The following is a 115,343-nucleotide window of genomic DNA, read 5'->3' as shown; positions in this document are numbered from 1 at the left end:
CGCCCTCAAGACAGCGGGCACGCTGCACCTCGGTTTCACAGAGCAGATGAGCGCCGTAGAACCGGGCGGTGGCGATTTTCGCCTCCATAAAGGCCGGATCCTCGCCTCGGCTCAGCGCGGCTTCGGCAGCCAAGAGGGCGCGCGCCATCTGCCAGCCTGAGACCAAATTGCCTGCCAGCATCAAATAGGGAACACCAGCGCCAAAGGCTGCAGCCATCTGATCTTTGCCAAGGCCTGTCAGATGGGTCACCACAGCGTCAAAGGCACCGCGCGCGGCACTTAGCCGGGATCCCATCGCCTGCGCCTGCGGGCTACCCTGCTGCAGTGTCGCTTCGGTTTCACCAATCAAAGCCGAGATATGCCGCGCAGTGGCACCGCCATCACGCAGGGTCTTGCGGCCGACCAAATCGTTGGCCTGAATGGCGGTGGTACCTTCATAGATGGGCAGAATCCGGGCATCGCGGTAATGCTGAGCCGCGCCGGTTTCCTCGATAAAGCCCATGCCGCCATGCACCTGCACTCCAAGGGATGCAACCTCAACGCCATTTTCGGTACTGAAGCCTTTGACCAGCGGCGTCAGAAATTCGGACAGGGCCTTGGCTTCGGCGCGGGCCTCTGGGGTGGTGGCGTGGCGGGCCAGATCCTGACACCCGGCCGCATAGGTCGCCATGGCGCGCGCACCTTCTGTCAGGGCACGCATCCGCATCAGCAGACGCCGTACATCGGGGTGGTGAATGATGGTCACGGCCTCACGGGTAGACCCATCCACCGGGGCGCTTTGCACCCGCTCGCGCGCATAGGCTAGCGCCTGCTGATAGGCGCGCTCGCCGACGGCGATGCCCTGCAGACCAACCGCGTATCTCGCCGAATTCATCATTTCAAACATATAGGTAAGGCCAGCGTTTTCTTCGCCGATCAAAAAGCCAGTGGCACCGTCAAATTCCAGCACTGCGGTGGGGCTCGCCTTGATCCCCAGCTTATGTTCGACGCTTTGGCAGGTGACGCTGTTGCGCGAGCCCAGGCTGCCATCAGCATTGACCAAAAACTTGGGCACCAGAAACAGGCTGATGCCCTTGACACCGACAGGGGCATCCGGGGTACGGGCAAGCACCAGATGGACGATATTTTCGGCCATCTCATGTTCGCCGTAGGTGATAAAGATCTTGGTGCCGCTGATGCGGTAGGTCCCATCGTCCTGGACCTCGGCGCGGCTGCGCACCAGTGCCAGATCACTGCCGGCCTGAGGTTCGGTCAGGTTCATGGTGCCAGTCCATTTGCCACTGACCAGATTTTCCAGATAGGTCGCCTTGGTGGCACTATCACCCGCCGTCAGCAGGGCTTCGATGGCACCATCCGTCAGCAGCGGACACAGCGCAAAGCTGAGATTGGCGGCATTCAGCACCTCGGTAGCCGCCGCACCAACCGCGCGCGGCAGATCCTGGCCGCCAAAATCACCGGGATGCGGCAGACTTTGCCAGCCCATTTCAACAAATTTCTGATAGGCCTCGGCAAAGCCATCAGGCAACTGCACCCGACCGTCACGCAGATGCGATCCCGCCTGATCCCCCGGCGCATTCAGCGGTGCGATTTCTTCGGCGCAAAAGCGGCCAAATTCTTCCAGAACTGCAGCTGCATCTTCCAACTCGACGCTGGCGTAGGGGGCGAGCCCCGAGACCTCTGCCCAGCGGGAGAGATGCGCGATATTGAACAACATATCTTTGACTGGTGCATCAAAACTCATGGGTGGGCACTCCTCTAAAAGTCTGGTTCGCCTTGCTCTTACTGCCAAATAAGGATCGAAAATAGTCAAGACAATCTCTGCAACCGACGTAAACCTTGCATAAAGTGACAAAGCGGGGCAAACCCGAACGCATGCCTGTTGATCCAAACCCGGCAATCCTGCCCACCGTATCACGCGCCTTTCTAGAAGATTGGTTGCAGGTGCTGCGCCAGCAATGCCCGCCACAACAACTGCAGCGGTTCCTGCAACAAAGCGGGCTAGCCGGCGTGGATTTGGCCAGACCCGCTGACCGCGTCACCCACGACCAGATCGTGCGCCTGTATCAGCTGGTAGCAGTGGAAACCGGCGATGAAATGATGGGATTGTGGAGCCGCGCCATTCGCAGTGGCACCCTGAAACATCTGTGTTCCTCTATGCGCGGGGCCTCCTCTCTCTCGGCGGCGCTGTTTCGCTTTTGCTCTTTCTGGAACCTGTTGCTGGATGACTATCAATTGCAGCTGCAGACCAAAGACACCGGGCTGTGCATCAACCTGTTGCCACGCGATCAGGCGGCGCCACTGCCGCCGCAGCGCTTTGGCCACATGCTGTTACTCAAGCTTGCGCATGGGGTGGCCTCTTGGCTGGCAGGCCGCGAGTTACCGCTGGCGCAGGTAGGTTTTGCCTTTGCCCGCCCGACCTTTGCCCAAGACTACCCCGTCCTGTTTCCCGCGCCGATCGTCTTTGCCCAAGATCAATCACAGATTGTGTTTGGCGAACAACTGGGGGATCTGCCCGTCACCCGCAGCGAGGCCGATATGCAGGCGTTCTTGCTCCGGGCCCCACGTGACTGGATCTTTACCAGCTACCGCACCCATGCCTTTGCGCTGCGACTGCGCGAGTTGCTGCTGCAATCGCCGCAGTTGGAACTGCAGCTCAAGCAGGCCGCCCTGGCGCTGCATCTGACACCGCGCACCCTGATCCGGCGGCTACAGGATGAGGGCAGCTCTTTTCAAGCCATCAAGGACGGGCTGCGCCGTGACATTGCGCTGCGCGATCTGACTCGCGGATTGAAGAGCATAGAAGAAATCGCCCAAGATATCGGCTTTGCCTCGGCCGCCAATTTCCACCGGGCATTTCGGCGCTGGACCAATACCACCCCAGGCGAATATCGCCGCCTTGGGCTGGCAACCGTATCGACACCGAATACACCCCAATAATTTAACATAAGACAGATTATCACAGAACCTGGGGCGAACGAAAACATTCCAGCGAACAAGCCCCGACCGACCTCAGGGCGGTTTGGGCCTACCTAAAGCACGCAGAGTCTAATGGCCGGAACAGTTCACCTTTTTATCTTCTATCAACTGGTGTCGATGCTTCTCTTTCGCCATTGTGGCGGTGGGTTCGCTTTGCATCTGTTCCAACCGCCAAATGCCGTCGACATAGCGTTTCACGAGTTCGACATAGAAACTAAGCTCTCGCGATTTCTTGGCCAGCTCCTTGCCAAACTCAGCCATTCTTTCGCTATCACCAGACAGGCCCACCTCTGCCGCGGCGGACAGATCCAAAAGCGGCATGGCAATATCAGACAACACCCGGGTAGAGGTTTTGACATTCTGATTGCAGATATAGTCATCAAACCCAATATTGGCCTTGAAGGCATGATTGATACCGCCAAGGAAGATTTGGAATCTGACAATAATATTCAGAGAGCCGTCCTTGCCAAAGTTGGACATCACATGAGCACCGGCCAAAATCAGCCCCGGTGATTCAATCACAAGTGTCGGAAAAGAAACCACTTCGGCCTCTTTCAGGGTCAATTTTGTCAGGCAGGCCTCTAGTCCGGCGGCAACATCCCGAACGAAAACGTCGTGAAACCCCGATTCTGATGTAAAGGAGGTAAGATTGCGAAAATGCTGCTGCACGACCTCGCATGACCGAACCTCGGGGGGTCGATCATCTGCCACCAGAACGTTTACAATAAACTTCCTGGTGTCAATTTCTTGAGCTGCGGTGAACGCACCAAGCGAGTTAAGCATATCCGCCCCCGAGCTACATCAACAAAAACCTCCGAGCAATAGGCCATAACTCGGCGTTATTTACAAGTTTCTAGCGAGTTCTCACCCGGCCTCTCTGCGCGAAATTCCGCCCGAATATTACCGCCAAAACAGGCCAGGCCGAGGGCCAGCTTGCTGCAACAGGCCGTCTGGATTCTACCCAATAGGCCTAATTGATCGACCAAATCATTAAACATACCAATATCTTGCGCCAACAACCCAGAACAGACTAGATCACCGACGTTCCCTTTGCCCATCCCACAGCTCGTCTCTTCATGCCGGGTGCGAATGTCCGGCTGCAATAATGGAGACAATTTTCTGAGCTTTCGCATGATATTGATACCTTCCGAACCAGCGCCCCGGCACCTAACGACGAACTCAGACAGGCCCCCTGTCACCGGCTCAGCACTTGACACGGGGCGAGCCGGGGCGGCCGCCTCAAGGCCCTGCCAGCGTGACGAGCGCGGTTGTTTGCGCGCGCCCCACATCATTTCAACGTTGCGCATGGGGGCGTGACGTGCTTGACTTCACACATAAACATCAGGACTGCGGCACCATGACAGGTCTGCCAAACAGGCCAAGACAGGCCTAGGTCGAAACGCGCCTGCTAATACTGGCGCGAATATTTTTGAACGTTTTTCAACGCCAAAGGCGGCGGCGCCTTTGTTCGAAATATAACAAGGTATTGCACATGACATATGTAGGTCACTCAATACGCCTGGCGACCCTTTTAGCAGCCTTCACTATGGCCACCAGCCTGCCCGGCAGCGGCCCTGTCCTGGCACAGGAGACAGCCGCCACTCCCAAAGTTTCAATTGCTGCCGCGTACAGCGACGAATTGATCGACCAGGTCGCCTTTATTGGCCGCGGTGAAGCCATCAACAAGGTGGATATCGTCGCCCGCGTCAGCGGATTTGTAGAAGAGATCCTGGTTGAGGATGGCGAAGAGGTTACAGCCGGTGATGTGCTGTTCAAGATCGAAGCCGATACCTATGAGGCAACGCTCGCCGCCAGACAGGCCGACAAGGCGCAGGCGCAGGCAAATCTGTCCCTCGCCGAAATCGAATTAAGCCGCAAGGCAGAGCTGTTTCGCCGTGGATCCGGCACCGAGGAAGACCGCGATATCGCCCGCGCCAACCGTGATGTCGCCCAGGCCCAGGTCAACCTGGCCGAAGCCGCCATCCAGCTGGCCAAGTTGGATCTGAGCTACACAACCGTGCGCGCCCCCTTTGACGGGCGGGTCGGGCGCACCTCGGTCAGCCCCGGTGAACTGGTTGGCCCCAGCAGCTCACCGTTGATCAACCTGCTGCGCACCGCCCCCATCTATGTCGAGTTCTCGCTGACCGAAAAGCAGTTGATGACCGTGATAGAATCCTTTGACACAACAGTCGGCGAGGTTGCAAACAATCCCAAGGCACCGGATGTCTTTGTCACCCTGCCAAACGGCACCGAACTGGAAGAGATCGGTCGGGTAGTCTTTGCCGACAACCAGATCGACCCCAGCACTGGCACCATCACCCTGCGGGCGGAATTTGCCAATAACCGTGGCCTGATCGTCGATGGCTCTTTCCTGAATCTGCGCATTGAGGCCACCGAAGCCCATGAGGTGCTGATGATCCCTCTGGCCGCAGTGCAGCGCGATCAGCGCGGCGATTTTGTTCTGGTGGTCGGCACTCAACAGACCGTGGAACAGCGCTATGTCACGCTGGGGCGCCAGGTCGAAACCACCGTGGTCATCGAAGAGGGGTTGCGCGAAGGCGAAACCGTGATTGTTGAAGGTCTGCAACGGGTGCGCCCCGGCGTAACGGTTGATGCCGTTCTGTCCGGCACCGCAGGGGAGTAGCAAGCGTGTTTTCTTCAATTTTCATTGCGCGCCCCAAGACATCTTTTGTGATTTCTTTGGTTTTGACGATCATGGGGATCATTGGGTATTTCACCCTTCCAGTTGAACAGTTCCCAGAAATCACCCCGCCTGTTGTCAGCGTCAGCGCCAATTACACCGGTGCCAGTTCCGAAACGGTGGAAAACACCGTGGCGGCCCCAATCGAGGCCCAGGTAAATGGCGTCGACGACATGATTTACATGTCGTCGGACAGCAACGACAACGGCGGCTATTCCCTTTCAGTCACATTCGAGGTGGGCACAGACCCTGATATCGCCTCGGTCAATGTGCAAAACCGCGTGGCCCAGGCAACCTCTTCGCTGCCTAGCGAGGTGACCACGTCGGGCGTGGTCACCCAGAAATCATCCACCAACATGTTGATGATCGCGGCGCTCTCCTCGCCCAATGGTACCTACGACGAAGTCTTCCTATCCAACTACGCTGCCATCAACCTGAAAGACGCCTTGGCGCGGGTTCCCGGAGTTGGCAAGGCAGACATCCTGACGAATTTTGAATACTCTATGCGGATGTGGATGGATCCCAACCGTATGGCAGGCCTGGGACTGACGCCAAATGATCTGATCCAGGCGATCCGGGAACAAAACCTCGAAGTTTCTGCCGGGCAGATCGGCACCCCACCGATCCCAAGTGGCCAGCAATTTCAATATACCATCAAATCCAAAGGTCGGCTCAACAGTGTAAAAGAGTTTGAAAACATCGTGCTGCGCGCCGGCACTGCCGGCAGTATCGTTCGCATGAAAGATGTGGCGCGGGTCGAACTGGGCGCAAATTATTACAATGCCTCGGGGCGCTACTCCGGCAAACCTGCCACGGTACTGGCCGTTTATCAGGCGCCAGGGGCCAATGCTCTGGCGGTCGCCGACGGGGTTCGCAGCGAAATAGAACGCCTGGCGGTCAGCTTTCCAGATGACGTGCGTTATGACATACCATTTGATTCAACCCGATTTGTAGATCAGTCATTGAAGGATGTTGTCTCCACCTTGATGCAGACCTTTGCACTGGTGATCGCGGTGGTGTTTATCTTTCTTGGAAGCTGGCGCGCTACACTTATTCCCGCCATCGCTATTCCGGTCTCCTTGATCGGGACATTTGCCTTCCTGCTGGCTTTTGACATGTCTCTGAACACCATATCGCTTTTTGCCCTGGTGCTGGCGATTGGTATCGTGGTGGATGATGCCATTGTGGTGGTAGAAAACGTCGAACGTATCATTGCCGAAGAAGGGCTGAGCCCGGCAGATGCCACCCGCAAGGCCATGGGCCAGATCACTGGACCAGTGATTGCCACCACCTTGGTACTCTTGGCGGTTTTTGTCCCCGTTACCTTTATGCCGGGTATCACCGGGCGGCTGTATTCGCAATTTGCGGTGACCATTTCGACTGCCGTGGTAATTTCATCAATCAATGCGCTGACGCTGTCTCCGGCTTTATGCTCACTGATCCTCAAGGCGCGCTCTGGACCGCCCACTGGCCTGCTGGCCAAATTTGAACAGGGCATCAGCGGGGTGCGCGGCCAATATGTCGGCATCGTGCGCCGTATGGTACGGTTGCCGCTGATTGCCGTGGCCATTCTGGCCGCCGTGATCTTTGGTTCAAGCGGGTTGATGAAGGCCCTGCCCGCAGGTTTTATCCCGCCCGAGGATAACGGATATCTCTTTGTCGATGTGCAATTGCCGGATGCTGCCTCGCTTGAACGGACAGAGGTGGTAACTGATCGGATCAACGCAAAAATCCTTGAAATCCCTGGGGTATCCTCCAGCGTTTTGGTCAATGGCTTTAGCCTGATGAACGGCTCCGGATCCAACGGCGCGATGATTATTCCCAATCTTGACCCCTGGGATGAACGCACCAGCCCCGAGCTTAGCGCCGAAGGCATTTTGAAAAACATTCTTGCAGTGGCCAATCAGGAAATCGGCGCCAGCGTCATTGCCTTCAACCCACCGCCCATTTCAGGCCTCGGCATGAGCGCAGGGGTGGAAATGAAGGTGCAGCAAACCGGCGGCGGATCAGCGCAGGACTTATCTGCGGCCGTTGGTTCCCTGGTCTACGCTGCCAACCAAAGCCCCGAAATCGCCCAGTCCTATTCAACCTTCCGTGCCAATGTGCCCAAGGTCTTTGTTGATCTGGACCGCGAAAAAGCCAAGACGCTCAACGTGGCTGTTTCCGATGTATTCCAGACGCTGCAAGCCTATATGGGATCGTTTTATGTGAACGATTTCAATCTCTTTGGCCGGGTGTACCGGGTTATGCTGCAAGCCGATGGTGAATATCGCGACACGGTCGAGGACCTCAACACGCTATATGTGCGCTCGCAGAGCGGCGATATGGTGCCCCTTGGGGCGCTGATCACCGTGCGCAAGGAACTGGGGCCGGTGGCACTAAACCGCTACAATATGTTCCGCTCGGCAACGGTGACGGCGGTGCCTGCACCGGGGCTGTCCACCGGAGATGCCATTCGGGTGCTCGAAGCCGAGGCGGCAACCGCCCTGCCCCCAGGCTATGCCTTTGAATGGACAGGAACAGCGCAGCAACAGCAGGCCTCTGGCGGGCTCGTGGTGGTCATTCTGATTATGGCGGTGATGTTTGGCTATCTTTTCCTGGTGGCACAATATGAAAGCTGGACCATGCCGATTGGCATCCTGCTCTCGGTGACGGTGGCGCTGTTTGGTGCCTTGGCCGCAGTGTCGGTGACTGGCGGCGACGTCAATCTATACACCCAGATCGGAATGATCATGCTGATCGGCCTCGCCTCAAAGAACGCTATTCTGATTGTCGAGTTCGCGATGGAGCGGCGCGCCAGTGGCCTTACAATCCGCGAAGCCGCGCTAGAGGCCGCCAGCCAGCGCTTCCGGGCGGTGATGATGACGGCGCTGTCCTTTCTGCTGGGCGTGGTGCCCCTGCTGGCCGCCAGCGGCGCGGGCGCGGCCAGCCAGAAGGCCATCGGTATCGCCGTCTTTGGCGGTATGCTGGCGGCAACGGTTCTGGGCGTGATCATCGTGCCCGTTCTTTATGTGCTACTGCAAAGCCTGCGGGAATGGATCAAGGGAACCGGGCCAACTGCGGGCAATGCCCCAGCACAGCCAGAGGCCTGATGTGACGGCAAAGCGCAGGGCGTCACGGTGCCCTGCACTTTGCCATGCCGATTGCCTCCGCCCTATGCAGAAACCGAAGCTTCATCACGGAGCTGCGCCACCGCCAGCGTGCTGCAAACAACCATGGCCGCAGCCGCCCCGAGACAGGCCACCAACCCACCCATCTGATACATCGCCCCCGACAGGACCGTGCCAATCAGCCGTCCAGCCGCATTTGCGGTGTAGTAGAACCCCACATCCATGCTGACCCGCTCGGCTTTGCTGAAGGCAAGGATCAGATAGGAATGCAACGCCGAGTTCACCGCAAACACCGCCCCAAACGCCAACAGGCCCAGGATAAGCACCCCTGTCAGCCAGGGTGCCGTTCCGCCTGACAGGGCAACAGCCCCGGTCAGAACCGCCGGGATCAACGCCAAAGCGGCGGCCCAGTTGCGCGCCGATGCCGCCAGTTCTGCCTGGCTGCGTTGTGCCGCCCGCAACAGCCGTGGAGAACTTGCCTGAACACCGCCATAGAGGATGGTCCAAAGTGCCATGAAACTGCCAATCAAGAAAAACGCTGAGCGATTTCCGGCTTCGCTGCCATCGGAAAACACCGCGTAAAAATAGACTGGGATGCCCACCACAAACCATATGTCTCTGGCGCCAAACAGGAACACCCGCGCAGCCGACAGCCAATTGATGCTACGGGATTTTGAAAACACCTCAGAGAATTTTGCCCCCCTGCGCCCAACAGGCAATCCCTTTGGCATCGCCACCAGAACCGCGCCCAGAATAACCGCCAGGATCAGCGCCATCGCCAGTACCGAGGCGGTGAAACCCGCCGTCGCCAGCAGGCCCGCGCCCAGCAAAAAGCCCAGGCCCTTGATCGCGTTCTTGGATCCGGTCAACGCCGCAACCCAGCGAAACAAGCCGTCGCCCTGTGTCGGCGCCAGCAATTTGACCGCCGATTTTGATGACATCTTCGCCAGATCCTTGGCCACCCCCGACAGCCCCTGCACCAACATCACAAAGCTGACCGAGGCACCAATCTGCCAGCTGGGATCCAGCTGCGTCAGCAACAACAGTGCCACCACCTGCAGGGCAAGCCCGCCATAGAGCGTCGCCGCCAGGCCAAAGCGTGCCGCAATCCAGCCCGCCGATAGATTGGTCACCACGCCTGCAATTTCATACAGAACAAACAGATAGGCCAGCTGCACCGGCGAAAAGCCCAGCGTGTGGAAATGCAGAAGCACCAGCATGCGCAACGCGCCATCGGTCAGCATGAAGGCCCAATAAGAAGCAGTTACCGCAACATAGGCCGCCATCCCGCCACGCTCTGTCACAGCTGATCCCCAACCATGCGGGCCACATCCACCAGCCGGTAGGCATAGCCCATTTCATTGTCATACCAGGCGTAGATCTTCACCTGGGTGCCATTCACCACCATGGTCGAAGGCGCATCGACAATGCTTGAACGCTGGTCATTGGTGTAATCAGCCGACACCAGCGGCCGCTCTTCATAGCCCAGGATACCCTGCAATGGCCCGTCAGCGGCAGCTTGGAACAGGGCATTGACCTCTTCTGCCGTGGTTTCACGCTCCACCTCAAACACGCAATCGGTGATCGAAGCATTCAACAGCGGCACCCGCACTGCGTGGCCGTTCAATTTGCCCTTCAGCTCGGGATAGATCAGCGTGATCGCCGTGGCGCTGCCGGTGGTGGTCGGGATCAGATTGGTCAGGGCAGAACGCGCCCGACGCAGGTCTTTGGCAGGACGGTCGACAATGGTCTGTGTATTGGTCACATCATGGATCGTGGTGATAGAACCATGCTTGATGCCAAGCGCGTCATGGATCACCTTGACCACCGGAGCCAGGCAGTTGGTGGTGCAGCTAGCGGCGGTGACGATCCGGTGGCGCAGGGGGTCATAGATGTCTTCATTGACACCCATGACGATATTCGCCGCATCACCGTCCTTGACCGGCGCCGAGACCACAACCTTTTTTACGCCCGCCTCGAAATAGGGGGCCAGCTTGGCCTCCGATTTGAACACCCCGGTGCAATCGATCACCACATCAACGCCATCAAGCGGCAGGTCCTGCAGCCGTGCAGTGCAAAGCGTCGGCAACCGGGTCCCGTTGACGGTAATCGATTCTGCATCATGACAGAATTCTGCGTCCCAGCGGCCATGGACGGAATCGAACTCCAGCAGATGAGCGTGCATTTCCGGGTTGCCAACCGCATCGTTGATCCAGGCAATGTCAGCCCCGCTTTCCAGCAGGGGTTTCAGTGCCAGTTTGCCCATGCGGCCTAGGCCATTCAGTGCGTAGGTGGTCATGGTTTATCCTCATCATGGTCTTGGGCGATGCCATCAACGGCGTGTTGCAGAGAAATCAGATCAAGCTGTTGCAAAGGCAGGGCCGCAAAGGCCCGCAATCTGCGATGCAGCACCCCATAGGCCTGTTGAAAAGCAAGGCTCTTCTGGGCTTCAGTCCCAGTGGCCTTGACCGGGTCCGGCATCCCCCAATGGGCACTGATCGGCTGCCCCTCCCAGGCGGGGCATTCTTCATTGGCCGCCTGATCACAGACGGTGAAAACAAAATCGAACTTTGGCGCGCCACTGTCGATGATCTCTTGTATCAGTTTGGGGTGCAGATCTTCGCGCCACAGACCTTTGCTTTTCAGCATTTCCGCGGCGACCGGGTTCACCGCTGTATGCGGTGTGGTCCCGGCAGAAAAGGTTCGGAACCGGCCGGGGGCGAGGTTGGTCAAAATGGCTTCGGCGAAAATTGAGCGCGCCGAATTACCAGTGCAAAGGAACAATACGTTATATGGTCGGGGCTGGGATGTATCTACAGCCACGAAAGACGTCGGGGCGGAATTCAGGTCAGTTTCCATATCAGTTTCCATATCAGTTTTCATGTCAGGATCTGCGGTCGGGCCGCAAAGATCCGGGCGACCGCGACAGCAATCAAGATAGAGCGCATCAAGCGTCTGTCGCGTGGCGGTCATATTGATCTGATAGCGCTGCCATGTGCCTTCACGCGTTTTGGTGACCAAGTCGGCCAGGGTCAGCGCCGAAAGATATGAAGACAGGGTGCTGGGCTTGATCCCAAGCGCGGCAGCAATTTCGCCCGCGGCGACGCGATCTGGATAGCGACGCATCAACAGGCGAAATACCGCAAGGCGCTGCGGGTGTCCCAGGATCGACAGGCGGAGGGGTATTGATTCTTCCATATTTCACGTTTTATCGAAATAGAAATCCTGATGCAACCTCGAAACTGCTAAAACCGCCCCGGCCTCCCCCGCAGTTTCCTGCGAAAAACAATCGGCCAGAAACTACCACCGGGGGGAAAGTTGCAGTACACAGGCCCCGGCAGGCCGCAGCAGGAGGAAGGCGATGAATGTGCAGAAAATGGCGGGGCATTTGATCCGTCGCCTGAATCAATCTTCGACCCATATTTTTGTTAACCACATGCAGGAGGCTGGGTTTGATCTCACCCCGGTGCAGTTTGCCGCCCTAGATACCATCGCCTCAAATCCTGGTATCGATCAGGCTGGGGTCGCAGCAAAAATCGCCTATGACCGCGCCACCATTGGCGGTGTGATTGATCGGCTTGAACACAAAGGCTATGTCGCGCGCAGCGTCAGCACCCGGGATCGCCGGGCGCGCGATGTGCGGCTGACGGATCGGGGGCAGGCGCTCTATGATCAGGTTCTGCCCCTGGTCAACGCCCAAAAAGACGACATGCTCGGCGCGCTCAGCATCGACGAACGCGCCACCTTCTTGCAGCTTGCCAGCAAAGCCTTGGGGCAGGACCGGAACCAAGACCCAAGCTAGGTCAGCCCCAAAGCGCCCTAGTGATTGTTGCGCGGCAGATGTTTGCGGGCGATGGCGCGGAAATCAGCGGCGCCGCGCAGGATCATCCCTTCATCAAACTGGGTCACGTAGTCCCGAAAGATCTGCTGCCAGGGTGTCTGCGACGGCGGCACAGGATAGCCACCAGAATCGGCAAGCGCTTGGTATCTTTCCGTTATCTCATCTTCGGAAAGATCCACCATGACCCGGCGCTTCCCCAGATCAACGCGGATCTTATCCCCTGACCGCAAGATGGCTAGCCCGCCACCCGCGGCCGCCTCTGGGGCGGCATTCAGGATAGAGGGCGAGCCAGACGTCCCCGATTGACGGCCATCGCCAATGCAGGGCAGCTCTTTGATCCCCTGTTTCAGCAAATAGGCGGGGGGCCGCATATTGACCACCTCGGCGCCACCGGGATAGCCAAGCGGCCCGGTGCCGCGCATCACCAGAATAGAATTCTGATCGGCCTGCAACGCCGGGTCATCGATACGGGCGTGAAAATCCTCTGGTCCGTCAAAGACCAGCGCGCTGCCTTCAAAGGCATCGGGGTCATCGGGATTGGATAGATAGGCGCGGCGAAACCCTTCGGATACCACCGAAGTTTTCATGATGGCGCTGTCGAACAGATTGCCCGACAGGTTCAAAAAGCCAGAGGCAGGTTTCAGCTGCGTTTCGATTGAGCGGATCACGTCTGGTTCACCGCTGCGGTAATCTTCATAGTTTTCCGCAAAACTGCGCCCCAGACAGCCCTTGATATCCGGTGCCGGGATCAAACCAGCCTGTAGCATTTCCCCCGCCACCGCAGGCACCCCGCCGGCACGGTGGAAATCTTCTGCCAAATAGTCGCCAGCGGGCTGCAGATTGGTCAGCAGGGGCACATCATGGCCGAAGGCCTCCCAATCGGCGTTGTTCAATTCCAGCCCCAGATGGCGGGCAATGGCGTTCAGATGGATTGGTGCATTGGTTGACCCACCCAAGGCAGAACACATTGCAATGGCATTTTCAAAGGCGCCGCGCGTCATGATATCGGATGGCTTCAGGTCTTCATGCACCATTTCGACTATCCGCTGGCCAGTGCGGTAGGACATCTGCCCCCGTTCCCGCAGCGGTGCCGGAATTGCCGCCGATCCGGGCAGCTGCATCCCCAGAACCTCGGCCAGGGAATTCATCGTGCTTGCGGTGCCCATAGTGTTGCAATAACCCACCGATGGCACCGAGGACGCCGCCATTTCAAGAAACTGTGCCTCGTCGATTTCACCTGCGGCCAGCATCTGACGCGCCTTCCAGATGATGGTGCCCGACCCGGTACGTTTGCCGTTCAGCCAACCGTTCAGCATTGGCCCCACAGAAAGCGCAATCGCCGGGATATCCACCGTGGCAGCCGCCATCAACAATGCAGGCGTGGTCTTGTCGCAGCCAATGTTCAACACCACCGCATCAATAGGATAGCCATGCAGTGCCTCAACCAGCCCCAGATATGTGAGGTTGCGATCCAGGTTGGCTGTGGGGCGTTTGCCGGTTTCCTGAATGGGATGCACCGGGATCTCCAGCGGCGTTCCCCCGGCGGCAATAATCCCGTCGCGCACCCGCTTGGTCAGCTCCAGATGGTGGCGGTTACAGGGGCTCAGATCACTACCGGTCTGGGCGATGCCAATGATCGGCCTATCCTCCCGCAGCTCCTCCCAGGTCAGCCCGTAGTTGATATACCGCTCCAGATAGAGCGCAGTCATTTCCGGATCATCCGGATTGTCAAACCACTGGCGCGATCGCAGATTTTTTGGATTGAATTTGGTCATCGGGGTCTTTCACTTGAATAGTCATAACAAAACTGAAGATGCCACCTGGCCGGTCAGTCCAGCCAGTTGGGCAGCCAAAGCGCCACATCAGGCACCATGAAGACAATCGCCAGCGCAATGATTTGAATGGCGATAAAGGGCAAAAGCGCGCGGAAGATTTCCGCCAGGCTCATATCCCTTGGCGCGACCGATTTCAGATAAAAGGCCGCTGGACCAAAGGGGGGCGACAGGTAGCTGACCTGCATGTTCATCGCAAAAAGAATGCCGAACCAGACCGGATCCATGCCCAGTTTGATGATGATCGGTACAAAGATTGGCATGGTCAGCAGCGCGATGCCAATCCAATCCATGAACAGGCCAAGCACAAGTAGGATCGCCATCATGATCAGGACGACCACCGCAGGCGACGCATCGCTGGCCAGAATTGCGCCCTCAATAAAGCGGTTCCCACCCATCAGGTTGTAAACGCCAACCAGGGCGGCGGCGCCAACACCAATCCAGATGATCATACCACAGGTTTCCAGCGTCTGCTGCAGACTGTCGCGGATCAGCGCCCAGCTGACTTCCCGCCGGATTGCCGCCGACAGAAACACACCCATGACGCCCATCGCCGCTGCCTCGGTCACCGATGCAACCCCGCCATAGATCGACCCCAGCACCAACACCGCCACCCCAAAGGGCAGCACCACACCTTTCAGCTTGGCCAGTTTTTCCGCCATGGGAATGTCTTGCTCTTCAGCCGACAGCGCAGGTGCCATATCCGGCGAAATCGTGCAGCGCACATAGATATAGAGAATATAAAAGCTTGCCAGCATCAAGCCAGGCAGCACCGTGGCCAGAAACAGATCGCCAATGGAAACGCCGGATGTCAGCCCATATACGATTAATACGATCGACGGTGGAATCATCGTCCCCAGTGATCCGCCCGCGCAGACGGTGCCAATGGCCAGCGCCCGATTGTAGCCCAGCCGTAGCATCTGCGGCAGCGCAATCAGACCCAACAGCACAATTTCGCCGCCAATAATACCAGAAATCGCCGCCAGAAACACCGCAGCGACCAGCGTCTGGATCGCGACGCCACCGCGCAATCGCCCCGCCACAATGCGCATCGCGTCATAAAGATCGCGCGCCATGCCAGAGCGGTCCAGCAATGAGGCCATCAGCACAAACATCGGGATCGCCACCAGGACATATTCATTCACAAAGGAATAGATCCGGCTGGACACCAGCGGCACTCCCATGGGGCCAAACCAGGCCAGGGTAAACAGGATTGCAATCAACCCGGTCACAAAGGCCAGCGGAATGCCAGTCAGGATCATTACCATAATGCTGCCCACCAGCATCCAGGAACTGATCTCTATGCCCAGACTGCGCCCCTGTGTGAACAGCACTGCGCAGACCGCCAGAAGAATGGCAAAGACCAGCGCAATCCCAATCATCGCGGATTTGCTGGGCGGTTCCTGGCAGGATTGGCGATGCCCAGTGCCTTTAACTGCCACCCAAATATGCCCAAGCGATTGCAGGGTCAGCACCACCGCTGCCAGAAAAAGCGCCATTTTGACCAGCGCCGGGGTCACCGGGTTCCAGGCGGAACCAGAACGTTCTAGCCGCAGATCCCCCTGCGGGGTCCACCAGGATTTTTCCACCATACTATAAGCGGCATAGGCAATGGCGACGGCAAAACACAGGGTCAGCAGGGCATTGACCAGATCCAGCAGACGCCGGGTGCCGCCTTTGGTGTCAAAATAGATCAGCCCGATACGGATATGTTTGTCCGATGCCAGACACTGCACGCCGCCAAACAGGTAACACACCGCCACCAGCGCGATCACCGTTTCATGCGCCCAGATGGTGGGGGCGCTAAAGAAATAGCGCATCACAATTTCGTAAATCGACACCAGCGTTGAAATCGCAAACAGAAAGGCAACGCCACCGCCCAGCGACAGGATCCCGCGATCCAGCCTGGTCTGCGCACCACCGCTATCGGCTTCATGTGCCTGTTTCAGCGCTTCAATCTGCGCTTCGGCCTCAGCCGCAAAATCCACTGTTGTGTCCTGTGCCATGCGCAATTCTTTCCCGCCCCGGATAAAGGAGGGGCCGCAAAGCCCCTCCTCTTCTGTCTGAGATCTATGCTATTTGGCCAAAAGACCGGCCGAGATCAGATAGGCAGAGACGCTTTCATAGGCCTTGCCGGCCATTTCTGAACGATCAGCCCATTGCGCCCACTGCGTCTGGGCGATGCCGCGGAATTTGGCGCGCTCTTCGTCGGGCCAGTTGATCACCGTGACCTCTGGATCGGCCATGGCTTCGGCGACGGCCACCGCATTGGCCATATCCAACCGCGCCACCATATCCTGGGCGAAGTCACGCACGGAAACTGCGAGAATTTCCTTCAAATCGGCAGGCAGGCTGTCGTAGATTCCCTTGTTCATCGACACATCCACCACCGGCATCGAATGAAACCCCGGATAGATAGGATAGTTGGCAAATTCATGCATGCCCTGCGCATGGTTGGTGGAAAACACGGTATAGTCGGCCGCGTCAATCACGCCTTTTTCCAATGAGGTATAGACCTCGGATCCAGGCAGGTTCACCGGGGCAGCCCCGGCGGCGGCAAAGACCTCTTGCACCATGCCTTCGGGCGCGCGCATTTTCAGCCCCTTCAGATCGTCCACAGTATTGAGCGGCCGGGTCGACAAGAACGCCTCTACCCCAGTGGCCGAGGCACCGAGAAACTGCAAACCGTAGGGATTTACCAGTTCGTTATAGAGCTCCATCCCGCCTCCATAGTTCATGTAGTTGAACATCTGCTGCGGATCTGACCAGGCACCAACCAGATTTCCCAGCATGGCAAAAGCCGGATCCTTGCCGGAAAAATAGGACGGATCGGTCATATGCCCCTGCAGGATCCCGGCCCCTACCGCATCCAGGGTTTCGCCATGCGCCACCACAGAACCAACTGGAACAATAGTGATTTCCAGCCGTCCGTTTGACATGGTCTTGACCCGCTCGGCCCATTCTTCCTCGATCGCAAAGAAATTGTCCCCCGCCTGGGCAGAGGTCTGGAATGTCCACTGATGCTCTTGCGCAGCTAGAGGCGCGGCCAGGGCCGCCAGCGCGGTAAGGCTCAGCGCTGCGGACCGTGGAAATTTTACAAAATTCTTGATCATCGTTGTTCTCCCTTACAGGCCGGTTTCGCCCGACCGCTCCTATGTGCGAAGGCTAGGCCCCGCATCCCAACCGCCCCCTATGGCTGCACCCCTGCGGGCTTTGCGGCGGCAACATATTCCACCAAAATGGTGCACCGGTTTCTCCAGCCTCCCAACTGGTATCGAAACCGGTATCGGTACCATGCGCGAATTTCCATCCACAGGTCAACGCGTTTCAACGCTTTGCTATTGGCCGCCGCGTCCACTAAGTTGGCAAAAATCGGGGGCCGCGCGACATTACCTTTGGTCAACAACAGGTTGAAACAATGCACAAGAGAAAGACCTTGCAGGACGTTGCCTTGGCTGCCGGGGTCAGCAAGATGACTGCCTCGCGCGCCCTGCGAGGGGACAAGGACGTGTCACAGCGCAGTATCATGCGGGTGCAAAAGGCCGCGCGCGAAATCGGCTATGTCGGGAATCACCTTGCCTCCTCTCTTGCCGGGAAAGCCACCGACCTGATCGGCGTGGTGCTGCCCAACCTTGAAAACATCGTCTTTTCGCATGTGCTGAACGGCATCACAGAGACGCTCTATGGGACCGGATTGCAGCCCGTTTGCGGCATCACCGAATACGACCCGGAACGCGAATACGAGGTGGTGCGCAACATGCTGTCCTGGCGGCCCACCGGGCTGATTGTCACTGGCCTGGAATTTCCCGCCGACACCGCAAAACTGCTAGTCGAGGCCGACATTCCAGTGGTGCAGATCATGGATACCGACGGCGACCCCATTGGCGGATGCGTCGGGTTTTCGCATCATCAGGTTGGCTTTGACATGGCGCAGGCCCTGGTGCAAAGCGGCAGAAAACGCATCGGGTATATCGGCTGTGGGCTTGGTCAGGACAACCGCGCCCAAAAGCGTTTTGATGGCTTCCTCTCGGGGTTGCAGCAGGCCGATGTCAGGCTGGTGGCGCAGCGCCAGGATCCTGGGTTTTCCTCAATTGAAACTGGTCGCCGCCTGACCCAGGCATTGTGGCAGGATCACCCGGATCTTGATTGCATTTATTACTCAAACGATGATCTGGCCGCTGGTGGCTATCATTATTTCAATGACTTACAGGTTGCCATCCCGGATCAGGTCGGATTGGTCGGCTGCAACGGGCTTGATTTTATTTCTGGCGTGCCGGGCAGGATCGGCACCACACGCACCCCGCGCCACGAAATCGGCGAAGCCGCCGTGCGGATGATTTTACAGGCGGTGGCCAGCGGCGCGCCATTGGCCCCAATCAAGCAGGAACTGCGCCCTGAAATCGACCTTGGGCTGATTGCCACTCAGCCACCCGCAACGCCAGATCCATAAGACCATGCCTGCTGCATAGGCCCCGCCCCTGCCCTGTTGGGAACCCGCGGCTACGCTCGCGCTCAACCAAAAACGGCCCCCCGAAAACCGGGGGACCGTTTTGAATTTCCGCAATCAAATCAGGGGCGAACCGGCGGGATTAACCGCCAAAATCGTCCAGCATGATGTCTTCGCGGTCAACGCCAAGATCAAGGAGCATGTTGATCACCGATTGGTTCATGATGGGCGGACCACACATGTAGTATTCGCAGTCTTCCGGTGCCGGGTGGTTCTTCAGATATTCCTCGAACAGGATGTTATGGATAAAGCCTGTATAGCCAGTCCACTCGTCCTCGGGCATCGCATCCGACAGCGCCACGTGCCATTCGAAGTTGGGGTTTTCAGCGGCCAGGCCGTCGAAATCCTCGACAAAGAACATCTCGCGCTTGGAACGTGCACCATACCAGAAGCTAATCTTGCGATCCGTATTCAACCGCTTCAGCTGGTCAAAGATATGGCTGCGCATTGGTGCCATACCGGCCCCGCCGCCCACAAAGATCATTTCCTTCTTGGTATCGCGCGCGAAGAATTCGCCAAAGGGACCCGAGATGGTTACCTTGTCGCCGGGCTTCAGGTTGAAGATGTAGCTCGACATCTGACCGGCAGGGATACCTTCTGAACCGGGTGGCGGCGACGCAACCCGCACATTGAGCATGATCATGCCCTTTTCTTCCGGATAGTTGGCCATGGAATAGGCGCGTTCGACCGGCTCTGACACCACGGATTCATACTGCCAGACATTGAAGCGGTCCCAATCGCCGCGATACTCTTCTTCGATGTCAAAATCGGTGTATTTCAACGCATGGGCCGGGGCCTCGATCTGGATATAACCACCCGCGCGGAAATCAACGTTTTCGCCTTCGGGCAGGTCCAGGACCAGCGCCTTGATGAAAGTGGCGACGTTTTCGTTGGAACGCACGGTGCATTCCCACTTCTTGACGCCAAACACCTCTTCGGGCACTTCAACTTCCATGTCCTGCTTGACCGCGACCTGACAGGACAGACGGTCGCCGCAGCCGGCTTCGCGTTTGGTGATATGGCCCTCTTCGGTGGGCAGGATAGAACCGCCGCCGGAATGCACGCGTACCCGGCACTGGGCACAGGTACCGCCACCGCCACAGGCCGAAGGCACAAACAGCTTTTCCGCCGCCAGCGTCTGCAGCAGTTTACCACCCGCAGGCACGGAAATGGTTTTTTCGCCGTTTATGGTGATGTTCACATTACCAGTCGACACCAGCTTGGAACGGGCTGCAATGATAATGCTGACAAGCGCCAGAACGATCAGGGTGAAAAGGACAATGCCAAGTCCAAAGGTCGCCATATTTCCAGCCCCTCTTACAGTTTCACGCCGCTGAAGGACATGAAGGCCATAGCCATCAGTCCAGCGGTGATGAAGGTAATGCCAAGCCCCTGCAATCCATCAGGAATGTCAGAATATTTCAGCTTTTCGCGCACGCCTGCCATGGCGGTGATGGCCAGGGCCCAGCCAAAGCCGGAAGACAGGCCATAGGTCGCTGCCTCGGCAAAACCATAGTCGCGTTCCACCATGAACAAGGACCCACCAAGGATGGCGCAGTTCACGGTGATCAACGGCAGAAAGATCCCCAACGCATTGTAAAGCGGCGGGAAATATTTATCCAAAACCATTTCCAGGATCTGCACCAGCGCCGCGATAACGCCGATATAGGAAATCAGACCCAGGAAGGTCAGATCCACATCGGGAAAGCCAGCCCAAGCCAGCGCGCCGGGCGCCAGCAGGTAGGTCAGGATCAGGTTGTTGGCCGGCACGGTGATCGCCTGCACGATCATCACCGAGATACCCAGGCCGATAGCGGTGGGAATTTTCTTCGAAACGGCAATGAAGGTACACATGCCAAGGAAGAAGGAGAGGGCCAGGTTTTCAACAAAGATCGCCTTGACCGCAAGAGAGAGGAGCGCTTCCATCAGTGGGCCTCGACTACTTGGATTTTATGTTCACGCGCTTCCACCTGTTCAGGTTTCCAGGAGCGGAAGGCCCAGATCAAAAGACCAATGATGAAAAAGGCCGAAGGTGGCAGCAGCAGCATCCCGTTCGGCACATACCAGCCGCCGTTGTTCACGGTCTCCAGGATGGTCACGCCGAACAGCGAGCCCGCGCCAAACAGTTCGCGAACAAAACCAACCAGCATCAAGATCAAGCCATAGCCCAACCCATTGCCAATCCCGTCAATGAACGAAGCCACCGGGGGGTTCTTCATGGCAAAGGCTTCGGCCCGGCCCATCACGATGCAGTTGGTAATGATCAAGCCGACAAAAACCGACAGGGTTTTTGAAATCTCAAAGGCGTAGGCCTTGAGCACCTGATCCACCAGGATCACCAAGGATGCAATAATCACCATCTGCACAATAATGCGGATAGAGCTGGGGATCTGGTTGCGCAGCACCGAAATGAACATCGATGAAAACGCCGTCACCAGCGTCACCGCAATTGTCATTACCAGCGCCACTTTCAGCGAAGAGGTCACCGCCAGAGCAGAACAGATGCCAAGCACCTGCAGGGTAATCGGGTTGTTGTCGACCAATGGGTCGAGCAGCATTTCCCTACGTGTCTGGGCCATCAGATATCTCCTGCTTTGAGATTGGCAAGGAAGGGGGCATAACCGGTTTCGCCCATCCAGAAGCGTACCAGATTATCAACACCAGCCGAGGTCAGCGTGGCACCCGACAGGGCATCCACATGGAACTCTTTGCCAGCGGCGGGCGCTGTCTTGGCGACGGTGATTTGCAGCTCACCGCTGTCATCCGTCAGGCGCTTACCCTGCCACTGCGCTTTCCAGCGCGGGTTGTCGACCTCGGCGCCCAGGCCGGGGGTTTCAGCATGGCTGTAGAATTGCAGACCAAAGATGTCATTGCCGTTTTCTTCCACAGCGATAAAGCCATAAAGCGTCGACCACAGGCCATAGCCATGCAGCGGCAGGATCACCTTGTCGACCGCGCCAGCCGCATCTTTCAGCAGATAGACGGTCATGTATTTTGACTGCCGCCCAATCGAGGCCGGATCTTTGTCCAGCTTGATCGAGGTAGCCGGATCATCCGCCGCAGCGCGGTCGTCGAATTCGGCCACATCAAACTGATCCGTAAATCGCCCGGTTTCCAGCTCCAGCACCCGCGGTTCAAACGAGGCGCCAAAGGCTTCGGTGATATCCATGCCTGGCTCATACAGCCCCGCGACCTGCAAAATATTGATCTGCTTGTCTTTCAGCTTGTTGGCTTCCTGCGTCGGTCGCAAGGCAACCGCAGCCGCCGACACGATCATCGAGGCACAGAGGCAGAGTGCCACAGCCACAAACAGGGTTTTACCCGTCGAATCCGGCGAAGCCTCCAGAAAACGGCGGATGGCACCTTTGTTGGTTTGCTCAGACATAACGCTTCGCTCTCCGTTTGATATTGGCCTGCACGACAAAATGGTCGATCAGCGGCGCAAAGACGTTGCCGAACAGAATGGCGAGCATCATGCCTTCGGGGAAGGCCGGGTTGATCACCCGGATCATCACCACCATGAAGCCAATCAGCGCACCATAGATGTAGCGACCCGCATTGGTATGGCTGGCCGACACAGGTTCCGTCACCATGAAGACCAGGCCAAAGGCAAAACCACCGGTGACCAGATGCCAATACCAGGGCATGGCAAACATCGGGTTGCTGTCAGACCCAATGGCGTTCAGCAGCAGCGAAAAGCTCACCATGCCCGCCATGCAGCCCAGAACAAGGCGCCAGTTGGCAATCTTGGTGATCAACAGGAAGGCCAGACCAATCATGCAGGCCAGGGTCGAAGTTTCGCCAAAAGACCCCTGAATGGTGCCGATAAAGGCATCCATCCATTCCATCCCATTGGCCGCCAGCTGGTCAAACCCGGACGAGGCCGAGATCGACAGCGCGGTGGCACCGGAAAATCCGTCTACAGGCGTCCAGATGCTATCGCCGGACATATAGGCCGGATAGGCAAAATACAGGAAGGCCCGCCCAGTCAACGCCGGGTTGAGGAAGTTCTTGCCGGTGCCGCCAAAGACTTCTTTGCCGATCACAACGCCAAAGGAAATGCCGAGCGCAACCTGCCACAACGGAATGCTGGCCGGCACGATCAGTGCATAAAGCATCGAAGTCACCAGGAAGCCTTCGTTGACCTCATGCCCGCGCACGGTGGCAAAGATCACTTCCCAGATACCGCCCACTACCAGCGTGGTGATATAGATCGGCAGGAAATACAGCAGCCCATGCGCCATATTGACCAGCGGATTGCTGGGATCAAAGCCGATGCCAAGGAATTCCAGCACAGCAACACGCCAGCCCGTGGCCTCATAGGCGCCTAGCGCGGTATTGACCTGCAAGCCGGTGTTATAAAGACCAAAGAGGATACAAGGGATCGTTGCGATGACCACATAGGTCATGATCCGCTTCATATCGATATAGGACCGCGCATGGGGTGCTGCGGTGGTGACCGTCTTTGGTGTGTAGAGAAAGCTCTCGACCATCTCGTAGATGGGGAAGAGCTTTTCCCATTTGCCGCCCTTGGTAAAGTTCGGCTCAATGCGGTCAAAAAAGTTACGGAGACCCAAGAGACTATCCCTCCTTTTCGATCTTCGTCAGACTGTCGCGCAGCGCCAGTCCGTATTCGTATTTTGCCGGGCAGGCAAAGCCGACCAGCCCGAGATCTTCTTCGTCCAACTCCAGCGCACCCAGCGCCTGGGCCTGGTCGGTATCCATCACCAAAAGCGCGCGCAACAGCTGCGTTGGCAGATAGTCCTGCGGCATCAGCCGTTCAAAGGTGCCGGTGGGCACCATGGCACGCCGTCCTCCGTTCAGGTTTGATGTCAGCGCATAGAGCTTCTTGGAAAACAGCGATCCCAGCACCGGCTGCACCGCGTATTTGCTGGCCATCGGGCGAATCCAGCCCAGCGGGATCTGTTTCTTGTCTTCTTCGATCACGGTGATCTGCCGCGCATAACGCCCCAGATAGCCATCCAGCCCGGCACCAGCGCGCCCCGACAGGATCGAGCCAGAAATCATCCGCACGTTTTCAGTGCTGTCCAGCTCACCGGCCAGCAGCTCTTCCATAGAGGCACCAGCGATGGTGCGCAGCAGGCGCGGATTGCGCAGCAGCGGACCTGACAGCGCCACGACGCGTTCGGCATTGATCTGGCCAGTGCTCAGCAACCGGCCAATGGCGATCACATCCTGATAGCCGATACTCCAGACCGTCTTGGTCGCGGTGGGCGGCTCGATGAAATGCATATGGGTGCCAGCCAGACCTGCCGGATGCGGGCCGTCAAAGGTGGCGACGTCGACCTCATCCACGCTGGGAATCGCAGTTCCGGGCGTTTGGCAAAGATAGGTTTTGCCCTCGCTCAATCGGCTGATCGCGCGCAGGCCATTGGCAAAATCTTCGGGCGCATCCTGAATGATTACCGCCGCCTCTGGCGCCAGAGGTTCCGATTCCATTGCGGTGACATAGATCGCGGCCGGCCGGGCTTCGAGGCTGGGCACCTTGGAATAGGGCCGACTGCGGAACGAGGTCCACAGACCCGCAGCACAGAGCCGCTCTGCCAGACCTTCGGGGGTGGTGATATCGCCCACCGCCGAGAAATCAACCGGATCAGCCGCCGCAGCGTCCACTTCGATTTCAACGCTGATCAGCACCCGGCGTGCACCCCGGTTGATCGCTTTCACACGGCCCGCCACTGGCGAGACCACCTGCACCTCAGGGGTGTCTTTATGGGCAAAGATCGGGGTGCCAGCGGCGACCACATCGCCTTCTTGCACCGCGAGACGGGGTTTCAGACCCAGGTAATCGCTGCCCAGCAGGGCAACGGTCCTGACTGCCGGACCCATATGAACTTCCTGCGAAGGCGCGCCTTCAACCGGAAGTTCGAGTCCTTTTTGTAGCTTGTAATGCCGCAACTCTATCTCTTCTTCTCTGCTATCGGTCAGAACCAACACATCGTGGCCGTTGTTCGGATTCGGCCTGCAAATAGTCTGATCTGGACCAAGTTCCCACTGGAAAAATGCAAAAGTGTCAGATCAAGCCCACCGAGGCTTGATTGACAGGGCCGCGAATAGCGTACAATAGGAGGGCGTTTCAAGGGTAGGTGAACAAATGGCTCGGCTCTTTCTTGTTGCTCTGATGGTTCTGCTTGCCGCCTGCAAGTCGGATCCGGTCACTCTGACCTTCAGCGGTGAAACAATGGGCACAACCTATAATATCGTCGCGGTAGACAAGACCGCTGCGCTTTCACCAGATGTAGTGCAGGATGCGATCACTCAGGCGCTGGATCAGGTCAATGCGCAGATGTCCAATTGGGACCCCAGTTCAGAAATTTCGCGCTTCAACGCCGCCGCCGTGACCGACCCGGTCAAGATCTCGCCGGAACTGGCCAAGGTGATGCGTGCCGCCACCGAGATCCACCGCAAAAGCGAGAAACTGTTTGACGTCACCCTTGGCCCGCTGATCGAAATCTGGGGCTTTGGGGCGCGCAACGCCGACAGCCCGGTGCCGTCGGACGCAAAGATCCAGGCGGCGCTGGCGGTGATTGGTCAGGACAAGATCCTGTCGCTGTCAACGGCCCCCAACAGCCTACGCAAGAGCCTGCCTGATACTTCAGTCTACTTGGCCGCCATCGCCAAGGGCTATGGGGTAGATCAAGTCGCGGCCGCACTACAGGCGGCAGGACTGCACGACTATATGGTCGAAATCGGCGGCGATCTGGTCACCGCAGGCCAGAATCCGAATGGTGCCAGCTGGCGCATCGGCATTGAACGCCCTGATGCCGCGGCCCAGACGATTGAAGAAATTGTCGATGTCTCTGGGCTTGGCATGGCGACATCCGGCGATTACCGCAATTATTTTGAACAGGATGGCATACGCTATTCCCATATCATCGACGCGGTCACTGGCCGCCCAATCACCCATGGAACAGCCTCTGTCACCGTGCTGGCCGATTCTGCCATGATGGCCGATGGCTGGGCCACCGCACTGCTGGCCTTGGGTCAGGACCGTGGGCTGCCCATCGCCGAGGCAGAGGGACTCGCGGTTTTGTTCATTGCACGTCAGCCCGATTCTGGTGAAACAGGGTTTGAAACCACCGTCAGCACCCAGTTCGCGAAACTGCAGGCAGAGCAATAGAAGGCACAGATCCCATGACCACTTTCCTGTTTACCTTTGGGCTTTTGACACTTGTCATGCTGGGCATGTCGCTGGGGGTCTTGTTGATGGGCAAGACCATCAAGGGCAGCTGCGGCGGGCTGAACGCCATTTCCGGCGCCGATAAATGCGTTGTCTGCGCCAAGGATATCGATCCCGACAGCCCACTGCGTGACAAATTACAGTGTAAGCGTGCCCGGAAGATGGTGGAACAAATGGAAGCAGAGATGCAGGCCAAGCCCTGATCTGCCCAGCTGATTGCCAGACCCATGCATAACAGGCGGCCCCTTGGGTCGCCTTTTTGCTGTGTCTGCCCCGACGTTCAGCCGGCTGTCACGACGCCTGCATCGGCACAAAGGCCAGTAGCAACAGCGCCCCAGCTGCCAGCAGACCAAACAGCCAAAGCTGCCAGCGCGGCCCCTCTGCCTTCCAAACGCGGCGATAGCGATTGCCCGCAAGCACCGCCAGAAATATCAGAACCGTGGCAACAAGAGGCGTCAGAGTGATCTGCGAGGCAAGCAAGGTATTTCCCCATTGGTATTTTGTCGTCTAAGCTGAATGGCACGGCACAGCACCATGAGACAACCCAAGCACCGCAACCAAAAGGGAGCATTTCAACATGCCAAGCTCATATCAGGCGCCCCACGTGGGCGACCACCCCAAACAGGCCAGTCACAGCCAGTCTGTCGATAGCAATATCGCGCAAGAGACGGCCACAGTTGAAAAACTGATCGCGCGCAAGGGCAGCACAGTCTACACGATCTCTCCCAAAGACACGATCAGCACCGCTGTCAAAGTTCTGCGAGATCGCAGAATTGGTGCGCTCTTGGTCACCAATACCGAAGGCGGGCTCGACGGCATCCTGTCAGAGCGCGACATCGTGCGCAAACTTGCGGAAACGCCCGGCCAGACCCTGCCGCAAACGGTCGCCGACAATATGACACGATCAGTGGAAACCTGCGCCCCGGCTGATCCTCTTGTGACGGTACTGCGGCGCATGACCGAAGGGCGCTTTCGCCATATGCCGGTGATCTCGCAGGGCAAAATTTGCGGTATGCTGACGGTTGGCGATGTGGTGAACTACCGCCTGCAAGAGCTGGAGTACGAAGCGCTGCAACTGAAACAGATGATTGTTGGCTAAGCGCTCTTCTTTCGCTCCCACTCTGTGCCAGTGGGCGGGGGCATGGCGCGCGGGATCAGTCCTCCGAGAGGATCGGAAAGCGGCGCCCGGTGATATGCAACAATTCCTGCACCGCAGTCACCAGCGCCGGCCCGACGCTCTCGGTTATCAATTCATCCGTCAGATCGACGGTGCGCGCACCGCTCAGAAAGGAGACCGGTTCGCCAAATTCTGACGGACGGTAGGGCGCGGCTATGGCGTTGATCGAGGTATTGAAACGCTGCTCTCCGCGCACAAAGGCATAGCCATCGCTAAGCAGGCCGGACTGCGCCTCGGCCCAGGCCTCTTGGTATTGGCTTTGATCCTGCGGCGTCATGGATTGGGTCAGTTTGGTCAGCTCGCTCCGCCCCAGGGCCCCCAGAAAGGCCGCCCCGGTAGACGAGGCCAGGATCGGCATCCGGTAGCCCACATTCAGCCAGATGGTGGTTGAATTGCGCGGCCGCCAAGTCTTGACGATCAGCATCTTGCCATCGTCCTGAATTGCCACCCCGGTCAGCGTTTTGGTAGCATCCGCCAGCCTTTGCATGATCGGCCCAGCAGTTTCCACAAAGCCAAAAGAAGCCCCCGCGATATTGCCAAGCGCCAGTGCGGCAGGCCCCAGCCGATATTTGTCATGGTGATGTCCATGGGTCAGATAACCAAGCGCGCAGAGCGTGAAGGTCAGCCGTGAAACAGTGGAACGCGGCAGGCCCGTGCGCTCTGATATTTCAAGATTTCCAAGTCCATCGTCATTAGGCCCAAAGGCCCGCAACACATTGAGACCACGCGCCAGGGTATTGGCAAATCGCTTATCGTCTTTCAGTTCTGACATTGCCTCAAGTCCTAGCCATGGTTAGAAATTCCAACTTATCGAAATTAAAGCCAATGAAAAAGCCTGTTCATCTTGCTGTCATCGACAACACAAGCGAAATCGACGGAAAGCCCACAATGAGTGCGAGAACCAGCACATCAACGCAAAGAAACCGCCAGATGCCGGCAAAAACGGTGCCAATCGGTGCCGCTCGGCCCACCACATTCGACAGGACAAAGACATTCAGCCCCACTGGTGGGGTGATCAGGCCGATTTCCAGCAGCTTGACCACCACAACGCCAAACCAGATCAGGTTCATGCCGTAGGATTCGACCAGAGGCACCACCAAAGGCAGGGTCAGAACCATGATGCCAATGGGATCAAGGAACATGCCCAGCATCAGATAGACAGCACAGATACACAGCAGCAGAACCATGGGCGACAGCTGTGCATCGGCCACCGCCTGCACCAGTGCTGGCGCCATGCCGGTCAGGGCGATGGCGGCAACAAAGATCTTGGCCCCGGCAGCCACCACAAAGATCGCAGCGGTCTGCACACAGGTTTCACGCACCGCTTCCCACAGGCCCTGCAAGGTCAGGCGTCTTTGGCCAAAGCCGATGAGGGTGGTGATCACGACACTCACCGCGGCCGCCGCCGTAGCGGTGAAAAACCCGCCATAGATCCCCACCACGATGATCACAAAGATCAGTGCCGCAGGCCATGCCTCGCGGGCGGCCGCCATTTTCTCGCCAAAGCTGGCCGCTGCACCACGTTCGGGCACAAGTCTGGGATTAACCTGGATCCAGGCCCAGATCACCAACACAAAGCCCGCCAGCGTCAACAGCCCCGGTAGCACCCCCGCCAGAAACAGTTTGCTGACGGATGTTTCTGTGAAGATGGCGTAGATGATGAACAGGATGCTTGGTGGGATCAGCGACCCCAATGTGCCACCCGCTGCCACGCTTGCCGTCGCCAGACGCGGATCATAACCAAGGCGCAGCATCTCCGGCGTGCAGATCTTGCCCATGGTCGAGGCACAGGCCAGGCTAGATCCGGTGATGGCGGAAAACCCGCCACAGCCCATGACCGAAGCCACCGCCAGCCCACCACGCTGGCGCACCAACCAAACCTTGGCCGAATTGTAGACCGCCGTGGTGATACCTGCCCGATAGGCGATATTGCCAAGCGCCACAAACAGCGGAATCATCGACAAATCAAAGCTATGCACCAGATCGAAAGAGTTCGAAAACACCAGAGACGCAGTCGCCCGGATGGCGCGCTCGGGCATGAAGGTTCCGGTTCTGAAGGCGAAAATGCTAAAGGCCGCCATAGTCGCCACGCCGATCAGCGCAAAGGCAATCGGCACCCGCATCGCCAGGAGCACCAGCATCAGGCCAAAGGCCACCAATCCAATCGTTGCCGGATCCATTACATCTATTCCCGATATTAAAGAGGTCTACGAAAGGGGCGTGTCGCTTAGTTGCCCGCAGCGTCCAAGGCTAACCTGCCGCCACGCCAGAGGGTGACAATATCGCTGCAGCCCATCATCAGCAGCCGCAGCCAACACAGCGCAATGCCAATCACAAAGGCCAGTCTCCCTGGCCATTGTGGCAGGTTGAGATCCCCATAAAAGGCGCTGCCAGTATTGATCTGATGCATCAGCTCCTTCCCGCCCGCATAGATAAGCGGCGTCAGGGCAAAGACCCCGAAGAAGGTGCCAAAGACCACAAAATAATCCACCAGACGCGGTGGCAGCATATTGGTCAAGAATTCAACTGCGATATGCGCCCGCTGGGTGGTGGCAGCCGCCAGCGGCATAATGATGGCCAGCACCATCAATTCACGCACGATGATCACCGCATCCGGCACCGAGGCGTGAAACAGGTTCAGGGCAATCACATCGGCAAAGATCATCAAAGCCAGTAGAATAATCGCTGCCGTTGCCACGTCGATACAGATTTTTTCGATCCGGTCCAGCATACCTGCCACCTTTGCCATATGTTGAAAGTTGAAACATCGGGGCAGGACTGCTCCTGCCCCGGCGCATCAGGTTCGGGCGCGGCTCAGTTGCGCTCCCAAGGGTAGCCCTTGGCCTCGAACTCGGCGGTGAAATCAGCCACAGCCTGGGTATAGACCTCGATCATGTGATCCGGGTTCAGCCCAACGCTGGCGGCGTTGTCTTTCCAGTCCTGCAAAAAGGGTTCAGTGGCTGCGTTCAGGGCTGCGCGCTCTTCGACAGAGACCTCGATTACCTTGACGGGGCGGTCATATTCATCCGCCCGCATTGCCGCCAGCGCCTTGGAATTGGCGCCAATGACGATCTGGGCGAATTTATCGGCCAGCTCGGTGCCTGCCTGGGTCATCACCGCCTTTTGCTCATCGCTCAGCGCATCATAGCTATACTTGTTCATGAACATGCCGTAGCCGCCGATCTGGCCCCAGTTCAGCACCGTGTAGCTGTCGATGACCTCATGCCATTTCAGCGCCGGAACGATGTAGGAATAGCCCTGGGTACAATCGATCAACCCGGTATCAAGCCCTTGATAAGCATCATAAACGCTGAGGTTGACCATGGTGGCGCCCAGCTCGCCAAAGACCTTGCCGTAGACGCCGGCGCCGCGCACCTTCTTGCCTGCAATATCTGCAATCGATGTGATCTCACCGCCCTTGCAGGCGACATTCACATCCGAAGCGGTAAAGGTGCCGATATAGACCAAATTTTGGCGGGCCAGGTTTTCCGTGATCTCTGGCACCGTGCGCATCAGGTGGTCAGTGGCGCGCAGGCCAACCCAGGGGTTCGGGCCGCCCAGGGGCAGATCTGCCAGCGAATAAGCCGCCATTTCCTTTTGGAAATAGGCCGAAATGATCGACCCCGCATCCGCAACGCCATCACCGATCGATTGCACCGAGGCAGAGGCCTTGAACAGGGCACCGCCCCATTGCACATCCAGTTTCAGATCGCCGTCGGACAGTTCACCGATCCGGCCATCGAACCATTTCAACGCTGCAGGCACAGTGCCGCGGGCCGGGCCGCTATGGCCATAGAAAATGGTGGTCTGGGCTGCTGCAACGCCGCCCATGGACAGGGCAACAGCGGCGGCCCCCATTGTGGTTTTCACAAAACGCATAGTCAAAATCTCCTCCCCGAGACGACATTTGATTCTAGCTAACATACAGAACACACTTCTGCATAGTAGAATTTGCGTTCACACAGTGACTTCCCGCAAGAGCTGGTCCGTGAAAGACGAAATCAACTTTGCTTTGAGAATCTTACCGGTTGGCGCCACCGGCAACTTCTGCGCCAAAATGATCCGAGTCGGGCGTTTATAGGGGGCAAGGCGATCATGAACAAAGGCCGCCAAATCCTCCTCGCACAGGCGGCAGTTCGGCGCCACTTTAACAAAGGCGAGCACCTCTTCGTTGCCCGTCGCCGGCCTCCCCACAACCCCCGCCATGATGACCTCGGGGTGATCGGTCAGCGCCGCTTCGACCTCGGCCGGGTAGACATTGCGGCCAGAGCGGAAGATCAGTTCTTTTGAACGGCCAACGATATGCAGCCGCTGCTGCGCATCAAATACCCCCAGATCACCGGTTCGAACAAAGCCGTCTTTGGTCAGAACCCTGGCGCTTTGCTCTGGGTCGCGGAAATAGCCCTTCATGACCTGCGGCCCGGCCACCAGAATTTCACCAATACCTTCAGCAGGGTTGGCGCCTATGGCATCAAAATCCAGCTGCAGCCGACTGCCCTGCATCGGGTAACCGACGCTTACATCCGGGTCGCCCAGCTGGTTCTGGGTGCTACAGACCCCGGCGGCACCTTCGGTCAGCCCATAGCCGTTTTGCAGGGGAAGGCCATAAAAGGCCTCGGCCTCACGCTTCCAGACATGATCCAGCGGCGCCCCGCCAGAGGAAACAAAGCGCAGGCATCCGCCTTCATAACTGGTTTTGTTTTGCCCGCGGGCATAGTGAAACAGTAGCGCATGCATCTGCGGCACCGCTGGCAGCATCGTCACATCACGTTGCAGCGCAGCAAAAAGCCGTTCGACCGAAAACCGTGCTTCAAGTCGCACCTTTCCCATGGACCCACAAATCGACAAAAATGTGACCAACCCAAAGATATGTGAAAGCGGCAGCGCCAGAAAGGTCACGTCCTCGGACAGCATGCCTCGCACCTTGACCGTCGCCTCCGCCGCAGAAATTAGATTTTGATGTGTCAGCATCGCCGCTTTGGGCGCCCCCGTGGACCCCGAGGTATACAGCAGCAGCGCCACCTGTTCATTTGGGTCGTCAGAACAGGGTTCCGGCCGATTGCCACGCCGCTGAAACAGGCCCACCGCACCATAGCGCCCCCGCTCTGACCGCGCGGAATAGGCCTTGCCATGGGTTACGGCCGCCTCAGACGCGGCGTGGCAAAACACCACCACGCTGGGGTCGCTATGGGTGATCAGCCGATCCAGTTCGGCATGGGTGAGTCGCGCATTCAACGGCACCGCAATGGCGTCCAGCTGACTGATGGCAAAAAGGAAGGCGCAGGCCTCCAGACTGTTTTCAAAGACAAGGACCACCCGATCCCCCGGCCCAACCCCGCGGTCCTGCAACACTGCCCTGGCCTCTGCACTAGCCGCAGCCAAATCGGCCCAGCTATAGGCCTGGTCTGCAAAATCGATCATTGCAAGCGCATCTGGCTGTGCCGTCGCAGCGCCATTCATGGCGTGATGGATGCGGGTCTGCATGGGCGTCCCTCTCTCATATGGATGACCTAATAGCCTGGCCTCTAGCCCCGACCAGGACGGGAAGAGGCTGATACCAAGTATAGCGCCCCAGGTTGAAAATTTCAATATGTGGAATTTACAGCGTCATAGTGAAATACACCTCAGCCGCGCTACCGCCCAAATGCCAGGCCGCTGAAAATATAATCACAACCAGACAGCCCTCTGCCCGGCCCAATAGATCAAGGGTCACGCCACCTTGTCGCCCGGGCACCTGACCGCCCCAGACACTAAAGTGCTTGCCCACATCAAAGGCGAATTGACATTTTTTATGTGCAGACTTAAAAATTTCATGCGTATGCTTAATAAAAATCTTCAGGGATAGAGACAGACATGAAACGCAGAGACTTTATCAAGATTGGTGCCGCAGGCGCCGCAGCCAGCACCCTTGCGGCCCCTGCTACTGCGCAGGGCGTGCGCCAATGGAACATGGTCACCGCCTGGCCCAAAAACCTGCCTGGACCCGGCGTGGCCGCGCAGATGCTGGCGGATCGGATCACCACACTATCCAGTGGCCGTATTGAGGTAAAGCTGCACGCCGCTGGCGAGCTAGTACCCGGACGCGGTGTCTTTGACGCGGTTTCCGAAGGCACGGCCGAGCTGTACCATGCGGTTCCCGCCTATTGGGGTTCCAAATCCAAAGGTATGTTGCTGTTTGGCTCGCAGCCTTTTGGCCTGCGCGCAGATGAACAGTTTGGCTGGCTCTACCATGGTGGCGGTCAGGCGCTGTATGATGAAATCTATGGCCGCTTCAACCTGAAACCCTTCCTCTGTGGCAACTCTGGCCCGCAGTGGCAGGGCTGGTTCCGCAATGAAATCAACTCTCTTGATGATCTGAAAGGGCTGAAGTTCCGCACCACCGGCCTCGCTTCGGAGATGTGTTCCAAGATCGGCATGGCCGTGCAGTCCATGGGGCCGCGCGACATGTTCCAGGCGCTGCAGACTGGTGCGCTGGATGCCGGCGAATTCATCGGCCCCTGGAGCGACAGCGCCATGGGTTTCTATCAGGTAGCGAAAAACTACTACTGGCCCGGTGTCGGCGAACCATCCTCGGCCGAGGAATGCGGCGTCAACTCAACCGCCTACGCGGAACTGCCCGAAGACCTGCAGCAGGCTGTCAGCTTTGCCTGCGAAAGCCTCTACAATCCGGTCTGGACCGAATACACCACCAAACACGCCCAGGCGCTGAAGCAGATGGTCGACAACGAAGGCGTCAAGGTCAAGAAACTGCCCGATGATGTGCTGGCGGCCATGGCTTCTGCCGCCGACGAAGTGATGGCGGAGCTGGCCGAGGATGACGACGAGCTGGTGCGCCGCATCACCCAGAGCTTCCTTGCCTATCGCGATTCTGTTGGGTCTTATATGAGCTATGCAGACAACGGCCAGATGAACGCCCGTGCCAAGGCGCTAGGCTACTAAGAGTCTGAAAACATAAAGCTAGCTATCCGGTGCGGGTCTCTCGCGCCGGATTTTTTCAATACGGCCTTTCGGGGCCATAACGAACCGGAGCCAGGCAAAAGATGGGACAGAGATGCAGCGATTAATCTCAATGTTGGACGGCATCAGCCGTACCACCGGCACGCTTGTGCGCTGGCTGGCGCTGGCGATGCTTATGGCGCAGTTCCTGATTGTGATTGCGCGTTTTGTCTTTGGCTATTCCTCGATCGCAGCGCAGGAATCGGTGCTCTATATGCATGCCACCCTGTTCATGCTGGGGGCGGGCTATACCCTGCTGCAGGATGGCCATGTCCGGGTGGATATCTTTTACGACAAACTCAGCCAACGCGGCAAAGACCGCATTGATCTGTTTGGCCATCTATTCCTGCTGACGCCAGCGATGCTGATGCTGCTCTACTGGTCCTGGCCTGCGGTCTCCAACTCGTGGAAAATTCTGGAAGGGCCGATTTCCGTTGGCGGCATCAAGGCCGTGTTTCTGCTGAAAAGCCTGATCCCTGCCTTTTGCATTCTGGTGCTCTTGCAATCCCTGTCCTGCGTGCTGCGCATCCTTTTAAAGACTGAGACCCGTGATGGCTGAATATCTTGATCTGCTAATGTTTGGCGCCCTGATGGTGGCCATTCTGTCAGGCTTTCCGGTGGCCTTTTCCATTGCCGGTACAGCGATCATTTTTGCCATTGTTGGCTGGTCTATGGGGGCAATGAACCTTGGGCTGCTGGGCGCGATGTCACAGCGGATCTTTGGCCTGCTGACCAACAATGTGCTGATCGCCATTCCGCTATTCGTGCTGATGGGGGCTATTCTAGAGAAAAGCCGCATCGCCGAGGATATGCTGGATACAATGGGGCGCTCTTTTGGGCAGCTGCGCGGCGGGCTTGGCATTTCGGTGATTCTGGTAGGCATGCTGTTGGCGGCCTCAACCGGGATCGTCGGTGCCACTGTGGTGGCCATGGGCATGATCGCCCTGCCCACCATGCTGCGGGCGGGCTATGATCCGCGCGTGGCCTCTGGGCTGGTCTGTTCGGCCGGCACGCTAGGGCAGATCATCCCGCCTTCGACCCTGCTGATCATCCTGTCGGATGTAGTGTCAAATGCCTATCAGCAGGCGCAGTACGAGCAGGGCAAATTCACCATCGAAACCATTTCCGTCGGGCAGATCTTTGCTGCGGCGCTATTGCCAGGGCTGACACTGGTCGGGCTTTATATCCTTTATGTGCTGGCGCGCGGCTGGATCCGGCCCCAGGACATGCCCCCTGCCCCCGCCGACATGCCACGCCCGCCCCTGAGCGAAGTGGCCCAGGCGATTCTGCCTGCCATCCTGCTAATTCTTGCGGTGCTGGGCGCTATTCTCAGCGGCATTGCCTCCCCAACCGAGGCGGCTGCCGTTGGCGGTATCGGTGCCGCCTTGATCGCAGCTGTCAAAAATGGCGCGAATCGTCGCCTGATCCTGATTGGCACCGTTAGCCTTGTCCTGCTTGCCATTGGCGCCGGGATCTTTCCGGTGCGACTGCAACGCAGCGATCTGGGGCTGGGCAGCTATCTGCTTGGCGGTGCCTATATGGTGCTGGCTCTGGCCGGACTGGTGGCCATTGCCCTCGCCCTGCGCAGCATGGTTGTGCAAAAGGTACTGCAACCGGCGCTGAATTCCACCCTCACCATGACCTCGATGATTTTTGCCACCATGTTGGCGGCCGGGATCTTTTCGCTCGTGTTCATCGGGCTTGGCGGCGAAGATCGGGTGCATGAATTGCTGTCATCAATGCCCGGCGGCGCCATCGGAGCCCTGGTCTTTTCGATGCTGTTCATCTTTGTGCTGGGCTTCTTCCTCGATTTCGTCGAAATCTCGGTGATTGTGCTGCCGCTGGTGATGCCCACGCTGATGATCATGGGGCATGATCCGGTCTGGCTATCAGTGCTGATTGCAATCAACCTGCAGACCTCTTTCCTGACGCCGCCCTTTGGCTTTTCGCTGTTCTACCTGCGCGGTGCAGCACCGAAGGAAATCACCACCGGCCATATCTATGGCGGCGTGATGCCCTTTATCCTGATCCAGATTATCGCCGTGGCGCTGATCTGGTTCTTGCCGGCGATCGCCACCTATCTGCCCAATGTGATGTTCTAAGGCGTGGAATGAAAATAGGGTCAGGATCCAATGGTCCTGACCCGCCACTCTGGCATCACCGGCACGAGATCAATTGCCAATAGTCAGGACGCCCGGTTCTCCCCGACCTTTATCGCGAATAAACTCCACCTGGTTGCCATCAACACTGATCTTCTGGCAATCGGTTCCTCTTTCTTCCTGTTTTCCAATTCGAACGTTGCGGCACCAGTACTTGCCTTGCCAGTTCCACGCACCAACCATCTTTTGACTGCCAACAGTGCCGGAAATCTTGCCATCGGAATGGATGACCATTTTGCCCCATTCAGCGGTCAGGCTTTTGTCTACGATACGATCAACGAATTCATTCTGTGATCTTATCTGCTTAAAGGGTCCAGCCTGTGCCATCAGCGGCGCCAGTGAGATAAGGCAGCCAACAAAAGCCGCAAGATAATTACGCTTCATGTTTATACCTCCTGATTTATATAGCTTGCGCAACAGGCGAGATAATACACCAAACGCCGCCAGAATTTGCATCGCTCGGTCAACAGCACGAGATTTTTACGATAGTTTTACGGCGCCAACTGACCAAGGCCAGCCCCCACTCGGGACTGACCTTGCAAGCCACAAAAGACCGGCCAAAGTCGTAAAAGGCCTGCGCCTTATTTCAGAGCGAGCAGCATTTCAAGTGAAGGAACCCCGGTCGTAGGCTGGCCAATGCTGGCCTGATAGGCGCTGATTGCCGCCTGGCTTTTGGGGCCAAGCACCCCATCAGCGCCGTCGGTGTCAAAGCCCTTGGCAGTCAGGCGCTTTTGCAGCTCCACTCGGTCATCCTTGGTCAAACCATTGGCATCAGGCGGGAATTTACCGCGCAAAGGGGCGCCACCGGCGATCCGGTCTGCCAGATGCCCTACCCCGATGGCATAGGCATCCGAATTGTTATAGCGCTTGATGGCGCGAAAATTGCCAGTCACTGCAAAGCTCGGTCCGCCGGGCTGTGGTTGCAGCGCCCCCGCTGCCGCCGCGCCAGTGACCTCCCGCCCCCAGCTTTGCCCGCGGCTCCAGCCGTTGCGCGCCAGATAGGCAGCGGTAGAGGCCAGCGCATCCGTGGGGTCTTCAGACCAGATATCACGCCGCCCATCCCCGGTGAAATCAACCGCAAAAGCCTGATAAGATGTTGGAATAAACTGGGTATGGCCCATGGCCCCGGCCCAGCTGCCAGTCATTTTCGACGCCGAAATATCGCCGTTCTGCAGAATCTTCAGCGCCGCGATCAACTGCTTTTCAAAAAACGCACCGCGCCGCCCATCATAGGCCAGCGTCGAGGTGGCTGAAATCACCGGTACATCGCCGCGCCTTTCGCCATAAAAGCTTTCAAGCCCCCAGATGGCGGTGATGATCGAAGCATCTACGCCGTATTTCGCCTCGAGCGATTTAAGCGTGGCTTGATGCCGCTGATAGGCGGCGCGACCCTTCGAGACCCGTTCATCGGACACCGCAATCGACAGATAATCTTCCAGCGTGCGTTTGAATTCGGTCTGGTTGCGGTCGCGCTTGATAACGCCGGGCAGATAGCCAGCACCGCGAAACCCGGCCCGCAGGGTGGCATCGGAGATGCCCTGATCACGGGCACGTTTTTGAAAACTGGCGACCCAGGCGTCATAGCCCGAATTGGCCGTCGGGCGCAGATCTGGCGGCAGTCCCGCCTTGGCGGCAGGCACACTGCCCTGATTGGCCTGGGTGACATTGCTACAGGCCACCAAGCCAAAGGCGGCCAGGCCAAATCCAAAGCTGCGTCGGCTTATATCCTTGGTAAAACTCATATCTCTGCTCGCTATTTTTTCTTCACCCTACCGCATCTTGATCCACTTGCAATCTATCGCAAGCCAGGCGCCAACCTCTGGGCGTCTCCTCGCCGAGGGTGCAATCTGACAACGTGCAAATCGACCCCAGCTGCGCTAGCCTGCCAGCCAAGATAATGACGCCACGGAGCCCGCGCCGATGTTCACCCGCCCTGTTCTCTTTGCACTGTGCCTGTGTCTGCTGCCCCTGATGGCAACAGCGCAAAACCGCGCCAAAGTGGAGCGCCAGTTTCAAACCTGGTTGCAGCAAGACATCTGGCCCGAGGCCAAGACCGCAGGTGTCTCTCGCCGGACATTCAAACGCGCCTTTGCCGAAGTGGCCCTAAACTGGGATCTCCCCGATCTGGTGCCCCCCGGTGCCAGTCCAGAGGTGCCAAAACAGCAGCGCCAGGCCGAATTTGGCACCCCTGCCAAATATTTCAGCCCCGGTGCGGTGCAAAGCGCCAGCAATACGGGGCGGCAAATGGCACGGATCCATGCCACCACCCTTGCAAAGGTTGAGGCCAATACCGGGGTGCCGGGCCGAATAGTCCTGGCGATCTGGGGCCGCGAGAGCGCCTATGGCCGGGCCAAGATCCCGCATAATGTGTTTCGTGTACTGGGTACCAAGGCCTTCATGAGCACCCGCGCATCCTATTTCCGAGCTGAGCTGATCGCCGCGCTACAAATTGCACAGGGAAAACACGCAGATCCCAGCACCATGAAAAGCAGCTGGGCCGGCGCCCTGGGCCAGCCGCAGTTCATGCCGCGCAACTATCTGCAATATGCAGCGGATGGTAACGGTGACGGACGCGCCGATATCTGGAACTCAGAGGCGGATACGCTGATGTCGATCGGGTATTTCCTCGCGCAGCACGGCTGGCAAAGCGGCCGTGACTGGGGGTTCGAGGTCACCCTCCCCACTACAGTGTCCTGCGCGCTGGAAGGCCCGGATCAGGGCCGCACCATTGCCGATTGGGAAAAGCTGGGCATCAAACGTGTCTCTGGACGCGCCTTTCCCGCGAAGGAACGCGCCGAGCAGGGTTTCTTGATGCTGCCCGCCGGACGGCATGGGCCAGCCTTTCTGGTCACCCGCAACTTTTATGTGCTGAAGGACTACAACAAAAGCGATCTTTACGCGCTTTTTGTCGGCCATGTGGGGGATCGCATCCAATACGGAGTGGGTGATTTCGCCGCCAGCTGGGGTCGGCTGGACAGGCTTTACCGCTCTGACGTGGCCGCGATGCAGCGGGGGCTAGAAGCGCTCGGCCATGATGTCGGCGGTGCCGACGGGCTGGTCGGCTTCAAAACCCGCCGCTCTCTCGGGCGCTGGCAGGAAGCATCTGGAACCGCCCCCAGCTGCTTCCCGGATCGGTCGATGAAAACACTGGCGTCGAACTGATCCGCACCGCAACACTTGCCACTGACGGGTGGTCAGCCCCCCTGCAGCGCCTGCGACAGATCCGCGATCAAGTCATCGACATCCTCAATCCCGATTGAGATCCGCAACAGGTTTTCAGGAATGCCCGTATGCGGCTCAATTGTGTGGCGATGTTCAACCAGGCTTTCGACGCCGCCCAGGGATGTGGCGCGGTGAAACAGGTTCAGCCGCCCCGCCACCGCCAAGGCGGCTGCGCGCCCGCCCTTGACCAGGAAGGACATCAAGAACCCATATCCACCCTGCATCTGCCGCGCTGCCAGGTCATGACCTTCGTGGCTGGGTAGACCGGGGTAGAGCACCTCTTCGACCTCGGGGTGGGCGGCAAGGAATTCCGCCACGGTCATGGCATTGGCACACATCTTTTCCACCCGCAGTGGCAGGGTGCGCATGCTGCGCACCAAAAGCCAGGCCTCAAACGGGCCCATGACGGCGCCTGCCTCGTTACGATCCATGCAGATCGCCTCCCACACGGGGGTACGTGCACGAGTGCTCAGCACGCCGCCCAACACATCAGAGTGGCCGTTGATCACCTTGGTGGCGGAATGCATCACCAGATCAGCTCCCAACGCCAGGGGCCGGGTCAGCAACGGCGTCGCCGCCGTACTGTCGACAACCAAGAATGCGCCACAGCTTTCGGCGCAGGCCTTTGCGGCGGTGATATCAACCGTTTTCAGCCAGGGGTTTGACGGGGTTTCAACAAACACAAGCTGCGCCTCAAGCCCGGCGCACAACTCCTGCAGCGCGCCTGTATCGCTGGCGTCAACCTCGTGCAGGGTAATATCGCGGCGGCTGCAAAAGTCGCGGATCCATTTGGTGGTGCCCCAGTAGATCCCCGACTGTACGATCACCGCACCGCCATTTGGCACGGTGCGAAACACGGCGGCAATCGCCGCCATTCCCGAAGGAAACAACTGCGTATCCTCGGCCCCCTCCAGACGGGACAGGATCTCTTCGCCCAACCGCACCGCATCATTATGCGAACGCAGATAGACATTATCCTCGTTCACCAGTTGATAATCCCGGTCGCGCACAAAGGTGGTTGAGGGCTGAATGGGGGGCACCACGCCACCGCTAGCCAGATCTATGGCCCCCGCCGCCTGGGCAGCAATTGTGGCTGGTTTCATATCATTGCGCTGCATCGTCCGGGCCCTCCGCTGTCTGTTTCGGCATATCTTTGAAGTGTGCCCCAGCCAAGTTCAATTGCTTTCCGGCCAAAACCTGCCCAGACGCAGGGTGAAAACAACCACTGCCCCGCAAACAGGCTTGAGCTTTGACACCACCCATGGTCCAGATTGCATTCCCGAAAAGGCACAGAGGATAGATGCCGCCATGCCCACCCTGATCCGCCAGGCAGGCCCCCAAGATGCGGTGCAGATTGCCGACATTGCCAATCGCCTGATCCGCGACACCTTGTTTACCTTCACCACCCAGGAACGCCACCCAGATGAGATTGCCAACCGCCTGCGCAGCGACCCGCCGCCCTTTCTGGTGGCCCAGATCGATGACCGCGTCATGGGCTTTGCCACCTATGGCCCCTTTCGCAATGGTCCCGGGTATCGCCACACACAAGAACATTCGATCCAACTAATGCCTGCAGCCCAGGGCCGGGGCCTGGGGCGGTCCTTGATGCAACATCTGGAAGAACGCGCAAGGGCGCAGGATGTGCATGTGCTGGTGGCCGGGATCAGCAGCGCCAACCCCAAGGCCGTCGCCTTTCACAGCGCCCTTGGCTTTCGCCACGCCGGGCTGATGCCGCAGGTCGGGCGTAAATGGGATCGGTGGCTGGATCTGATCCTGATGCAAAAACAGCTATAGCCTCAGGTCAGCTGCGCCACCGCATGACCAAGACGCGTCAGCGCTTGGCGCAATTCCGCCTCGCTGGTGGCATAGGAAATCCGAAAATAGGGCGACAAGCCAAAGGCGCGCCCCGGCACCATGGCCACATCGTGGTGATCCAGCACATAGGCGCAAAAATCCGCGTCACTTTGCAACAGATCTCCCGCCGGGGTGCGCCGCCCCAGAACGCCTGCGCAACTGGCAAAGGCATAAAAGGCACCCTCCGGTCGCGGGCAGCTAAGTCCAGGTATCGCGTTCAGCCCATCAACCACCAGATCCCGCCGCGCCTGAAAGCTGGCAAGACGCTCTTGCAGGATATCTTGCGGGCCGTTCAGCGCCGCCACGGCCGCCGCCTGCGATACCGAAGATGCACAGGATGTCGCCTGCCCCTGAATCACCGCCATCGCCGAAATCAAAGCGGCGGGCCCCCCGGCATAGCCAATGCGCCAGCCCGTCATCGCATAGGCTTTTGACACACCATTGATGGTCAGGCAGCGCTCTTTCAGCCGAGGCTCCACCGCTGCGGGGGTGGCAAAATCGAACCCGTCATAGACCAGATGTTCGTACATATCATCGGCCATGATCCAGACATCCGGGTACTGCAGCAACAGCTCCAGCAGCGGTGCATACTCTGCCGCACTATAGGCCGCACCCGACGGATTAGAGGGAGAGTTGAACAAAACCCAGCGCGTGCGCGGGCTAAGCGCCTGCTGCAACTGCGCCGTCGTCATGCGAAACCCAGTCTCTGCGCCGCAGGGCACCAGCACCGGCCTGCCGCCAGCCAGCGCGATAATATCGACATAAGAGCTCCAGTAAGGTGCCGGCACGATCACCTCATCCCCCGGTTCCAGGCTGGCCATGAAGGCATTGTACAGCACCTGTTTCGCCCCGGTAGAAACTATGATTTCATCCGCAGCATACTCTAGCCCCTGATCACGCAGGAACTTGGCCTGGATCGCCTGCTTCAAGGCCGGGGTGCCGCCAAGGGCGGTGTATTTGGTATCTCCGGCTTGGATTGCATCCATGGCCGCCGTCTTGATCCAATCGGGCGTATCAAAATCCGGCTCGCCTGCGCCCAGTACAATCACCGGTCGCCCCTGCTGTTTCAGCGCCGCTGCGCGAGCGCCGATCTGCAATATCTCTGAAACTTCGATGGCATCAATACGGCTGGCCCGGCGAAAATCTGACATGATGGCGTCCTACCATGAGAAAGCCCCGGCACAATGCCGGGGGCAGCAGTGCCAATTCTAGGTCAGGATCGACCCGGAAACCAATCGCCAAACCGGACCCAGTGCATTCCAAAACCGACTGGGTAAGGCACTGCTTATCTTGGCCGGTTTTTCGCCACCGCAGGATCCGCGTTACGACCCGACTGGGTGCTGGCGCAACTGCCGGGTAATCCAGGCCTCGAATTGCTGCACCGGCTCTGCTGCCCCGCCATGCGGGCGCACCAGATAATACTGCTTGTTAGAGCGTAAGCCAGGGCCTGGAAGCTGTTTCAGTGTCCCTGCCTCCAGCTCTTGGGCGATCATGTCAAAGGGGACAATCGCCGCCCCCAGCCCAGCCACGGCCGCACCAATGACCATCGAATACTGATCAAAATAACGCCCATCCTGACGGGGCTGCCCGTCCACTTCGGCCTCGCGGAACCAATCGCCCCAGGCACCACTGCGGCTGTCCAGATGCACCAGCGGCACCAGCGGCAGACTGGCGCGATCATCCAATGCGTGATCGGCATAGAGCTGCGGCGCGGCAACCGGCACCATCTGCTCACCAAATAGGGCCACCATGCGGGCACCGGGCCAGTTGTCGCGCCCATAGTGGATCGCCAAATCAAAGGAGTCACGCGCAAAATCAAAGGGTTGCAACCGTGTCGACAGGTTCAGCTCTATCTCGGGGTGGCGGGCAAAAAAGTCTGGCAACCGGGGGATCAGCCAGCGATTCGCAAAGGTCGGCAAGACAGCAATCCGCAGCGCGCTGCGCCCTCCCCCCGCCGCCACCGCCTTTTGCACGGTATTGCGCAGCGCACCAAGGTTCTGCGCCAGATCCGCAGCCAGACCGGCCCCCGCCGGGGTCAAGACCACCCCGCGCCCGACCCTTTGAAACAGGGCAAAGCCAAGATCGACCTCCAGCTCTTTGACCTTCTTGCTGATGGCGCTTTGCGTCAGGCCGATTTCTTCACCAGCGGCGGTGAAACTTTGATGGCGGGCGGCACTGTCAAAGCAGCGCAAATGGGTAAGACTGGGCAAGCGCATGTCAGGCCTCCTGCGGTGGGATCTGGCCCTGCAGCCAGCTGCGGAACTGAATCAACGGGTCATCATCCACCCGGTCGCGGGGCCAGACCAGAAAATACTCTCCCAATGTCACCGCCGGGCCGTCAATGGCGAGACAAAGCCTGCCTTCGGCGATTTCGCTTTCGGCCAGGAACGTCGGCAGCAAGGCAATGCCCAGCCCATGTACTGCCGCCTGGGTCATGGCCGAGGATTGGTCAAACAACATCCCCTGCAAGCGCGGTGCCGCGACATCATGATGGGCAAACCATTGTTCCCAACTGTCGGGGTGGGTTGCCAGATGCAACAAAGGGTATTCCAGCAGATCCGCCACCGCCGCAAGCGGTGCTGTCAGCAGGTCCGGGGCGCAGACCGGCAGCACATGTTTGGGCATCAAGGGCATGTACCCCACCCCCGGCCAATCACGGCTGCCATAGTGGATCGCCGCCTGCGCGGTGCTGGTGTCAAAACTGAACGGCAGGTTATGGGTCTGCAGGTTCACGGTAATGCCCGGATGCTGACCGACAAAATCCTTCAGCCGCGGCGCCAGCCAATGCAGCCCGAATGAGGCCAGGATCGACAGATTCAGGCTTCCCCCCGTTGGATTCGCCCGCAGCTTGACCGAAGCCTGGGCCAGTCGGGACAAGATATCGCGGGCTTCGCGCGCATAATTCACCCCACCCGGCGTCAGCTGCATCCGCATTTGATCCCGGTCGATCAGATCAACCTCCATCTGCTGTTCCAACTGCTTGAGCTGACGACTGATCGCGCTCTGGGTCAGGTTCAGGTCCTCTGCCGCCGCTGAGGCACTGCCCAGCCGGTCAACCGCCTCCAGTGCCAGCAGAGAGGATATCGACGGCAAGAAGCGGCGCGGCGCAATCATATGATTTGACCTCATACCTTTAGGATTTAGTTTCATGTGCAATTTGGCGATCTCCGTGTGATTTATCGGAAAACGCCCAAAGGCTCCAGCCCGAAACCCCGCGCAATGCTCATGGGTGCAACATTTCCTTGAAAGGACAGCCCAATGCCACATTCCCAGATCCTCGCCGCTGCTGGCTTCAGCACCGACAGCCTGACCGGCGGCAGCCTCAGCGTCACCACCCCGGTGGATGGCAGCGAGATTGCCCGGCTCACACCGCACAGCCTGGCCGAGGCCGAGGCGCAGATTGCACATGCGAAAGCGGCGTTCAAATCCTGGCGGATGGTCCCCGCCCCACGGCGCGGCGAGCTGGTGCGCCTGCTGGGTGAGGCCCTGCGCCGGGAAAAGGAAAATCTGGGCCGACTGGTGACACTGGAATGCGGCAAGATCTACCAGGAAGGTCTGGGCGAAGTGCAGGAGATGATCGACATCTGCGATTTTGCGGTGGGCCTGTCGCGTCAGCTCTATGGTCTGACCATCGCCTCGGAACGCCCCGGCCACGCGATGCGCGAGAGCTGGCACCCGATGGGCACCTGTGGCGTGATCACCGCCTTCAACTTCCCGGTTGCCCCCTGGGCCTGGAATGCAGCACTGGCGCTGGTTTGCGGTGACCCCGTGATTTGGAAACCCTCGGAAAAGACCCCGCTCACTGCGCTGGCGGTACAAAAGATCTGCGACCAAGTGACGGCAGAATTTGGCGACGATGCGCCCGAAGGCCTTATCCAGACCCTGATTGGCGAACGTGACCTTGGCGAGGCCCTGACCGCATCGCCGGATGTGGCGATCATTTCCGCCACAGGTTCGGTCCCCATGGGCAAATCCGTCGCCAACGACATGTCGCAACGTCTGGGCCGTACAATTCTGGAACTGGGCGGGAACAATGCGATGATCGTGGCCCCCTCTGCCGATCTGGAAATGGCCCTGCGCGCCATCGTGTTTTCAGCGGTGGGAACAGCAGGCCAGCGCTGCACCAGCCTGCGCCGCCTGATCGTGCATGCCGATGTCTATGACGCGCTGATCCCGCGCCTGATCAAGGCCTACGCCGGCCTGCCGATTGGCGACCCGCTGGCGGAAGGTTCTTTGGTTGGGCCGCTGATTGACAGCGCGGCGCTCGCGGCGATGAACGATGCCCTGGCCCAAGCCAAGATCGAAGGCGGCAAGGTACATGGCGGCGGACAGGCCCTGAGCGACAGCCATCCAGGTGCCGCCTATGCCCACCCGGCCATCGTCGAGATGCCAGCGCAGAGCGCCATCATGCATACGGAAACCTTTGCGCCAATTCTCTATGTGGTGAAATACGACAATCTCGATCAGGCCATCACGCTGCAAAATGCCGTGCCTCAAGGGCTTAGCTCCTGTATCTTTTCGACCGATCTGCGCGAATGCGAATTTTTCCTCTCGGCAGCGGGATCGGATTGCGGTATCGCCAATGTCAACATCGGCCCATCTGGCGCTGAAATCGGTGGCGCCTTTGGCGGCGAAAAAGAAACTGGCGGTGGCCGGGAAAGCGGCTCTGACGCCTGGAAAGGCTATATGCGCCGCCAGACCAATACCGTGAATTACTCGCGGGAATTACCGCTTGCACAGGGCATTAAATTTGACATCTGAGTCCCCCTCGAGTCTCTGGCAAAATACCTGCCGGGAAAACCCTTCCTCCTCGGTCCTGACCGGGGAGGTAAGCGCAGACCTGGCGATTATTGGCGGCGGCTATACCGGGTGTTCAGCGGCGCTCAAGGCGCGCGAAATGGGGGCCACGGTCTGCCTGATCGAGGCCGAAACATTTGGCCATGGCGGATCTGGGCGCAATGTCGGATTGGCCAATGCCGGGCTCTGGCTGCCCCCGGAAGATATCAACGCGCGTATCGGCCCTAAAACCGGGGCGCAGCTATCACAGGCCCTGGCCATGGCCCCCGATCTCGTCTACGGCCTGATCGAGCACCACGATATCGCCTGTGAACCTGTCCGCAACGGCACCCTGCACTGCGCCCACGCCCCCAGCGGGATGGCGGACCTCCAGCGCCGGGCAGAACAACTGCAGGCCATCGGTGCGCCAGTTCAACTACTGGACAAGGCCGAGGCCCAGGCGCGCGTCGGCTCGCAGCAGGTGCATGGCGCCCTGTTTGATCCCCGCGCGGGCACCATCCAGCCGCTGGCCTATGCACGTGGTCTGGCCCGTGCGGCCCAGGACGCCGGGGCGCAGCTATACGACCACAGCCCCGCCACCGCGCTGAGCCGGGGCAAGGCCGAGTGGCTGGTCACCACCCCCAAGGGGCGCATTCAGGCCAAACACCTGCTGATGGCGACAAATGGCTATGCCCTGCCCATCGCCGGCTACCAGGCACCGAGCATCGTACACGTGAATTATTTCCAGGGTGCCACCGCGCCACTGCCGCCTGCAATACGCAGCCAGATCCTGCCCGGACAAGAAGGCTGCTGGGATTCTGCCCTGGTGATGTCATCCTGGCGGATGGACCAACAGGGGCGGCTGGTGATTGGCGCCATGGGGGCGCTGGACCATTTTGGCAGCAAAATCCACCACAGCTGGCTCATCCGAAAACTGGCCGCACTGTTTCCGGCGCTGGCAGGCACCCCGCTGGAAAGCCTGTGGTTCGGGCGCATTGCCATGACCTCGGAACACCTGCCCAAAATCCAGAAGCTGACGGATGGCTATGTCTGCTTTGGCTATTCCGGGCGCGGCATCGGGCCGGGGACATTGTTTGGCCAACAGGTAGCCAAGGCCCTGCTTAGCGGCGATGAAACCGCCCTGCCCCTGCCCGTCTGCACCAACCACAGCCTCCCCTTTGCCGGGCTGCGCGGCGCATACTACGAAACCGGTGCCACCCTGACCCATCTTATCAAAGACCGGATCGGCTAGAGCCCAAAAGAAGGGTCAGAGCTATCTCTGACCCTTCTTTTGGTGATACATCGTGAAACGGGAAGGTTACTGGCAGGCCGCCATGGCATCCCCAAGCTTCTGCAAAAGCGCCGGGTAGAATTCAGCACCCAATGGGAGCCCTGTACCCAAGGGATCAATCACCACGGTTTTAGCAGCACTGCCTTCCATCACCGTGGCCACCAGATCCGGATTGAACTGCGGCTCGGAAAAGACACAGGTGACGCCATGGTCTTTTACCAACTGCTGAATTTCGGCAATCCGCGCCGGACTGGGATCCGAGGCATCGCTCAGCGCAATCGCCCCAACCGCCTGGATATCAAAGCCCTGCTCAAAATACTGATAGGCATCGTGAAAGACGACAAACCCACCGCCGGTTAGATTGGCTGAAATCTGATCTGCCACCGCCTGAATCTCTGCCTGTCCGGCAGCGGCATTGGCTGCATAAACCGCCGCATTGTCCGGGTCCAAGGCAGAAAGTTCACCTGCGATCACCCCAAGCCAGGCCTGCGCATTTTCAGGCGACAGCCAGGCATGCGGGTCGGCGCCGGAATGATCATGCCCCGCGTGGTCGGCGTGGTCGGCGTCTGAATGATCCTTGGAATGGTCCTCTGCGTGTTCATGCTCATGGTCATGGTCATGTTCCCCATGATCTTCTGCATGATCATGGTCGCCATGGTCAGCGTGGGTGTCGTGATCATGGTCATGCCCGTGATCATCACTCGGCGCGCCTGCGTGATCGTGGGAATGCGGTTCAAAACCAACGCCTTCGCGGAAAGGAAGCACCATCGTGGCCTCGTGCTCCAGCAATTCGACAACCCGCGCCTGGCCGGCCAGCTCCGTGATGGCGCCCTGCAACCAGGGTGTCAGGGGCTCGCCCATCCAGAACACCAGGTCTGCCTGCGCCAGCGCCATCGCCTCGGAGGGGCGCATGGAATGATTGTGCGGCGAGGCACCCGCAGGCACCACCAGATCAGGCGTAGAGATGTCCTGCATCACACGCGCAACCAAGCCATGAACCGGCGCAATATCCGTTGCGACCCGAGGTGCCTCTGCCCAGCTGGTGCTGGCAAACCCAAGAAGGGAAACGGCTGTGGTCAGGCTGAGTTTTATCATCGGTTCTCTCATGTAATCTTATAACATCTCACGGCTTGATAAACGTCATATCATAACATATCAAGAGCCAAGTTCGCCAACCTTGGCCCAGATCAGCGCACCGGAGAGCACGACCATGGAAACCATCGGGTTTGAAACCCATGATCACAGCAGCTGCATTGCCAGCTGCATCGCGACCGTTGATGCCCAGTGCAAGGCGCAGGGGCTGCAGTTCACCCCGGTGCGCAAACGCGTGCTGGAAATTCTGCTGCAGGAACACCGCGCCCTGGGTGCCTATGAAATCCTCGACCGGCTGCGCGAAGAAGGGCTGGGATCACAGCCGCCCGTGGCCTATCGCGCGCTCGATTTTCTGGTCAAGAATGGCTTCGCCCATAAGATCGAGCGTTTGAACGCCTTTATTGCCTGCACCCATCCCGGCGAAATCCACGCCCCGGTCTTTATGATCTGCCGCCTGTGCACCGCCGTCGCCGAAGCCCAAACCATTCCCACCAAGGGCCAGCTGGGCCAGGCTGCAAAAGAGGCCGGTTTTCAGATCGAGCGCACCGTGGTCGAGGCCGAAGGCCTGTGCCCCAAGTGCCAGGAGGCCACCGCGGAATGCCGCTGATTTCGCTGCAGAACCTATCGGTGCGCTTTGGTGGCAATACCGTCCTATCCAATGTGAGCTTTGCCATTTCTGCCGGCGAAATCGTGACCATCGTCGGGCCAAATGGCTCGGGGAAATCGACACTACTGCGCAGTATTATCGGTGCGCAGCACCCAGATCAGGGCCAGATCAAGCGCAGCCCCGGCCTGCGCATTGGCTATGTACCGCAAAAACTGCATATCGACCCGACCCTGCCGATGACGGTGCGCCGCTTTCTCAGCCTGCCACAGCGGATCAGTGACCAGCAGGCCGCCACAGCCCTGGAACAGGCCGGCGCCGGGCAATTGGCCAGCCGCCAGATGGTCGACCTATCGGGCGGCCAATTCCAGCGGGTTCTGCTGGCGCGGGCGCTGCTCTGCGCGCCACAGCTTTTGATCCTTGATGAGGCCACCCAAGGGCTGGATCAGCCGGGGTCAGCTGGGTTTTACCAACAGATCGAAACCCTGCGCGAAACCCTGGGCTGCGCTATTCTGATGGTCAGCCACGAATTGCATGTGGTCATGGCCACCTCGGACCGGGTGATTTGTCTCAACGGGCATATCTGCTGCGAGGGCGAACCCGAACAAGTGGCCTCGGCCCCGGAATACCGCGCCCTTTTTGGCACGGGCACCCAAGGGGCGCTGGCACTCTACCGACATGAACATAACCACCGGCACGACCACAGTTGCGGCCATGACCATGGCCAGGACACCGTAGACCAGACCCGCCCCGCCGCCGCGAGTGAGACCCGCCAATGATCAGCCTCTTTGACAGTTTTCTGCTGCGTGCCGCCCTGGCCGGAACCGGAGTCGCCGTCGCGGCGGCGCCCTTGGGCTGTTTTGTCGTCTGGCGGCGCATGGCCTATTTTGGCGATGCCACGGCCCATGCCTCTATCCTGGGTGTCGCCTTGGCGCTGGGATTTCAGGCGCCGGTCTTTGCCGGGGTGCTGATCGTATCGTTGCTCATGGCGACTGCCGTTTCCAGCCTCAGCGGGCGGGGTTTTGCCATGGATACCCTTTTGGGCGTTCTGGCCCATTCCTCGCTGGCCTTTGGTCTGGTTGCAGTCTCGTTCCTGCAGGGCATTCGCATTGATCTAATGGCCTATCTGTTTGGCGATATTCTTGCGGTCAGCCGCATCGATCTCATGGTGATCTGGGGCGGGGCGGCCCTGGTGCTCTTGCTGCTTTGGGCCCGCTGGTCGGCGCTGTTGACCGCGACACTTAGCTCTGATTTGGCCTATGCCGCAGGTCTAAACCCCAAGCGCGAACAACTGGTGCTGACCATCGCGCTGGCTTTGGTCGTTGCCGTCGCCATCAAGGTGGTTGGAGTTTTGCTGATTTCAGCCCTGCTGCTGATCCCTGCTGCTGCTGCCCGCCCCTTTGCCGCCACCCCTGAACGTATGGCCTTTGCAGCAGCGATCATTGGCATGCTCTCGGCCTTGGCGGGGCTGCAACTGTCATTTCTGCTTGATACCCCAACCGGACCGACAATTGTCTGCGTGGCGGCGGGCTTCTTTGCGCTGACCAGCCTGGGCGACATGATCCGGCAGCAATTACTGATGAAAGGGCCACGCCCGCGGCATTAGGCCTAGCCCGCATCGGCACGCGAGATCTGCGCCGTGGGCGTGGCGACCCAATTGTTGATCGCCGCAAGCAGTGCCTTTTTGCGCAGGGGCTTGCTCAGGAAATCATCCATCCCGGCGGTCAGGCATTTTTCCCGGTGGGAGTCCAGCGCATTTGCCGTCAAGGCGATGATACGGCAAGGCCGGATCTGCTGCGCGACCTCCATCTCGCGGATCTTCATCGTCGCTTCGATGCCATCCATCACAGGCATCATCATATCCATCAACACGATGTCGGGGTGGTGCTCTTCATACAATGCAACGGATTCGACGCCATTCACAGCTAGGATGATATCAAAATCCGCCCCTTTAAGCATCTTGGTTACCACCAGGCGATTGGTCCGATTGTCTTCGGCCACCAGCACCTTGATGCGGCGCTGCGGGCCGGGCACGGCGAATTGTGGCGTGGCAGGTATCACCTGGGGCGCCTCTAAGTGGAGCACCCGGCGCAGCACCTGTTTCAGCTGTGCCACGCGCACCGGCTTCAGTACGAATTGACAGCTTTGCCCACCGTCACGCGCACTCTGTGCCACTGCTTGATCGATGGACAACAGCATGACAATTGGCACGTCCCGGTAATCGGCAATGGCGCGAATGCGCTGTACCAGCTTATGCCCTTCCTGCTCTGGCATCTGGTCATCCAGAATGATGAAATCCAATTGTTGCTGGGCAAGTTGCAGATCCGACAAGACCTCCAGTGCCTCTGGCGCAGTGTCAGCCACAAAAGCCTGACCGCCCCAGCTGCGCAGCCGTTCGGCCAGAGCCGTGCCACTGACGGCAAGCCCATCAACGACCATCCCGGTCATGCCATGTAAAGACAGAGACTTCTCGGCAGGTTCCGTGACACCATTGCCAAGGGGCAGCGACAGTTGCACCGTAAAGACGGAGCCAACACCAAGCTCGGACTGGACTGAAATCCGCCCGTGCATAAGCGCCAGCAAACGGGACGAGATAGCCAGCCCCAGTCCAGTGCCTTCAAAATTGCGCGTGGCACCGCCATCCACCTGTTCAAAGGCATTGAACACCGCATCAACCCGATCTTTGGGAATGCCAATTCCGGTATCCGTCACGGAAATGGACAATTCGCGTTCTCCTGGGCGGCCAAGTTTTGTTCCAGTCACATCAATATAGACATGGCCCGAAGTGGTGAATTTCACCGCATTGCCAATGACATTGGTCATCACTTGGCGCAGCCGCCCGACGTCACCTTCATAGAATTCCGGCAGATCGGGATCATAACGCAAAACAATTTCGACGCCATTGAGGTTGGCCTTGGGGGCCAACAGGGTGACGATATCTTCAACGCTCGTCAGCAGGTTAAAGGGGCGGCGCTCCAGCTCGATCTTGCCCGCCTCAATCTTGGAAAAGTTGAGAATATCATTGATGATAGTCAAAAGTGCCGAACCGGATTTTGCAATGGTGTCTGCGTAGACCAACTGATCATCATCAAGATCGGTTTCCAGCATCAATTCGGCCATGCCGATCACACCATTCATCGGTGTACGGATTTCATGGCTCATATTGGCAAGGAAATCAGATTTCGCCTGACTGGCAATCGCCGCCGTTTCACAGGCCTGTTCAAGCGCTATCTCGCGCTCGTCCCTTTCCGCAAAGGTATCTTCCAGCACCTCGACCGAATGATTGAGCGCCCAAAATTCCCGTGAAGCATACCAGGGCAGGACCTTGGCGGGTATATCGGCCTGGCGCAGTGTCCCGGAAATTGCGCCAGACATGCGCTGGTGAATGATCTTGAGCGGCTGCAACGCCAGCAGGGTCACCAAGAGCAAGACCAGCAGCGTCAGTACACCAATGGCCAGGATCGTCCATTTGATCGTATAGTGGACCTTCTGTTCGACCAGCGCCAAACCATCTTGCACCGACCACTGCACCATCATGGTGCCAAACTGAACGCCTTCCATCTCGACGGGTTGTTCATAGGTGACAAAACCCTCCTGCCCCCCCTGTTGATCGTGCCCGGCAGAGGCAATCAACCTGTCCGCACTGTTCAGGATCTGGATCGACAGGATACTCCGGGTGCGTGCCAAGGTCTCGTGCAATCCGGTCTCAAGGACCGGAATATCCTCAACAATGATGGATTCCAGCATCAGCCCGCTCAATAGAGAAACGGTCAGCCCCGCTTGCTTGAGCTGCTGTTCGCGCAGGCGCTCCCCCTCATATTGCCGCACCACGCTGCCGACCGCCAAGGCCACCAGAACAGCAGCCAAAGACAGCGAAAGGACAATTTGAAACAGGATGCCTGTGCGTTTCATCTCTTTCCGCTTCACGGTCTAAAATCGACGGCTTCGGTCGATGGCACTGCGGATCAAATCGTAATCCGCATCTTCGCCGACCAAGAAACCATTCTTGGAAATGCGTCGCACGATTTCTTCGTTCTGCGACGCGAACATAACATCACGCATGGCCTGCAATATCGAAGGGGCCAGATCTGCCGAGGCCAGCCAGGGTTTGGTGACATTGTCAAACGATGCCAGAACCCGGATTTCGACCCCATTGGCCACCAGGGTTTTGAAGGTACTTTCTTTCAGTGCCCCAGCGGAATATTTTCCCGCCCCCACTGCAACGCCAACCAGATCGTGTCGACCGAGATAGTCAAAATTTTTCAGATCAGCACTACTGATACCTGCCTCTAACAGTTCGGCCTGGGCCAGATAGCGGCCGATGGTCGACAGCTCATCCCCAAAGGCAAAGCTCTGACCTGAGAGATCTTCCAGCGAGCGTATCGGGCTGTCGCGATGAACAACGATCACCCCCTTGAACCGCTTTTGGCCCCCTTTCGATTCCATCGCCACAATTTGGATCAGCGGGTTTATCGACTTGGCAATGACATAGGACGCCGGACCAAAACGGGCAAAATCCACTTCGCCCGCGGTCAGTTGGCGAATACCCTCCTCATATTCTTTGGCTATTACCATCTTGATGGTAACGGTTTTGCCCAGGCGCTCTGTCAGGCGGTCCGCCAGAAACGACAAAAACGGATGATACTGGCGGACCGTTTCGGTGGGCTTGTCGGCAGCATAGGTTCCGAAGGTCAGAGTAATATCTTCACGCGCCATGGTCGGCGCAGCCGCCAGAGGGCCAGCAGCAAGCAAAAGCACAAGCGCCCAAACGCGCAGATGCATATCAAGACAGGCGCCCCACACGCGCAAGGTGATCGGACGTTTGAACTCGTCTGCGTGCCGCATCACCGATGCCTCCTGGCCAATTTCGCAATACCAGACCCCATTTGGTCACCCTGCACTCTACCCTGCGATGCAAACTGCAAGGTTAACATTTACGCCCTTGATATAGAAAATTGGAGAAAAAATCAGCCCCTGGACGACAAACAGGCAATACTGCACGATCTTAAGATAATTTTTACCAAACTGTTACAATTCTGAAGATTCTCTTAATAGGCGACAGGACTTGCAGTGAAACTCCCCAGCTATATCCCGACCTCATCGGCCAAACCCGGCTTATTTTTCGGGCTTGGCCTCTGTGCTGCCCTGGTCCTCCTCCCCTATGAAGTGCAGGCAATTCCCTCGCCAGAACTGGTGATTGGATCAGTTTCATCCCTGTCGCAGGTCTTTGCCGTTGCGCTCGCGATGATGTCCGGGCTTGGGGCTGTGGTTGCCACCAAGCTGGGTTTCAAAGCAAAAGGCAAAGGTCAGGCGGCCCGCTATCCGGTGCGGCTGATCCTGGCCTTGGTGGCGCTGGTGACCCTGTTTGGAGCCGCAAACTACTGGCAATATACTGCGCGGAAAAACGCCGATCTGGCGCGTTTGCAGGCCACCTTGGTACGCCCGGCGCAGTTTGACGGCACCAAAATCAAGGATGACACCCTTAAAGAGACCAGCTTTTCCAAGCAAACAGACAATCCGCTGGCCATCTCCACCCAAGAGGCCGCGGCGCTGCTGATGGCGGGCGACACTGTCTTTTTTGACATCCGCGAAAGCGGCGAGAACGCCATGGGGACCCTGCCCGGCGCCGCGCATATTCGCTTCCCGGATTTTCTCCAGTCGCGCCCGCTGCAGCCCGGACAAAAAGCGGTCGTCTTTTGCCACAATGGCAACCGCAGCTCTGAAACCTGCGCCCAATTAGCCAAGCTTGGCATCGATTGCAGTTTCATCGCCGGCGGCATCGAAAAATGGATCGTCGAGGGCCGCCCCTTCAGCGATGCCTCGGTTGAAACCCTGGCCGATCTGCGCGCCATTCCGGACTATCCAAACAAGGACACCCTGCTCAGCACTGCAGATTTCACCACACTGATAGAAACCGACGATCTGCAGATCGTCGACACCCGCTACCCCGGCGATTTCGCCAGCGGCCATCTGCCCGGTGCCATCAACATCCCAATCCGTGCCCTGCCCACGAATGAGCTGCGCCAAAAGATCGCGCAACTGCAAGACAAGCCAACCCTGGCTGCCTGCTATGATCGGCGCAGCTGTTTTATGGGGCAGGTACTTGGCCTCGAGCTGAGCCAGCAAGGAATAGATTATCGCGGGCGTTATACCCTGCCCTGGGAGTATTTCATCGCCCCCACCCCCAAGCCACATGTGCAGGCCTGGCTGGCCGATCAGCAATCGACCTATTGGCAAAAAACGATTTCACTGCTGGCGCAGGCCTTGATCTGGAGCCATAAACGCAGCCATTTGTTGGTGGGGCTGTTTGCCCTGTCATTGTTGACCCGCATCCTGATCCTGCCCGTTGCCCTGAAATCAGAACGTGACCAGATCACCACGCAGGACAGCGCCCAAGAGCTGGCACGCCTGAAGACTGACCTGGCCGATGATCCGGTGCGCCGGGCCCGGGCCATTCAGGCCTTTTATGCAACAAAGGGACTGACGCCGCTGCGCAATCTCAGCGCGCTTCTGTTCTTACCCGTGATGATGCTGGGGGTTTCGGCAGCCGGGAAGGCCAGCGGCCTCGTGCCGATCAGCCTGCTCTGGATCCCTGATCTGGGACAGCCGGATCCGCTGCTTCTGTTGCCGCTCATGTTTTGCGCTCTGGCCGCGATTTATCTGGTCTGGGCCGTTGCCAAGACCGCGCGTCAGATCAAGCTTTGGCTGCTGATCGGCGTGCCGGTACTCTTTGCCATGGTCTTTGGTCTCAGCGCTGCCGCCAATGCCTATCTGTGCTTCAGCCTCAGCCTGTTGTTGCTGCAACGCGCCTATGTGACCGGGCTGCACCAGCAGCTGCTTCATGGCATTGCACGCAAAGCGCATCAGGCGCGCCTTGCCAGGCTGCCTGCCGGGGTGGTCCCCTTAGGCTACAGCGAAGAGCTGGCCACCGCTGGCAACAAGGCACTGCGCCTGTCACTCTTGCAAAATGCCGGTTTGCCGGTGCCGGCGGGCGTTGTCCTGCGTCACGAGGCCATTGCCGCCTATCAGCGGATGAACCGCAGTCAGAAGGACGCATTTGTCGAAAAGATCTGGCATCTGGTGGGGGCAAAGCCCTGCGCCGTGCGCAGCAGCGCCAGCAACGAAGATGGCGCCGATCAGAGCTTTGCCGGTGTTTATGAATCCGAGCTGGATGTCACCGCCCAGACATTGCGCCGCGCACTAGACCGGGTGATTGTCAGCTTTTCCTCGGATCGTGCCGCCAGCTATGACCAGGCAGCAAACGGCGAGAATGCGGCCAATATTCTGGTTCAGCAGATGGTTCAGGCCGACTATGCCGGGGTGCTGTTCACCCAGGATCCGACCGCCCCTGGCATGACCATGGTGGAATGGGTACGCGGCTGCGGTGACGATCTGGTATCGGGCCGTGTAACGCCCGTCTCACTGCGCTTTGGCCGTTACACGGGTCTTGCGGCAGTTCCAGATCAAGACGACACGCTAGACATGGCACCACTGCTGGCGCTGGGGCAAGAAATCGAGCGTATATTTGGCTGCCCACAAGATGTGGAATGGGCCTATGTCGATGGGAAATTCCACATCGTACAAAGCCGCGATATCACCACTCTGGCGCTGGGGCCAAAGGCCGAACAGATCCGCCTGACCGAATGGCGCGCCCTGCTGGACCGCTTTGGCAGTGCCAACCCGGAGCAAGTGATCCTGGAACAGGACGAAATGTCCGAAGTCCTGCCGCGCCCGACGCCGCTGTCCTTTTCGCTGATGACCCGTCTCTGGGCCCCCGGTGGCAGCGTCGATCTGGCCTGCCGCGCCCTGGGCATACCCTATGGCCTGCCCGAAGGCGGCGATGGCCATCTGGTCAACCTCTTTGGCAAAACCTATGTCGATGCGACGCTGAAGCAGAAAATGACGCTCAGGCTCAGTGCCGGCAATGCAAAGCAGCTGCGGCGTCAGGCAGAACCGCAGATCGCCCACTTTCGCACAGAGGTGATGTCCGATCTTGCCGATAGGCTGCAGCTCTGGAAAGCGGTGGATTACAGCGCCCTGACACCGCAAAAACTGGTACAAAGCCTGCAGATTCTGCAGGATCTCTTTGTTGGTGAAGCCTATGTCGAGGCCGAGAAAATCAACATTCTGGCCGGCTTCACCATGGGCGAGGCCAGCACCGCCACAGCGGGTGATCCGGCGCTGCGCGCCCATCTGATGCAGGCAGACCTACCGCATGCACCCTCGGCCTTGCTGGCGTCTTGCACCGGGGCCGCAGCCCGGGATCAGGCCATGGCCCTGATGGGGCACCGCGCCATGTTCGACTATGAGCTGAGTTCGCCGCGCTATAGCGAGGCCCCTGCCCTGCTCTGGCCGCTGCTCGAAAACCAGCTGCCGTCCGGCCCCAGATCTGCCAACCTGCCCGCCGCGTTGCCCAGTCACCTCAAAGAGAGCATCTCGCTAGCCCTGCGCCTGCAGGATCTCAAGGAGCAGGCCAAGCACGAATCCCTACGCATTCTGGCAGAACTGCGCCGCGCGCTCCTGGCGCTGGGACAGATATCAGGGCTGGGCGATCTGATCTTCTACCTGACACTGGATGAAATCCAGCAGGGGAACTGGATCACACCAGAGGCCCTGCATCTGCAGGCACAGAACAGAAAGTTCCATGAAAATATGCGCAAACCCGCAGCACCGACACAGATTCAGCTGACCCTGCGGGCGTGTGAGCTGCTGTCGCTCGGCGCGCAGCTCGAGCAGGAGATCGGCACCCTGGGTGGCACCTGCGTTGCCGGCAACGGCCACGTGACGGGGCGCGCCTTTTGGCTGGCGGATGAATCCAGCACCGACCCCGCCAGTTTTGACGGGTTTCAGGACGGCGATATTCTCGTCTGTCGCATGATCAACCCAGCCTGGCTGCCCTATGTGCAACGCTCTGGCGCGGTGCTGAGCGAGGTTGGCGGCTGGCTGAGCCACATGGCCATTGTCGCCCGCGAAAAACACATCCTGATGCTGGTCGCCTGCAAGGGGCTGGGCCAGATTGAAACCGGGGCCCGCATCACTGTGGATGAGGACGGCAGCATCACGCAGCATGACGATCAAAGCCGACAAGCCGCTAACGGCTAAAGGCAAGTACCCGCAGTTGCGACACCTCACTGGGTCGCAACTGCGGACAGTCAAGAGTGCACCCCGTCTTTCAGAATGAATGTTTTTAATTCTACTCAGGTGAAACACATGATATTATTTGGGCATGGATCCACATCTTGACCCCAAACAAACTGCCCGGTTGATCGCAACGCTGAAAGCGCAGATCGCCGACATGCCCGCCAAGCTATCGCAGGCGGCAAAATACATCATCGACAACCCTGGTCCCTTTGCGCTGGATCCGGTCCGCGACACCGCCCGCAAGGCGCAGGTCAGCGCCAATAGCTTTGTGCGCCTCGCAGAGCGCCTGGACTATGACAGTTTCGAGGCCCTGCGCCGTCCCTTTCGCGACGCTCTGATCACCACCGGCGAAACCACGCTTGGTACTGAATGGCTGACCCGCATGGCCAAAGGCGGTCCAACCGCAGCCCTGCAGGCCCGCGCGGCGCAGAGTGAACTAAATGTGGTCAGCCGCTCGCTGCGACAGATGACGCCAGAACGCTGCGAGGCCATTGTTGCCACCCTGCTGGGGGCCAAGCGCTGCCACGTCACGGCCAGCCGCGCCAGCTATGCCCTGGCCTATTATTTCCACTATATCGCGCGGATGGCGATGCCTTCGATTGATCTGGTCCCCCGCCATGTCGGCACCACGCTGGATGATCTGATGGGGCTGGGACCCGAGGATTGCCTTATTGCACTGACCTTTGCGCCCTATTCGGCCAGCACCATTCAAGCCCTGCGTCTGGCGCAGAAACAGGGGGCGCACATTCTTTTGATTTCTGACAGCGAGGTCATCGCGCCGGGTATCGCGCCTGATCACGTGCTCAGCGTTGCGGCAAATTCACTGCACCCCTTTGGCGCCTATGCGGGTGCCATGGCGGTGCTGGATTGTCTACTGACCCACCTGATCGAAGCCGGCGGCGCCGAGGCGCGCCACCGGATAGAGGCCTATGAAGCACTCAGGCAGGACAGCGGCGCCTATTGGAGCGCGCCGAAACTGCCACAAATCCGCAGCAAATCAGAACCGCAATGACAGGCAGGACATGCCGCCATCCAGCTTAGCGCAGTCTGTGTTGTCAATCTCGACCACCTCAAACCCGGCCTTGTCCAGCATTTCCGCCGTGCGGGGGAAACCAGCCGGGCAGAGCACCAGATTGTTGAAGCGGATAGCATTGGCCGCTGCTTCTTCGCCTTCAGCCACATCCAGGATGCGATAGCCCTCAAAGCAGCCAGAAGCCGACAGCCGTTTGGTGGACAGAATGGTCTCTCCGTCCATCAAGGAACAATCGGTCTTGAAATGCAGCACACCGGGCGGGGTAAAGACCTCGCGCAGGCTGTGCCCCCATTCGCCAACGATTTCGGCCAGTTCGGCAACGCCAGCAGCATCAGTGCGATCCGACCGCCCCACCAGAACTTCACGCCCGGTCACCAGAATATCACCGCCTTCGATATGGCCCGGCCCCTTGATTTCACGGACATCCGCGTAGCAGTCACGCAAAGTTGGTGCCATTTCAGCCACTTCGCCCATGCGGGACGGCGCGCCCGGACGCATCAGGACCGCCCCCTGCGGCAGGCACAGGGCTGTGTCTTCAACAAAGACCGCGTCAGGAAAGGCCTCTAGCGGGCCCAGCTCAATCACCTCAGCACCTGTGCTTTTCAGTGCTGCAACATAGGTTTTATGGGCGGCCAACATGCCCTCTAGGCTGGGGGTGCCGATATCAGCCGCGCGCAGACCTTCGGTGATACTGGCAGCAGGACGGCGGGTAATCGCACGGGAAAATTCAAAACTTGGGTTGGTCAAAGACTTAATCCTCAGCTGGCGCAAAGACAGGCGCAGTAATTTCGACAAAGCTGGGCCCCTGGCCCAACGAGTTGGCAACCGCCGCGGCAATCGCGGCCGGGTCGGTGCCGACAGCAACATGCCCAATCCCAAAGGACTGGGCCGTGGCGGCAAAATCGGGCGGGGTTGGGTCGCAGCCCAAGACCTCAACACCCACCGCCTCCATCGAGGTGGCGATTTCGCGGTAGCCTTGGTTGTTCCAGATCACAAAGATGATGGGCAATTTTTCATCCACCGCCGTCATCACCTCGGGCAAGGAGAACTGTGCGCCGCCATCGCCCAGAATGCAGATTACAGGGGTGTCCGGTGCCGCAATCGCGGCGCCAATCGCTGCCGGAATCCCATAGCCAAGCGCACCGTAGCCGGTGGCCGCATTGAACCAGCCACCTGCGCGGTCGTGATCGTAGTAGAGATTGCCCGCATAGATCGGCTGGGTGGAATCTCCCACCATCAAACTGCCTGGGACCGCATCCCGCATTGCCGAAAGAACGTCAACCTGGGCAAGATATTCGCTACCGATTTCCTGTTCTGCGGCGCTGCGTGTTGCCGCCGCCCGCGCTGCCCCATCGCGGCCTGAACAGGCCTGGGGCAGGCTCTGCAATAGGGCAGCGGCAAAGGCCCCCGCCTCGGCCTCGATCGCCAGCGCGCTGGCATGGCGCTTCAGTTGCTCGGCGCAGCGATCCACCCGGATCAGCTGCCGCATCTCGGGCCAGGTGCCGGTGGCGTACATATCATAGTCTGTGGGGCCAAATTCGGTTCCCAGGGCCAAGACCACATCGGCACTTTCGAGTAACGCGCGCACGGATTGCAGGCTGGGGCTGGCTGGAACACCAAGGGGATGCGCAAACATCAACCCCCGCCCATTTGCGGTTTGTACCACGGGCGCATCCAGGCGCTCGGCCAGGGCAGCCAGTGGCGTGCCAGCGCGTTTGGCCCCGCCCCCTACCAGAATAACCGGCTGCTTAGCCGCCTGTAGCAGGTGCACCGCCTCTTGCAGCTGATCCGGTTCGATATTCTGGGGCGGCACCACCGCGGGCGGCAGCAGAGCATCCGCCGCAACACCCGCCACATCCAGCGGGATTTGCACATGGGTGGGACCAGGGCGACCCTTTGAAAACGGCGCAAAGGCCGCGTCCAATGCCGGAGACAGCTCTGCTGCGGTGGCGACATGCTGCGAGGTCAGAGCCACCGTCTGCGCCAGAGCCTGCTGATCTGGCAGTTCATGGAGATGACCCATTCCTTTGCCAAGGCTCGACTGGGCGTTGACGCCAGAAACCACCAGCATCGGCACCGAATCCGCCCGCGCCTGTGCCATCGGTGTCAAGGTATTGGTCAGCCCCGGCCCGGTGATCACAAAGGCCACCCCAGGTTTGCCACTTACCCGCGCATAGCCATCCGCCATAAAGCCCGCGCCCTGTTCGTGGCGGGGTGTCACATGGCGCAGCCCCGAAGCGGCCAAGCCGCGATAGAGTTCGACCGTATGCACGCCGGGGATGCCAAAGACGCAAGAGACCTCGCGCGCTTTCAAACCATCTACCAGCGCTTCACCAATGGTTTTTGCGGCGTCAGTCATGCGACCCCCTGTGTTGCTGATGCTGCCTGGTCCTGTGTCTTGGCCTGCGCATGAGAAATGATCCGGTTCAGGGCCAGATCAAATTTCGTATCATCAATGGTCAGCGCCACCCGTACCCAAGAGGTCAGGCTGTCGCTAAAGGCAGAGCCGGGCATGACCGCGACCCCCTGATCCAGCAAATCCCAAGCATAGGCATCACCACTCAACCCGGTGGCCGCGACATTGATCATGGCGAACATGCCCGCCTCGGGGCGGTGCACCTGCAACGCGGTTTCCGCCTGCACCCTGTCAGCCAGGATCTGGGCGCGGCGATTGAACCGTGTCCGCATTCCCTCTGCCACAGCGGAGTCCCTTTGCAGGGCCAACTCTGTCATGTCAGCGATAAAGGGCTGATTGCCAAAGAGCATGGTCTCGGAATAGGGCAGCAACGCATCGCAAAAGGCTTTGGCCCCCACGCACCACCCACTGCGGAAGCCGGGTGCGGCGTGGGATTTGGAAATCGACGAGACCGCGATCACCCGGTCGGCATAGTCCGGCAGCGACAGCGGTGAGGTGAACTCTGCCCCGTCAAACACCAGCTGTTCATAGACCTCATCGGAAATGATCCAGAAATCATGCTCTTTTGCCAGTTCACACAGGGCGATCAGCTCTGCCCGGTCCAGAATGGCACCGGTAGGGTTGTGCGGGCTGGTCAGCAACAGCGCCCGAGTACGCGCGGTAATGCGCGCCGCCACATCGGCGGCCTGCATACGAAACCCGTGTTCCGGCGTCAGCGGTACCGGCACCAGCGCGGCACCGCTGGCGGCCACGACACCTTCATAAGTGGCATACATAGGGTCGCCGACCAGAACCTCATCGCCCTGCTGGGCAACCCCGATCATGGCCGCAAAAAGGGCTGTCTGGGTGCCGGGGAAGCACAGAAAGTTGTCTGGCTCAAATTGCCGCCCGCGGGTGGAAGTGTAGCGGGCAGCCAGAGCCCGCCGCAGGTTGATTTCGCCACGTCCGTCCGAATACCCGGTACGCCCTGCCTGCATAGAGGCAATCGCCTGCTGCATCAGCTCCTCGGGGACCGGCACGTCGGGTTCGCCAATGGTCATCTCGACAATATCGGCCCCCGCCGCAACGCGGTCGCGCGCGGCAAGATGAAGATCCCATTTTGCGCCGCCCAAAGAGGCAAGGCGCGCGGTTACATCCGTGGTTTTCATGGCTTTTCCACCTATTTCGACACAAGGCTCTGAAAAGGAATGAGGCCGTCACCTGCAGGGTGGCTGCCTCAATGTCCGAAGAATCTCGTGAAACACAGTAATTATACAATTGCATAATTACTGGTTCGATCGATACAGGCAAGTGCAAAACTGCACCGGCTCACCGATGCCAGTCAAAGACCTGCCCGCCTAGTGACCAGGTTCCCCTACCAAACGACCGTCGTGCAGCAGGCTAGCTAAGGATAACAATGTCGGAAATTTGTTCGTCCACATCCCGGCAGGCTGCCAGCAGCCGGGGTTTCAGATGCGACAGAACATAGGTGGCATGAAACCGGCTGGGTGCGGCAAGTGTCAACCGCCCCCCTGCCCGATCGCTGCGCGTCAGGGCATCAATCCAGGCTGTATAGATGGCAGGATCTTCCTGATGCAAAACCGCCTTTACCAAGCTCCACTCATCGCCCTTGCTCAGATCCGGTGCGGGGGCAATTTCGCTAGTGCGCAATGGCACGACATTTGACGGTGGCGCATCTGTGCCACGCATGCGGTGTTCAAAATCGGGACCAACGCTGGCCCAGCTGTCACGGGTGTCTTCATAGATACGATCCAGATCCAAGCCATATTCACTGACCCGCCCGCGCACGCCCTGCTTTTTGACAACCAGCCAGCCCATCGCCCGCAGCTTTGCCATCTCGCGTTTGACTGTCCGTTCATCGACGCTCCAGAGGCGGGCGATTTCGCGTTGCCCGACAGCAAGTTCATTCCTGGTCCAATTGTAGCGCGCGGTGACCAGGGTCATGATACGCAACACCAGACGCTGCAGCGCTTTGGGTTGCGCCAAGGCAAAGGCACCCAGTGCAGTGAGTATGTCATACTTCAGAGCCGAAGCATTTCGCCCGGCGGGTTTTTGAGCCTGCATTGCGGCACCCGTCTTTCTAACCACTCCTGGCAGGGATTATCCCTTGCCGATCAAGTTTGACCAAACCCTGTAGACAAGAGCTTCGCCAGCCTGTCGGGTTTAGGATATATCTGCCTCACATCGCGGGTTGTTCCCGGATTACGTTGGGTCCTGACCTAAGTAACTCAACGCTATTTGTTCAATATACACGATTTGCGTCCTTAGCCACGATTCTGTCAAGGCCCCTGTCGATTTCCATTCGGACCCAATCCCTTTTTTGATAAAAAAATTGGTATCAATGGTATTGGGGGACGTTCAGGCTGTCCCCTATTCGGGTTAAAATGTCCCCCAATAGGTCGTGGTGCCTTTTGTTGTGTCCCCCAATATCTCCCCCGCCTTCCGAGACAGAGACCAGATAAAGACAGACCGATTCGCAAGAGACCGGCGAATCAATGGCGGCCTAGGTTTTGCCCGTGACGCCCTGTTTTCATGGGGTTTCAGCGCTTGGCCTTGGCGCTGAAAATTCCCTGTGTCCCTGCGGGGACAGGACGCTTATCAATAGAATAATAGGTTTTGCGTTTTTTACAAATCCGGCGTAAATGAGAGTTGATGAAAAATTAGCGTCCCGCTGAAAAGGACGCATGGCAGAGTACGAGCAAGGAGCCGTCATGTTAACCCACGAAGACCTGGCCCGATTGCAGGCGCAATCCCTAAAGATGCAGAGCTGGATCCGACAGCAGACCTTTTCACCCGAGATGGAAAAGACTCTGCGGCGGTTTTCCAGTTGGGAGGTGGCCGAGCTGATCTTCAAGGTCAATCAATCCACCCTGCGTGGCAGGCTGGCGGCGGACCCTTCCCTGCCCCAGGGCCATGTAGAAGCAGACGGCCGCCAGCGCTGGTATTCGTTGGAAGAGATCAACGAGCTGCGCCGCCGGATCAAGATCAACCGCAAATCCTTGATGCCGCCACGCCCCGAAGGCAAGCGTGCGCTCAGGGTGGCGATTTCCAACTTCAAGGGGGGCGCAGGCAAATCCACGGTTGCGCTGCATTTTGCCCATGCGGCGGCGTTGGATGGGTATCGGGTGCTATGTGTTGATTTTGACCCGCAGGCGACGCTGTCGCATTCCATGGGGCTGAGCGATGTGACCGAAGACTATACGGTCTGGGGGATCATGGCGCGCGACCTGGTGCGCGAGACCGAGAGAATGAATGCCTCTGCCCGTGGGGCCGAGACAGGCGCGGCCTTGCCAGAACGGCATCTTCCCGATGCGATTACTGGCATGGGGCTGCAGGATCTGCGGATCAATGATTTCATCAAGCCGACCAGCTGGCCCACCATTGATCTGGTGCCCAGCTGCGCCAATGCTGCTTTTGTGGAATTCGCCAGCGCCCAGTATCGTCATCTCAATCCCGAGTGGTCCTTTTTCGCCGCTGTCTCTCGCTATTTGGATCAGGTCTCTTCGGATGATTACGACATGATCATTTTTGATTGCCCGCCTGCGATTGGCTATCAGTCGATGAATGCGGTCTTTGCTGCCGACATGCTCTATATCCCCTCTGGTCCCGGTTATTGGGAATACGACTCGACCACCTCCTTTATCGGTCAGCTGTCCGAGGCGCTGGAGGATCTGTCGGCCTTTAACGGGGTTGTCCCCGCGGGGACATTCACCCTGCCAAAGGCCTTTCTGGATGTACGCTTCTTGCTGACCCGATATGAAAGCGGCAATGATCTACACCGCGCCATGCGAGATGCCTTCATGAAGGTTTTTGAGGGGCGCATGGCGGATCACCCGATTGAGATGACCCGCGCTGTCGAACAATCAGGGCGGTTCCTCAGTTCGATCTATGAAATTGACTATCGCGATATGACCCGTGAAACATGGCGCCGGGCGCGGGCATCCTTTGATCAGGCCTACGAAGAATTCAAAGGCTACGCCGCAGAAGCCTGGGACCAGATGGAGGATAAAACATGAGCAAGCGTCGCGTATTTGACATCAATTTCCCGTCTGAACCCACCAGTGATCCCACGCCGGCCCCCTCCCCTACCCCATCGGGGAAGGACGATGGAGCAGGCCTTGCAGAGGCCCGTCGTGGCCCTATGGCAATGGCGATCTCCGAAAATGCCGAGGCGCTGAAGGCCCGCGCTGTCGCCGAACAGAATATCCGCGCCGAAAATGACCGGTTGGCGCATGAATTTGTCCGCCTTAAAAAGCTGGGCCTGGTGGTGGACCGGATCCCGCTGGATCAGATTGCGACCAGCAAACTGGTGCGTGACCGGGCTGTGTCGCGCGACCCGGAATTGGAAGAGCTGAAAGCCTCTATTCGCAGCATTGGTCTGTCCAACCCGATCCGGGTGGAAGAGGTCGGCGATGGCAGCTACCAGCTGATCCAGGGGTTCCGGCGGCTGTCGGCCTATCGCGCGCTGCTAGAGGAAACCGGCGCCGCAGAATACGCCAGCATCCCGGCAGGTTTGATTGCCAAGGGAGAAGATTTGCAGGGGCTCTATCGCCGCATGGTGGATGAAAACCTGGTGCGCCGCGATATCTCTTTTGCGGAAATGGCTCAGCTTGCGCTGTCTTATGCGCAGGATCCGGAAACAGACTGCGATGGGGTCGAGGGTGCGGTGACGCATCTCTATGGATCGGCGGGTCGGCAAAAGCGGAGTTACATTCGCCACTTCGCCGATCTGCTTGAAATGATCGGTGCGCATCTGCGTTTTGCCGAGGCAATTCCGCGTGCGCTGGGGTTGGATCTAAAAAAGAAACTGGCGGAAAACGATGATTTGGCGGCCGATTTAATCCAGCAGTTGCAGGCTGGCGGAGTCCGATCTGAAGAAGCCGAACTGGCGATGTTGCGCACTTTCTTGTCATCAAGTCCCGGTTCTGGTCCTGTGGCCAAGCAGGGCGGCGCGTCGGGGCGCACGTCAGAAACCGGCGTCGCCAAGACCACGCTGCGCTGCAGTGTCCCTGCGGGGACAGTGCGCTGTCAGGCCCGCGACGGGCGGATTGAATTGGCGATGGAGCGCGACTTTTCGGTGATTGATCGCTATCGGCTGGAAGGCGCAATTGCCGCATTTTTTGCCGCGCTAGAGGACGGGGAGCCCTCGCAAGAATAGCCTTGCCAGATCTTCCCGATGTGAGATGACGGCGGCAGATGGTATGCTGGGATCAGTAATGCGATACTAAAAAAGGGCTGTCCCCACAGGGACAGCCCTTTTGCATTGTCATTCATACCGGGTTAGCCGGGGGTGGGATCAGTTCAAAACCTTGAACGCGATGCGCCGATTTTTTGCCCGGTTCTGTGCGTTGGAGTTGGCAACCAGCGGGCTTGCTTCGCCATAACCCACGGGCTTCAGCCGTTCGGTTGCAATACCCTTGGCCGCCAAATAACTGACAACCGAGGCCGCGCGCCGCTGGCTCAGCCTTTTGTTGGCGGCTTCGCTGCCCTTGTCGTCAGTATGGCCACCGACCTCGATCACCATATCAGGGCAGCGGCTTACGATATCAAACAGGCTGTCAAGAAACTGGGTCGAGCGCTGATCCAGCCGCGAGGTGCCGGGGGCAAAGTTGACACTTCGGCTGCGTGACAGGATGTCAAAACGCCCGATGCAGGCCTCGCGGCTGAAATCGCCGGTCGTTTCCAGCGCGGCGGTGGCACCACTGGCAGCGGCAGTTGGCAGCACTTGAGTGCCTGCAGCGCTGCGATCGAACGTAAGGTTCAGATTGACAATTCCCAGCGGCGTAATGGTCACATTTGCGGCTTCTTGCAGTTTTTCACGCCCTTCCATCAGATTGAAATCCGCCAGTTGCAGGATGACGGGATTCAGGGTGGAAATATTGACCCGGTCATTATCCAGCAGGGTGACTGCAACTTTGGCAGCCAGATCCATTTCAACTCCATGCAGGGACAGGGTGACCGGTACCTCGATCACCTTGCGGCGTCGCTGGGGCAGGTCCATCAGCTGGGTCGGATCCAACACCGCTGTCACCTTTGCCTCGGGATGAGTGAAAGTTTCAAAGAACAAAAACCGCATTCGCACATTGCGCAGATCAATCTTGGTATCAACTGAATCCAGCGCCACAACCAGCTGCGCAATACCGCCTTCGGTAATCTGGCCGCTGATGGAGGCAAATTGGCTGGTCTCTGCGATCGTGTCTTTCTTGACGGATAAAAAGGTAATGGCAGAGGCCTCAGGGTCAAGTTGCCAGCCGTGTTCAAACGGATCCAGCGCCAGCGCAGGCTGTGCGGCCAAGAACAAAAGGGCGAGAAGGGGGCGAAGAATTAAGCGTACCATGATAAAACTCATACAAGACTAAAGGGGGCAGGGCTGACGATTGGGGTGGCAAAGACGCACGCGCGGCGCAAATCGCGGTTCCACAGCGCGCTACCTCTTTGATTAACGGCGATAGTGACGCATAATGCAAGGATTGCGGTAATTCGGCGCGGAAAAACCTCGCCAATGTGTAATGTCCCCGCGGGGACGGGTTCGGAGTATTGGTGCAGTGAATTTCTTGTGGTCGCAGGGCCTGTTTAAACACCTGTTTTCCCTTTTTGCGGTTTTTGCTTTTTCCGCTGGCGTGACCTGGGCGCAAGAGACCGAAAGGGAGCCGCGGCTGGCGCTGGTGGTTGGAAATGCCTTGTATGGGCAGGTTGCGCCGCTGGATAATCCGGTGAATGATGCTAACCTGATTGCCAATACATTGAAAGATCTAGGTTTTACGGTGACGCTGGCAACCGACCTACGCCAAGTGGAGATGAAGCGGGCTATTGCCCAGTTCGGTCGTGATCTACGCGCCGCCGGCAGCGAGGCAACGGGGCTGTTTTACTATGCCGGTCACGGGGTGCAGAGCTTTGGCAACAATTATTTATTGCCAGTGGATGTGGCATTGGCGGATGCTGCTGATCTGGATTTGATGGCGGTCGAGGCCCAGTCAGTGCTGCGGCAGATGGGCTCTGCGCGCAATCGCACCAATTTGGTGATCCTGGATGCCTGCCGCAACAATCCCTTTGAAAATGTGGCCGATCTTGATGAAAGCGGGCTGGCGGAAATGAAGGCCCCAACCGGGACATTTCTGGCCTATGCCACTGCGCCTGGCAGTGTGGCGCTGGATGGGCAGCGCGGCAATAGCCCTTTTACCCAGGCTTTGGCACATGAAATTGTTGTTCCAGGCCAACCGGTTGAGCAGGCTTTCAAGGCGGTGCGCCGTACAGTGTTAGCACATAGCGGGGGCCAGCAAACGCCTTGGGATACCTCTTCGCTGGTCAGTGACTTCGTCTTTGTCGATTCTCCGGCTGCCCCGGTGCTTAGCCCGGCTGAAACAGAGGAATTGCAGCTTTGGCAGTCGGTGCGCGCGACGCGAGATCCGGTGCAGTTGATGCTGTTTTTGCGGGGCTACCCCGAGGGGGCTTTTACAAACGAGGCCCGCGCCTTGCTCAGCGCGGTGATGGAAGAAGAGCTGGGCGGCGGATCATCCGCGCCTGTGCCGCCATCTGTGGAACCCGACACAGGCGAAACCGCTATGTTTACCGCTGCACAGCAAGATGGCTCTGTCACCGGGTATGAGGCCTATTTGCAAAGCTATCCTGATGGTACCTATGCGGAAATCGCCCGCACTGAAATCGCTGCTCTCCAGGCCGGGCAGGCGCAGGACCCTGCCGGTGCAGAGCCGTCAGAAGAGGTGACAGCTGAAGTTGCTGAAACACCCGAGAGCACGCCGAAGCAAGCCGAAGCCGGGCCGGTGACATTCGTCAGCCCGCTGGTTTCGGATCTGGCGCAGATCAGTGGCCTCAGTCTGGCAGAGATCGTTGAGCAATCGCCAATGTTCCCCCCGATTGAGGGGCTGCCGGAAAGCTATTGGAAAACAGAGACCTGCAGCTCTTGCCATGAATGGACGCGCGACCGCCTTTGCACCCAGGCAAATACCTATCTGAGCCTCAATATGCAGCGATCCTTGAACAAGCAGCATCCCTTTGGCGGGGTGATGAAGCGCAGCCTGAAGTCCTGGGCGGCGGGGGGCTGCCAATAGGGGGCGTGGGCTGAACGCGGCGCTTTAGCGCGGGGTGGTTTCAATCAGGAAATAGACCCATTCCCCTTTGAAATCAATGGTTTGATTGCGTACCTCGGCAATTCTTTCGCGTAGGAAATCCAGATAGGGCGCGGCAGGTTCGTTTATGGGGCGTGGGGTTTGATATAGCGGTGCAGAGGCTGCAAAGGCGACGGCGATTTCCTGCCCGTAGGGGGGGGCAATTGTGATTTGCAGGCCTGGCTCTTCCGGGGTTCTCGCCCCCACCCGCTGGGCGCTTTTTGCCGGTGCAAGCTGCAGCGGGGCTGCGCCGTTGGGGCTGAGGTGGATTACATTGCCCGCGGCATCAAAATAGTCCACGTAGATATAGGCTGGGTAATCCGGTGCTGTCAGTTCAAAGAACAACTGTTCGCCGCCTGAATAGGACAACACCCGTGCCTGTGAATCTGTTCCCAGCAGCAATGGGTTGGTAATCTGGTCGGTGCTTTGCGGCAGGCCAACAGTGGAAATACCGCTGAGCGCGCCACATTGCGGGCGCGGCAGCAATCGCATGTTGTCCTTGAGCGCGATATCACGCCCCATCTGCGCCTGTAGCGCGGCAAGAACCGGTGCACGCAGGCCGGCTTCGGGCAGGTGACCGCGCAGCTCCAGGGTTGCGGTTTCGGGGTCAAAAGCAACCTGCAAACGGGCGCAGGGCACCGCGCTAAGCAGGGCTTCCAGGCCATCGCGTAGATTCGCGGATTGTGCCGCAAGATCCCCCGGTCTGGTGAAGCTATGAAAGGCGGCCAGAGAAACAGGATCGACCACGCCCATATCCTGCCCCTGAAAGGCCAGCGCAGCGGTGACCTGGGTGGCCTGTGGTGTGCTTTGCGTGAGCGCGAGCGCGGCTGGCGTGGCCTCGGGCAGGGGCTGTGCCGCCTGAGTGGGCGGCGTGACCGGGGCAGGGGGGCTATTGGCCTGTGTCGACGGAAGGGCAGCCGCGACGCTGGCAAGGTTGGTTCTGCGCGCAGGTTCCGCGCTGGCGACCTGGGCGGCGAGGGTATTTGGGCGCAGCTGAGCGATGGCGGCTGGCTGGGCCTGTGCTGGTTGTGGGCGGGCTTTTTGCGCGGGCAGCGGTTTGGCAGTGCTTGGGCGGCTTGGCGGCAGATCTGCGACCAGTGTTGTCGCCTGTGTTGCGGCTGAAATGGGCGCCTGTTGTTTTGTGCGGGTTGCCGTATTGGTCGGCATCGCCCTTGTCTGGGGTAAGGCCCCGGCGCTAAGGTTGTCGCCTGTGGTGGCCAATTGTTTACCGAGGTCTGCAGCGGGGGCGCGTGGTTGTGCCTGGCTCCGCGTGATCTGTTGAGAGGCAAGCGTGAGGGCGCTTTCGGGGCCGGGTTTCTGCGGCACAGGCACCGGATTGAGAAACGGTAAAAGAACTGCAAAAACAGCAAGGTGAGCAATAACTGACGTCCCGAACGCCAGCGTCCATATGCCAATCCTTGGCGTCATTTTCCTACCCCTGCGCTGGCCTCTGGTGTGACCACAAGCACCACATCTACGAACCCCAGAGCTTCGGCCAGGGAGACATGCGGCAGAACATGGCGCAGATCTGCGTCGCGGTGGGCATTGATACGCAGACGGAGTGCCGGGTCTTTGGTCAGCGCTTCGGCCAGCGCAGCGGAAATTTCTGATTTGGGCAGGGCATCGCCATCCAGCGCCAGCCCGCCGTTTTGCGAGATTGCCAGAGTGATGCCGCCCGTCGGCATATCCCGCCCGGTTTGCGCCTGTGGTGGTGTGACCTCAAAGGGGGCGGTTGCGTCCATACGCCCGATCAGCATGAAAAAGACCAGCAGGAAAAATACTACGTCAATCAGGGCGATGATGGTTTCAGTGGGGGCGGTTCGGCGGTTCTGTTTCAGTTTCACGGCCGGGCCTCCAATTGCAGAACCCGCATGTTTTTCACCCCGGCGCTGGCTGCCCGATCCATCAGAGAAATCAGCGCCTGGGTTGGTGCCGCGCCGGAGGGCAGAATCATCAGCTGCGTCTGTGGGTCCAGGGCAAGGCTGCGGCGCAAAAGTTGATCCAGGGTTTCGCTGGACAGCGGCTGGGCGCGCAGGTGCGGCGTACCAGTGGCATCCAGTCGGATCATCAGCCTCTGTTGCGCCGAACTGTCCGAATTGACCGCGTCATCTGTGGGACGCAGGGCCGGGATCATATCCAAGTTGAGATAGCTAGAGGTCACCATGAAAAATACCAATAGAATCAACATGACATCGATCATCGGCACCAGAGAGATCAGGGATTGGGGGCGCGGGCGTCTTGCTAGCTGCATGGCGGCCTCTGTCGGGGGATGCAGCGCGCGTTACTGGCCATGATCTGCCAACATCAGCTGACCAACTGCGCTTTCGATCATTTGCGATGCCCGGTCGATACGCGCGGCAAAAAGACCGGCGGCAATTGCTGCCGGGATGGCCACCACCAGCCCGGCAGCGGTGGTCAACAGCGCCTGCCAGATGCCACCTGCCAGAACCGAAGCATCGGCAGCCCCCTGGGCCAGCTCTAGCTCTTGGAACGACTGGATCATGCCCAGCACTGTTCCCAACAGCCCAAGCAGGGGAGCGACCATGGCGATCAGCTCTAGCAAGCGGATGAGCCCATTCATCCGCTGGACCTCTTCGTTGCCGCGGCGTTCCAGTTCTGCAATCAGGACGGGCCCCTTCAGACCGTTTTGCAGGGCTTCCATCGCATAGCGGAGCACCCGGTCTGCCGGCGCCTTGTCTGCGACGATATCGCCCTGGGCACCCGGCCTGTCGCCGCTTTGCCAGCGGGCGATGGCGGCGGTGCGTTGTGCGGTTCCAGAGGTCACCGGCCAGAGCTGCGCGAGCTTCACCGCAATCACGGTCAGCGAGAGCAGAGAGGTTGCGGCCAGCAGGACAATCACCGGCCCGCCATTTGTGAGAATCTGTAGCAGAAAACCCATGGCTATTTCACCAGTTTGGCGGTGCTGCGAGAGGCTAGATCCAGCAGCGGGAAGCAATCCATTTCCGCCTCGTTCTGCGGCTGGCAAGAGGTGATGTCATGTAGCAAAAGCTCGGAAATATTGCTGCAGGCGATTTCGGGAATTTCAAAGAGTTTCAACGTGGTGCGCTGCACCGGCAGGGGGGCCGCATCCACTGAGAGCAGCCGGTCGATGATGCCGGCCCCATTCAGAATGGCCAGGGACATTTCAAAGCCTGCAAAGCTCTTGCCGGTCTGGTTGCGAAACAGAAAAAAGGCGCGGCAGCCGCCACCCTCGATCTCTTCCATTTTGTTCAGCTCGACCAGCAGCGACCCTTCGGCAGAACTGGCGGTTTCGCTAAGCGCCTGCACCGGCAGTAGCGCCAGCAGCGCCAGCGCAGCACCGCGGTTAATCAGGGGGAAAGAAGGGCAGGGTAGGGGCATCGCGGTCTCCAGTGGGTTTGAAACAGGGTTTGCAAGGGGCGGCGGAATTTGACGGCGACGCCGAATTATACCAGCGAGGTCAGGGCTTTTTCGATCTTGTCCATGGCATCGCGGGCACCGTCCAGGTCGCGTTGCTTCAATAGTTTGGCGGCTTTGTGGATGGCGCGGGTAAGCCGGTCGCGGGCGGGGCCTGGGGCGCGCGCAACATCCGCCTGCAGGCTCTGGACCCGTTTAACCTGCGCCCCGAGCGAGCGTGTATCTGTGGCGCGTTGACCGCGTTTGAGCGTGGTTTCTTCGTCCTCGCGGTCTTTGCCAAGGGCGGCGATGGCGCGTTCACTGACAAGGATCAGCACCTCTGCCTCTTGCAGCCGCCCGGCATTGATCAGGGTCACCGATTTTGCCAGCGCGCGGTTAAGCTTCAGTTCCAAGGGGCCGGGGGCCAGGGCGATTCGTGGCTGCAGCCGTTTCATCTGCTGTTTCAGCGGCAGCACCGCCTTTGGATCAATTTCGGGGGCGTCAATATCGCTACTATCGGCCGAACGAGGCGTGGTCTCGCTGGCGACTTCTGGTTTTAGGCTGTCCAGAATATTGCCGCCATCGTCAAGGAACAGGACGTTCACCTTGGGGCGGTTGTTCTTGAGGAACCGTTTGAGCTGCAACAGGATTCTTGCCGAAGTCTGCTCGCAGATCATTTCCATCTGATCGCCCTTGACAACATAGGTCCCCCAGAGCATGGGAGTCTTGCCACCGGCCTTTTTCAGGGGCGCGCGCAGGGCTTCGGGTTTGTTGCCGGGCTGGATCATCAGAAGGGCATCTTTGGTGTCATCCAGACAGAAGCCAAAACTGGTCCGTCGCTTGGTGCCCTCGCGCACCATCGCCCTTATTTCGTCACCGGTAACACGGTCAGCACACATCACCACCACTCACAAAAAGGTGTAAAAACAATTGACTTTAAGATGGCGATAAGGCTCACTCAACGTCAAGTTATTGTTTTGTAAGTGGCGCGCCTGGAGGCTGCCGCATCTCTGTATGTCCATATGGTATGTGGTTTTTTCTGATCGCGCTTGACCTGGTTTTTGGGGGGTCAACTGTATGGATCTGGCTGTTTTGTTACAGTCCAAAGGGGAAGACGCCCCCAGCGGGGATAATCTTGAATATGATCCGGCCTTCACAGAGATGGCGCTTGCCGCGCAGCCTGGTGAAGAGACTGTGGTCGGTGATGAGCGTGTCGATGCAACCGACCCGGATTATGCAACCGTAGAGGAAAACGCGCTGGATGTTTTGGCGCGCAGCCATGATTTGCGGGCGGCGGTATTCTTGGCAGATGCGGTGCTGCAACGCGATGGGCTGGTTGGCTTTGCCGAGTGCATCAGTTTTATCCGTGGTTGCCTGGAACAATTCTGGCCGAGCTGTCACCCAGAGTTGGACGAAGATGACGGCGACCCGATCATGCGGATCAATGCGGTGCAGGATCTGTGCGGGCAGCCTGATGGGATGGGGGGGCCATCGCCCGTATTTCGCTCGTTGCGGCGCTGCGCGTTAAGCGACAGTCGCGGCTTTGGTCGTTTTACCCTGCGCGATATTGAAATTGCCGAAGGGTTGCTGGCCGCACCCAACAGCATGGATACAGTTCCGGATCGGGCCACCATCGGGGCGGCCTTTCAGGACAGCGACAGTGCCGGAATTGCAGAACGCCTTGTTGCTGTCGAACAGGCCGAGCAAGACATCCGGGCGATTTCGGCGGTGTTTGACGTGCAGACGCCTGGGCAGGGCCCCGAATTGGACCCGCTGATTAAACTGCTGCGCCAGATCAGCAAACGGCTGCGCGACTATGGTGACCTTAAAGATGCCCCGGCGACAGAGGCGAGCGATGAGGCGGCTGATGACGCAGAGGGTGCGGAGGCGGCTGTTGCACCGGGGCGCAGTGCTGCGGTGCCTGGTGCAATCAATTCTCCTACTGATGTGGCGAATACGCTGGATCGCATTATTGCCTATTACCAGCGGGAAGAACCCTCTAGCCCGCTGCCCTTGTTGCTGGAACGTGCCAAGCGCCTGGTGGGGGCTGATTTCCTTACCATTGTGAATGATATGGCGCCGCGTGGTCTGGAAAATGTGCAGCTGATCGGCGGCCTGGAGGATGACGACTGACAAAATCGAGGGGGATGCAAGTACCCAAGCCGCGCAAAAGAGGTGTTTTTGCCAAGGGTCCTTGTCAAGTTTGATGACGAGTTAAGGAGAGCTAGATGGCTGGAAGTTCACAAAAGTTTATTGCCCGCAATCGGGCGCCACGGGTGCAGATCGAATATGATGTGGAACTGTATGGCGCTGAAAAGAAGGTCCAGCTGCCCTTTGTGATGGGGGTTTTGGCGGATCTCACCGGCAAGTCCGAGGTCGAGCAACCCGCCGTTGCGGATCGCAAGTTTCTGGAAATAGACGTTGATAACTTTGACAGCCGGATGAAATCCATGGCACCGCGCGCCGCCTTTACGGTGCCCAATACCCTGACGGGTGAAGGCAATATGGCGGTCGATATCACCTTTGAAAGCATGGATGATTTCAAGCCCGCAGCTATCGCGGCGAAGGTGGCGCCGCTGAAAGAGCTGCTGGAGGCGCGCAGTCAGCTGAGCAATCTGATGACCTATATGGATGGCAAAACCGGGGCAGAAGATCTGATCACCAAGATCATCCAGGACCCCAGCCTGCTGAAGACCCTTGCAGCGCAGCCCAAACCCGGCGGTGACGCCGATGGCGACACGGAATAGGAGGTAGACATGGCAGAAGAACAACTCCAGACCGAGGCCGCCCCGGAAGAAAGCGCCTTTGGCTCCAGTGAATTTGCAAGCCTGTTGCACAAGGAATTTCGCCCTAAGTCCGACCAGGCCAAAACGGCAGTGGAAAGCGCGGTCAAAACCTTGGCAGAACAGGCCCTGGCCAATGCCGGGCTGATTTCGGATGATGCGCTACGGTCGATCGAAAGCATCGTGGCCGAGATCGACAAAAAGCTGACAGAGCAGGTCAACCTGATCCTGCATAACGAAGAATTTCAGCAGCTTGAAAGCGCCTGGCGCGGGTTGCATTATCTGGTCAACAATACCGAAACTGACGAGATGCTGAAAATCCGGGTGATCCCGATCACCAAAAAGGAACTGGGCAAGACTTTGAAGAAATTCAAAGGCACGGCCTGGGATCAGTCACCGATCTTCAAGAAACTCTATACCGAGGAGTTCAGCCAGTTGGGGGGCGAGCCCTATGGCTCTTTGGTGGCGGATTTCCATTTTGACCATTCACCACCAGATATTGAGCTGCTGGGCGAGATGTCCAAAATCGCCGCCGGGGCCCATGCGCCGCTGATTACCGGTGCCAAGCCCTCTCTGTTTCAGATGGATAGCTGGTCGGAACTGTCCAATCCGCGCGATCTGACCAAGATCTTTCAGACCCCGGAATATGCCGCCTGGCGGTCGTTGCGTGAAAGCGAAGATTCCAAATATGTCGGGTTGGCAATGCCGCGGTTTCTGGGCCGGATGCCCTATGGCTCCAAAACAGATCCAGTGGATGAATTCGCTTTTGAGGAAGACACAACAGGCGCCGACAGCGAGAAATATTCCTGGGTGAACGCGGCCTATGGCATGGCGACCAATATCACCCGCTCGTTCAAATCCTATGGCTGGTGCTCGCGCATTCGCGGGGTTGAAAGCGGTGGGACGTTGGAAGAGCTGCCCTCGCATACCTTCCCGACTACCGATGGCGGGGTGGATCAGAAATGCCCCACCGAGATTGCCATCGATGACCGGCGCGAGGCCGAGCTGGCCAAGAACGGCATGATGCCGCTCTTGCATCGCAAAAATACCGATGTAGCAACATTCATGGGCGCGCAATCCTTGCACAAGCCCACCGAATACGACGACCCGGATGCAACCGCCAACGCCAACCTTGGCGCGCGTTTGCCCTATCTTTTTGCCACCTGCCGCTTTGCGCATTATCTGAAATGCATGGTGCGCGACAAGGTTGGGTCGTTCAAAAGCCGTCAGGACATGGAATCCTGGTTGCAGAACTGGATCAACAATTACGTTGATTTCAACGCGGATATCTCTTCCGAGAACGAAAAGGCGCGCAAACCTCTGGCCGCTGCCGAAGTGGTGGTCGAAGAGGTCGAGGGCAACCCGGGTTATTACAGCTCAAAATTCTTTCTGCGCCCGCACTACCAGCTGGAAGGCCTGTCGGTCTCGCTTCGGCTGGTGTCAAAATTGCCCTCGGAAAAGGGAGGCTAACAACCACTCTGGCCTCAAATTTATGTCAATGAGTTATGGTTTGAAAGGATAGCAAAATGGCTGCTAGCATGTTCGTGGAAATCTCGGATATCGAGGGTGATGCGACCGAAGATAAACACAAGAATTGGATCGTCATTCAGTCGGCAAACTGGAATGTTGAACGCGCGGTTGAAATGACCGATCTCGGTTCGACCCAGCGGATGCACTCCAATTCCAATTTTGGCAAGATCGAGCTGACGTCGCAGATGGGCAAGGCGTCGAACGAGCTGGCCAAATCGGTTGCCAACGGCACCGTACGTCCGGAAATCATCATGCATTGGTGCCGGTCTGGCGATGCTCAGGCCGAAGGTCTGCTGGAATATTCCGTGTGGAAGCTGAAAGACGTGGTGATCGACAGCTATTCGATCTCGGCCAGTGATGACGGCATTCCAGAGGAGACCTGGTCGCTGGCCTATGCCGCGATTGAGCATACCTATAAATCCACCAATCAAAAGACAGGTAAGTTGGAAAGCCCAATTGTTTTCCAATGGAACGTCCAAACCGGCAAGTTCGAGTATTGATTTGCCTCTCCCTCGGGCGTGGCTGCACGTCCGGGGGTTTTATGTGTATTTGACATGGCGGAGTAGTGCCCATGACCCCTGAAGCGCATTTGCGGGCTGGTGATCCGGAACAGGCCCTGGCCACTTTGCAGGCCCAGGTGCGCGTGGACCCTTCCAATGCCAAACTGCGAATTTTTCTGTTTCAGCTCCTGTGCATAATGGGAGACTGGAAGCGGGCGGTGGCGCAGCTGCGGCTGAGCGCCGAACTGGATGCCGGGGCAACGATCATGGCGCAGGCCTACCGAGAGGCCATCTTATGTGAAGTTTACCGTGAAAAGGTGTTCAAGGGTGAAAAAGACCCCTTGATCCTGGGCGAGCCAGCCCCCTGGCTGGCGCAATTGATCGAGGCGCAGAAACAACTGGCGCAGGGCCATGCGGACCAGGCGCAGGCCCTGCGCGAGGCTGCCTATGCGGCGGCCCCGACAACGGCGGGAACAGTGAATGGCACTGCCTTTGATTGGATTTCTGATGCCGATATGCGCCTTGGCCCGGTGCTAGAGGTGATCCTGAATGGGCGTTATTTCTGGCTGCCCTTTGCCCAGATCCAGAGCCTTGAAATCGATGAACCCAGCGATCTGCGCGATACCGTCTGGATGGCAGGCACGCTGACCCTGGCAAATGAAGGTGCCCTGGCGGTGCTGATACCGACCCGCTATCCCGGCAGTGAAACGGCGGATGCAGCGGCCCAACTGGCGCGGGCTACCCATTGGCAAGAGGCGGGAGGCGGGGCCTATATTGGTCTGGGTCAGCGGCTTTTGACCATCGGTGACGAGGATTTCGCCCTGATGGACATTCGCCAGCTGAAGATCGGCGGCGCGGGCGCTGAGGATGCACTGAACAACAGCGATGCACCGGGCGGCAGCGATGGCTGACAAGATGCTTGCCGAACGCCTGCAACCTTCGCTGTTGGATCGGTTGACTGACAACGCGCCGAGGGAGCGCAGGGAAAGCCGCGATGCGCGGGTGATTGATCTGAACCGGCTGCGCGAAATCATTCAACGCGACCTGTCCTGGCTGCTCAACACACAGAACGCTGGGCGCCAGATTGATGGCGACCGCTACCCGGCGGTGGCGGGCTCTGTGTTGAACTATGGGCTGAGCGAAGTCACCGGCGAGTTCTCGACCACTGAAAAGGCTGAAAGGATCCGCCGCGCGATTGAACAGGCCATCAGCAGTTTTGAACCCCGCATTATCGAAGGCACGGTGGATGTGCAGTTGATTGGCGATGCGGAGGCGGCAGGCATGACCATTGGGTTGGATATCCGCGCCGACATGTGGGCGCAGCCGCTGCCGCTGGAATTGTACCTGCGCAGCAAGGTCGATGTGACCACCGGCGAAGTCAAAATGGAACGGGGGCTCTAACCATGGATACCCGCCTGCTGGGCCACTATGAGAACGAGCTGAACTATCTGCGAGACATGGGCGCAGAATTCGCGGCTGCCTATCCCAAGATTGCCTCGCGTCTGGGGATGGAGGGGGTCGAGGTTCTGGACCCCTATGTTGAACGGCTGCTGGAAGGCGTGGCCTTCTTGTCGGCGCGCGTCCAGCTGGAGCTGGAGCTGCAATATCCCAATTTCACCTCGAACCTCCTGGAAATCATCTATCCGCATTACCTTGCGCCAACCCCATCGATGATGATTGCGCGGCTGGATCCGGATCCCAGCAATTCTGCGGTCAAAAGCGGCTATCTGATGCCGCGTGGCTCGGTGCTGCGCTCGCGCTTGCAAGACGGCGCGCAGACGGCTTGCGAATTTCGCACCGCCGCCGATCTGACGCTCTGGCCGGTAGAGATTACCGAGGCGCAGTATATCGACGGGCGCGGTGATCTGGTAGCCGCTGGGGTGGCCGCCGGCTATGAGGCCCGCGCCGGGATCCGGCTGCGCCTGAAACGCAGCGACGGAGAGCCGCTGCGCGACCTCGATATGGATCGCTTGCAGATCTATCTGGGCAATGCTGCCGGCAATAGCTGGCCACTGCTGGAACTCTTGTGCACCCAGGTGCAGGGCATCGTGGCGCGCTCGACCGACCGGCGGGCCGACTGGCAGCTGCCCCTGCCTGACGGGGCCGTGGTGCAAAAGGGCTTTTCCCGCGATGAGGCGCTGTTGCCGGTGCCTGCGCGGGTGTTTGATGGCTACCGTCTGTTGCAGGAATTCTTTGCCATGCCGGAGAGGTTTCGCTTTGTTGAATTGCAGGGGCTGCGCCCGGCGCTGCAACAAAGCACAGGAGCAGAGGTGGACCTATACATTCCGCTGCGTGAAGGGCTGCGCGAAGCAGCGCCTGTGGTCCTACCGGAGGTATTTCAGATCAATTGTATCCCGGCGGTAAACCTGTTTGAAAAGCGTTGCGACCGGGTGCGGCTGACCACACGCGACACCGAAAATCAGGTTATTCCCAATCGTACTGCGGGGCTTGATTTTGAAATATACGCGCTGAAAAAAGTGATCGGAATCAGCGGAGAAGGTGCCGATGATATCGAGTTCCGCCCGTTTTATTCATCGGATGATTTCACTGCTGCTGGCGAAACCCACCCGGCCTATTACACCCTGAAACGGCGCATGCGGGAACGATCCGAAAAGGAACGGCTGCGCGGGGTGCGTTCGTCCTATCTCGGCTCTGAGGTCTACCTGACGCTGGTCGATCGGTCGCAGGCGCCCTATGGACCGGATCTGGAACAGCTGGCAGTACAGGCGCTTTGCACCAATCGCGATCTGCCGCTGCTTTTGGCGACAGGCAATGAAGGCCTGTTTCACCTGCCCGAAGGTGGCCCGGTCAAGCAGATCACGCTGCCGATTTCACCAACGCGGCCGCATCCGTCGCTGGGGCAGGGAGATACCGCCTGGCGGCTGATTTCACATCTTAGCCTGAATTATGTGTCGATTGCCGACAGCGGGCGTGGCCAGGCCGCCGAAGCCCTGCGCGAGCTGGTTGGTCTATACGCGCCGCTGGGAAACCGGGTTACGGAAAAGCAGCTAGAGGGAATTGTCTCAGTTTCAAGCCGTCCCATCGTGCGCCGGATGAGCGATGAAATCCTGTCAACGGCGGTGCGTGGGATGGAAATATCCATAGGTTTTGACGAGAGCTTTTTTGAAGGCAGCAATATCTATGCGCTGGGGGCGGTGCTGGAACGGTTCTTCCATGGCTACGCCAGCATCAACACATTCACCGAAACCGTACTGACAACCGAAAAACGAGGGGAAATCGCCAGATGGCGACCACAAAAGGGCCTGGGCCGAATGATTTGAGCCACTTTGACCGGCTGGTCAAAGCCCCTGAGGAACACCATGTTTTTCAGGCCCTGAGGGTATTGGAAGCGCATTACCGGGACTCGCCCCGCCTGGGCGAGAGCCGCCGCCCGCGCCAAGATCCGTTGCGCCTGGGCCAAGAGGCAGAGCTGGCCTTTCCGCCCTCAACCATTGCCAGTTTCACCCCGGCCACCAAGGATGGCCCAGCCCGGTTGACCAATCGATTTTTTGGGTTGTTTGGCCCGCAGGGGCCATTGCCACTGCATCTGACTGAATATGCCCGCGATCGCTACCGTAACCACCGGGATCCAACGCTGGTGGGCTTTGCCGATATGCTGACACATCGGATGATGTCGCTGCTTTATCGGGCCTGGGCCGAGGGTGCCCCGGCGGTCAGTTTTGACCGCGACGAAGATCCGCTGGCGGACCGGGTGGCGGCGCTGGCGGGGTATCACGGCACCGGGCTGCGCAACCGGGATGAAATGCCGGACCTGTCCAAGTTGCATTTTACGGGGATCATGGCGCAGGGCACCAAGACGCCTGCCGGGCTGGTGGCCCTGCTGTCTGATTTCTTTCAGGTGCCGGTGCATCTGGAAGAATTTGTCGGCAGCTGGCTAGAGCTGGAACCGGATGACCGCTGGCAGATGGGGCGCGGGCAGGGGGGCTTGGGGCAGAACACCAGCCTTGGCGAGAAGGTCTGGAGCCGATCTGCCAAGTTTCGCCTGCGTATCGGCCCGCTTAGCCTGCAGGATTATGAACGCCTGTTGCCGGGCGGTGCAGCGCTGGCGCGTTTGCGGGCGATTGTACGCAATTATCTGGGGGATTTCCTGGATTGGGATGTGAATTTGGTGCTGGCCGGGGATGCAGTGCCGCGCGCCAGTTTGGGCGGCACAACCCGGCTTGGCCATACCAGCTGGATTCGCAGTCGTCCGGACCCAGAGGCGGACCAGGCGGATGTGAGTGATTTGTATTTGTACCCCGGCCTAAACACCGGAACGTAAGAGTGCCTATAGGGAGCGAAGTGACATGACCGAGATCAGCCGTGTGGCGCTATTTGGGAAGCTCAATAAATTGGGCTATCAGGCGGTAGAAGGGGCAACCGTGTTCTGTAAGATGCGTGGCAACCCCTATGTGGAACTGGTGCATTGGATGCATCAACTCTTGGCCCAGCCGGACAGTGATCTGCATCGAATTATCGCCCATTACGATCTCGATACTGGAAAAATCTCTAGTGAAATGACCCGCGCGCTGGACATGTTGCCGCGCGGGGCCTCGGCGATTTCGGATCTGAGCGATCATTTGATGGATGCGATGGAACGGGGTTGGGTCTGGGGCTCGTTGCTGTTTTCCGCCAGCCAGGTGCGCAGCGGCTATCTGCTTTTGGGCATGCTGAAGACACCAGCGCTGCGCAATATCCTTACCTCGATTTCGCCAGAACTGGCGCGGATTGGCGCGGATGATTTGGCCGATAACTTTGCTGCAGCCACCGATGGCTCGCCCGAGGCCGGGATGTCGGCGCAGGATGGCAGCATGGTCACCGGAGGTGGTGCCGAACCTGGCGAGACCTCTGCCGCTATGGCCCCTGGTGCCATGGGCAAGGGAGAGGCGCTGGCGCAGTTTTGCACTGATTTGACGGAACAGGCCCGCGCGGGCGAGATTGATCCTATCGTGGGGCGTGACGAAGAGATCCGCCAGATTGTTGATATCCTGATGCGGCGACGCCAGAACAACCCGATCCTGACCGGAGAGGCCGGGGTTGGCAAAACAGCGGTGGTCGAAGGCTTTGCCCTGCGCATTGCCCGTGGGGATGTGCCACCTGCCCTGCGCAACGTGCGGCTCTTGGTGCTGGATATCGGGTTGTTGCAGGCTGGTGCCTCGATGAAAGGGGAATTTGAAAATCGGTTGCGTCAGGTGATTGATGAGGTTCAGGCCAGTGCCGAGCCTATCGTGATGTTTATCGATGAAACCCACACGCTGGTGGGGGCTGGCGGCGCGGCGGGCACCGGCGATGCGGCCAATCTGCTGAAACCGGCCCTGGCCCGCGGCACCCTGCGCACCATCGGCGCAACCACCTGGGCGGAATACAAGAAATATATCGAGAAAGACCCGGCTCTGACCCGCCGCTTTCAGGTGGTCAAGATTGACGAACCCTCGGTGCCAAAGGCGATCCTGATGATGCGGGGCATTGCTTCGATGCTGGAAGCGCATCACCGGGTGCAGATTTTGGACGAAGGGATTGAGGCTGCTGTCAGTCTGTCGGCCCGCTATATTCCGGCGCGGCAACTGCCGGACAAATCGGTAAGCCTGCTGGATACCGCCTGCGCCCGCGTTGCCGTCAGCCAACACGCGGTCCCGGCAGAGGTTGACGACAGTCAGCGCCGGATTGAGGCCCTGACCACCGAGCTGGAGATCATCAGCCGTGATGAAACTGCTGGTTACGAGGTGGCAGAACGCCGCGCGGCTGTCGCGGACGCAAAGACCCGCGAGGAAGAGCGGCTCGCCGCTCTGACCACCCGTTGGGACAATGAAAAAGCGGTGGTCCAGGAGATCCTCGACCTGCGCGCCAAGCTCCGAGAGGGGGCCGCGCCCGTAGATGATGTCGCGGATGCTGGGGAAGAGGCGGCCGAGGGCGCATCGAACAGCCCGCTATCCGAGGGAGAGCGCGCCGCCCTGATGCAACAGCTCAAGGAAAAGAATGCCGAACTGCAAGTGCTGCAGGGTGAGTCCGCCCTGATCTTGCCGATTGTCGACCAGCAAGCGATTGCCAGCGTGGTAGGCGACTGGACTGGCATCCCGGTTGGACGCATGGTCAAGGATGAAATCGACACCATTCTGCACCTCGAAGAACATCTGGCAAAGCGGGTGATCGGTCAGGATCACGCGATGCAGATGATCGCCAAGCGGATCCAGACCAGCCGCGCCGGGCTGGACAATCCCAACAAACCCATCGGGGTTTTTCTGCTCGCCGGGACCTCGGGCGTTGGCAAGACCGAAACGGCCCTGGCCCTGGCCGAGGTGCTTTATGGGGGGGAACAGAATGTCATCACGATCAATATGTCGGAATACCAAGAGGCCCATACCGTTAGCAGCCTGAAGGGCGCACCGCCCGGATATGTCGGCTATGGCGAAGGTGGCGTGCTGACCGAGGCGGTGCGGCGCAAGCCCTATTCCGTGGTGCTGCTGGATGAGGTCGAAAAGGCCCACCCGGATGTGCATGAGATCTTTTTTCAGGTCTTTGACAAGGGCGTGATGGAGGATGGGGAAGGGCGGGTGATTGATTTCAAGAATACCCTGATCCTGCTTACCTCTAACGCGGGGTCCGACATGATTATGGATATGTGTTCTGATCCAGACCTGATGCCCGCCCCGGAAGGTATCGCCAAGGCGCTGCGCGATCCGCTGCTGAAGATCTTTCCGGCGGCGCTTTTGGGGCGTCTGGTGACCATTCCCTATTATCCGCTTAGCCCAGATATGATTGGCAAGATCACCAAGCTGCAACTGGGGCGTATCAAGAAACGGGTGGAAGAGGCCCACGGCGTGCCGTTTTCCTACACCGATGCGGTTGTCGACAAGATCGTCGCCCAGTGCCAGGAGCTGGAAAGCGGTGGTCGGATGATCGACACGATTGTGACCAATTCGATGCTGCCGGATATTTCCAACGAATTCCTGCGCCGCCTGATGGCGGGGGAGCAGGTCGCGGCGGTGGCCATAGATGTGAAAGAGGGGGCCTTTTCCTACAATTTTGACTGAGCCCCAGGCACAGCCCCGCAGCGGTGGTGAAACCTGCAAGCCGCATCGTCCTATTGTGATCCGCCAACCAAATGGAGTCCTTCGTGCATCAGAGCGCCGACACTCAACTCACCCTACAGGATCGGGCCCGCATCTTTGTGGAACGTCCGGTGGTGACCAATTCCATTCTTGGAATCATCATCTTCAATGCGGTGACCCTTGGGCTTGGTACCTCTCATGTGGTGAACAGTCATATTGGTGGGTTGCTGGGCGTGATCGACAGCCTGGTCCTCACCATCTTTGTGGCCGAGCTGGCGCTGAAACTGTTTGCCTACCGGCTCAAATTCTTTTCCTCGGCTTGGAATATCTTTGATCTCTTGGTGGTCAGCGTTGGCCTGTTGCCCGACAAGCAGGGGCTGTCGGCGCTGCGCGGGCTGCGGGTCATCCGGGCGCTGCGACTATTGTCGGTGATCCCGCAGATGCGAAAGGTGGTGCAGGCGCTGCTTGATGCCTTGCCCGGCATGGGTGCGGTGATCGTGATGATCTCGATTGTCTTTTATGTCTTTGGTGTGATGGCAACGCTGATGTATGGCGCGGCCTTTGATGTCTGGTTTGGAACCCTTGGGCGATCGCTGTATTCGCTGTTCCAGATCATGACGTTGGAGAGCTGGTCTATGGGCATCGTGCGTCCGGTGATGGAGGTCTACCCCATGGCCTGGTCCTTCTTTGTGCCGTTTATCGTGATTACCGCTTTCTCGGTGCTGAACCTCTTTATCGGTCTCTTGGTCAATACAATGCAGACCGCAGTGGAGGCCGAAGCCGAGGCCGAATTTGAACAGCTACGAGAACTGGTGCGCCAGGAAACCGATGTGGTTGATGCACATGTGATTGAGCTGCACGCCGAGCTGAAGGCCCTGCGCCGTGAAATCAGTGAGCTGAAAGGAGGCGACAATGGCGGATAATTCGCAGAAATTCATTGCCCGCAACCGGGCGCCACGGGTGCAAATCGAATATGACGTCGAATTATATGGCGCTGAAAAGAAGGTGCAGCTGCCCTTTGTGATGGGCGTGATGAGCGACCTTCTGGGCAAAAGTACGAGACCGCAGCCTAGCGTCGAGGACCGCAAGTTTCTTGAGATTGATATTGATAGTTTTGACAACCGGATGAAGGCCCTGGCACCACGGGCGGCCTTTCGGGTGCCCAATACGCTGACCGGCGAGGGCAACCTGGATATAGATCTTACCTTTGAAAGTATGGGCGATTTTACCCCCGGTGCAATTGCTTCCAAGGTGGACGCCCTGCGCCCACTGCTAGAGGCACGGCAACAGCTGCAGACCTTGATGGCCTATATGGATGGCAAAGCCGGTGCCGAGGGTCTGATTGAGCATATCCTGCAGGACCCGGCCCTGCTCTCGGCTCTGGCGGCTGGTGACAGCGCGGGCGCGGCTGATCAGGACACTGCCTTGGACAGCCTGCGCCGGATTGCGCAGCCCAAGGCGGCAGAGGACCAAAGCGCAGAGGTGCTTGCCGCGTTGCGCAACAGCGCACCGGCAGAGGCGCCAGCTGCTGATGACAGGTCTGATGTGCTGCGGGATCTGGCCAGATCGACAGTCAGTGAACCGGAGCAAGCCCCCCCGGCACCTGCAGCGATACTGGATGATCTGGCGGCCTCTGCCCCGCCCGAACCACAGGCGGCGGAGGGCGTGGTCGATGATGTCTTGCAAGAGCTCGGCGCGCTTGGTGCAAAGGATTCCGCAGGGGCGGATGCAATCGAAGACAGTCTGGCGCAGGCGCTGGACAGTCTGGATGCGCCTGTGGAGCAAGACGAAGAGCCAACCGGCGATATCCTGAAAGAGCTTGCAGCGCAGGATCGCCCGGAAGAAGGCCGGGCCGATAACCCGAAAGAGGAGGATCTTTCGCAGCTCTTGGGGGATCTGGCCGCGCATGCTCCGGCAGAGGCTGCAGAAGCGGCGCCTGAGCTGGGCGATATTCTTGAGAGTTTGAGTGACACGGAAGCAGAGCAGGAAACCGGGCCAGAGGTCGCAGACATTCTGTCCGATGTTGCTAGCCATACGCCCGAAGCGGATCCTTCTGCCCCCGAAGACGCGGCGCTTGCCGATATTCTGGGGGATCTCGATCTGCAGGACGATGCGGCAGAGGACAACCCGGACCTGGGAGAGCTGCTTGCCGATCTTGCGCAGAGCCCGGTTGAAACGGATACCTCGGATGCGGTTGATCTGGACGACATATTGGCCGGGTTAGAGCCTGCTGCAGAGGAAAGCGTCGTGGGCGAGGATCCAGACGCTGTGCTCTCTGGCCTTGCCGCCGAAGCTGAGGCGACCCCGCCGGTTCCTGCCCCAAGCGAGGATGACCTATCGGAGTTGCTTGCCGATCTGGATGCGCCGTCCGATCCTGCGCCAGCGGACAGCGCGGAGTCTGATCTGGATGATCTGCTTGGGGATATGGAGACAGAGCCTGAGAAGGCTGTCCCAGAACAGGATGTGAAACCGATCATAGGCGAGCCGGAATTTGCCTATGGCACGATCACTGCGCAGCGTCCGTCATCGCAGCAGTTGCAGCGCAAACGCTTTCGTATTGCCCTGTTCGGGGATTTTTCAGGCCGTGCCGCGCGCGGCCAGATAGAAATTGGTGCCACCCTGGCGGCCCGCCCACCTATTGTTCTGGATCCGGATACCCTGGAAGAGGTGATCGAGGGGTTTGCTTGTGATCTGGTCCTGCCGCTTGGGGCGGAGGATGCGGAGCAAGAGGCAATCTCGGTCACGCTCTCGGAGTTTGACGATCTGCACCCTGATGAATTGTTTGAAAACGTGGCCCTGTTTTCAGAGCTGGTCAGCCTGCGCAAGCAATTGCAATCGGGGGTTACCGTTGATCACGCAAGCCGGAGTCTGGCGGATTGGGCCAAACGCTTTGGGACACCCGTTCGGGTGCCAAAACGTGCGTCTGGCGGGCAGGCGGTGCCGGCCGATCGACGGCTGAGCGCCTTTCAGCAGCTAATTGGCGATCAGGATAACAGTCTGCGCGAGGTTTCGGCGCTTGATACGCTTTTGGCGCGGATCGTCGGGCCGCATATTCATGCCCTGCCCAATCCGGATGTCGCGGCAATGCAACAGGCCGTGGATGCGGCCCTGTCGGATGCCATGCGTCTGGTGCTGCACCACCCCGAATTTCAATCGGTTGAGGCCCAGTGGCGTTCGCTGGATCTGATCGCCCGTTCGGTCGAGGTGGATGATACGCTGGAAGTCGTGCTTTACGATGTTTCCGCCGAGGAGCTGGCCGCGGATCTGGCGGCGCAGGATGATCTGTCGCAAAGCGGCCTGACCCGATTGCTCACGGAAGCGCCGCTGGATCCTGAAACCGGGCGCGGCGGCTATTCGGCGTTGATTGGGCTGTATGGGTTTGAAGAAACCCCGCCACATGCCGAACTGCTGGGCCGCATTGCCCGGGTGGCGGCGCATGTGGATGCGCCTTTCTTCACCAGTCTGTCACCGGGGTTCCTGCAGACTTCCAGGCAGGACCGTGCGCCGCTGGTGGCCAGTGCTTGGGACACGTTGCAACAGATGCCAGAGGCCGGACATCTGGGCCTGGCCAGCCCGCGGTTTCTGCTGCGCCGTCCCTATGGTGCCAAAAGCGATCCGCTGGACAGCTTTGCCTTTGAGGAGTTTACACAGAGCGAAGGGCTGCGCGGTATGCTCTGGGGCAATCCGGTTGTCCTGGTGACAATCCTTCTGGCGCGCTCTTTCAAGGAAAATGGCGCGGGGATGCAGCTGGGTTCGATCATGTCGCTGGGGGATATGCCCTATCATACGGTGACGGACCGCTTTGGCGATCAGGTGGCGCTGCCCTGTACCGAACGCAACATTGATCTGGATAAGATTGCCTTGGCCAACGACCGGGGCGTCATGGCGGTCAGCGCGGTCAAGGGCCGCGATGAACTGCGCCTGACCTCTTTTTTCTCGGTTGCCGGGGCAGAGATCCTTGGCCCCTGGAGCGGGGTTCCCGCACCGGCACCGTCGCCTGCCGACCCGCGTGAAAAAACCGGTCCGGCGGCGCGGCAAGCGCAGCCGGATAGCGCGTCAGAATCGGGGCAGGAACCAGCCTCGACACCAACAGATTGGGTTGTGGATCCGGGGGGAGATGATCTGGATCTCGAGGGAACGGACACATCGGCTGGCGGCGACAGTGATTTGGATGATCTGGATGCGCTCTTGGCCGGCTTTGACGCCGAAGGCGGAGTTGATGGGGGCAGTGATACGGCGGACAGCGGTGAAATGGACGCCGAATTGGCGGCGCTATTGGCGGATTTATGATGCGTAATTTCAGAATGACAGTGGCGTATTTTCGCCCAGATTTAGGCCCGGCCCCCGGTGTGGGCTGCCCAGTCCCGAATGGGAAAAGGAGGAGCCATGGTTGAAAGCAAAGCACATGACAGTGACATGGTCTGGATGTCCGGCAGCTATTCCGTTCGGGATCTGATGCTGAAACGTGCCATCGTGCGCGAAGGATTGAGCAAGCTGACCGAAACAACGGTAGAGTTCCAATCCAAGAACAAGGCGGTCAAGCTGGAAGACATCGTGGGCCAGACGATGAGCCTGCATGTCCAGACAGATGCAGGCACCGATCAAAGGTTCTCGGGTCTCTGTGTTTCGGTTGAAAACATGGGCTTCCGCGATGGATACGGGCTCTATGTTGCTGAGGTGCGCCCCTGGTTCTGGTTGCTGACCCGCACCACCGACAGCCGGGTGTTCCAAGAGCTTTCGGCGGTGGATATCATCCTGCAGATCTTTAGCGAAAATGGCTTTAGCGATTACCGCAACCGGCTGAGCGAAAGCTATGCGTCGCGCGAATACTGCCTGCAATACCGCGAAAGCGATTATGATTTCATCTGCCGCCTGATGGAGGAAGAAGGGATTTATTTCTACTTCGACAGCACCAGCGATAAAAACACGGCAGAAAGCCTGGTGCTATGTGATGGGATGAGTGGTCATTCGCCGATTAATGGCAAGGCAAAGGTGAAATTCTATGCGCGCGATGACCGGGATCGGCGCCGCGAGGACCATATCTCGGAGTGGACCCAGGAAGAGGTTCTGACAGGCGGCAAGGTGACGCTGACGGATTTTGATTTTCTATCGCCAGCGGCAGACTTGCAGGTCAAGAATGCTATTCCCAAAGGCAGCCACAGTCATAAGGATTTTGAGCGCTACGACTATCAGGGTCGCTATCGCAAGGACACTGCACTTGGCGATAAACGGGCGCGGGTGCAGATGGAGGCGGAAGCCGTTCGTCACAAGCGCTGGCGGGGTGCCGCCAGTCTGCGCACCCTGGGAACCGGCTATACCTTTCAGTTGGCAAATCACCCGGACAAGCCGGCAAATGGTGAATATCTGGTGGTGGATACGACCCATTATTTGCAGGTGGCGGGTGACTACAACGAACGGGAAAAACGCACCACCTCCGCAGCTGAAGAGGGCGAGATGCGGCGCGATATCAAGCCGCGCAACATGGACTTTCCCGAAGAGGTCAAGGGTGACGCCTATGCCTGCACCTTTGGAGCCATCGAAAAACACGAACAGTTTCGCGCACCGCTGACCACCCCCTGGCCCAAGGTGCCAGGCCTGCAGACAGCAACGGTCGTGGGGCCCAGCGGCGAGGAGATCCTGACGGATAAACATGGCCGCATCAAGATCGAGTTCCACTGGGATCGCGAGGGCGAGCGGGATGAAAAATCATCCTGCTTTGTGCGGGTTGTGACGCCTTGGTCGGGCAAAAACTGGGGCATGGTTGCGGTGCCGCGTATCGGCCAAGAGGTGGTTGTGCAGTTTGAGGACGGCAACCCGGATCGCCCGATCTGCACCGGTATGCTTTACAATGCCGATACCATGCCGCCCTACAGCTATCCCGATGATCAGACACAGCTGGGGATAAAGACCAACTCCTCCAAGGGGGGGGGCGGTTACAATGAGCTGATGTTTGACGACAAGAAGGACGAAGAGCTGATGCGGGTGCAGGCAGAAAAAGATCATCAGATGTTGATCAAGGACCGCTCGGCTGTCACCATCGGGCTGGATGCGCCAGATCCCGAAGTCAGCGGAACCGATGAAAAAAGCTACGCGCTGACCGTCAAGCAGAACATGGATGAGGTTGTCAAAACGGGCAACCGAACCGAGGTGGTTGAAACCGGCGACAAGGCGGAAACCATCCAGACCGGCAATATGACGCTGGATGTGGACACTGGCAATCTGACCGAAACCATCGCCAAGGGGAACCATGAAGAAACGGTCAGCCTTGGCAACCTGACGGTGGATGTCACGGCGGGCAAGGTCAAGATGACAGCCGGTCAGGAAATTCTACTGCAGGTTGGCGGCTCTTCGGTGAAAATTGATAATTCTGGGGTGACCATCAAGGGGCCGATGATCAAGGTCGAAGGCAGTGCCATGGTTGAAGCCAAGGCACCAATGACAACCGTCAAGGGGGAGGCCATGCTGACCCTTAAGGGCGGCCTGACGATGATCAACTAGGTGGGAAATATGTCCGAGAACTTTGAAAATCTGGTCAAGCTTCCGCCTGATCCCGTGGCCAAGCTGCTGTCGCATGCCAATGTTTTGCTCAAGACGCAGCTACAGGCACCGCCAACAGCCTTGGCGGGGGAGGTGTTGCGGGAACTCTATGAAAAAGAGGCGCTGGTGGATCTGCTGCGCTTGCTTGGGGTGTTGTTGCCGCCACGAGAACGGGTTTGGTGGGCCTGCCTGGCAGCGCGGGATTACATTGGGGCGCGTTCAGACAAGGATCCCGCTTCGCTGACCTGTTCAGAGGCCTGGGTGCGCGATCCTAGCGAAGAAAACCGTGATGCCGCGCGGATGACGCTGGATCACGCCTATGTCGATGATGACACGGTGAACTGCGCTCTGGCTGTGCTTTATGCGCCTGGCACCCTGGGGCCGGGGGATCTGAACCAGTACCCCGCCCCAGCTGGCGCATCAGAAGCAGCTGCCTTTGCCATGAATATGGTAGCATTGAGCCAATTGTCTGATAAGTTTGAAGAACACGGCCGTGTTTTGGTCGAGCGTGCGCTGGATATTGCGCGCGGCGGTAATGGACGTGGCAGTGCCAAGGCGGCTGCCGCGTCGGGTAACGAGAAGGAAGTCTAAGATGGGAATGCCCCAGGCCCGCGTCGCTGATCTGCATGCCTGCATGTTGCCTTCGGTACCGCCACCGCCAGTCCTGCCGGTGCCAACCCCCATTCTGCCGCCCTGCGCAGTGACGGTTCTGGTGGGGAAACTGCCAGCCGCGCGTTTGGGGGATATGTGCACGGCCGCACCGCCGCATCCCATCATCAAAGGGTCTACCAGCGTTTTGATCTGCAACATGCCTGCTGCGCGTATTACTGATAATGCGGCCTGTGGCGGTCTGATCGTCAAGGGCGAATTCACCGTTCTGGTCGGAGGGTAGCTGGATCAATGGCGGTGACACTCAAGTTCCAGAATTCAGGGGCAATGCCGGGGGATGCGGCACCTGTTTCGATGTTGGGGCCCAGCCTGACCATCGGGCGGGGGGCCAGCAATGATCTGGTGCTGCCGGACCCGGATCAGCTTCTGTCACGCAATCACTGCGCCATTGAGGACCACAACGGCAATGTTGTGGTGGTGGATCTTAGCGCCAATGGCACTTTTCTGAACTATTCGAAAATTCCGCTGGGCCGCACGCCAACGCCGCTCAATACCGGCGATGTCTTGTGTATCGGCAATTACGAACTGCTGGTGGAGATTCACAGCGCCTCGGCGATGGATAGCATTCCCGATCCGCTTGCTGATGCGCCCGTCTCGCATGGGGTCGCGAGCAATGCACCCGATCCTCTGGCCTTGCTGGATGAGGCCGGGCCTGCAGGGGATTTTCTGGATGATCTGCTGGGCGAGTCCGGCCCGACCGGGCCATCGCAGTTGAACCCGGTTGACCCGATTGATGATCTTCTTCCGCCGCTGGGAGAAGAGGAAGACCCATTCTTTCAAACCCCAAAGGATGGGCGAGAAGGCACCGGCGCAAGCCTGCCGAGCCATTCGCCCTCGGCGGCGGATAGTTTTGCTGCGCCAAGCGTCCAATCTTCGACAATTCCAGATGATTGGGATGAAGATTTCCTGTCTGGTATTGGTCCCGCTGATACGCCGGAAACCGCGCCAGCCCCACCAACGCCACCCGCGCCCCCGGCAGCGGCGTCGCCTGCCGCCCCAGTGCCCGAGGCTACGCCGGATGATGTCGGCCTAACGCCCGCATCGCCGCCATCGGCAATCAGCGAACCGGTAGCGGCCTCGGAGCAACCTGCGACCTCTGATGTGGTGCCTGCCTTCCTGCTTGGTCTTGGCGTGGCAGAGGATGCCCTGGGGAACGAAGACCCGGCCAAGGCACTAGGGCGCATGGGGCGGGTGCTACAAACCCTGGTGACCGGCCTGCGCGAAATTTTGATGACCCGGACTTCGATTAAATCAGAGTTCCGCATCGAACAGACGATGATTTCGGCCGGGGGTAACAATCCGCTGAAGTTTTCGATCACGCCGGATCAGGCGATCGAGGCGATGCTGAAACCCGCGACCAAAGGCTATCTTAGCCCGGAAACTGCCGCCGAAGAGGCGTTGAAGGACATCAAGGCGCATGAGGTCGCCATGGTGACCGGCATGGAGGCGGCGTTGAAAGGCGTTTTAACCCGGCTCGATCCGAAGGCATTGGAGGCCCAGATCGAAGACAAAGGCGGTCTTGGCGGGCTGCTGCGCGGCAAGAAGGCGCGCTATTGGGATGTCTATGAGCGGCTGTTTTCCGAAATCTCGGATCAGGCCGAAAATGATTTTCACGACTTGTTCAGCCGCGAATTTGCGCGGGCCTACAAGGCACAATTGGACAAATTGAAAGACTGATCCGTGCAGCGTTGCGCGGGCAAAAAAGGGGAGAACCAGGTGTCCTGGGACAGCAAGGTGCTTTGGACTGAGGGGTTGTTTTTACAGCCGCATCATTTCCAGCAATCAGATCGCTATACCGAAGGCCTGGTAACGGGCCTGGCCCGTCGTCTTGGCCCCTATGCCTGGGGGGTGAGCGGGCTGGAAATTGACCATGAGGCGTTGAAGATCGGACAGTTTGCGCTAAAATCCTGTGAGGGGTTGACCCAGGATGGTTGCATCTTTCGGGTGCCGATGGCCGATCCGCATCCCCCCGCGCTGGAGGTGCCAAGTACAATCAAGGATTGTGTGGTCTATCTGACCGTGCCGCAACGCCGCCAGGGGGCGGTCGAGGTCGACCTAAGCGGTGGCGAACGCTCTGCCAGCCGGTTGCGCCCCGCCAATCAGGAGGTCACCGATGTCACCAGCACCGAGCGCAAGCCGGTTGCGCTGAACGTGGGTAAGATGCGGTTGCAGTTTGCCCTAGCGGTGGATGATCTGGCTGACCTTCTTGCGATCCCGGTGGCCCGGATCATCGAGGTGAGATCTGATAAGGAAATCGTGCTGGATCAGGCCTTTATTCCCTCTTGTCTGGATGCGCGGGCGGCTTCTGTATTGCAGGATTTCTTACGCGAACTCGAAGGGCTCTTGGCACATCGAATGGAGGCGCTATCGGGGCGGTTGGCCGAGGCAGGATCTGCCCGAGGGGTCGCGGATGTATCTGATTTCATGTTACTTTCGATAGTGAACCGCATGTTGCCGATGGTGCGGCATCTGCGCCAGATCGAAAATCTGCATCCCGAACGGCTTTATATGCTCTGTGCCGGTCTCGCCGGAGAGCTGTCTGGTTTTATGGCGGCGGATAAACACGCGCCAGAGCTGCCGCCTTACACGCATGATGATCTGATGGGGTGTTTTGCCCCGTTGATCCGGGTGCTGCGGCAATATCTCAGCTCGGTTCTGGAACAGACGGCCATCGCCATCAAACTGGAAGAGCGCAAATATGGTATTTCGGTAGGGGTGATTGCCGATCGCAAGCTTTTGGGCAATGCCGGTTTTGTGCTGGCGGTGAGCGCCGACCTTCCCGCAGAAGATGTGCGGAGGCATTTTGCTGGTCAGGCCAAGATCGGCCCGGTGGAAGAAATTCGCCAGTTGGTCAATTCGGCGCTGCCGGGGATCACGCTGAGGCCGCTGCCGGTGGCACCGCGTCAAATCCCCTATCATTCCGGGGTGGTCTATTTCGAGATGGATGGCGAAAGCCCGTATTGGCGCAAGATGACCACCTCGGGCGGGGTCGCGGTGCACGTGTCGGGGCAATATCCGGGGTTGAAGATGGAGCTTTGGGCCATTCGCAACGGCTAAAGGCCCGGCGTGTTTGATCTGCCTGTAGTGGCAGTTGGTTTTGGTGAATTGGTGATTGGGGTATAGATCATGGGCGATTTTGACGATCCCTTTGCGGAACCGGGGGATACCGACAAGACGGTGATCCGCCCCAATCCCGGTGGTCGCCGTTCTGCATCGCCGCAGCCGATCACGCCGCAGCCTGATGCGGCCCCGGCTGAAGGTGCCGCCTCTGACGCGGCCATTGGTGTGCCTCAGGCTGCGACCCCGTCGGGCCAGAAGGCTTCTCTGACGGGTCAATCAGGTGCCGGAACACCTGCTCAGATGGCACTGACAGGGATGAATCCCTTGGCGGCCTGTGCCTCGGCGCTGTTTGCCCTGATCAGCCGTATCCGCAACCGCGCCCAGCATATGGACCCGGACGGGTTGCGCAAAAAAGTGGTTGCCGAGGTGCGCGCTTTTGAAAATCGGGCGCTGCAGGCTGGGATCGCGGCGCAGACCGTAAAGGTCGCCCGCTATGCGCTTTGTGCGACCCTGGATGATGTGGTGCTGAATACCCCCTGGGGCGGGCAATCCAGCTGGGGGCTACAATCCATGGTGGGCACCTTTCATCGCGAAACCGTTGGCGGCGATCGGTTCTACGATCTGTTGGCCCGGCTGGAAAAAGAACCCGGTGCCAATATCGACATGCTGGAATTTCTGTACATGTGCATGTCGCTTGGCTTTGAGGGGCGGCTGCGGATTGAACAGGGCGGCGCAGAAAAACATCTGCAAATTCGGGCTGCTCTGGCGCGGATCCTGCGCAATCAGCGTGGGCCGATTGAACGCGATTTGTCGCCCCATTGGGAAGGTGTGAGCAAGCCTTTCAAAGTGCTGTCTGCCTGGCGTCTTGTCTGGATCGCGTTGGGGGTGACTGCGGCTCTGCTGCTGGCGCAGTTTCTGGGTCTAAGCTGGACCCTGTCCAACAAGACTGAAAATGTGGTCGGGAAGTTGACCATTGTTGATGCCGGGCCGCCTGCACAATTGGCACGCCGTGCGCCTCCACCCCCGCCGCCTCCGCCGATCCAGACACTGGAGGAACAGGTGGCAAAAGTCGCCGATTTTCTGGGGCCTGAAATCGATGAGGGCATCGTTTCAGTGTTTCAAAAGGGCAATACCCTGATCATTCGGCTTGCGGGGTCGGGGATGTTCGGGTCCGGCTCGGATCAGTTGAGCACGGGCTTTCAGACCCCGGTAACGCGGGTGGCCGAGGCACTGAACGACGAAAAGGGCCGGGTCATCGTTGCGGGCCATTCGGATAATATCCCTATCCGGTCTTCGCGGTTTCCGTCCAATATGGCGCTGTCGCTGGCGCGGGCCAAATCGGTGATGAATGGCATGTCACGGGTGCTGAACGATCCTGGCAGACTGTCGGCCGAGGGGCGGGCCGAGAAAGAGCCGATTGCCGATAATGGCACCCGCGAAGGGCGCGCCAAAAATCGCCGTATTGAAATCTTGCTGGTGCAGGAGGTCGACCAATGATCCGCCGCTATCTTCTGCCGTTGTTGCGCTCGCTTTATTCAGCGCTTGTCTTGTTGGCCATCGTTTTGTCGGCCTGCGTCTGGTTTTTTGCCCCCTATCTTGGCAGTGCCGATTGGCGCCCCTTTGATAGTATTCAGGCGCGGATGATTGCTATTGCTGTCATCTGGGTGGTGGTGCTGGCGATCATCACCTTGGTGTTCTGGCTGCGGCGGCGACGGGATCGCAAGATGGCAGATGATATGGTCGAAGCGGTTGAAACCGTGGATGACGATGATGTCATGCTGGAAGAGCTGGGCGAACTGCGTAACAAGTTCAAACAGGCAATGACAGCGCTGCGTAAATCCAAGAATGGCCGCAGGCATCTGAATGTGCTGCCCTGGTATGTGATGATTGGTCCGCCAGGGGCGGGGAAGACCACGGCGATTGTAAACTCTGGTCTGCAGTTCCCGCTGGCGGATAAGCTGGGGAAGGCCGCCATTGGCGGGGTTGGCGGCACGCGAAACTGTGATTGGTGGTTTACCAATGAGGCGGTGCTGATCGACACCGCCGGGCGCTACACTACTCAGGAAAGCGATGCCGAAGCCGATAACGCGGCCTGGCTGGGCTTTTTGGGCCTGTTGAAAAAATACCGCAAACGCCAGCCGATAAACGGGGCACTGGTGGCGATTTCTCTGTCAGATCTGTCCCTGCAGGATGAGGTCACGCAGCAAGCACATGCCCAGGCGGTGCGCCGCCGTCTGTCAGAGCTGCGCGAGAGGCTTGGCGTGCGCTTTCCGGTCTATGTGCTATTCACCAAAGCGGATCTGATCGCGGGGTTCCAGGAATATTTTGACAGTCTTGGCAAGGAAGAGCGCGAACAGGTCTGGGGCTTTACCCTGCCGTTGGGCAAAACCAAAAAAGACCCGGCTGCGATTGAACATTTTGACGCGGAATTTGCCGCGCTTCTGGGGCAGATGAACGCGCAGCTGCTAGAAAAAATGCAGACCGAGACGGACCACCAGCGCCGTGCCCTGGTGGCGGGGTTTCCTGGCCAAGTGGCTGCTATGCGCAGCGTTGCCAAGGCTTTCCTAAACGAGGTGTTTCAGGATAATCGCTACGAACAGCGTCAGATGCTGCGTGGCGTTTATTTCACCTCGGGCACCCAGGAAGGCACCCCGATTGACCGCCTGATGCTGGGCATGGCGCAGACCTTTGGCATTGGCCGTCAGGCGATTGGCACTGGTCAGGGGGCAGGGCGCTCATACTTTTTGACCCGCTTGTTCGAAGGCGTGCTGTTCCCCGAGGCGGGCCTGGTTTCTGCCGATGACAAGGTTGAACGGCGCTATCGCTGGACCCGACGGCTGGCCATTGCCGCGACGGTCCTGGTGGCGGCTGCCATGGGTGGGCTATGGGTGAATTCCTATCTGAAAAATGCCGACTTCATTCGCCAGGCCGAACAGCAGGTGAGTGCCTATCAAGAGGCGGCCGGCACGCTGCCTTCTAGCCCAGTGGGTGATACCGACCTGGTGCCCGTGGCTGCGGCGCTGAACCTTCTGCGGGACATGCCGGGCAATCCCGTGCTTTCTGATCCAGAGCCGGACCGCGCCATGACCTACGGCCTATATCAAGGCGAGGTCATTGGCACCCAGACTGCCCAGACCTATCGTGCGGCGCTCAACCAACGCCTTCTGCCGCGGCTGCTGGTGCGTCTGGAAGAACAGATTGCAGGTAATGTGAATAACCCAGATGTGCTGTATGAGGCGCTGAAAATCTATTTGATGCTGGGGCTTCAGGGGCCGATGAACCCGGATCTGGTTAAAGAATGGATGCGGCTTGACTGGGAACTGGTGGCCTATCCGGGGGCCGCACGTGCGGCGCTGCGCAGTGATTTGATGGATCATCTGTCTGCCCTGCTGTCGCAGCCAATGGAAGAGATTGCGTTGAACGGCCCGCTGGTCGAACAGGTGCAAAGCATCCTGTCTGAAATGCCACTGGCGCAGCGGGTCTACAATGGGATCATCAATTCCAATCAGGCCACCAGTCTGCCGAAATGGCGTCTGACAGAGATAGGCGGCCCTTCGGTCAAACGGGCGTTGGTGCGCAGTTCAGGCAAACCTCTGAACGAGGGGGTCGAGGGCATCTTTACCTATGACGGCTTTAACAACACCTTCTTGCCAGAGGCTGTAAGTGTTTCGGAACGGGTGCAGAATGAGGCCTGGGTGCTGGGGCAACGGGCAGGTGAAGGCCAAAGCGAAGCCGCGCTTCTTGCGCTAAGCCGGGATGTGTTGGACCTGTATTATAACGACTATATCAGCCGCTATGATCAGATCCTGGGTGATGTGGATATCGTCGCGCTGGAATCCCTGAGCCATGCGGTCGAGGTGACCAATGTGCTGTCCGGCCCCACCTCGCCGATTATGAATATCCTGACGGAAATCAGCCGCGAAACCCGGCTGGCGGAAGATCGCTCTACGCTGGATTCGGATGCCTTGAATGAAGGTGTGTCGCAGGTGGTCGGGATCGAAACCCGCTCTGGGCTTTCCATTCAGGGTCAAATCCTGTTGGAGGCCCTGGTCAGTTCGGCGGCGAATGCGCCGGGCGAGACGGCAAAGCCGCCGGGGGCCTATGTGCAGGAGCGGTTCCAATGGCTGCATGATCTGGTGGCCCGTCCAGAAGGGCAGCCTTCGCGGCTTGATGATCTGATGGGGTCATTGCAACTGGTCTATCAAGAGCTGAACAAAATGTCGTTCAGCGGTGTCACCTCGGGGGAAAGTGGGCAGGCGCTGCTTCAGTTCCAGCAGGTGGCCTCGCGGATTGATGGCCCGATACAACGCTGGGCGACGCAGGTTTCGACCGGTTCCTCGGGGATTACCTCGGAAGGGACGCGGGCCTCTATCAATGCGCGCTGGCAATCTGCGGTGTTGCCGTTCTGCGAAAAGGCGTTGGACAACCGATATCCGTTTAATCGGCGCGCGCGGGCGGATGTGGCCATGGTGGACTTTGCCAAGCTGTTTGCGCCGGGTGGGTTGATTGATGGGTTTTTTGACGAAAACCTGCTGAAATACGTTGATACCCGCAGTCGGCCCTGGACCTGGAAGCGGGTGAATGATGTCGATCTGGGCATCAGCCAAGCGGTGTTGCAGCAGATGCAATATGCCGCTGAAATCCGCGATGCCTTTTTCAATAGCAGTGCCAATCCGGCAGTGCAGTTTCAGATCACGCCCAAGGCTTTGGACCCCAAGGCAAAAGAGGTCCTATTGGAGATTGATGGCTCCAAGGTTGCCTATAATCACCGTATGGGCCAGCCCACCCCGGTTGCGGTCAACTGGCCTGGATCGGTGGGTCTGGCCCGCATTACCCTGTTGCCGCAACGGCGGGGCAATGAAAATACTCTATCCCGCGATGGACCGTGGGCCTGGTTCCGCCTGTTGGACGCAGCCGAGGTGCGGCGCACCAATGTCAGTGATCGGCGGCGGGTGAATTTCCGTGTCGGTGGCCGCCTTGCCCTGTTTGAGCTACAGTCGGGATCGGTTGTGAATCCCTTTGCCCTGCCTGCAATGGCCAAATTCAGCTGCCCGAAGTCGATGTAATGGGCCATGTTTTTGGAGCCTTTGGCAAGATGCCCGCAGTTGGAGATTTCTTTCGTACCAACGTGCCGCCTGGCTTTGTGCGGATCTGGGACGCCTGGTTGCAACAGCTGCTGCTTACGGCGCAGGCGCAGTATGGCGACCAGTTTGATCCGCACTATATGTCGGCCCCCTTGTGGCGTTTTACCCTGGCAGCGGGGGCGGCAGGGCCACGCAAGATCATGGGCGTTCTGATGCCTTCGGTGGATCGGGTGGGTCGCCGTTTTCCCTTGACCCTGATGGTGCCGCTTGGCGGGTCTGCTGCCCCGGCGCAGGATCATTTTCAGGCCTCTGCCTTGTTTGAGCAGATGGAAAATATTGCGCTTTCCACGCTTGAACAGGATATATCCAAATCCCGGTTGGAGACCGATCTGGCGGCGTTGTCCCTGGCTGATATGCCGCGTCCCGCGCCGATACAGCAGGTGGAGGGGAGCCTTGTTTTTCGCGGTGCCGATGACAGTTGTGGCAGCGATCCGCGGCTTGATGCCCAGCTGGCCGGCGTTTTAATGGCGGAAAAATCCCCTGCGGGCTGCCTGTGGAGCACCCATCTGGCAAGCGGGCCGCGCCTGATGGTCACAGAGCATCTTCCGCAGGGGAAAGCGGCGCTTGGTCTGTTTGATCTTGGTGCCCCCATCTGGCAGGAGGCTTCGCCATTATGACAGAGAACTTGACCTATCGCTATGTGGCGCAGACCCATGTCGGGTTGAAGCGCCGGGTAAATGAGGATGCAATCCTAGCGCTACCAGAGCATGACATCTGGCTGGTATCAGATGGTATGGGTGGCCATCAGGCGGGCGATTTTGCCAGCGCGCTGATCGTGGATGCCGTGGCCACCCTGGCGCAGGGGCTTGATCCCGCGGCCAAAATGCATGGGCTGCGTGACAGGATACAGGGCGCCCATCGCGCAATCCAGACCGAGGCAGAGTTACGCGGCGGGGCCACCATCGGTGCAACGGTTGTCGCATTGATCCTGGCCAATGGGCATTTTGTTGGCATCTGGGCTGGTGACAGCCGTCTCTACCGCCTGCGCGATGGCGAGATTGCCCTGCTGACCCAGGATCATTCTGCAGTGGCTGAATATGTAAAGGCCGGCAAGATGAGCTGGGATGAAGCAGAGCAACACCCGCAGTCCAACGCAATCACCCGCGCGGTTGGCGTCGGCGATGAGCTGGATTTGGATAAGGTGCGCGGAACCATTGCGTCGGGGGATCGCTTTTTGCTTTGCTCGGATGGGCTGACCAAATATGCTAGCTTTGCAATATTGCAAGATGTGCTGTCCACCGCGCCGCTTGAAACTGTTGGCGACCGGCTGTTGCAAATCGCCCTGAACGGCGGCGGTGCCGATAATATCTCGCATATCGTTGTAGATGTGATCTAAAGTCTCCCACGTTTCATGTGAACGGCGGGCGGCTTTAGGCGGATAGGAAATACCACCGAACGGAACCTAGGGCAGGGCGGTTTCCAGTATTCTTGAATCCAGTGACAGGATCAGCCCTTCGTCCTTAATACTGTTCTCTTTCAGGGATTCGGCGAAGCCTACCGCGCTTTCAGACGTGGGTCGCAGGCCGGCAAAGAGCGGTTCTGTGGAGTGCAGCATCAATATCCGGCTTTTGCCCAGGGTGCTGTCATCGACCCGAAAGGCCAGGCCGCCGTTCTCTGCGGAATCTGCCAGACTATAGGCCACCCGCACCGGCACTGGCCCGGCAGCACCTGCGCGCAGATCGGCAATTGCATTGCCCTGGCGAGAAATATTGGGCAGCAAATGAAAGACATTCCCGGATACATCCAAAATAGACACAGTCAGATAACCGCTGGTCATTGTGGCTGGAATTACCACATCAATCACTGGGTTTTCCCCGACAAAGAAGCGGCCCGAGGGATTGGGGCTGCCGTCGCCACCGACCTGAAAGGCAACTTCTAGATCGCCTGTCGGGGCCTTGGGCAGGGCTGTCTCCACCACGCAAAGGGCTGGATTCAATACCTCGGTGTCCAGGGCAATTTCGCGCGTGCCGACCATTTTGCGCAGGCTGTCAAACAGCTGCACACGGGTCGCTGGTTTGGCAAGGGTGCCAGTGATTTTGACTGTGTCATCAGGGGCAAAACCGCCTCCGGAGGTCCCCCCCGTAACCCGAAGCGGGCCGCAGTCTTCAAAGCCGCCGACCAGTCCGCGCACCTGTGCGATTGGGAGAACCGGCAGCCGATAGGTGATTTCTGCCCGTCCGGTCATGCCACCGGGCAGTCCTTCCTTGAACAGGGCATTCAGCCGCGCTGCCAGCTCTGGATCGGTGGTAACACCGCTGAGTTTTGCCTGATTGTTGCTAACCGCAAGACGCCAGTTCTGTACGTCCATCATCGGCGCGACCATGGCCAGGATGTCGTCGCCCCAAGTGTCGGAAATGTCCCCCTGCGCGAGGGTCAGATCAGCCTGTTCGACCAAGGCCGCCAGGGCATCACTGCTATCCTGCGAGGGCATGTTGCCAATGGCGCGCGTTTGCCCGGATTCTGGTTTTTCGACAATCAGCGTGAAGGGATCTGCCCGCGGATAAGTTGGCCCCAAGACGCTGTCCAAAGCACCGCTGAAATAGGCGCCAAGGGTTGCAACGACCAGCACAAGGCCCACCAGCCCAGCCAGGATCGGCGTCTTGCTACGGCTGGTTTTGGCCGGGGTTGGCTTGCTGTCGCGCTTTTCCGCCGGATTTGGGGCAACCGACGGCACAATGATCGTGGCCTCCTCTTGCAAAGGAGCTGGCTCGGGCGCTTGCGGGTCGTTCAGATTGTCCAGAAAGGATAATACCTCGGCTGCGCTGCCCAGGCGGGTGTCTGGATTGGGGTCGCACATCCGCTGAATAAGCCGTTGAAATGGTTCGGGCAGCCCCTCTGTATTCAGTGGTTTTTGTTTGTTTTCAACCACCTCCATCGGATTGGCACCCAGCGACGGGGCGGCGCCGCGGAAATTGGCCAAGAGCAATGCGCCAAGCGCGTAGACATCGGCCCGCGCATCGGTCTGCCCCGCCATCTGTTCTGGCGCCGCGTAGGAATATTTCCCTGCAAATTCATTGCCAACAATGGTTTCTGCGCCGGGCTTGGTGTCTTTGGCGATGCCAAAATCAATGATAACCGCCTGCGCCGGATCGCCGTCGCGCAGGATGATATTGTCTGGGCTAAGATCGCGATGCACGATATTTCGGGCATGGGCCGCCTTCAGGCCTTCGGCGACACGGCGACAAATCACCAAGAGATCTGCGGCCTCCATTGGCCCCTGTTTCAGCTTTTTGTCCAGACCGGGTCCATCGACATAGTCCATCAACAGATAGATATGGCCGTCGGGTGTGCGGTGATTTTCGGAATAGCGCACCACCGCGTCGTGCCGGATTTCGCGGATGTTTTCTTCGCGGGCCATCAAGACGGTAAAGTCTTCGTTGCCGGAAAGCTCATGCTTGAGCACCTTGATGGCGACAAGGTTGCCGGAGATTTCCGAGCGCGCCTTATAGACGTCCGAGGTGCCGCCCCGGCCCAACAGCATCTCAATGCGATATGTATTGTTCAGCAAATCGCCGGGCTGGAACATGTCACTTGGCCGAGAGCTTATCATGCGCCTTGGCCCTTATCGGCTGGCACTGATTGCAGCGGGACATTGCACAGGGGCACAACAGATCCGCCTGATTGTGCAGGCCCCGGTGCGGCCATGGGGAAAAGCACCGGGTTAGCCCAGAGCCTGGAATTCTACCCGGCGGTTTTCATCCGCGCGCGGATCATTGGCATTATAGGGGGCTGTTTCGCCCATGCCGATGGCGCGCAGCATGTTTTCGGCAACGCCGCAGGTGCTGACCAGATAGCGGCGGACTTCTTTGGCGCGCAGTAGCGACAGCCGTTCGTTATAGGGCGCCGAGCCAGAACTGTCGGTATGGCCGATGATCTGAAAAACCGTGCCCTCCATCGCCTTCATCGAGGCGCACATATTGGCCAGCTTGGGCTGCTGATCGGCGCGCAGGGCAGCGCTGTCAAAATCAAAAGAGATCTGCACATTGATTTGCGACTGCCGTTCAACTGGCGTGTATTCGTCGCTTGCGGCGGCCACGGTCGCGGTTTCCTGGGTGTCAGCTGCCGCGGCCGTGTCGGCCCCACTGGGTACGATCACCAGACCTCGGGTTTTTTGCTGTTCAAAGGCTTTGGTGATCTCTTCGACAGAGAGTTCCTGATTGCTGTCTTGTGCCTGCGCCAGGGAGACCTGAAAAAGCAGGGCTGAACAGAGACAGGCAATACCAAACTTAATGCGGACCATAACGTGCCCCCTATACTGAAAAACAACTCACGAAAAAGTCTATACCACAGGATCGGTTCTGCCAATGGGGCGGCGGGGATAAGATCGTCGCGGGGGCGACAAAAGGCTTTACTCGCCGTGGCTACCGTTCTTGAATGAGGTTGGTATTGAGTAGAGGATGTTATGCGGGTTTTACCGGCGATTATTATCTGTCTGGGGCTGCTGTTGGCACCTGCGGTCTGGATGGGCCTGAAATGGCTGCTTTCGGAGGAAGATTTCCAGGGGGCGGCTGTTGACTCCACCGCGCGAATTGAAATCGAAATGCTGCGGCAACAGATCGAGGATTTGCAACTACGGCTGAGTGATCTGCAGACCGAGGTGACACGTTTGCCGCTTGATGGCAGCGGCCAGATGGCGCCAGAGGCTTCCTCTGCCGAGGCCGAGCGAGAAATCTGGGATCAGACCGAAGGGGCCGATCTGGACTATGCCCAGGTTGTGCTGATTGCCGATCGGGTCAATGTCAATCGTGGGCTACAGGTGACTGGCGGGCGCTACCTGACAGAGCGGTTGGGCCGTCCGCGCGAAAGCCTGAGTGACACCTGCCAACCCATGACCAACCCTGATCTGAAGGCAAAGCTGGTGACAGAGCAGGTTGGCCCCATCCGGGTCAGCATGTTGCGCCCCGCCATCGAGAGCCTGAAGGTGGTGTTTGAAAACATTCGCAAGGCCGATCCAGACCTCTATAATCGGATCAATACTGCAGGGGCGCTCTGTGTGCGGCGTATCCGTGGTACCACAAATTCGCTTTCGACCCATAGTTATGGCCTGGCGGTGGATCTGAATATTGATGGCCAACTGGACAATTTCACCGATGGCAAAACCCAGTTGGGCTTGACCATCATGGCGGATTTTTTCTTTGATGAGGGCTGGGTCTGGGGGGCCGGATTTCGCCGCGAAGACAGCATGCATTTCGAAATCAGCCGCCGCCAGTTGGAGAGCTGGATGAGCGAAGGCCTGCTGTAGCAGGACCTGTGCGGTTCCAACCCGCAACAGGCCCGCAACAGGAATGGCGCACTCTGCGCGGGAGACTAGGAGCGGAGCAGGACTTTGTTTGATCCCAGCGCCTGGGCCAACTGCTGATATTGGCTGGCGCGTGCCGCCGACTGGGTGGAGGAGCGCAGCAATCGTGTCTCGGCTTCTTCGAGGATGACGAGGGCCTGCTGGTAGCTGCTGGCGCGCTTCTCTGGGGCGATGGAAACCAAGGGCCTTGAGGAATATTGCCCATCAGCGCTGCGCAGCCGTGCCCGGGGTTGGGCCGGGTCGGAATTGTCGCGGGCCAACTGGCGTAACTCTTTTGCGGTGTCGCTCAGGATTTGCTTCATTTCTTCATGACCGCCCATCTGGGCGGCATCAGCCACGACGGCTTCCAGCCGCTCTGCGAGGCAATCGACCACGAACCCCGCGCTGCCATTGCAAAGCGCCGGTGCCTGCCCCAACCGGCTGGCAATCTGCGGCACAGAGCTGACCCGCGTGGTCGGAGATCTGCCAGAGGGGCTGCCGGCGCTTTCCTCTTCGCTGTCGTAATCTGCATATCCCCCATAATCACTGGTGTCAGAACTGGAGTCATCGGTTTCCTGCGCCGCCAGTGGTGAAAATAGGCCAAGCCCAAGAATAAGAGCTGTGACAAGGGTCGTTCTGAGACAACGTAACATGAAGAAAACCTTTCACTTATTACTGCAAATATTGCTGCATTGCCCACTTTTTGGGTGACTTAGTCTTCCAACCCATAGGCCCGGCGGATGCCGCGTTGGGTGCCGGGGCCAAAATCACCATCAATTGAGCCTTGATAGAATTCATGCGCTCTCAGCTCGCTCTGCAAGGCCCGGCGGGTAGCCAATGTGAACATGTTGGGGCGTTTGCTCAGCAGGTCGAGCACATCGCTGCTGCCCGTGCGCAGGGCCGCATAGAGGAACCGGGCCGCATCCTTCGGACCCTTGTCTGGAACCAGGCCATCGTCAATCAGGGCCGCAAAATTGAACTGTGCCTGCGGATGGCGCAGTTCTGCGGCACGTTGAAAGAAGCCATAGGCTTTTTGTGGATTGGCAGGCAGACCAAGGCCGCCCTGATGGTGCAGGAAGCCCAGATCATTAATTGCATCAGCGAAATTCTGGCGGGCTGCCGCCTGATATAGCTGCAGCGCCTTTTGTGGATCAGCCGCCACACCGGTGCCGCGTTCATATAGCTTTGCCAGTTCGAACTGGGCCTCAGGCGCGCCGGCAGCCGCCGCCCGTTCCAGAAAGGCCACGGCGGCGGCCGGGTCAAATTGCCCCGCATTGGGGTTGAGCCGCATATAGGCCAGGCCCAGCATGGAGCGGGTGTCGCCCAGTTCGGCTAGGGCCAGAAGCTGTTCTTCCTGATCTGGTTTGATTGCTGACCAAGACTCAGAGGTGCCTGCCGGCAGGGCCTCACCATTGCTTGCTGAGGCCAAATAGAAGGGCACCCCTGTCAACGACCCGTAGGTATGGGGTTCTTGCAGATTTCCTGTTTTTTCCAGAACAAGGTCACGTACCTGGCGAAACATCAGGCTGATCTCCAGCCCGGGCTGTACCATTTTCTGCATCAGTGCCTGGGCGTAGGGGCTGTTGTTTCCGGTGCCGTCCAGCGCCACCTGGCCATCCCGCGCAGCAAAGGCCACCAGGGTGCCGCGCTCAGGATCCACCGCAGCCATGCCACCGCCGCCACTGCTGCGGGTGTCTTCTACGGTGTCGGTGGCTTCGGCAAGCTGATCCAGTGCAAGGGCATCCCCAAGCGGGTTGTCGCGGCAGCTGTCCAAGATGACGATACGCATCTTGCGCGCCCGGTCCACCGCCGCCAGCAGTTGTTTCAACGAGGCGGACTGACGCTGCACATCACGATTGTTGGTGACCTCGGCATCCACCGGAATGAGGAAGTTTTCCCCCTGTACCTCGATGCCATGCCCAGCATAATAGACCAGCGCCAGATCGGCCACTTCGGAGCGAAAGGCAAAATCTTCAAGCAGGCGGGTCATGTCCTGCGCCGTGGCATCCAGCGCCAGGGTCACGTCAAAGCCGATACCTTCCAGACTTTGGGCCATTCCGCTGGCGTCATTGTGCGTGTTTTTCAACGGCGGCAGATACTGATAGTCGGCCATGCCAATCACCAGTGCGATCCTATCGCGCCCGGCCTCGCCCATTTGGGGAAGCATAAGGCAGACTGCTGCCGCCAGGATTTTTAAAAAACCAGCCATACCAATACCAATACAGAGACAAAACGCGCCTTACTGGTAATCTAACGCGTTGTCGCTGCAAAGAAAGGGAAAAAAGCCGCTCAAGCAATAGGCTTAAGCGGCTTTGATCGGTTTTTCTGGATCTTTCCCCTTATGAGGGAATAAAGTTCCCAATTTCGCTCAGGCGGTCCCGCAGTTTCTGCAGCGTAACCGTTTCGGTTGCCGCCTGCAGATCTGCTGCGCCTGTGTCTAATACTTGGGTTTCGACCTGTTCATAGAACGTGGCCATTCCTGCCAGCGTTTGCAGCACCAAATCAAAGTCCTGCAACGACTGCGTTTCCTGGCGGGTCGGTTTGGTGCCACGATCAAAGATATCGTGGACCACGTCCTCTAGGTTTTGCACCTTGGAATAGAGCTGCCGCATTTCACGTGCTGAAATGGCGCTTAGTCCCGAGATTGTATCGCTTTGCACGGTGTCGCTTTGCATATTCATGATTACAGTCGCCCGACGACCTGTTCGATCGCCTGTTTCATGGTCGCAACGGTAAAAGGTTTGCGGATGATATTGTTCAGCCCAAGCTTTTTGCCCACTTCGATGATTTCTGGCGTTGGTTTGCCTGTCACCAGAATAAAGCCAAGACGCTGGGTTACCTGATTGGTGCGCACCGCCTGCAACAGGCCCAGGCCATCCATGCCTGGCATGTTGTAGTCAGACAGAACCAGATGCACAGGCGTCGTCGTCAACTTTTGAAAGGCGGACTGGCCGTTGTTTTCGACCATGTAGTTCTTGATGCCAAGCTCGTCCAGACACTGGGTAATGATGCCGCGGCTTGTGGACATATCATCCACGACCATAACGCGTAGAGAGTCTTTTAAGCTCATGATGTTTTCCTCGTGTTGCTCTTGTCTGCTCGTTTACTGAGCATCGCCTCCGTGGGGAGTGTTGATGTAGGTCGTGATCCCAGAAGTTTTCATGTTTGCCTCGGCCGGCCCGGACATGCGTTCCGAGTGGCCGATAAACAGATACCCTCCTGGGTTCAAACAGCGTTGAAAGGCTTGCCAGACCTTCTGCTGGGTCGGTGTATCAAAGTAGATGGCCACGTTGCGGCAGAAAATTGCGTCGAATTTTCCCTTAAACGGGAAGGGTTCGATCAAATTCAGCACCCCAAAGGTGATCATCGACCTTAGATTTTCGGGCATACGCCCATCTGGTTCCATCTTGGGAACCAGGCTGCGGTATTCAGCCGGGATCTGGCCCAGTTCGTCCTGCGGGTATATTGCGGCCTGCGCGTGTTTGATTACCTGCGGGTCAATATCCGTTCCCAGGATTTTGAAATCATACTTGCCGATCTCCGGGCACATGCTGTGCACGATCATTGCCATGGTAAAGGGTTCCTGCCCCTTGGAGCACCCCGCAGACCAGATCCGGATCCGTCCCCCATTTCGCGCCCGTTCGATCAACTTTGGCAGGACATCTTTGCGCAGAGTTTCAAAGTGATGCGGCTCCCGGAAAAAATGAGTGACATTGGTGGTCAGCAGCGACAGCAACTTGCTGCGCTCTGCGTCACTGTTCTTGCCATTCAAACGGGCCAGGTAGTCTTTGAAGTTGACGACATTCTGCTGTCTCAGCTGACGGGCGAGCCGCGCAGAAACCAGGGGTTTCTTACTGCTCGACATCGACAGCCCAAAGTGTTTGTAGGCAAAATCAGCAATTGCCTCAAAATCCTGATCCGTCAGGTTGAACCCGTCGGTCGCGGAGTCGATGGAACCCGCAGCAAGCATTAGAGCACCTGCTCTGGAACAGAGATAACCGCGTCCAGGTTGATGATCCGCACCATGGTTTCATCATGCGAAATGATACCCTGGATATATTCCATCGTGTTGCGGCTATCGACCGGGGGTGTTTCCTGGATCTCTTCAGGATCGATCGAGATGATCTCAGAGACGGATTCGGCCAGCAGGCCAACGGGTTTGCCATCCGAAGAGACGACGATAACAACATTGCGCTCGCTGGCTTCGGTGGTTTCCAGACCAAAGCGGGCCGAGAGATCATAGATCGGGATCACTGCTCCGCGCAGGTTCATCACGCCCAACACGTCCGAAGGCGCATGGGGCAGGATGGTGACCGGCGACCAGCGACGGATCTCGCGGATCTGGGTGATCTTCAGACAGAAGGCCTGCCCCGCGACTGTGAAGCTGACAAACTCGCTAAACTGAGCGTGCTTCACTTCCTGGTCATTACTTTTTACTTCAGCTTGCATTGCTCATTCTCCGCTCGGTGTCAAAGGCACCTGCCGTGGTAGGCGAGGCTGCCAGTATGCTTTCTGGATCAAGGATCATCGCGATCTTGCCGTCCCCCAGGATGGTTGCGGCGGCGACGCCGGCAATTTCGCCGCAGACACCATCAAGGCTTTTGATGACGACCTGGCGTTGGTCGTGGATGTCATCCACTGCCAGGGCGCTGCGTTGTCCGGTTTCGGTTTCTACCAGCAGATAGACGCCGGGGGGGCGGTCATTGTCTTCCTTGCGAAGACCAAGCGCGCCGGCGACATCACAGATCGGAACAAAACTGCCGCGGATCGACAGCAAGGTGCCATCGGCGCCCAGGTTGTTGATCATATCGTCGTTGCCGCGCATTGTTTCGACAATCGAGGTGATCGGAACCACCATGGTCTGATCCGCCACTGAAACCACCATGCCATCCATAACCGCAAGGGTCAGAGGTAGGATGATGGTAAAGGTTGATCCCTTACCCGGCGTGGAGGTGATGTTGATCCGCCCACCAAGCCCGGTGACCGCATTCTTGACCACATCCATGCCAACCCCACGACCCGAGAGGTTGGAGACCTCTTTCGCTGTCGAGAACCCTGGCAGGAACAACAGGTTGTCGATCTCGCTATCCGTCAGTTCGGCGTTTTCTGGAATCAGGCCCTTGTCGATGGCAATCTGCTTCACACGGGGGCGGTTGACCCCTGCACCGTCATCTTTGACTTCGATACAGACAGAGCCGGACCGATGTGAGGCGGTCAGCCGGATTTCACCAATCCTGTTTTTATTGGCGCTTTCCCGGTTTTCGGGCGTTTCGATGCCATGGTCGACTGCGTTACGCAGGATATGCGTCAAAGGGTCTGCCAGGCGTTCGATTACTGTCTTGTCGACTTCGGTGTTTTCGCCTTCGGTCACCAGTTTGCAGGTCTTGCTTGTCGCACTTGATGCTTCTCGTACGATCCGGGCCATGCGTTGGAACAACGGTTTCACTGGCTGTGCCCGGATGGACATGACGCCTTCCTGAATGTCGCGGGCCAGATTCTTAAAGCCCTCGAGTTCTGTTTCAACGTCCCGTACATCGGCCACATCGAGATTGGCAATTTGCTGCGCCAGCATTGAGTGGTTGATAATCAGCTCCCCAACAGCGTTGATGAGCCGGTCCACCCGTTCGAGATCTACACGCAGTGTCGGATTCGGCCCACGCTGCTCTGATTTTGTGCTCTCGGCTTTGGGGGCTGAAGATTTGGCGCCAGAGGCTTCCAGCTGTGCTTCAGGCGTCGGCACGGGGGCCGGCTGTTCAAAAGGGGGTGTTGCTGTCTCTTCAACCATGGCTGTGGGCTCCGCTGCCGGGGTAAGGTCTACAGGGGCCGTCCCGAAGGCGGCGTCCAAAGCAGCCAGAGCTGCGGCATCCGCATCCGCATCACCCGCGCCTACGATTGACAGCTCGCAGAGGCCTTCAACAAATTCAAAGACGGCTTCTACGGTGGATCGTGGTTCGCTGGTGGTCAGGGTCAGATTCCAGCTCAGATAGCTTTCTTCTGGATCCAGACTGTCAAAACCAGGCAGTTCAGAATCGTCAAGAACGATGTCCAGCGGGCCCATCTCTTGCAGAGCCTGGAACAGGAAAAAGGGTTCGTTTCCTGTGCTGTACATGTCCTTCAAAGGGCGGAAGTGAATCTGATAGGTCTCTGCCGTGGGGACCTGTGGGATATCGATCGCGCCAATATCTATCGGTCCGCCTAGCCCCATGGGCTCAAACGTGAGATCCTCTTCCTCTTCAGGAATATACTTGTCCAGCGCTTCGATCAGCATGTCGTGATGCGCCTGATCGGTTTCGCCGCCATCGCGGGCAACCGCCACCAGGTTGTACAGGTGGTCACAAGACCGCAGCAACAGCTGGATCAGCGGTTCGTCAAGCTCCATCCGGTTTGAACGGACTTCATCAAAAACGGTCTCAAATCTGTGGGCAAAAGCCACCAACTCGTCCAAGCCAAATGCGCCCGCGCCACCCTTGATTGAGTGAACTGCGCGGAATACGGCATTGACTACCTCTGGGTCATGATTGCCTCCTTCGATGGCACTCAGACCCTCATCCGTTGCTTCAAGGAGTTCTTCGCACTCCTCAAAGAAGGTGTCCTGAATGGAGCCGGCCATCTTACGCCGCAGCCCCGGTAACGCGCTTCAGCGCGAAGATCAGAGAGGCATCATCAAATGGCTTGGTGATCCAGCCGGTTGCCCCTGCATTGCGGGCACGGGCCTTCATTTCAGGCGCGCTTTCCGTGGTCAGAACCAGGATTGGAACCTTGGAGTTGATACCGGTGCCGCGCAGCTCTTCAATGACGCCAAATCCGTCCAGGTTGGGCATGTTGATGTCGGTGATGACCACATCAGGAGCGACATCTTCGTACATATCGACGCCTTCGCGCCCGTCAACGGCGCTGACGTATTCGAAACCAGCCTCTTCCAGAGTTGCTGCAAGAAGGTTTCGAATGGTACGGGAATCGTCGATTGCCAATACTTTGGTTTTCATGCTGTTACCTCGTCTTCAAATCGGTTGGGCTCTAGACCCAAGAGCGTCAGGGAGTTGCGGCAGGATTCGGTAATATGGGTTACCGCGAACCCCAATTCTTCAGAGCGCCACTGCTGCTCGGCACTGAGAAGCAGTTGTAGGCAGCGCGATGGCATTGCCGCTACGTTGCTGCAGTCAATCTCGACAGCAGCGGCACGCGCCTCGCCCAGAAAAGTCGCAAGCGGACTCAACTCGGCAAATGCATTTGGCAAATCCAAAAGGTGTTTCTGCGTTTCTGTGGTCATCTTCCGCGATTCTCACCCCCGTTGTCGGTGACATGTGTGTATTCGATGGCTCCATAGTTAGGCCGTCTGGCTTAACAATTGATTGCTGTAAGATGTCAGAAAAGCGGTTTTGTGCGCCCCGCAACCGGTGACAATTCTTGATTTTCCTAAAGTTTTCCCAGTCTTCGGGCCGATTCTTGAAGGCGGTGAGGGTGTTTTAAAATGAAATGCCCGCGCGCTTCCGTAAAACGTCCGCAATGCCGCTCCGTATATACGCGGGCTGTTTTGCCCTGCTGCCTAGCAGCGCAAAATGGCGGATCCAGGGCCCTGAAACCTACCAAGATCAGGCGGATTCAGGGCAAATTGCTAAACTTCAAAATACTGTGTCAGCGGCGTAAGCGGCAAATTAACATCTCTTCTGCAGTCTGGGCCTAGTTCCGATGCGCATTGCCGCAGTAAAGCCTCAGGAGAAAAAAATGCAGGGTTTGAGATCTCTCAAGATTGCCTTCAAGTTGCCACTGTTCGTGGTTGGCTTTGGTGCGCTGCTTACAGCTATTATCGTTACGATCAGTACCGTCAATTTTCAAAAAAGCGCCTTTAACCAGGCAGAAAATCAGTTCGAATCCTTGATTGCTGGACGTAAAACGGCGCTGGGATCGCTGTTTCGTGGCATCAGTGCGGATCTGATGACACTGGCGGCAAATCCGTCAACTGCAACGGCGCTGCAACGGCTCTCAGCCGCCTGGAGCAATCTGGGCACCGAGGCCTCTGATGTGGCGCGCGCGGCCTATATTACTGATAACCCATTCCCGGCAGGCGAGCGACATAATCTGGATCGTGGGAAACAGACGATTCCCTACAATATCCATCATTCCAAGTTTCATCCGGCCTTTCGCACTCTGCTGACGGCCAAGGGGTATTATGACGCCTTCCTGATCAGTATGCCTGGGGATGTGGTCTATAGCGTCTTCAAAGAAGACGACTATGGCACCAACCTTATGACCGGACCCTACAAGGATTCGGATCTGGGCAATCTGTTCCGGGCTGCGTTGGACGCTGCAGAAGGTGAAGTCATCTATTCTGACATCCGCCCCTATGGCCCCAGCGACGACATGCCTTCGGCGTTTGTGGCCACCAAGATCGTGTCGAACTCTGGCCAAACCGTTGGTGTTGTCATCTTACAGATGCCGGTTGGTCTCATCGATGGCATTATGAATGATGCAAAAGGGATCGGTGAAACGGCCGAAGTTTTCCTGGTTGGGGATGACTTCAGGGCGCGCTCTACCTCTCGGTTTGAAGGCGGCCATGCAATTCTGGATCCGCTGCCCACCAGGTCCTTCCTGACAGAGGCCCTGGCAGAGCGCGGCACCTTTACCACGGATGCAACTGGCCTGCGTGGTCAGCAGGTCGCCGCCTATGCTGAACATATCCAAATGTTGGGCACCAATTGGGCGATTGGTATTGAACAAGACAGAGACGAGCTGCTGGCTCCTGTGGTGCATGATCGCAATATCCTGTTGCTCGCATCCCTTGCCGGCGCTGCTGTCATGTCGATCCTGGGCTGGCTCTTTGCTGGCACCATCACTCGACCGCTGGACCGGATCTGCCGCAGCATGGAGGCGGTCTCTTCAGGTAACCTGAATACCGATGTGCCAGAGGCAGGTCGCGGTGATGAAATCGGGGCGATCGGAAAAACCTTGGTCAGCATGCAGGAAGATCTGCAACAGGCCAGAATCGCGGAAGAACAGCGCGCCGAATTGCAGCAGCAACAACAGATTGTTGTCGAAAACCTGAGTGCCGGCCTCGTGCGGCTGTCCGAAGGTGATTTTTCGCAACCGATTGAACAGGCCTTCTCGGGGGAGCACGAGAAGTTGCGCCAGAACTACAATCAGACGATAGACACGCTTAGCGGCACTGTTTCTCAGGTGATCGAGGCCTCTGGTTCCATTCGCAACGGAGCCGCCGAAATCAGCCGTGCATCGGATGATCTGTCGCATCGTACCGAAAGCCAGGCGGCGACGCTGGAAGAAACCGCCGCCGCGATGGACGAGCTGACCGCAAGCGTCAAATCGGCCGCCGAAGGGGCGCGCAGCGTCGAGGCGACGATGGAGGCA

Annotated in this window: 96 protein-coding genes and 2 pseudogenes (1 of these 98 running past the window's edge); 46 read left to right on the top strand and 52 right to left on the bottom strand. The window is 58.5% G+C overall.

Features of this window, described 5'->3' with window-relative positions; genetic code table 11:
* Positions 1 to 1,741, bottom strand: partial view of an acyl-CoA dehydrogenase family protein gene (locus ACN0VH_RS17025; RefSeq protein ID WP_417701461.1) — the 5' portion only. The gene continues 29 nt to the left of window position 1, outside the view; the window shows 1,741 of its 1,770 coding nt (coding positions 1-1,741); the start codon lies at positions 1,739 to 1,741; its stop codon lies beyond the left edge, outside the window.
* A gap of 131 nt (positions 1,742 to 1,872) precedes the next feature.
* Between ACN0VH_RS17025 and ACN0VH_RS17020 the strand changes: the two genes are divergently transcribed.
* Positions 1,873 to 2,937: an AraC family transcriptional regulator gene (locus tag ACN0VH_RS17020; protein ID WP_417701459.1), complete on the top strand. Its 1,065-nt coding sequence runs from the start codon at positions 1,873 to 1,875 to the stop codon at positions 2,935 to 2,937.
* Between the two features lie 108 nt (positions 2,938 to 3,045).
* On the opposite strand, the gene ACN0VH_RS17015 is transcribed toward ACN0VH_RS17020, so the two are convergent.
* Positions 3,046 to 3,759, bottom strand: coding sequence for a hypothetical protein (locus tag ACN0VH_RS17015; protein WP_417701457.1), 714 nt, complete (start codon positions 3,757 to 3,759; stop codon positions 3,046 to 3,048).
* 763 nt (positions 3,760 to 4,522) lie between these two features.
* Between ACN0VH_RS17015 and ACN0VH_RS17010 the strand changes: the two genes are divergently transcribed.
* Together ACN0VH_RS17010 and ACN0VH_RS17005 are read left to right on the top strand one after the other, a co-directional pair.
* Positions 4,523 to 5,620: an efflux RND transporter periplasmic adaptor subunit gene (locus tag ACN0VH_RS17010; protein WP_417701455.1), complete on the top strand. Its 1,098-nt coding sequence runs from the start codon at positions 4,523 to 4,525 to the stop codon at positions 5,618 to 5,620.
* A 5-nt stretch (positions 5,621 to 5,625) separates the two neighbouring features.
* Positions 5,626 to 8,769 (top strand): efflux RND transporter permease subunit, encoded by a 3,144-nt coding sequence (locus ACN0VH_RS17005; protein WP_278923762.1) that lies wholly within the window; start codon positions 5,626 to 5,628, stop codon positions 8,767 to 8,769.
* Between the two features lie 62 nt (positions 8,770 to 8,831).
* Here ACN0VH_RS17005 and arsJ read toward each other — a convergent pair whose 3' ends face one another.
* The 3 genes from arsJ to ACN0VH_RS16990 are packed head-to-tail and all read right to left on the bottom strand — an operon-like array spanning position 8,832 to position 11,985.
* On the bottom strand, positions 8,832 to 10,073 hold the full coding sequence (gene arsJ / locus ACN0VH_RS17000) for an organoarsenical effux MFS transporter ArsJ (RefSeq protein ID WP_417701530.1): 1,242 nt from the start codon (positions 10,071 to 10,073) through the stop codon (positions 8,832 to 8,834).
* Positions 10,074 to 10,087: 14 nt separating this feature from the next.
* Positions 10,088 to 11,086 (bottom strand): ArsJ-associated glyceraldehyde-3-phosphate dehydrogenase, encoded by a 999-nt coding sequence (locus ACN0VH_RS16995; RefSeq protein WP_278923764.1) that lies wholly within the window; start codon positions 11,084 to 11,086, stop codon positions 10,088 to 10,090.
* Positions 11,083 to 11,985 carry an arsenate reductase/protein-tyrosine-phosphatase family protein gene (locus ACN0VH_RS16990; protein ID WP_417701453.1) on the bottom strand — a complete coding sequence of 301 codons (903 nt, stop codon included), beginning with the start codon at positions 11,983 to 11,985 and terminating at the stop codon, positions 11,083 to 11,085. The genes ACN0VH_RS16995 and ACN0VH_RS16990 overlap by 4 nt, the downstream gene beginning before the upstream one ends.
* Positions 11,986 to 12,148: 163 nt before the next feature.
* Here ACN0VH_RS16990 and ACN0VH_RS16985 point away from each other — a divergent pair, with 163 nt between their 5' ends.
* On the top strand, positions 12,149 to 12,589 hold the full coding sequence (locus ACN0VH_RS16985) for a MarR family winged helix-turn-helix transcriptional regulator (RefSeq protein ID WP_278923766.1): 441 nt from the start codon (positions 12,149 to 12,151) through the stop codon (positions 12,587 to 12,589).
* Positions 12,590 to 12,606: 17 nt separating this feature from the next.
* Here the strand turns inward: ACN0VH_RS16985 and ACN0VH_RS16980 are convergent, their stop codons facing one another.
* From ACN0VH_RS16980 to ACN0VH_RS16965, 4 genes and pseudogenes are all read right to left on the bottom strand, one after another.
* Complete coding sequence (locus tag ACN0VH_RS16980) at positions 12,607 to 14,403, bottom strand: IlvD/Edd family dehydratase (protein ID WP_278923767.1); 1,797 nt, start codon at positions 14,401 to 14,403, stop codon at positions 12,607 to 12,609.
* A gap of 53 nt (positions 14,404 to 14,456) precedes the next feature.
* Entirely contained in the window at positions 14,457 to 15,746 is a 1,290-nt protein-coding gene (locus ACN0VH_RS16975) for a TRAP transporter large permease (protein WP_278923848.1), read from the bottom strand.
* Between the two features lie 156 nt (positions 15,747 to 15,902).
* Positions 15,903 to 16,466: pseudogene (locus tag ACN0VH_RS16970) on the bottom strand (TRAP transporter small permease subunit); the annotation flags it as partial.
* Positions 16,467 to 16,535: 69 nt separating this feature from the next.
* Positions 16,536 to 17,573: a TRAP transporter substrate-binding protein gene (locus ACN0VH_RS16965; RefSeq protein WP_278923768.1), complete on the bottom strand. Its 1,038-nt coding sequence runs from the start codon at positions 17,571 to 17,573 to the stop codon at positions 16,536 to 16,538.
* A 305-nt stretch (positions 17,574 to 17,878) separates the two neighbouring features.
* Between ACN0VH_RS16965 and ACN0VH_RS16960 the strand changes: the two genes are divergently transcribed.
* Positions 17,879 to 18,910 carry a LacI family DNA-binding transcriptional regulator gene (locus tag ACN0VH_RS16960; protein ID WP_417701450.1) on the top strand — a complete coding sequence of 344 codons (1,032 nt, stop codon included), beginning with the start codon at positions 17,879 to 17,881 and terminating at the stop codon, positions 18,908 to 18,910.
* Between the two features lie 139 nt (positions 18,911 to 19,049).
* On the opposite strand, the gene nqrF is transcribed toward ACN0VH_RS16960, so the two are convergent.
* Genes nqrF through ACN0VH_RS16930 form a run of 6 tightly spaced genes read right to left on the bottom strand, consistent with a single transcriptional unit; the run spans position 19,050 to position 24,886 of the window.
* Positions 19,050 to 20,270, bottom strand: coding sequence for an NADH:ubiquinone reductase (Na(+)-transporting) subunit F (gene nqrF, locus ACN0VH_RS16955; protein WP_232405345.1), 1,221 nt, complete (start codon positions 20,268 to 20,270; stop codon positions 19,050 to 19,052).
* Between the two features lie 14 nt (positions 20,271 to 20,284).
* Entirely contained in the window at positions 20,285 to 20,893 is a 609-nt protein-coding gene (gene nqrE, locus ACN0VH_RS16950; protein ID WP_278923770.1) for an NADH:ubiquinone reductase (Na(+)-transporting) subunit E, read from the bottom strand.
* Positions 20,893 to 21,546, bottom strand: coding sequence for an NADH:ubiquinone reductase (Na(+)-transporting) subunit D (locus tag ACN0VH_RS16945; protein ID WP_278923771.1), 654 nt, complete (start codon positions 21,544 to 21,546; stop codon positions 20,893 to 20,895). The genes nqrE and ACN0VH_RS16945 overlap by 1 nt, the downstream gene beginning before the upstream one ends.
* Positions 21,546 to 22,352, bottom strand: coding sequence for a Na(+)-translocating NADH-quinone reductase subunit C (locus ACN0VH_RS16940; protein WP_417701448.1), 807 nt, complete (start codon positions 22,350 to 22,352; stop codon positions 21,546 to 21,548). The genes ACN0VH_RS16945 and ACN0VH_RS16940 overlap by 1 nt, the downstream gene beginning before the upstream one ends.
* Positions 22,345 to 23,544 carry an NADH:ubiquinone reductase (Na(+)-transporting) subunit B gene (locus ACN0VH_RS16935; protein ID WP_278923773.1) on the bottom strand — a complete coding sequence of 400 codons (1,200 nt, stop codon included), beginning with the start codon at positions 23,542 to 23,544 and terminating at the stop codon, positions 22,345 to 22,347. Before ACN0VH_RS16935 ends, ACN0VH_RS16940 begins: the two co-directional genes overlap by 8 nt.
* A 4-nt stretch (positions 23,545 to 23,548) precedes the next feature.
* Entirely contained in the window at positions 23,549 to 24,886 is a 1,338-nt protein-coding gene (locus ACN0VH_RS16930) for a Na(+)-translocating NADH-quinone reductase subunit A (protein WP_417701445.1), read from the bottom strand.
* 196 nt (positions 24,887 to 25,082) lie between these two features.
* Between ACN0VH_RS16930 and ACN0VH_RS16925 the strand changes: the two genes are divergently transcribed.
* Positions 25,083 to 26,108 carry an FAD:protein FMN transferase gene (locus ACN0VH_RS16925; RefSeq protein ID WP_278923775.1) on the top strand — a complete coding sequence of 342 codons (1,026 nt, stop codon included), beginning with the start codon at positions 25,083 to 25,085 and terminating at the stop codon, positions 26,106 to 26,108.
* Between the two features lie 14 nt (positions 26,109 to 26,122).
* On the top strand, positions 26,123 to 26,371 hold the full coding sequence (nqrM, locus tag ACN0VH_RS16920) for a (Na+)-NQR maturation NqrM (RefSeq protein WP_278923776.1): 249 nt from the start codon (positions 26,123 to 26,125) through the stop codon (positions 26,369 to 26,371).
* 88 nt (positions 26,372 to 26,459) lie between these two features.
* On the opposite strand, the gene ACN0VH_RS16915 is transcribed toward nqrM, so the two are convergent.
* Entirely contained in the window at positions 26,460 to 26,648 is a 189-nt protein-coding gene (locus tag ACN0VH_RS16915) for a hypothetical protein (RefSeq protein WP_278923777.1), read from the bottom strand.
* A 97-nt stretch (positions 26,649 to 26,745) separates the two neighbouring features.
* On the opposite strand from ACN0VH_RS16915, the gene ACN0VH_RS16910 reads away from it, so the two are divergent.
* Complete coding sequence (locus ACN0VH_RS16910) at positions 26,746 to 27,267, top strand: CBS domain-containing protein (protein WP_278923778.1); 522 nt, start codon at positions 26,746 to 26,748, stop codon at positions 27,265 to 27,267.
* A gap of 55 nt (positions 27,268 to 27,322) precedes the next feature.
* Here ACN0VH_RS16910 and ACN0VH_RS16905 read toward each other — a convergent pair whose 3' ends face one another.
* The 5 genes from ACN0VH_RS16905 to ACN0VH_RS16885 form a co-directional block, all read right to left on the bottom strand.
* Complete coding sequence (locus ACN0VH_RS16905; protein WP_278923779.1) at positions 27,323 to 28,117, bottom strand: IclR family transcriptional regulator; 795 nt, start codon at positions 28,115 to 28,117, stop codon at positions 27,323 to 27,325.
* Positions 28,118 to 28,184: 67 nt separating this feature from the next.
* Positions 28,185 to 29,525, bottom strand: coding sequence for a TRAP transporter large permease (locus ACN0VH_RS16900; protein ID WP_278923780.1), 1,341 nt, complete (start codon positions 29,523 to 29,525; stop codon positions 28,185 to 28,187).
* 47 nt (positions 29,526 to 29,572) lie between these two features.
* Entirely contained in the window at positions 29,573 to 30,076 is a 504-nt protein-coding gene (locus tag ACN0VH_RS16895; RefSeq protein ID WP_278923781.1) for a TRAP transporter small permease, read from the bottom strand.
* 83 nt (positions 30,077 to 30,159) lie between these two features.
* The gene (locus tag ACN0VH_RS16890) at positions 30,160 to 31,224 is read right to left on the bottom strand and encodes a C4-dicarboxylate TRAP transporter substrate-binding protein (RefSeq protein WP_278923782.1); all 1,065 of its coding nucleotides are present in this window, start codon (positions 31,222 to 31,224) and stop codon (positions 30,160 to 30,162) included.
* 78 nt (positions 31,225 to 31,302) lie between these two features.
* The gene (locus ACN0VH_RS16885) at positions 31,303 to 32,829 is read right to left on the bottom strand and encodes a class I adenylate-forming enzyme family protein (RefSeq protein ID WP_417701441.1); all 1,527 of its coding nucleotides are present in this window, start codon (positions 32,827 to 32,829) and stop codon (positions 31,303 to 31,305) included.
* Positions 32,830 to 33,198: 369 nt separating this feature from the next.
* On the opposite strand from ACN0VH_RS16885, the gene ACN0VH_RS16880 reads away from it, so the two are divergent.
* The 3 genes from ACN0VH_RS16880 (at position 33,199) to ACN0VH_RS16870 (ending at position 36,443) form a co-directional block, all read left to right on the top strand.
* The gene (locus tag ACN0VH_RS16880) at positions 33,199 to 34,284 is read left to right on the top strand and encodes a TRAP transporter substrate-binding protein (protein WP_417701439.1); all 1,086 of its coding nucleotides are present in this window, start codon (positions 33,199 to 33,201) and stop codon (positions 34,282 to 34,284) included.
* A gap of 112 nt (positions 34,285 to 34,396) precedes the next feature.
* Positions 34,397 to 34,900: a TRAP transporter small permease subunit gene (locus ACN0VH_RS16875; RefSeq protein ID WP_278923785.1), complete on the top strand. Its 504-nt coding sequence runs from the start codon at positions 34,397 to 34,399 to the stop codon at positions 34,898 to 34,900.
* On the top strand, positions 34,893 to 36,443 hold the full coding sequence (locus tag ACN0VH_RS16870; RefSeq protein ID WP_417701437.1) for a TRAP transporter large permease: 1,551 nt from the start codon (positions 34,893 to 34,895) through the stop codon (positions 36,441 to 36,443). Before ACN0VH_RS16875 ends, ACN0VH_RS16870 begins: the two co-directional genes overlap by 8 nt.
* Positions 36,444 to 36,512: 69 nt before the next feature.
* Here the strand turns inward: ACN0VH_RS16870 and ACN0VH_RS16865 are convergent, their stop codons facing one another.
* Together ACN0VH_RS16865 and ACN0VH_RS16860 are read right to left on the bottom strand one after the other, a co-directional pair.
* Positions 36,513 to 36,884: a hypothetical protein gene (locus ACN0VH_RS16865; protein ID WP_417701435.1), complete on the bottom strand. Its 372-nt coding sequence runs from the start codon at positions 36,882 to 36,884 to the stop codon at positions 36,513 to 36,515.
* Positions 36,885 to 37,081: 197 nt separating this feature from the next.
* On the bottom strand, positions 37,082 to 38,242 hold the full coding sequence (locus ACN0VH_RS16860; RefSeq protein ID WP_417701433.1) for a lytic murein transglycosylase: 1,161 nt from the start codon (positions 38,240 to 38,242) through the stop codon (positions 37,082 to 37,084).
* Between the two features lie 178 nt (positions 38,243 to 38,420).
* On the opposite strand from ACN0VH_RS16860, the gene ACN0VH_RS16855 reads away from it, so the two are divergent.
* Positions 38,421 to 39,662: a lytic murein transglycosylase gene (locus tag ACN0VH_RS16855; RefSeq protein WP_417701431.1), complete on the top strand. Its 1,242-nt coding sequence runs from the start codon at positions 38,421 to 38,423 to the stop codon at positions 39,660 to 39,662.
* Positions 39,663 to 39,694: 32 nt separating this feature from the next.
* Here ACN0VH_RS16855 and ACN0VH_RS16850 read toward each other — a convergent pair whose 3' ends face one another.
* Positions 39,695 to 40,840, bottom strand: coding sequence for a trans-sulfuration enzyme family protein (locus tag ACN0VH_RS16850; RefSeq protein ID WP_417701429.1), 1,146 nt, complete (start codon positions 40,838 to 40,840; stop codon positions 39,695 to 39,697).
* A gap of 190 nt (positions 40,841 to 41,030) precedes the next feature.
* Here ACN0VH_RS16850 and ACN0VH_RS16845 point away from each other — a divergent pair, with 190 nt between their 5' ends.
* Entirely contained in the window at positions 41,031 to 41,516 is a 486-nt protein-coding gene (locus ACN0VH_RS16845) for a GNAT family N-acetyltransferase (protein WP_417701427.1), read from the top strand.
* Between the two features lie 2 nt (positions 41,517 to 41,518).
* Here ACN0VH_RS16845 and ACN0VH_RS16840 read toward each other — a convergent pair whose 3' ends face one another.
* From ACN0VH_RS16840 to ACN0VH_RS16830, 3 genes are all read right to left on the bottom strand, one after another.
* Complete coding sequence (locus tag ACN0VH_RS16840; RefSeq protein ID WP_417701425.1) at positions 41,519 to 42,727, bottom strand: pyridoxal phosphate-dependent aminotransferase; 1,209 nt, start codon at positions 42,725 to 42,727, stop codon at positions 41,519 to 41,521.
* Between the two features lie 171 nt (positions 42,728 to 42,898).
* Positions 42,899 to 43,792, bottom strand: a complete 894-nt coding sequence (locus tag ACN0VH_RS16835) for a LysR substrate-binding domain-containing protein (RefSeq protein ID WP_417701423.1) — start codon at positions 43,790 to 43,792, stop codon at positions 42,899 to 42,901.
* A gap of 1 nt (position 43,793) precedes the next feature.
* Positions 43,794 to 44,690, bottom strand: a complete 897-nt coding sequence (locus ACN0VH_RS16830) for a LysR substrate-binding domain-containing protein (protein WP_278923794.1) — start codon at positions 44,688 to 44,690, stop codon at positions 43,794 to 43,796.
* Positions 44,691 to 44,834: 144 nt separating this feature from the next.
* On the opposite strand from ACN0VH_RS16830, the gene amaB reads away from it, so the two are divergent.
* Positions 44,835 to 46,337 (top strand): L-piperidine-6-carboxylate dehydrogenase, encoded by a 1,503-nt coding sequence (amaB, locus tag ACN0VH_RS16825; protein ID WP_417701421.1) that lies wholly within the window; start codon positions 44,835 to 44,837, stop codon positions 46,335 to 46,337.
* Entirely contained in the window at positions 46,327 to 47,604 is a 1,278-nt protein-coding gene (locus ACN0VH_RS16820) for an NAD(P)/FAD-dependent oxidoreductase (RefSeq protein ID WP_417701419.1), read from the top strand. Before amaB ends, ACN0VH_RS16820 begins: the two co-directional genes overlap by 11 nt.
* A gap of 66 nt (positions 47,605 to 47,670) precedes the next feature.
* Here the strand turns inward: ACN0VH_RS16820 and ACN0VH_RS16815 are convergent, their stop codons facing one another.
* The gene (locus tag ACN0VH_RS16815; protein ID WP_278923797.1) at positions 47,671 to 48,738 is read right to left on the bottom strand and encodes a zinc ABC transporter substrate-binding protein; all 1,068 of its coding nucleotides are present in this window, start codon (positions 48,736 to 48,738) and stop codon (positions 47,671 to 47,673) included.
* A gap of 115 nt (positions 48,739 to 48,853) precedes the next feature.
* Between ACN0VH_RS16815 and ACN0VH_RS16810 the strand changes: the two genes are divergently transcribed.
* The 3 genes from ACN0VH_RS16810 to ACN0VH_RS16800 are packed head-to-tail and all read left to right on the top strand — an operon-like array spanning position 48,854 to position 50,945.
* Positions 48,854 to 49,342, top strand: coding sequence for a transcriptional repressor (locus tag ACN0VH_RS16810; RefSeq protein ID WP_278923849.1), 489 nt, complete (start codon positions 48,854 to 48,856; stop codon positions 49,340 to 49,342).
* The gene (gene znuC, locus ACN0VH_RS16805) at positions 49,333 to 50,118 is read left to right on the top strand and encodes a zinc ABC transporter ATP-binding protein ZnuC (protein WP_417701416.1); all 786 of its coding nucleotides are present in this window, start codon (positions 49,333 to 49,335) and stop codon (positions 50,116 to 50,118) included. Before ACN0VH_RS16810 ends, znuC begins: the two co-directional genes overlap by 10 nt.
* Positions 50,115 to 50,945, top strand: coding sequence for a metal ABC transporter permease (locus ACN0VH_RS16800; RefSeq protein WP_417701414.1), 831 nt, complete (start codon positions 50,115 to 50,117; stop codon positions 50,943 to 50,945). The genes znuC and ACN0VH_RS16800 overlap by 4 nt, the downstream gene beginning before the upstream one ends.
* Positions 50,946 to 50,947: 2 nt before the next feature.
* Here ACN0VH_RS16800 and ACN0VH_RS16795 read toward each other — a convergent pair whose 3' ends face one another.
* Positions 50,948 to 53,251, bottom strand: coding sequence for a hybrid sensor histidine kinase/response regulator (locus ACN0VH_RS16795; protein ID WP_417701412.1), 2,304 nt, complete (start codon positions 53,249 to 53,251; stop codon positions 50,948 to 50,950).
* Between the two features lie 18 nt (positions 53,252 to 53,269).
* Positions 53,270 to 54,121: a PhnD/SsuA/transferrin family substrate-binding protein gene (locus tag ACN0VH_RS16790; protein WP_417701528.1), complete on the bottom strand. Its 852-nt coding sequence runs from the start codon at positions 54,119 to 54,121 to the stop codon at positions 53,270 to 53,272.
* Between the two features lie 462 nt (positions 54,122 to 54,583).
* Between ACN0VH_RS16790 and ACN0VH_RS16785 the strand changes: the two genes are divergently transcribed.
* Together ACN0VH_RS16785 and ACN0VH_RS16780 are read left to right on the top strand one after the other, a co-directional pair.
* Positions 54,584 to 58,441: a PEP/pyruvate-binding domain-containing protein gene (locus ACN0VH_RS16785; RefSeq protein WP_417701526.1), complete on the top strand. Its 3,858-nt coding sequence runs from the start codon at positions 54,584 to 54,586 to the stop codon at positions 58,439 to 58,441.
* Between the two features lie 124 nt (positions 58,442 to 58,565).
* Positions 58,566 to 59,492, top strand: a complete 927-nt coding sequence (locus tag ACN0VH_RS16780; protein ID WP_417701410.1) for a MurR/RpiR family transcriptional regulator — start codon at positions 58,566 to 58,568, stop codon at positions 59,490 to 59,492.
* On the opposite strand, the gene ACN0VH_RS16775 is transcribed toward ACN0VH_RS16780, so the two are convergent.
* The 4 genes from ACN0VH_RS16775 to ACN0VH_RS16760 all read right to left on the bottom strand — a co-directional run bounded on the left by ACN0VH_RS16775 (position 59,478) and on the right by ACN0VH_RS16760 (position 63,993).
* Positions 59,478 to 60,260, bottom strand: a complete 783-nt coding sequence (locus ACN0VH_RS16775; protein ID WP_417701408.1) for a dimethylarginine dimethylaminohydrolase family protein — start codon at positions 60,258 to 60,260, stop codon at positions 59,478 to 59,480. The genes ACN0VH_RS16780 and ACN0VH_RS16775 overlap by 15 nt on opposite strands.
* 4 nt (positions 60,261 to 60,264) lie before the next feature.
* A complete protein-coding gene (locus ACN0VH_RS16770) occupies positions 60,265 to 61,872 on the bottom strand; it encodes a 5-guanidino-2-oxopentanoate decarboxylase (RefSeq protein WP_417701406.1) in 1,608 nt (535 codons plus the stop codon).
* Positions 61,869 to 63,077, bottom strand: a complete 1,209-nt coding sequence (locus tag ACN0VH_RS16765) for a pyridoxal phosphate-dependent aminotransferase (protein WP_417701404.1) — start codon at positions 63,075 to 63,077, stop codon at positions 61,869 to 61,871. The genes ACN0VH_RS16770 and ACN0VH_RS16765 overlap by 4 nt, the downstream gene beginning before the upstream one ends.
* Positions 63,078 to 63,309: 232 nt before the next feature.
* A complete protein-coding gene (locus tag ACN0VH_RS16760) occupies positions 63,310 to 63,993 on the bottom strand; it encodes a DnaA N-terminal domain-containing protein (protein ID WP_417701402.1) in 684 nt (227 codons plus the stop codon).
* A gap of 647 nt (positions 63,994 to 64,640) precedes the next feature.
* Between ACN0VH_RS16760 and ACN0VH_RS16755 the strand changes: the two genes are divergently transcribed.
* Together ACN0VH_RS16755 and ACN0VH_RS16750 are read left to right on the top strand one after the other, a co-directional pair.
* On the top strand, positions 64,641 to 65,945 hold the full coding sequence (locus ACN0VH_RS16755; RefSeq protein ID WP_278923805.1) for an AAA family ATPase: 1,305 nt from the start codon (positions 64,641 to 64,643) through the stop codon (positions 65,943 to 65,945).
* Positions 65,942 to 67,087: a ParB/RepB/Spo0J family partition protein gene (locus ACN0VH_RS16750; RefSeq protein ID WP_417701400.1), complete on the top strand. Its 1,146-nt coding sequence runs from the start codon at positions 65,942 to 65,944 to the stop codon at positions 67,085 to 67,087. Before ACN0VH_RS16755 ends, ACN0VH_RS16750 begins: the two co-directional genes overlap by 4 nt.
* Before the next feature lie 138 nt (positions 67,088 to 67,225).
* Here the strand turns inward: ACN0VH_RS16750 and ACN0VH_RS16745 are convergent, their stop codons facing one another.
* Positions 67,226 to 68,266 (bottom strand): OmpA family protein, encoded by a 1,041-nt coding sequence (locus ACN0VH_RS16745; RefSeq protein ID WP_417701398.1) that lies wholly within the window; start codon positions 68,264 to 68,266, stop codon positions 67,226 to 67,228.
* Positions 68,267 to 68,474: 208 nt separating this feature from the next.
* On the opposite strand from ACN0VH_RS16745, the gene ACN0VH_RS16740 reads away from it, so the two are divergent.
* Complete coding sequence (locus tag ACN0VH_RS16740) at positions 68,475 to 69,998, top strand: caspase family protein (protein ID WP_417701396.1); 1,524 nt, start codon at positions 68,475 to 68,477, stop codon at positions 69,996 to 69,998.
* 24 nt (positions 69,999 to 70,022) lie between these two features.
* Here the strand turns inward: ACN0VH_RS16740 and ACN0VH_RS16735 are convergent, their stop codons facing one another.
* From ACN0VH_RS16735 to ACN0VH_RS16710, 6 genes are all read right to left on the bottom strand, one after another.
* Positions 70,023 to 71,222 carry a DUF4384 domain-containing protein gene (locus tag ACN0VH_RS16735; protein ID WP_417701394.1) on the bottom strand — a complete coding sequence of 400 codons (1,200 nt, stop codon included), beginning with the start codon at positions 71,220 to 71,222 and terminating at the stop codon, positions 70,023 to 70,025.
* 257 nt (positions 71,223 to 71,479) lie between these two features.
* The gene (locus tag ACN0VH_RS16730; RefSeq protein WP_278923810.1) at positions 71,480 to 71,899 is read right to left on the bottom strand and encodes an ExbD/TolR family protein; all 420 of its coding nucleotides are present in this window, start codon (positions 71,897 to 71,899) and stop codon (positions 71,480 to 71,482) included.
* A complete protein-coding gene (locus ACN0VH_RS16725) occupies positions 71,896 to 72,306 on the bottom strand; it encodes an ExbD/TolR family protein (protein ID WP_417701391.1) in 411 nt (136 codons plus the stop codon). The genes ACN0VH_RS16730 and ACN0VH_RS16725 overlap by 4 nt, the downstream gene beginning before the upstream one ends.
* 30 nt (positions 72,307 to 72,336) lie before the next feature.
* The gene (locus tag ACN0VH_RS16720; protein ID WP_278923812.1) at positions 72,337 to 72,954 is read right to left on the bottom strand and encodes a MotA/TolQ/ExbB proton channel family protein; all 618 of its coding nucleotides are present in this window, start codon (positions 72,952 to 72,954) and stop codon (positions 72,337 to 72,339) included.
* A 2-nt stretch (positions 72,955 to 72,956) separates the two neighbouring features.
* Positions 72,957 to 73,415 carry a hypothetical protein gene (locus ACN0VH_RS16715; RefSeq protein WP_417701388.1) on the bottom strand — a complete coding sequence of 153 codons (459 nt, stop codon included), beginning with the start codon at positions 73,413 to 73,415 and terminating at the stop codon, positions 72,957 to 72,959.
* Between the two features lie 65 nt (positions 73,416 to 73,480).
* Positions 73,481 to 74,329, bottom strand: a complete 849-nt coding sequence (locus ACN0VH_RS16710; protein ID WP_417701386.1) for a hypothetical protein — start codon at positions 74,327 to 74,329, stop codon at positions 73,481 to 73,483.
* 178 nt (positions 74,330 to 74,507) lie between these two features.
* Here ACN0VH_RS16710 and tssA point away from each other — a divergent pair, with 178 nt between their 5' ends.
* The 21 genes and pseudogenes from tssA (at position 74,508) to ACN0VH_RS16605 (ending at position 102,038) form a co-directional block, all read left to right on the top strand.
* Positions 74,508 to 75,563 (top strand): type VI secretion system protein TssA, encoded by a 1,056-nt coding sequence (gene tssA, locus ACN0VH_RS16705; RefSeq protein ID WP_417701384.1) that lies wholly within the window; start codon positions 74,508 to 74,510, stop codon positions 75,561 to 75,563.
* A 95-nt stretch (positions 75,564 to 75,658) separates the two neighbouring features.
* Entirely contained in the window at positions 75,659 to 76,177 is a 519-nt protein-coding gene (gene tssB, locus ACN0VH_RS16700; RefSeq protein ID WP_278923816.1) for a type VI secretion system contractile sheath small subunit, read from the top strand.
* 9 nt (positions 76,178 to 76,186) lie between these two features.
* Complete coding sequence (gene tssC, locus ACN0VH_RS16695) at positions 76,187 to 77,683, top strand: type VI secretion system contractile sheath large subunit (RefSeq protein WP_278923817.1); 1,497 nt, start codon at positions 76,187 to 76,189, stop codon at positions 77,681 to 77,683.
* Between the two features lie 56 nt (positions 77,684 to 77,739).
* Positions 77,740 to 78,243, top strand: coding sequence for an Hcp family type VI secretion system effector (locus tag ACN0VH_RS16690; protein WP_278923818.1), 504 nt, complete (start codon positions 77,740 to 77,742; stop codon positions 78,241 to 78,243).
* A gap of 71 nt (positions 78,244 to 78,314) precedes the next feature.
* A complete protein-coding gene (locus ACN0VH_RS16685) occupies positions 78,315 to 79,154 on the top strand; it encodes a type VI secretion system accessory protein TagJ (protein ID WP_417701381.1) in 840 nt (279 codons plus the stop codon).
* Positions 79,147 to 79,644 (top strand): type VI secretion system baseplate subunit TssE, encoded by a 498-nt coding sequence (gene tssE, locus ACN0VH_RS16680; RefSeq protein WP_278923820.1) that lies wholly within the window; start codon positions 79,147 to 79,149, stop codon positions 79,642 to 79,644. Before ACN0VH_RS16685 ends, tssE begins: the two co-directional genes overlap by 8 nt.
* A 2-nt stretch (positions 79,645 to 79,646) precedes the next feature.
* Entirely contained in the window at positions 79,647 to 81,524 is a 1,878-nt protein-coding gene (gene tssF, locus ACN0VH_RS16675; RefSeq protein ID WP_417701379.1) for a type VI secretion system baseplate subunit TssF, read from the top strand.
* Positions 81,488 to 82,525 carry a type VI secretion system baseplate subunit TssG gene (gene tssG, locus ACN0VH_RS16670; RefSeq protein WP_278923822.1) on the top strand — a complete coding sequence of 346 codons (1,038 nt, stop codon included), beginning with the start codon at positions 81,488 to 81,490 and terminating at the stop codon, positions 82,523 to 82,525. Before tssF ends, tssG begins: the two co-directional genes overlap by 37 nt.
* Before the next feature lie 25 nt (positions 82,526 to 82,550).
* On the top strand, positions 82,551 to 85,274 hold the full coding sequence (gene tssH / locus ACN0VH_RS16665; RefSeq protein WP_417701377.1) for a type VI secretion system ATPase TssH: 2,724 nt from the start codon (positions 82,551 to 82,553) through the stop codon (positions 85,272 to 85,274).
* Positions 85,275 to 85,357: 83 nt separating this feature from the next.
* A complete protein-coding gene (locus ACN0VH_RS16660; RefSeq protein ID WP_278923824.1) occupies positions 85,358 to 86,215 on the top strand; it encodes an ion transporter in 858 nt (285 codons plus the stop codon).
* Positions 86,205 to 86,705 (top strand): annotated as a pseudogene (gene tssB, locus ACN0VH_RS16655) (type VI secretion system contractile sheath small subunit); the annotation flags it as partial. The gene ACN0VH_RS16660 and the pseudogene tssB (ACN0VH_RS16655), both read left to right, overlap by 11 nt.
* A gap of 1,011 nt (positions 86,706 to 87,716) precedes the next feature.
* Positions 87,717 to 89,582 carry a type VI secretion system contractile sheath domain-containing protein gene (locus ACN0VH_RS16650; protein ID WP_417701524.1) on the top strand — a complete coding sequence of 622 codons (1,866 nt, stop codon included), beginning with the start codon at positions 87,717 to 87,719 and terminating at the stop codon, positions 89,580 to 89,582.
* A 96-nt stretch (positions 89,583 to 89,678) separates the two neighbouring features.
* Positions 89,679 to 91,790: a type VI secretion system Vgr family protein gene (locus ACN0VH_RS16645; RefSeq protein ID WP_278923825.1), complete on the top strand. Its 2,112-nt coding sequence runs from the start codon at positions 89,679 to 89,681 to the stop codon at positions 91,788 to 91,790.
* Positions 91,791 to 91,799: 9 nt separating this feature from the next.
* Positions 91,800 to 92,420, top strand: a complete 621-nt coding sequence (locus ACN0VH_RS16640) for a DUF6931 family protein (protein WP_278923826.1) — start codon at positions 91,800 to 91,802, stop codon at positions 92,418 to 92,420.
* 1 nt (position 92,421) lies between these two features.
* Positions 92,422 to 92,721 (top strand): PAAR domain-containing protein, encoded by a 300-nt coding sequence (locus ACN0VH_RS16635; RefSeq protein WP_278923827.1) that lies wholly within the window; start codon positions 92,422 to 92,424, stop codon positions 92,719 to 92,721.
* 8 nt (positions 92,722 to 92,729) lie between these two features.
* Positions 92,730 to 94,175: a type VI secretion system-associated FHA domain protein TagH gene (tagH, locus tag ACN0VH_RS16630; protein WP_417701374.1), complete on the top strand. Its 1,446-nt coding sequence runs from the start codon at positions 92,730 to 92,732 to the stop codon at positions 94,173 to 94,175.
* A gap of 39 nt (positions 94,176 to 94,214) precedes the next feature.
* Positions 94,215 to 95,555 carry a type VI secretion system baseplate subunit TssK gene (tssK, locus tag ACN0VH_RS16625; RefSeq protein ID WP_417701372.1) on the top strand — a complete coding sequence of 447 codons (1,341 nt, stop codon included), beginning with the start codon at positions 94,215 to 94,217 and terminating at the stop codon, positions 95,553 to 95,555.
* A gap of 69 nt (positions 95,556 to 95,624) precedes the next feature.
* Positions 95,625 to 97,055, top strand: coding sequence for a type VI secretion system protein TssL, long form (gene tssL, locus ACN0VH_RS16620; RefSeq protein WP_278923830.1), 1,431 nt, complete (start codon positions 95,625 to 95,627; stop codon positions 97,053 to 97,055).
* The gene (tssM, locus tag ACN0VH_RS16615; RefSeq protein ID WP_417701370.1) at positions 97,052 to 100,624 is read left to right on the top strand and encodes a type VI secretion system membrane subunit TssM; all 3,573 of its coding nucleotides are present in this window, start codon (positions 97,052 to 97,054) and stop codon (positions 100,622 to 100,624) included. Before tssL ends, tssM begins: the two co-directional genes overlap by 4 nt.
* Entirely contained in the window at positions 100,624 to 101,319 is a 696-nt protein-coding gene (gene tagF / locus ACN0VH_RS16610) for a type VI secretion system-associated protein TagF (protein WP_417701368.1), read from the top strand. The genes tssM and tagF overlap by 1 nt, the downstream gene beginning before the upstream one ends.
* Complete coding sequence (locus tag ACN0VH_RS16605) at positions 101,316 to 102,038, top strand: PP2C family protein-serine/threonine phosphatase (protein WP_278923833.1); 723 nt, start codon at positions 101,316 to 101,318, stop codon at positions 102,036 to 102,038. Before tagF ends, ACN0VH_RS16605 begins: the two co-directional genes overlap by 4 nt.
* A 66-nt stretch (positions 102,039 to 102,104) precedes the next feature.
* Here the strand turns inward: ACN0VH_RS16605 and ACN0VH_RS16600 are convergent, their stop codons facing one another.
* The gene (locus ACN0VH_RS16600; protein ID WP_278923834.1) at positions 102,105 to 104,252 is read right to left on the bottom strand and encodes a serine/threonine protein kinase; all 2,148 of its coding nucleotides are present in this window, start codon (positions 104,250 to 104,252) and stop codon (positions 102,105 to 102,107) included.
* 111 nt (positions 104,253 to 104,363) lie between these two features.
* Complete coding sequence (locus tag ACN0VH_RS16595; protein ID WP_278923835.1) at positions 104,364 to 104,942, bottom strand: OmpA family protein; 579 nt, start codon at positions 104,940 to 104,942, stop codon at positions 104,364 to 104,366.
* A 162-nt stretch (positions 104,943 to 105,104) separates the two neighbouring features.
* Here ACN0VH_RS16595 and ACN0VH_RS16590 point away from each other — a divergent pair, with 162 nt between their 5' ends.
* A complete protein-coding gene (locus tag ACN0VH_RS16590; protein WP_278923836.1) occupies positions 105,105 to 105,944 on the top strand; it encodes a M15 family metallopeptidase in 840 nt (279 codons plus the stop codon).
* 65 nt (positions 105,945 to 106,009) lie between these two features.
* Here the strand turns inward: ACN0VH_RS16590 and ACN0VH_RS16585 are convergent, their stop codons facing one another.
* The 9 genes from ACN0VH_RS16585 to ACN0VH_RS16545 all read right to left on the bottom strand — a co-directional run bounded on the left by ACN0VH_RS16585 (position 106,010) and on the right by ACN0VH_RS16545 (position 113,250).
* A complete protein-coding gene (locus ACN0VH_RS16585) occupies positions 106,010 to 106,633 on the bottom strand; it encodes a hypothetical protein (protein WP_278923837.1) in 624 nt (207 codons plus the stop codon).
* Positions 106,634 to 106,692: 59 nt separating this feature from the next.
* Positions 106,693 to 108,147: a caspase family protein gene (locus tag ACN0VH_RS16580; protein WP_417701364.1), complete on the bottom strand. Its 1,455-nt coding sequence runs from the start codon at positions 108,145 to 108,147 to the stop codon at positions 106,693 to 106,695.
* 172 nt (positions 108,148 to 108,319) lie between these two features.
* Positions 108,320 to 108,661, bottom strand: a complete 342-nt coding sequence (locus ACN0VH_RS16575; RefSeq protein WP_278923839.1) for a DUF8776 family protein — start codon at positions 108,659 to 108,661, stop codon at positions 108,320 to 108,322.
* 2 nt (positions 108,662 to 108,663) lie between these two features.
* Positions 108,664 to 109,050: a response regulator gene (locus ACN0VH_RS16570; protein WP_278923840.1), complete on the bottom strand. Its 387-nt coding sequence runs from the start codon at positions 109,048 to 109,050 to the stop codon at positions 108,664 to 108,666.
* 33 nt (positions 109,051 to 109,083) lie between these two features.
* Positions 109,084 to 109,950 (bottom strand): CheR family methyltransferase, encoded by an 867-nt coding sequence (locus ACN0VH_RS16565; protein ID WP_278923841.1) that lies wholly within the window; start codon positions 109,948 to 109,950, stop codon positions 109,084 to 109,086.
* Positions 109,950 to 110,429, bottom strand: a complete 480-nt coding sequence (locus ACN0VH_RS16560; RefSeq protein WP_232405273.1) for a chemotaxis protein CheW — start codon at positions 110,427 to 110,429, stop codon at positions 109,950 to 109,952. Before ACN0VH_RS16560 ends, ACN0VH_RS16565 begins: the two co-directional genes overlap by 1 nt.
* On the bottom strand, positions 110,419 to 112,590 hold the full coding sequence (locus tag ACN0VH_RS16555; protein ID WP_417701361.1) for a chemotaxis protein CheA: 2,172 nt from the start codon (positions 112,588 to 112,590) through the stop codon (positions 110,419 to 110,421). Before ACN0VH_RS16555 ends, ACN0VH_RS16560 begins: the two co-directional genes overlap by 11 nt.
* Position 112,591: 1 nt before the next feature.
* Positions 112,592 to 112,966 (bottom strand): response regulator, encoded by a 375-nt coding sequence (locus ACN0VH_RS16550; RefSeq protein ID WP_278923843.1) that lies wholly within the window; start codon positions 112,964 to 112,966, stop codon positions 112,592 to 112,594.
* Positions 112,963 to 113,250: an STAS domain-containing protein gene (locus ACN0VH_RS16545; protein WP_278923844.1), complete on the bottom strand. Its 288-nt coding sequence runs from the start codon at positions 113,248 to 113,250 to the stop codon at positions 112,963 to 112,965. The genes ACN0VH_RS16550 and ACN0VH_RS16545 overlap by 4 nt, the downstream gene beginning before the upstream one ends.
* 455 nt (positions 113,251 to 113,705) lie before the next feature.
* On the opposite strand from ACN0VH_RS16545, the gene ACN0VH_RS16540 reads away from it, so the two are divergent.
* Positions 113,706 to 115,343, top strand: a 1,638-nt coding sequence (locus tag ACN0VH_RS16540; protein ID WP_417701358.1) for a HAMP domain-containing protein, incomplete at its 3' end; no start/stop codon positions are given.

The organism is Pseudophaeobacter sp. (genome assembly GCF_048267565.1).
GTDB classification, from domain to species: Bacteria; Pseudomonadota; Alphaproteobacteria; order Rhodobacterales; family Rhodobacteraceae; genus Pseudophaeobacter; species Pseudophaeobacter profundi.
Note: the sequence above shows the minus strand (reverse complement) of the source record. Positions and strands in the feature narration are given on the sequence as shown.

Excerpts from the sequence above, each read along its gene's own strand:
- ACN0VH_RS16765 (WP_417701404.1), bottom strand. The coding sequence starts at position 63,077 with ATGAAAACCACGGATGTAACCGCGCGCCTTGCCTCTTTGGGCGGCGCA.
- arsJ (WP_417701530.1), bottom strand. The coding sequence starts at position 10,073 with ATGGCGGCCTATGTTGCGGTAACTGCTTCTTATTGGGCCTTCATGCTG.
- ACN0VH_RS16735 (WP_417701394.1), bottom strand. The coding sequence starts at position 71,222 with ATGCCGACCAATACGGCAACCCGCACAAAACAACAGGCGCCCATTTCA.
- ACN0VH_RS16890 (WP_278923782.1), bottom strand. The coding sequence starts at position 31,224 with ATGCGTTTTGTGAAAACCACAATGGGGGCCGCCGCTGTTGCCCTGTCC.
- ACN0VH_RS16575 (WP_278923839.1), bottom strand. The coding sequence starts at position 108,661 with ATGAATATGCAAAGCGACACCGTGCAAAGCGATACAATCTCGGGACTA.
- nqrE (WP_278923770.1), bottom strand. The coding sequence starts at position 20,893 with ATGGAAGCGCTCCTCTCTCTTGCGGTCAAGGCGATCTTTGTTGAAAAC.
- ACN0VH_RS16550 (WP_278923843.1), bottom strand. The coding sequence starts at position 112,966 with ATGAAAACCAAAGTATTGGCAATCGACGATTCCCGTACCATTCGAAAC.
- ACN0VH_RS16880 (WP_417701439.1), top strand. The coding sequence starts at position 33,199 with ATGAAACGCAGAGACTTTATCAAGATTGGTGCCGCAGGCGCCGCAGCC.
- ACN0VH_RS16590 (WP_278923836.1), top strand. The coding sequence starts at position 105,105 with ATGCGGGTTTTACCGGCGATTATTATCTGTCTGGGGCTGCTGTTGGCA.
- ACN0VH_RS16555 (WP_417701361.1), bottom strand. The coding sequence starts at position 112,590 with ATGGCCGGCTCCATTCAGGACACCTTCTTTGAGGAGTGCGAAGAACTC.
- ACN0VH_RS16885 (WP_417701441.1), bottom strand. The coding sequence starts at position 32,829 with ATGCAGACCCGCATCCATCACGCCATGAATGGCGCTGCGACGGCACAG.
- ACN0VH_RS16790 (WP_417701528.1), bottom strand. The coding sequence starts at position 54,121 with ATGCATCTGCGCGTTTGGGCGCTTGTGCTTTTGCTTGCTGCTGGCCCT.
- ACN0VH_RS16580 (WP_417701364.1), bottom strand. The coding sequence starts at position 108,147 with ATGCTTCCCCAAATGGGCGAGGCCGGGCGCGATAGGATCGCACTGGTG.
- ACN0VH_RS17020 (WP_417701459.1), top strand. The coding sequence starts at position 1,873 with ATGCCTGTTGATCCAAACCCGGCAATCCTGCCCACCGTATCACGCGCC.
- ACN0VH_RS16600 (WP_278923834.1), bottom strand. The coding sequence starts at position 104,252 with ATGATAAGCTCTCGGCCAAGTGACATGTTCCAGCCCGGCGATTTGCTG.
- ACN0VH_RS17015 (WP_417701457.1), bottom strand. The coding sequence starts at position 3,759 with ATGCTTAACTCGCTTGGTGCGTTCACCGCAGCTCAAGAAATTGACACC.
- ACN0VH_RS16925 (WP_278923775.1), top strand. The coding sequence starts at position 25,083 with ATGGCTCGGCTCTTTCTTGTTGCTCTGATGGTTCTGCTTGCCGCCTGC.
- ACN0VH_RS16810 (WP_278923849.1), top strand. The coding sequence starts at position 48,854 with ATGGAAACCATCGGGTTTGAAACCCATGATCACAGCAGCTGCATTGCC.
- ACN0VH_RS16545 (WP_278923844.1), bottom strand. The coding sequence starts at position 113,250 with ATGACCACAGAAACGCAGAAACACCTTTTGGATTTGCCAAATGCATTT.
- tagF (WP_417701368.1), top strand. The coding sequence starts at position 100,624 with ATGGGCCATGTTTTTGGAGCCTTTGGCAAGATGCCCGCAGTTGGAGAT.
- ACN0VH_RS16980 (WP_278923767.1), bottom strand. The coding sequence starts at position 14,403 with ATGACCAAATTCAATCCAAAAAATCTGCGATCGCGCCAGTGGTTTGAC.
- znuC (WP_417701416.1), top strand. The coding sequence starts at position 49,333 with ATGCCGCTGATTTCGCTGCAGAACCTATCGGTGCGCTTTGGTGGCAAT.
- ACN0VH_RS16720 (WP_278923812.1), bottom strand. The coding sequence starts at position 72,954 with ATGGGTTTTCTGCTACAGATTCTCACAAATGGCGGGCCGGTGATTGTC.
- ACN0VH_RS16910 (WP_278923778.1), top strand. The coding sequence starts at position 26,746 with ATGCCAAGCTCATATCAGGCGCCCCACGTGGGCGACCACCCCAAACAG.
- ACN0VH_RS16725 (WP_417701391.1), bottom strand. The coding sequence starts at position 72,306 with ATGCAGCTAGCAAGACGCCCGCGCCCCCAATCCCTGATCTCTCTGGTG.
- ACN0VH_RS16560 (WP_232405273.1), bottom strand. The coding sequence starts at position 110,429 with ATGCAAGCTGAAGTAAAAAGTAATGACCAGGAAGTGAAGCACGCTCAG.
- ACN0VH_RS16975 (WP_278923848.1), bottom strand. The coding sequence starts at position 15,746 with ATGCTGGTGGGCAGCATTATGGTAATGATCCTGACTGGCATTCCGCTG.
- ACN0VH_RS16985 (WP_278923766.1), top strand. The coding sequence starts at position 12,149 with ATGAATGTGCAGAAAATGGCGGGGCATTTGATCCGTCGCCTGAATCAA.
- amaB (WP_417701421.1), top strand. The coding sequence starts at position 44,835 with ATGCCACATTCCCAGATCCTCGCCGCTGCTGGCTTCAGCACCGACAGC.
- ACN0VH_RS16690 (WP_278923818.1), top strand. The coding sequence starts at position 77,740 with ATGGCTGCTAGCATGTTCGTGGAAATCTCGGATATCGAGGGTGATGCG.
- tssE (WP_278923820.1), top strand. The coding sequence starts at position 79,147 with ATGGCTGACAAGATGCTTGCCGAACGCCTGCAACCTTCGCTGTTGGAT.
- ACN0VH_RS16830 (WP_278923794.1), bottom strand. The coding sequence starts at position 44,690 with ATGATTGCGCCGCGCCGCTTCTTGCCGTCGATATCCTCTCTGCTGGCA.
- ACN0VH_RS16770 (WP_417701406.1), bottom strand. The coding sequence starts at position 61,872 with ATGACTGACGCCGCAAAAACCATTGGTGAAGCGCTGGTAGATGGTTTG.
- ACN0VH_RS16750 (WP_417701400.1), top strand. The coding sequence starts at position 65,942 with ATGAGCAAGCGTCGCGTATTTGACATCAATTTCCCGTCTGAACCCACC.
- ACN0VH_RS16845 (WP_417701427.1), top strand. The coding sequence starts at position 41,031 with ATGCCCACCCTGATCCGCCAGGCAGGCCCCCAAGATGCGGTGCAGATT.
- ACN0VH_RS16835 (WP_417701423.1), bottom strand. The coding sequence starts at position 43,792 with ATGCGCTTGCCCAGTCTTACCCATTTGCGCTGCTTTGACAGTGCCGCC.
- ACN0VH_RS16840 (WP_417701425.1), bottom strand. The coding sequence starts at position 42,727 with ATGTCAGATTTTCGCCGGGCCAGCCGTATTGATGCCATCGAAGTTTCA.
- ACN0VH_RS16795 (WP_417701412.1), bottom strand. The coding sequence starts at position 53,251 with ATGAAACGCACAGGCATCCTGTTTCAAATTGTCCTTTCGCTGTCTTTG.
- ACN0VH_RS16800 (WP_417701414.1), top strand. The coding sequence starts at position 50,115 with ATGATCAGCCTCTTTGACAGTTTTCTGCTGCGTGCCGCCCTGGCCGGA.
- nqrM (WP_278923776.1), top strand. The coding sequence starts at position 26,123 with ATGACCACTTTCCTGTTTACCTTTGGGCTTTTGACACTTGTCATGCTG.
- ACN0VH_RS16760 (WP_417701402.1), bottom strand. The coding sequence starts at position 63,993 with ATGCAGGCTCAAAAACCCGCCGGGCGAAATGCTTCGGCTCTGAAGTAT.
- ACN0VH_RS16635 (WP_278923827.1), top strand. The coding sequence starts at position 92,422 with ATGGGAATGCCCCAGGCCCGCGTCGCTGATCTGCATGCCTGCATGTTG.
- ACN0VH_RS16990 (WP_417701453.1), bottom strand. The coding sequence starts at position 11,985 with ATGGAAGAATCAATACCCCTCCGCCTGTCGATCCTGGGACACCCGCAG.
- ACN0VH_RS16785 (WP_417701526.1), top strand. The coding sequence starts at position 54,584 with ATGATGTCCGGGCTTGGGGCTGTGGTTGCCACCAAGCTGGGTTTCAAA.
- ACN0VH_RS16640 (WP_278923826.1), top strand. The coding sequence starts at position 91,800 with ATGTCCGAGAACTTTGAAAATCTGGTCAAGCTTCCGCCTGATCCCGTG.
- tssA (WP_417701384.1), top strand. The coding sequence starts at position 74,508 with ATGGATCTGGCTGTTTTGTTACAGTCCAAAGGGGAAGACGCCCCCAGC.
- tagH (WP_417701374.1), top strand. The coding sequence starts at position 92,730 with ATGGCGGTGACACTCAAGTTCCAGAATTCAGGGGCAATGCCGGGGGAT.
- ACN0VH_RS16715 (WP_417701388.1), bottom strand. The coding sequence starts at position 73,415 with ATGCCCCTACCCTGCCCTTCTTTCCCCCTGATTAACCGCGGTGCTGCG.
- ACN0VH_RS16945 (WP_278923771.1), bottom strand. The coding sequence starts at position 21,546 with ATGGCCCAGACACGTAGGGAAATGCTGCTCGACCCATTGGTCGACAAC.
- ACN0VH_RS16860 (WP_417701433.1), bottom strand. The coding sequence starts at position 38,242 with ATGAGTTTTACCAAGGATATAAGCCGACGCAGCTTTGGATTTGGCCTG.
- tssF (WP_417701379.1), top strand. The coding sequence starts at position 79,647 with ATGGATACCCGCCTGCTGGGCCACTATGAGAACGAGCTGAACTATCTG.
- tssC (WP_278923817.1), top strand. The coding sequence starts at position 76,187 with ATGGCAGAAGAACAACTCCAGACCGAGGCCGCCCCGGAAGAAAGCGCC.
- ACN0VH_RS16755 (WP_278923805.1), top strand. The coding sequence starts at position 64,641 with ATGTTAACCCACGAAGACCTGGCCCGATTGCAGGCGCAATCCCTAAAG.
- tssG (WP_278923822.1), top strand. The coding sequence starts at position 81,488 with ATGGCGACCACAAAAGGGCCTGGGCCGAATGATTTGAGCCACTTTGAC.
- ACN0VH_RS16875 (WP_278923785.1), top strand. The coding sequence starts at position 34,397 with ATGCAGCGATTAATCTCAATGTTGGACGGCATCAGCCGTACCACCGGC.
- ACN0VH_RS16850 (WP_417701429.1), bottom strand. The coding sequence starts at position 40,840 with ATGCAGCGCAATGATATGAAACCAGCCACAATTGCTGCCCAGGCGGCG.
- ACN0VH_RS16565 (WP_278923841.1), bottom strand. The coding sequence starts at position 109,950 with ATGCTTGCTGCGGGTTCCATCGACTCCGCGACCGACGGGTTCAACCTG.
- ACN0VH_RS16585 (WP_278923837.1), bottom strand. The coding sequence starts at position 106,633 with ATGTTACGTTGTCTCAGAACGACCCTTGTCACAGCTCTTATTCTTGGG.
- ACN0VH_RS16570 (WP_278923840.1), bottom strand. The coding sequence starts at position 109,050 with ATGAGCTTAAAAGACTCTCTACGCGTTATGGTCGTGGATGATATGTCC.
- ACN0VH_RS16605 (WP_278923833.1), top strand. The coding sequence starts at position 101,316 with ATGACAGAGAACTTGACCTATCGCTATGTGGCGCAGACCCATGTCGGG.
- ACN0VH_RS16855 (WP_417701431.1), top strand. The coding sequence starts at position 38,421 with ATGTTCACCCGCCCTGTTCTCTTTGCACTGTGCCTGTGTCTGCTGCCC.
- ACN0VH_RS17010 (WP_417701455.1), top strand. The coding sequence starts at position 4,523 with ATGGCCACCAGCCTGCCCGGCAGCGGCCCTGTCCTGGCACAGGAGACA.
- ACN0VH_RS16940 (WP_417701448.1), bottom strand. The coding sequence starts at position 22,352 with ATGTCTGAGCAAACCAACAAAGGTGCCATCCGCCGTTTTCTGGAGGCT.
- ACN0VH_RS16865 (WP_417701435.1), bottom strand. The coding sequence starts at position 36,884 with ATGAAGCGTAATTATCTTGCGGCTTTTGTTGGCTGCCTTATCTCACTG.
- ACN0VH_RS16645 (WP_278923825.1), top strand. The coding sequence starts at position 89,679 with ATGGTTGAAAGCAAAGCACATGACAGTGACATGGTCTGGATGTCCGGC.
- tssB (WP_278923816.1), top strand. The coding sequence starts at position 75,659 with ATGGCTGGAAGTTCACAAAAGTTTATTGCCCGCAATCGGGCGCCACGG.
- ACN0VH_RS16745 (WP_417701398.1), bottom strand. The coding sequence starts at position 68,266 with ATGGTACGCTTAATTCTTCGCCCCCTTCTCGCCCTTTTGTTCTTGGCC.
- tssL (WP_278923830.1), top strand. The coding sequence starts at position 95,625 with ATGGGCGATTTTGACGATCCCTTTGCGGAACCGGGGGATACCGACAAG.
- ACN0VH_RS16685 (WP_417701381.1), top strand. The coding sequence starts at position 78,315 with ATGACCCCTGAAGCGCATTTGCGGGCTGGTGATCCGGAACAGGCCCTG.
- ACN0VH_RS16710 (WP_417701386.1), bottom strand. The coding sequence starts at position 74,329 with ATGTGTGCTGACCGTGTTACCGGTGACGAAATAAGGGCGATGGTGCGC.
- ACN0VH_RS16995 (WP_278923764.1), bottom strand. The coding sequence starts at position 11,086 with ATGACCACCTACGCACTGAATGGCCTAGGCCGCATGGGCAAACTGGCA.
- ACN0VH_RS16870 (WP_417701437.1), top strand. The coding sequence starts at position 34,893 with ATGGCTGAATATCTTGATCTGCTAATGTTTGGCGCCCTGATGGTGGCC.
- ACN0VH_RS16650 (WP_417701524.1), top strand. The coding sequence starts at position 87,717 with ATGGAGACAGAGCCTGAGAAGGCTGTCCCAGAACAGGATGTGAAACCG.
- tssH (WP_417701377.1), top strand. The coding sequence starts at position 82,551 with ATGACCGAGATCAGCCGTGTGGCGCTATTTGGGAAGCTCAATAAATTG.
- ACN0VH_RS16595 (WP_278923835.1), bottom strand. The coding sequence starts at position 104,942 with ATGGTCCGCATTAAGTTTGGTATTGCCTGTCTCTGTTCAGCCCTGCTT.
- tssM (WP_417701370.1), top strand. The coding sequence starts at position 97,052 with ATGATCCGCCGCTATCTTCTGCCGTTGTTGCGCTCGCTTTATTCAGCG.
- ACN0VH_RS16815 (WP_278923797.1), bottom strand. The coding sequence starts at position 48,738 with ATGATAAAACTCAGCCTGACCACAGCCGTTTCCCTTCTTGGGTTTGCC.
- ACN0VH_RS16905 (WP_278923779.1), bottom strand. The coding sequence starts at position 28,117 with ATGTCAGAACTGAAAGACGATAAGCGATTTGCCAATACCCTGGCGCGT.
- ACN0VH_RS16900 (WP_278923780.1), bottom strand. The coding sequence starts at position 29,525 with ATGGATCCGGCAACGATTGGATTGGTGGCCTTTGGCCTGATGCTGGTG.
- ACN0VH_RS16965 (WP_278923768.1), bottom strand. The coding sequence starts at position 17,573 with ATGATCAAGAATTTTGTAAAATTTCCACGGTCCGCAGCGCTGAGCCTT.
- ACN0VH_RS16960 (WP_417701450.1), top strand. The coding sequence starts at position 17,879 with ATGCACAAGAGAAAGACCTTGCAGGACGTTGCCTTGGCTGCCGGGGTC.
- ACN0VH_RS16780 (WP_417701410.1), top strand. The coding sequence starts at position 58,566 with ATGGATCCACATCTTGACCCCAAACAAACTGCCCGGTTGATCGCAACG.
- ACN0VH_RS16895 (WP_278923781.1), bottom strand. The coding sequence starts at position 30,076 with ATGCTGGACCGGATCGAAAAAATCTGTATCGACGTGGCAACGGCAGCG.
- nqrF (WP_232405345.1), bottom strand. The coding sequence starts at position 20,270 with ATGGCGACCTTTGGACTTGGCATTGTCCTTTTCACCCTGATCGTTCTG.